Origin of the sequence: Asticcacaulis solisilvae, from assembly GCF_017875235.1 — a bacterium.
Lineage (GTDB): Bacteria > Pseudomonadota > Alphaproteobacteria > Caulobacterales > Caulobacteraceae > Asticcacaulis > Asticcacaulis solisilvae_A.
This window is the reverse complement of sequence record NZ_JAGGMI010000017.1, coordinates 1-90,881: the sequence shown is the minus strand read 5'-3', so window position 1 is coordinate 90,881 and position 90,881 is coordinate 1. Positions and strand designations below refer to the sequence as shown.

General features: G+C 63.3%; 69 protein-coding genes. 38 read left to right on the top strand and 31 right to left on the bottom strand.

The window, feature by feature from the left end; all coding sequences use genetic code 11:
- Window positions 1-166 precede the first annotated feature (166 nt).
- The 8 genes from J2X24_RS20395 to J2X24_RS20360 all read right to left on the bottom strand — a co-directional run bounded on the left by J2X24_RS20395 (window position 167) and on the right by J2X24_RS20360 (window position 9,345).
- Window positions 167-709: a hypothetical protein gene (locus J2X24_RS20395; RefSeq protein ID WP_209725569.1), complete on the bottom strand. Its 543-nt coding sequence runs from the start codon at window positions 707-709 to the stop codon at window positions 167-169.
- A 10-nt stretch (window positions 710-719) separates the two neighbouring features.
- On the bottom strand, window positions 720-1,649 hold the full coding sequence (locus tag J2X24_RS20390; protein WP_209725567.1) for a hypothetical protein: 930 nt from the start codon (window positions 1,647-1,649) through the stop codon (window positions 720-722).
- 11 nt (window positions 1,650-1,660) lie between these two features.
- Complete coding sequence (locus J2X24_RS20385) at window positions 1,661-2,950, bottom strand: hypothetical protein (RefSeq protein ID WP_209725565.1); 1,290 nt, start codon at window positions 2,948-2,950, stop codon at window positions 1,661-1,663.
- Between the two features lie 27 nt (window positions 2,951-2,977).
- A complete protein-coding gene (locus tag J2X24_RS20380; RefSeq protein ID WP_209725563.1) occupies window positions 2,978-3,676 on the bottom strand; it encodes a hypothetical protein in 699 nt (232 codons plus the stop codon).
- A 32-nt stretch (window positions 3,677-3,708) separates the two neighbouring features.
- Entirely contained in the window at window positions 3,709-4,923 is a 1,215-nt protein-coding gene (locus J2X24_RS20375; RefSeq protein WP_209725561.1) for a hypothetical protein, read from the bottom strand.
- 154 nt (window positions 4,924-5,077) lie between these two features.
- Window positions 5,078-7,747 carry a zinc dependent phospholipase C family protein gene (locus J2X24_RS20370; protein WP_209725559.1) on the bottom strand — a complete coding sequence of 890 codons (2,670 nt, stop codon included), beginning with the start codon at window positions 7,745-7,747 and terminating at the stop codon, window positions 5,078-5,080.
- Window positions 7,748-7,756: 9 nt separating this feature from the next.
- Window positions 7,757-8,743 carry a hypothetical protein gene (locus J2X24_RS20365; protein WP_209725557.1) on the bottom strand — a complete coding sequence of 329 codons (987 nt, stop codon included), beginning with the start codon at window positions 8,741-8,743 and terminating at the stop codon, window positions 7,757-7,759.
- Between the two features lie 119 nt (window positions 8,744-8,862).
- Complete coding sequence (locus J2X24_RS20360) at window positions 8,863-9,345, bottom strand: hypothetical protein (protein ID WP_209725555.1); 483 nt, start codon at window positions 9,343-9,345, stop codon at window positions 8,863-8,865.
- A 291-nt stretch (window positions 9,346-9,636) separates the two neighbouring features.
- Here J2X24_RS20360 and J2X24_RS20355 point away from each other — a divergent pair, with 291 nt between their 5' ends.
- On the top strand, window positions 9,637-12,498 hold the full coding sequence (locus J2X24_RS20355; protein ID WP_209725553.1) for a GAF domain-containing protein: 2,862 nt from the start codon (window positions 9,637-9,639) through the stop codon (window positions 12,496-12,498).
- Window positions 12,495-13,214 carry a response regulator gene (locus J2X24_RS20350; protein WP_209725551.1) on the top strand — a complete coding sequence of 240 codons (720 nt, stop codon included), beginning with the start codon at window positions 12,495-12,497 and terminating at the stop codon, window positions 13,212-13,214. Before J2X24_RS20355 ends, J2X24_RS20350 begins: the two co-directional genes overlap by 4 nt.
- Window positions 13,215-13,238: 24 nt before the next feature.
- On the opposite strand, the gene J2X24_RS20345 is transcribed toward J2X24_RS20350, so the two are convergent.
- Window positions 13,239-14,645 carry an alkaline phosphatase gene (locus J2X24_RS20345; protein ID WP_209725534.1) on the bottom strand — a complete coding sequence of 469 codons (1,407 nt, stop codon included), beginning with the start codon at window positions 14,643-14,645 and terminating at the stop codon, window positions 13,239-13,241.
- Between the two features lie 435 nt (window positions 14,646-15,080).
- Between J2X24_RS20345 and J2X24_RS20335 the strand changes: the two genes are divergently transcribed.
- The 8 genes from J2X24_RS20335 to J2X24_RS20300 all read left to right on the top strand — a co-directional run bounded on the left by J2X24_RS20335 (window position 15,081) and on the right by J2X24_RS20300 (window position 23,284).
- Window positions 15,081-15,392, top strand: coding sequence for a DUF5690 family protein (locus J2X24_RS20335; RefSeq protein WP_209725532.1), 312 nt, complete (start codon window positions 15,081-15,083; stop codon window positions 15,390-15,392).
- A gap of 182 nt (window positions 15,393-15,574) precedes the next feature.
- The gene (locus tag J2X24_RS20330; protein WP_209725530.1) at window positions 15,575-16,675 is read left to right on the top strand and encodes an ABC transporter ATP-binding protein; all 1,101 of its coding nucleotides are present in this window, start codon (window positions 15,575-15,577) and stop codon (window positions 16,673-16,675) included.
- A complete protein-coding gene (locus J2X24_RS20325; protein ID WP_209725528.1) occupies window positions 16,672-17,538 on the top strand; it encodes a carbohydrate ABC transporter permease in 867 nt (288 codons plus the stop codon). The genes J2X24_RS20330 and J2X24_RS20325 overlap by 4 nt, the downstream gene beginning before the upstream one ends.
- On the top strand, window positions 17,535-18,392 hold the full coding sequence (locus J2X24_RS20320; protein ID WP_209725526.1) for a carbohydrate ABC transporter permease: 858 nt from the start codon (window positions 17,535-17,537) through the stop codon (window positions 18,390-18,392). Before J2X24_RS20325 ends, J2X24_RS20320 begins: the two co-directional genes overlap by 4 nt.
- Window positions 18,389-19,702: an extracellular solute-binding protein gene (locus J2X24_RS20315; RefSeq protein ID WP_209725525.1), complete on the top strand. Its 1,314-nt coding sequence runs from the start codon at window positions 18,389-18,391 to the stop codon at window positions 19,700-19,702. The genes J2X24_RS20320 and J2X24_RS20315 overlap by 4 nt, the downstream gene beginning before the upstream one ends.
- Window positions 19,703-19,785: 83 nt before the next feature.
- Complete coding sequence (locus J2X24_RS20310) at window positions 19,786-20,922, top strand: aldose epimerase family protein (RefSeq protein ID WP_209725524.1); 1,137 nt, start codon at window positions 19,786-19,788, stop codon at window positions 20,920-20,922.
- Between the two features lie 8 nt (window positions 20,923-20,930).
- Window positions 20,931-22,124: a glycoside hydrolase 5 family protein gene (locus J2X24_RS20305; RefSeq protein ID WP_209725522.1), complete on the top strand. Its 1,194-nt coding sequence runs from the start codon at window positions 20,931-20,933 to the stop codon at window positions 22,122-22,124.
- On the top strand, window positions 22,121-23,284 hold the full coding sequence (locus J2X24_RS20300) for a glycoside hydrolase 5 family protein (RefSeq protein WP_209725520.1): 1,164 nt from the start codon (window positions 22,121-22,123) through the stop codon (window positions 23,282-23,284). The genes J2X24_RS20305 and J2X24_RS20300 overlap by 4 nt, the downstream gene beginning before the upstream one ends.
- 357 nt (window positions 23,285-23,641) lie before the next feature.
- Here J2X24_RS20300 and J2X24_RS20295 read toward each other — a convergent pair whose 3' ends face one another.
- Window positions 23,642-25,147 carry a tryptophan halogenase family protein gene (locus J2X24_RS20295; RefSeq protein ID WP_209725519.1) on the bottom strand — a complete coding sequence of 502 codons (1,506 nt, stop codon included), beginning with the start codon at window positions 25,145-25,147 and terminating at the stop codon, window positions 23,642-23,644.
- A gap of 209 nt (window positions 25,148-25,356) precedes the next feature.
- On the opposite strand from J2X24_RS20295, the gene J2X24_RS20290 reads away from it, so the two are divergent.
- Window positions 25,357-26,352, top strand: a complete 996-nt coding sequence (locus tag J2X24_RS20290) for a glycoside hydrolase family 43 protein (protein ID WP_209725518.1) — start codon at window positions 25,357-25,359, stop codon at window positions 26,350-26,352.
- Here the strand turns inward: J2X24_RS20290 and J2X24_RS20285 are convergent, their stop codons facing one another.
- On the bottom strand, window positions 26,353-27,495 hold the full coding sequence (locus J2X24_RS20285; protein WP_209725516.1) for a sialidase family protein: 1,143 nt from the start codon (window positions 27,493-27,495) through the stop codon (window positions 26,353-26,355).
- A gap of 359 nt (window positions 27,496-27,854) precedes the next feature.
- Between J2X24_RS20285 and J2X24_RS20280 the strand changes: the two genes are divergently transcribed.
- Both J2X24_RS20280 and J2X24_RS20275 read left to right on the top strand, forming a co-directional pair.
- On the top strand, window positions 27,855-30,602 hold the full coding sequence (locus J2X24_RS20280) for a TonB-dependent receptor (RefSeq protein WP_209725514.1): 2,748 nt from the start codon (window positions 27,855-27,857) through the stop codon (window positions 30,600-30,602).
- Window positions 30,603-30,884: 282 nt separating this feature from the next.
- Complete coding sequence (locus J2X24_RS20275) at window positions 30,885-32,003, top strand: glycoside hydrolase 5 family protein (protein ID WP_245344988.1); 1,119 nt, start codon at window positions 30,885-30,887, stop codon at window positions 32,001-32,003.
- Here J2X24_RS20275 and J2X24_RS20270 read toward each other — a convergent pair.
- Window positions 32,000-32,737 carry a FadR/GntR family transcriptional regulator gene (locus J2X24_RS20270; RefSeq protein ID WP_209725513.1) on the bottom strand — a complete coding sequence of 246 codons (738 nt, stop codon included), beginning with the start codon at window positions 32,735-32,737 and terminating at the stop codon, window positions 32,000-32,002. The genes J2X24_RS20275 and J2X24_RS20270 overlap by 4 nt on opposite strands.
- Window positions 32,738-33,031: 294 nt before the next feature.
- Between J2X24_RS20270 and J2X24_RS20265 the strand changes: the two genes are divergently transcribed.
- Window positions 33,032-34,048: a glycoside hydrolase family 43 protein gene (locus J2X24_RS20265; RefSeq protein ID WP_310005055.1), complete on the top strand. Its 1,017-nt coding sequence runs from the start codon at window positions 33,032-33,034 to the stop codon at window positions 34,046-34,048.
- 173 nt (window positions 34,049-34,221) lie between these two features.
- The gene (locus tag J2X24_RS20260) at window positions 34,222-36,906 is read left to right on the top strand and encodes a glycosyl hydrolase (RefSeq protein WP_209725512.1); all 2,685 of its coding nucleotides are present in this window, start codon (window positions 34,222-34,224) and stop codon (window positions 36,904-36,906) included.
- Here the strand turns inward: J2X24_RS20260 and J2X24_RS20255 are convergent.
- The 4 genes from J2X24_RS20255 to aceA form a co-directional block, all read right to left on the bottom strand.
- A complete protein-coding gene (locus J2X24_RS20255) occupies window positions 36,903-38,018 on the bottom strand; it encodes an NAD-dependent epimerase/dehydratase family protein (protein ID WP_209725511.1) in 1,116 nt (371 codons plus the stop codon). The two genes, J2X24_RS20260 and J2X24_RS20255, sit on opposite strands and share 4 nt — an antisense overlap.
- Before the next feature lie 69 nt (window positions 38,019-38,087).
- Window positions 38,088-39,650: a malate synthase A gene (gene aceB, locus J2X24_RS20250; protein ID WP_245344986.1), complete on the bottom strand. Its 1,563-nt coding sequence runs from the start codon at window positions 39,648-39,650 to the stop codon at window positions 38,088-38,090.
- A gap of 137 nt (window positions 39,651-39,787) precedes the next feature.
- Entirely contained in the window at window positions 39,788-39,994 is a 207-nt protein-coding gene (locus J2X24_RS20245; RefSeq protein ID WP_209725507.1) for a hypothetical protein, read from the bottom strand.
- An 11-nt stretch (window positions 39,995-40,005) separates the two neighbouring features.
- Entirely contained in the window at window positions 40,006-41,286 is a 1,281-nt protein-coding gene (gene aceA / locus J2X24_RS20240; RefSeq protein WP_209725505.1) for an isocitrate lyase, read from the bottom strand.
- Window positions 41,287-41,615: 329 nt separating this feature from the next.
- On the opposite strand from aceA, the gene J2X24_RS20235 reads away from it, so the two are divergent.
- The 4 genes from J2X24_RS20235 (at window position 41,616) to J2X24_RS20220 (ending at window position 47,107) form a co-directional block, all read left to right on the top strand.
- Window positions 41,616-43,028, top strand: a complete 1,413-nt coding sequence (locus J2X24_RS20235; protein WP_209725503.1) for a helix-turn-helix domain-containing protein — start codon at window positions 41,616-41,618, stop codon at window positions 43,026-43,028.
- Window positions 43,029-43,257: 229 nt separating this feature from the next.
- Complete coding sequence (locus tag J2X24_RS20230; RefSeq protein ID WP_209725502.1) at window positions 43,258-44,523, top strand: glucuronyl esterase domain-containing protein; 1,266 nt, start codon at window positions 43,258-43,260, stop codon at window positions 44,521-44,523.
- Window positions 44,520-45,260: a beta-propeller domain-containing protein gene (locus tag J2X24_RS20225; RefSeq protein WP_209725500.1), complete on the top strand. Its 741-nt coding sequence runs from the start codon at window positions 44,520-44,522 to the stop codon at window positions 45,258-45,260. The genes J2X24_RS20230 and J2X24_RS20225 overlap by 4 nt, the downstream gene beginning before the upstream one ends.
- Window positions 45,257-47,107 carry a polysaccharide lyase family protein gene (locus J2X24_RS20220; protein WP_209725498.1) on the top strand — a complete coding sequence of 617 codons (1,851 nt, stop codon included), beginning with the start codon at window positions 45,257-45,259 and terminating at the stop codon, window positions 47,105-47,107. Before J2X24_RS20225 ends, J2X24_RS20220 begins: the two co-directional genes overlap by 4 nt.
- On the opposite strand, the gene J2X24_RS20215 is transcribed toward J2X24_RS20220, so the two are convergent.
- A complete protein-coding gene (locus J2X24_RS20215) occupies window positions 47,104-48,492 on the bottom strand; it encodes an aminotransferase-like domain-containing protein (RefSeq protein WP_245344985.1) in 1,389 nt (462 codons plus the stop codon). The two genes, J2X24_RS20220 and J2X24_RS20215, sit on opposite strands and share 4 nt — an antisense overlap.
- A gap of 100 nt (window positions 48,493-48,592) precedes the next feature.
- Here J2X24_RS20215 and J2X24_RS20210 point away from each other — a divergent pair, with 100 nt between their 5' ends.
- Complete coding sequence (locus J2X24_RS20210; protein ID WP_209725496.1) at window positions 48,593-49,495, top strand: DMT family transporter; 903 nt, start codon at window positions 48,593-48,595, stop codon at window positions 49,493-49,495.
- Here J2X24_RS20210 and J2X24_RS20205 read toward each other — a convergent pair.
- On the bottom strand, window positions 49,467-49,985 hold the full coding sequence (locus J2X24_RS20205; RefSeq protein WP_209725494.1) for a hypothetical protein: 519 nt from the start codon (window positions 49,983-49,985) through the stop codon (window positions 49,467-49,469). The two genes, J2X24_RS20210 and J2X24_RS20205, sit on opposite strands and share 29 nt — an antisense overlap.
- Before the next feature lie 154 nt (window positions 49,986-50,139).
- Between J2X24_RS20205 and J2X24_RS20200 the strand changes: the two genes are divergently transcribed.
- The 8 genes from J2X24_RS20200 (at window position 50,140) to J2X24_RS20165 (ending at window position 62,149) form a co-directional block, all read left to right on the top strand.
- Window positions 50,140-50,745 (top strand): RNA polymerase sigma factor, encoded by a 606-nt coding sequence (locus J2X24_RS20200; protein WP_209725492.1) that lies wholly within the window; start codon window positions 50,140-50,142, stop codon window positions 50,743-50,745.
- Entirely contained in the window at window positions 50,705-51,703 is a 999-nt protein-coding gene (locus J2X24_RS20195; RefSeq protein WP_209725490.1) for a FecR family protein, read from the top strand. Before J2X24_RS20200 ends, J2X24_RS20195 begins: the two co-directional genes overlap by 41 nt.
- 113 nt (window positions 51,704-51,816) lie before the next feature.
- Entirely contained in the window at window positions 51,817-55,131 is a 3,315-nt protein-coding gene (locus tag J2X24_RS20190; RefSeq protein ID WP_245344984.1) for a TonB-dependent receptor, read from the top strand.
- A 317-nt stretch (window positions 55,132-55,448) separates the two neighbouring features.
- Window positions 55,449-55,784, top strand: coding sequence for a hypothetical protein (locus J2X24_RS20185; protein WP_209725488.1), 336 nt, complete (start codon window positions 55,449-55,451; stop codon window positions 55,782-55,784).
- Window positions 55,785-56,078: 294 nt separating this feature from the next.
- A complete protein-coding gene (locus tag J2X24_RS20180; RefSeq protein ID WP_209725486.1) occupies window positions 56,079-59,237 on the top strand; it encodes a TonB-dependent receptor in 3,159 nt (1,052 codons plus the stop codon).
- 270 nt (window positions 59,238-59,507) lie between these two features.
- Window positions 59,508-60,272 carry a FadR/GntR family transcriptional regulator gene (locus J2X24_RS20175; protein WP_209725483.1) on the top strand — a complete coding sequence of 255 codons (765 nt, stop codon included), beginning with the start codon at window positions 59,508-59,510 and terminating at the stop codon, window positions 60,270-60,272.
- 186 nt (window positions 60,273-60,458) lie between these two features.
- Complete coding sequence (locus J2X24_RS20170) at window positions 60,459-61,391, top strand: ABC transporter ATP-binding protein (protein WP_209725481.1); 933 nt, start codon at window positions 60,459-60,461, stop codon at window positions 61,389-61,391.
- Window positions 61,388-62,149 carry an ABC transporter permease gene (locus J2X24_RS20165; RefSeq protein ID WP_209725479.1) on the top strand — a complete coding sequence of 254 codons (762 nt, stop codon included), beginning with the start codon at window positions 61,388-61,390 and terminating at the stop codon, window positions 62,147-62,149. The genes J2X24_RS20170 and J2X24_RS20165 overlap by 4 nt, the downstream gene beginning before the upstream one ends.
- A gap of 38 nt (window positions 62,150-62,187) precedes the next feature.
- Here the strand turns inward: J2X24_RS20165 and J2X24_RS20160 are convergent, their stop codons facing one another.
- Window positions 62,188-62,829: a response regulator gene (locus J2X24_RS20160; protein WP_209725477.1), complete on the bottom strand. Its 642-nt coding sequence runs from the start codon at window positions 62,827-62,829 to the stop codon at window positions 62,188-62,190.
- Window positions 62,826-64,028: a TadE/TadG family type IV pilus assembly protein gene (locus J2X24_RS20155; protein ID WP_209725474.1), complete on the bottom strand. Its 1,203-nt coding sequence runs from the start codon at window positions 64,026-64,028 to the stop codon at window positions 62,826-62,828. The genes J2X24_RS20160 and J2X24_RS20155 overlap by 4 nt, the downstream gene beginning before the upstream one ends.
- A gap of 168 nt (window positions 64,029-64,196) precedes the next feature.
- Here J2X24_RS20155 and J2X24_RS20150 point away from each other — a divergent pair, with 168 nt between their 5' ends.
- Complete coding sequence (locus tag J2X24_RS20150; protein WP_245344983.1) at window positions 64,197-67,730, top strand: EAL domain-containing protein; 3,534 nt, start codon at window positions 64,197-64,199, stop codon at window positions 67,728-67,730.
- A 109-nt stretch (window positions 67,731-67,839) separates the two neighbouring features.
- Window positions 67,840-69,102, top strand: coding sequence for a flavin monoamine oxidase family protein (locus J2X24_RS20145; protein ID WP_209725472.1), 1,263 nt, complete (start codon window positions 67,840-67,842; stop codon window positions 69,100-69,102).
- A 51-nt stretch (window positions 69,103-69,153) separates the two neighbouring features.
- Here J2X24_RS20145 and J2X24_RS20140 read toward each other — a convergent pair whose 3' ends face one another.
- The 3 genes from J2X24_RS20140 to J2X24_RS20130 form a co-directional block, all read right to left on the bottom strand.
- On the bottom strand, window positions 69,154-69,576 hold the full coding sequence (locus tag J2X24_RS20140; RefSeq protein WP_209725470.1) for a GlcG/HbpS family heme-binding protein: 423 nt from the start codon (window positions 69,574-69,576) through the stop codon (window positions 69,154-69,156).
- A gap of 99 nt (window positions 69,577-69,675) precedes the next feature.
- Window positions 69,676-70,206, bottom strand: a complete 531-nt coding sequence (locus J2X24_RS20135) for an inorganic diphosphatase (protein WP_209725468.1) — start codon at window positions 70,204-70,206, stop codon at window positions 69,676-69,678.
- The gene (locus J2X24_RS20130) at window positions 70,206-70,448 is read right to left on the bottom strand and encodes a hypothetical protein (protein WP_209725466.1); all 243 of its coding nucleotides are present in this window, start codon (window positions 70,446-70,448) and stop codon (window positions 70,206-70,208) included. Before J2X24_RS20130 ends, J2X24_RS20135 begins: the two co-directional genes overlap by 1 nt.
- A 222-nt stretch (window positions 70,449-70,670) precedes the next feature.
- Here J2X24_RS20130 and J2X24_RS20125 point away from each other — a divergent pair, with 222 nt between their 5' ends.
- Both J2X24_RS20125 and feoB read left to right on the top strand, forming a co-directional pair.
- Complete coding sequence (locus J2X24_RS20125) at window positions 70,671-70,907, top strand: FeoA family protein (protein WP_209725464.1); 237 nt, start codon at window positions 70,671-70,673, stop codon at window positions 70,905-70,907.
- Complete coding sequence (gene feoB / locus J2X24_RS20120) at window positions 70,907-72,739, top strand: ferrous iron transporter B (protein ID WP_209725462.1); 1,833 nt, start codon at window positions 70,907-70,909, stop codon at window positions 72,737-72,739. Before J2X24_RS20125 ends, feoB begins: the two co-directional genes overlap by 1 nt.
- A 195-nt stretch (window positions 72,740-72,934) precedes the next feature.
- Here the strand turns inward: feoB and J2X24_RS20115 are convergent, their stop codons facing one another.
- Window positions 72,935-73,636 (bottom strand): SDR family oxidoreductase, encoded by a 702-nt coding sequence (locus tag J2X24_RS20115; RefSeq protein ID WP_209725460.1) that lies wholly within the window; start codon window positions 73,634-73,636, stop codon window positions 72,935-72,937.
- Window positions 73,637-73,986: 350 nt separating this feature from the next.
- Between J2X24_RS20115 and J2X24_RS20110 the strand changes: the two genes are divergently transcribed.
- Genes J2X24_RS20110 through J2X24_RS20095 form a run of 4 tightly spaced genes read left to right on the top strand, consistent with a single transcriptional unit; the run spans window position 73,987 to window position 80,570 of the window.
- The gene (locus J2X24_RS20110; protein ID WP_209725458.1) at window positions 73,987-77,457 is read left to right on the top strand and encodes a response regulator; all 3,471 of its coding nucleotides are present in this window, start codon (window positions 73,987-73,989) and stop codon (window positions 77,455-77,457) included.
- A 16-nt stretch (window positions 77,458-77,473) separates the two neighbouring features.
- Window positions 77,474-78,322: a CheR family methyltransferase gene (locus J2X24_RS20105; RefSeq protein WP_209725456.1), complete on the top strand. Its 849-nt coding sequence runs from the start codon at window positions 77,474-77,476 to the stop codon at window positions 78,320-78,322.
- Entirely contained in the window at window positions 78,319-78,942 is a 624-nt protein-coding gene (locus tag J2X24_RS20100; protein WP_209725454.1) for a chemotaxis protein CheB, read from the top strand. Before J2X24_RS20105 ends, J2X24_RS20100 begins: the two co-directional genes overlap by 4 nt.
- Window positions 78,939-80,570, top strand: a complete 1,632-nt coding sequence (locus tag J2X24_RS20095) for a response regulator (protein WP_209725452.1) — start codon at window positions 78,939-78,941, stop codon at window positions 80,568-80,570. The genes J2X24_RS20100 and J2X24_RS20095 overlap by 4 nt, the downstream gene beginning before the upstream one ends.
- A 63-nt stretch (window positions 80,571-80,633) precedes the next feature.
- Here the strand turns inward: J2X24_RS20095 and J2X24_RS22960 are convergent, their stop codons facing one another.
- From J2X24_RS22960 to J2X24_RS20060, 7 genes are all read right to left on the bottom strand, one after another.
- Window positions 80,634-80,909: a helix-turn-helix domain-containing protein gene (locus tag J2X24_RS22960; RefSeq protein ID WP_404977838.1), complete on the bottom strand. Its 276-nt coding sequence runs from the start codon at window positions 80,907-80,909 to the stop codon at window positions 80,634-80,636.
- A gap of 109 nt (window positions 80,910-81,018) precedes the next feature.
- A complete protein-coding gene (locus J2X24_RS20085) occupies window positions 81,019-81,810 on the bottom strand; it encodes a DUF72 domain-containing protein (protein ID WP_209725448.1) in 792 nt (263 codons plus the stop codon).
- 53 nt (window positions 81,811-81,863) lie between these two features.
- Complete coding sequence (locus J2X24_RS20080; RefSeq protein WP_209725446.1) at window positions 81,864-83,519, bottom strand: thiamine pyrophosphate-binding protein; 1,656 nt, start codon at window positions 83,517-83,519, stop codon at window positions 81,864-81,866.
- Window positions 83,516-84,670, bottom strand: a complete 1,155-nt coding sequence (locus tag J2X24_RS20075) for a CaiB/BaiF CoA transferase family protein (RefSeq protein WP_209725444.1) — start codon at window positions 84,668-84,670, stop codon at window positions 83,516-83,518. The genes J2X24_RS20080 and J2X24_RS20075 overlap by 4 nt, the downstream gene beginning before the upstream one ends.
- Window positions 84,671-84,797: 127 nt before the next feature.
- Window positions 84,798-85,967: an acyl-CoA dehydrogenase gene (locus tag J2X24_RS20070; protein WP_209725442.1), complete on the bottom strand. Its 1,170-nt coding sequence runs from the start codon at window positions 85,965-85,967 to the stop codon at window positions 84,798-84,800.
- Window positions 85,960-87,501, bottom strand: a complete 1,542-nt coding sequence (amaB, locus tag J2X24_RS20065; protein WP_209725440.1) for an L-piperidine-6-carboxylate dehydrogenase — start codon at window positions 87,499-87,501, stop codon at window positions 85,960-85,962. The genes J2X24_RS20070 and amaB overlap by 8 nt, the downstream gene beginning before the upstream one ends.
- 23 nt (window positions 87,502-87,524) lie before the next feature.
- Window positions 87,525-88,772, bottom strand: coding sequence for an NAD(P)/FAD-dependent oxidoreductase (locus tag J2X24_RS20060; RefSeq protein ID WP_245344982.1), 1,248 nt, complete (start codon window positions 88,770-88,772; stop codon window positions 87,525-87,527).
- A gap of 128 nt (window positions 88,773-88,900) precedes the next feature.
- On the opposite strand from J2X24_RS20060, the gene J2X24_RS20055 reads away from it, so the two are divergent.
- The gene (locus tag J2X24_RS20055) at window positions 88,901-89,800 is read left to right on the top strand and encodes a LysR family transcriptional regulator (protein WP_209725436.1); all 900 of its coding nucleotides are present in this window, start codon (window positions 88,901-88,903) and stop codon (window positions 89,798-89,800) included.
- A gap of 15 nt (window positions 89,801-89,815) precedes the next feature.
- Entirely contained in the window at window positions 89,816-90,724 is a 909-nt protein-coding gene (gene lhpI, locus J2X24_RS20050; RefSeq protein WP_209725434.1) for a bifunctional Delta(1)-pyrroline-2-carboxylate/Delta(1)-piperideine-2-carboxylate reductase, read from the top strand.
- Window positions 90,725-90,881: the final 157 nt, after the last annotated feature.

The window sequence follows — 90,881 nt, the reverse complement described above, 5'->3', positions numbered from 1 at the left end:
CTCAAGGGCAGTTTGTTCGGCTGACGGCGCTTTGAGCATACCTCAATGAATCAGAAACCCCCGACTTACGCCAGAGGTTTGTCAGCAGTCTGAGCGGCTGTCCGAAGACAGCCGCTTTCCGCTTCGCCCGGCGGGGGGCTATGTCTGACGCGTGGAAAATGACGCGTCAGTTGCGGGCGAAGACCCATTTGGAGGCGCCGTCGGCAAGTGTCATGCGCCCCTGGTCGAGTGTCAGCCTGTAGGCCTCCCGGCTGGCGGGAAGGGCGGTTCGGCCCGTGCCGCCGCAGCTTTTCTCAAACGTTTCCGAGCCCCCGGCGACGTCGAATACCAGCGACCCGCTGGCCAGCCTTGCCTTGCCGTGTTTTTCCTGGCGGACGGTGCGGGTGCAGGTGGCATCGACCGGCTCGGTCTTGACGATCGTCCAGGTGAAACCGCCATCCGTCGCCAGCTTGAGTTCCATCCGGCGGTCGACATGGGCGGGCACGGCTTCGGTGACGACGGTCGTCTTGGTCATGGAGCCGAATCCGACCGAGCCGCCGAGGCTGGTGCCGAAGCCGCCGGAAACATTCGGCTGCAGCTTGATCTTCGACTGCAGGACCAGTTCCTTGCCGCTGCTCGACTGTGCCCAGCGGCCGGCGACGTCGCTTAAGGCCGCGGCCTGCGCGGATGCGGCGCTCAGCATGACGATACAGATGATGATGGTGCGCATGGCTGTCTCCTCAGTTCAGCGTCAGTTTCCAGTCGATGACGGCGCGAAGGGGGGCGCCGTTTTCAGGATCGCTATTGTCGATATTCTCAATGATACGCCGCCCGGTCATGACCTTGCCGCCCGCAGGAAGCTTGAGGTCCAGCCAGCGCGTGTGGCTGTCGGGGGCGACCGTGCTTGAACTATGGGTGACATAGCGCCGGGCCGTTTCCTCCACGTCCGAGCGTTGCGTCTCGACCGGGGCGGTTACCGGTACGAACAGGCTGTAGGTGCCCGCGACCGTGTCGACGACGGCGTTGAAACGGCAGTGATGGGCGCCGGTGTGGTCACCGGTATGCGTCACCGTGCCGGTTTCGGAGTAGGCGTAGGGCCTCAGGCCCGCGTCGCCTTCGCCGCCATCGAGGCGCACACCTTCGTAGCGATCATTGATGCTGGCCGTGGCGGTGGCATGGGCGCAGTCGGACGGATTGATGACCAGGAAGCGGGTCAGGTCCGGGGCGTTGATCTTCGGCATGTTGGCCGGCACAGTGATCTTGCCTTCGGCCTGCATGCGGGCGGCCTTGCCTTTCAAGGCTTCGACGAAGCAGTCTTCGTCATCGCCGCAGCGGGCTTCGGCGGCTGCCATGGCGCTGGACAGGTCGGCGATATCGGCTTCGGTGACGTTCTGCTCAGGCAATTCGCCTTCGATCGGCGGCGGCAGGCGATCGTCGATCTCCTTCCAGCCGGAGGCGCCCATGTAGTAGCCGATGACCGGCATCCGATAGGTCAGCTTGCGGTCATGGACGACCGAGCCCCGTTCGCCGCCGCGCGACCATTTGGCCGTGCCGGTATAGGTGACGGTAACCTCTATGGTGCCGGCGCGGGTGTCGCCGGGTTCGGCGGCATGCGCCGTGGCCGTAAGGCAGGTCGAGGCGAGCAATAAAACTAAGGCTTTGCGGATCATGATATGGACTTTCAGAAGCCGGTAACAGGAAATTCGAGGGTCTTGCCGCCTTCGCTCAGCGTCAGGTTCGCGGGAACGGCGCCCTCGTCAGGCATGAAGACGTAGCGGATCGCCAGCTCGGCACCAGGCTTCACGACCGGCGTGTTGTTGAATAGCGCCGCCGGTTCGACATTGGCGCGCCAGACCTGGTTGCGTTCCTGTCCCACACCCTCGGTGTCGGTCAGCACGGCCCGCATGAAGCCGGAAGTGATGTACTGCTGCGTGGTCGTGGCGTTTTTGATCGTCACAAAGACATGGACCTGACGCGTCGGATAGCCGCGCGCTTCGATCACCTTGTCCAAGCGGACGTCGAACTTGTTCAGCGACCGGTAGGCTTCCGGTGTATCGGGCTCAGGCTCGGGCTGCGGTTGTGGCTGCGGTCCGGGTTGGGGTTCAGGCTGCGGCTGCGGCTGCGGCTGCGGCTGGGGTTGCGGGGCGGGACCGCCGCCGCCAGGGTTGGGCGCGTGCGCGATGCAAATGTCCGGCGCCGGCTGGGATTCGGTCGACTTCAGCACGCCATTGAGGACACGCCTGCCGTGCACGCCGGTGCTGCCGCCGAAGCTGGCCGTCATGGCGCGGCCATCCGTTGATGGTGCCATGCTGACCCATTCGCGCACCGAGCCGGCGGCGGTCGAATACCAGGTGCCTTCAAGCCCGCGATTGTCGGCGGTCGGCTTCATGTCCATCAGGTATTGCGTGACCTTGCCGTCGTCGGAGAACATGCCGCCGACGGCATTCTCGCCGCCGACGCGGACGCGCAGCAGGCCGACCTCGGTGCACCAGTTGCCGTCAAGCAGTCTTGAGCCATGGACGTTCGACCGCGGCGGCGTATAGCCGCGCGTGCCGGTGAGTTCGACCAGGCCGCCGATATATCCTTCCGATCCGGCCGCGAACCTGTCGCCGTCGTTGAAGTTCAGGACCAGGCGGATATTGCGCTTCTGTGTCGAGGCCACTTCGCGCCAGGTGCCGGTGAGGCCCGAGGCGTCCTCGCTGGGCACCAGGTCCTCGAACACGAAGGCCGGTTCGTCCGTACCATCGCGATAGATGTGGCCGATCCAGTGGTCGACGTCGCCGGCGCCGGTGCGTTTGACGGTCATTTTACCGAGCGGCGTGGTCCAGTCGCCTTCGAAATAGCTGGCCATCAGGCTCTTGTTGGCCCGATCCTCGGGGCGAGGCGCCCAACGAACGGTTTCGGCCGCGGCGAAGGGCGCGAACGAAGACAGCGGCGCGGCGAAGGCCAGCGCCAGTCCGGCCCAGATCATATATTTCTTCATTTCCGGAACTTTCAATCAGTAGACGATGACCCAGCTGTCATTGCTGGAATATTCGTTGAGCTTGCCCCAGCAGACGAGACCGGGACGCTCGGCGCTGGCATTCGGCTTGTCGAGGCGATAGGTGAGCTGCTTGCAGCGGAAGCCTTCAACGGGGCTGTCGCTGACGACGGTCAGGGTGCCTTTCGATGCCTTGCCCTTCCAGGTCAGGCGCTCGCCGACCTTGAGATTGCCGAGCTTCTTGGCCCAGCCGTTATATTCGCCGGCCAACTCGCCGTTGAAGAAGATCTGCGTCCAGCTGTCGTAGCTGTAGCCGCCTTCGCAGTCGCTGCAGCGCACCTTGCCGAATTCATCGAAGGCGTCCTTCTTCGCCTTGATATCGGCGCTGACGGCGATGGTTCCCGGGTAGACGCCGGGCGGCGGGGCTTTCTTGGCCTTGACGCCCGGTGCGGCGGTCGGCGCCGGCGCAGGGGGAGCGGCCGTGGTCGTAGCGCGGGGCTTGGGCTTAAGGACCTGGCCCGCCTGCGGATCATCCGAAGTTTCCCGGTTCTTCGCCCCGCCGTCTGAAGATGAACCTCCGCCGTTCATGACGCTGTCAGCGGCTTTTTGCGCCATCTTTTCGGCGGCCTGCTGGGCCATCCGTTCCAGAAAAGATTCTGCGAAGACGGGCGTGGCCATTGTCCCGAGGCACAGAGCAAGGGTGAGGGTGCGAAGCATGATAAGATTCCTGAAATACGGAAATGATTGGATCAGAAGGCGAATTCGGCCTTGTGTTCGCCTTCCATCACCATGATGCTGGTGAGGGTGACGCCGCGGTGGCGATCGAAGATATATTTGGCCTTGATCTCATGGCCCGGCAGTACGACGGGCGGAGGAGAGCCGAACAGCTGCGCCGGTCCCGGGACGGCGCGCAGGCCCTGGCCGCTGCGTTGCGTCAGCCCGTCGCTGGTTTCAAAATAGACCCAGACATCGCCAGTCTGGAGCAGAGTCTGTGTCCCGGCATTGCGCAGGGTCAGGTAGACGTGGGTCAGCCGGTCGTCGCGCGGGTTCTCGACCTTGTCGATCCGGACGTCCCATCGGCCTAGCGGTGCGAAGCCGTCAGCTGCGGAGGCTGGCTCGGAGGGCGCAGGCGTATGAGGCACGGGTGCAGGTGTCGCGGGCGTCGGCGGCGCGGGCGTTTGCGGCACAGGGTTTGGCGGGGGCAGGGTTTCGGCGCCGGCCTCTCCTTCGCTGCTGCCCGCGCGCTGTCCACGCCATGCGCCGTAGGTCGTATCGCCCGCCAGGGTGCCGCCAAAACTTGCCTTGCCTGGCAGCAGGGTCATGCGCGCTTCGCCGCCCACGACGGGCGGATCGCCCACGCTTTGCCAGAAGCCAACCAGGGTGTCGCCGTCGGTCTCGTAGCGGTCGGTGGCGCCACGGAACAGAAGCTCGCGGCGCGTTTCCTTTAACCCGCTGGCCGCGGGCACGCGATACGTACCCACCATGCGGCCCTGCTCCATGAACAGCTTGAGCGTTCCGCCGTGGACGGTCCATTCGCCCAGCCAGTCCTTGTATTGAGCGGGAACGGCGGTTTCGGTCCCGGGCGTCGCTTTCAGGGTAGAGGTGAAGTTACGGCCGCTCGGCAAGCCTTCGACGACCACCCGGTCGTTGACAAAGCTGACCTTCCAGCGGCCGCCCTGCCAACGGTCATTATAAGCGCCGATATCCTCCCATTCGCCTTCCATCGCGGTTTTTGTCGCATTGGGGGTGAGGCGCGCGTTCAGCCGGCGTTTGGTTCCGTCTCCCTTGGGTACATAGGCATCGGCGTAGACCACACCACCGGAGACAGTTCTGAAGGTGACGCTTACCTCTTCGTTCTCCCAGGTGCCGGGCAGGCGTACGGCGGTCCAGGTCAGTTCGATCTCCGCATCCCGGCCATAGACGCGGCCAAGGCCACCGATCTGAGCGTGACTGATGGCGGGCATAAGGGCAGTAAGGGCGGCAGTGAGGCAAAGGGCTGGGACGCGCATGGGTTATGACGTGTGTAAAGTTGTTGATGAGGGTGGAATAGGCGGGTGCGCCGTCACACGTGCATTGAAGGTCCAAAGACTTTGCAACAGTTGTGACGGCGGCTTTGTTTTAGAAGGCGAACTCAGCCCGGTACTCGCCTTCGGTCACCGTGATCCCCGTGATGGCGGCGCCCCGCACGCGGTCGAAGACGTACTTGGCCTTTATGGTCTTGCCCGGAAAGACGGTAGGCGTGCCGCTGAACAGTTGCGGCGGTCCGGGGATGGCGCGCACGCCCTGGCCGCTGCGTTGCGTGGCGCCGCTGGTATCCTCCAGATAGACCCATACCTCGCCGGTCTGGTACTGCACCTGGGTGCTGGCGTTGCGCAGCGTCACATAGACATGGGTCAGGCGGTCGTCGCGCGGGTTCTCGACCTTGTCAATGCGCACATCCCACTTGCCGAGCGGCTGGAAGTCGTCTTCAGGCGGTTGCGGCTGAGGCGCCGGTGGTTGCGGCCGCTGAGCGGGCTGCTGCGGTCCTGGTTGCTCGGGCACCGGTGCCTGGGGCTCGGTCGGCTGCGGCTCCGGTGCTTCGTGGGCCGGCGGGTTGAGGATGCGTGTGCCGGTCAGCTCGGCCAATCCGCCGATGTAACCCTCAGCCCCGCCGGCGAACCTGTCGCCGTCATTGAGGTTCAGAACCAGCCGGATCGCGCGTTTCTGTGTTGAGCCCGCCTCGCGCCACGTGCCGGTCAGGCCGGACGCATCGTCGCTGGGCACCAGGTCCTCGAGCACAAATCCGGCCTCGTTCCTGCCCGCGCGATAGATATGACCGATCCAGTGATCGACATCGCCTTCGCCGGTACGCTTTATACGCAGGCGGCCCAGGTCCGTTGCCCAGTCGCCTTCGAGATAGCTGGCCATCAGGCTCCTGTTGCCGCGGTCTTCAGGACGCGGGGACCAGCGCGGTTCCTTGACGGGGGGCGCCGGCTGCGGCGCGGGTGCTGTGGGGGCAGGCGTTGCGGGCGCCGGGCCCGACGCAGGTCCGGCCGCCGGGATTTCCGCTTCACCGATCTGGGCGAGGAATAGACGGTTATAGGCCGCCGCACCGTTACCCGCGAAGGCCGCCTGCGGAGACGCCTTGCCACGCGGAGACGCAAGTCCCTGCCACTGGTTGCCCGCATCGAGCGAGCGTACCCAGCCCAGCATGTAGTTGCGTGGCGCCGCACCCATCTCCACGCCCTTCGCCTTTAGCGCCGCCTGAAGCTGCCGCATGCCGGCATCGCCGAGAAACAGGAGCTTGGTCAGTTGCAACGTGTTGAAAGCCGGCGGCAGGTCTTCGATTTTCCATTTCAGGCTCGGCTTGCCGTAGCCATCGTCGTCGATCTTCAGTTGCTCGCGGTTGAAGGTCTTCAGGTCGATGCGGTGCTCGACGCTGCCGCTGTGGCCGCCACCGGGCACATTCATGATCTCGTCGAAGTGCGCTTCGGGGTTGGTCATGTAGTGCGCCCACTCGTCGGGCGACTTGCCGGTCAGCCCCTTTATGATGGCGTCGAGCGGTGCCATCAGCAGTTCATTGAGGAACTCGGCGATAACCGGCGGGACGATGGCGCTGACAGCGTTCGATATGGTCCGGGCGGTGATGATGACGGCATCCGGGATGCCGACCATGGAGTACATGTGGTCGGAGACGTATTTCGACAGGATGTCCTTGGCGCGGCCCATGTCGCCGCCAGCCTCGTTATAGACGATGGCCTTGGCGACCTCGTGGCTGACTGCGGGAAAGGCCTTGAGGCCCGCATCAATATCGGCGATCCACGCCTTCTTGTATTCAGCCTGGACGCCATTGGCGGCGGCATAGGCGAGGCGCGCCGGGCCGCTTAAACCGAGGCGCGTGCGCTCGTAGTCATCGACCTCGGCCTGGAGCTGATTACGCTTTTCCGAGAAGATGAACGGGATGGAACGGCCTGTGCCTTCGCCCTTCATGAGCTTGGTCATCATGATGCTGCCAGGCTTCGCGACGGTCAGCTCGTCATAGATGAAGCCTTCGACACCCGCGATGCTGGTGTCTTCTTGGGTGATCGGCAGGCGGATGTTTTCATAGACGATCGGGTCGTTGGTCGTATCGGGATCGAGCCCCAGGTCGTCGCGCTTGCGCGGATTGCGCGGCCCGCCGCTGACCCGTTGACGCGTGGTCGTCGCGCTCATGGTCTGGGGCGTGCGCTTGCCGATATAGCCTTCGAGCACCAGGTGCTTGACGGCATTCGTTGGGTCCGGGACCAGCATGAACTCGCCGCCGGCATAGTGGTTGACATAGGTGTGGGCAAAGACGTCGCCGGCGGCGTGGGTCAGGTAGCCAATGGTAAAGGCCCGGACCTGCGGCGTGGCGCCATTGACGAAACCACGCTCCCACAGGTGGGTCAGCCAGGCGTTCGATCCGCCCGCGGTGCCATCGATGGCGTCGGCTTCCTCGGGGTGGATGATCTGCTGGCCTGTCAGGATGTCCGGATAGGCGTCCGGCCCCAGGACCCCGGCGCGGAACTGCTTTTGTCCAGCCTTCAGCGCCGCCAGGATGTTCGGATCGACGTCGAACTCGCCAAGCACGCCGATAATGCGGCCCGTCGCACGGTCGGTCTCGTAGAGCGTCACCTTGCCGTTGTCGAGCGCGTCGCGCAGCGCTTCCTCGGCGAGATAGATGTGGGTCTTCGGCTTCCAGGCATAGGCCGGTTGCGTCGGCGCCGTGAGCGTCAAGACGGCGACCGCCGCCATAAGTTGCGCGCGCAGCCGGGAGGATTTGCGTTGCATGGTCGTGCCCTAGTCGAGAAGTGCGGCTATGGCATCGAGATCAAGGGCGCCCGCGGCGTCCCGTAGCCGGGGCTCCAGCCGCTTGTGGCCGTCACGGCCTTCGACCGGCACTTCAATGGTAATCATCTGCACGGTTCCCGCGCCCTGTCCGCGCTGGAAATAGTCGGTGTTCAGCCGGACGTAGAAGGATGCGTCGGCTTCATTGCAATCGCCGAAAACCTGGCTGAGGCGCGAACTGGCGCAGGCGGGCGCCGTGCCTTCCTCAGCAGTCAGGCTGGCCTTGGTGGCGAACAGCTTTTCCTGGTAGGCCTTGGCCCTGGGGTTCGTCGGCGGGCCGAACTCGGCCTGTGACTTGGCTTCGGCATCGAGCAGAGACTGGAGGTACTCCGCCTTGCTGACGGGCACATAAGGCATCTTTCCCGGCTTGGCGATCAGCACGACGTCGCGCAGGCCGACACGGAAAACCGGATAACCCTGCTGGCTGATCCGCATCAGGGGCAGGGTGAGGAAGTCGTCGGCATCCGGGTCCGAGAAAACATTGGCGTAGAGCGCCGTAAGGTCATTGATGCCGATATGGAGGCTGGGGCCTTCCAGCCGGCCCATATAGGCGCCCTTGGCATCCGGCTTTGGATTGGCGCTTAGGTCGATGTCCTGGGCAATCATCACCACCTTGCCACGCGCCGGATGCCAGCCATAGCCCGTCAGCGGCGCATCGACCTTAAGCGACCGCGTCAGGCTGAAGCCGCGCGGGTCCTTGAGCGCCGGCGTTTGCAGGACCTGGTCGATGACGGCTGAAACCTTCATGGTCAGACGTTTTGTTTCGGCGGCGAGCATGCCGGGGTGCGTGACCTGGACGGCCAGTGGCGTGACACGACCCCTGGCGGCCGCGGACGCCGGATCCTGGGACGGGGGTGCGGCGGCGTCGGCCGCGCCGGCATGCAGGATCGACGACGAGAAGATTATGAGCGCCAGACGGACGGACGGGGATGTGCGCATGATGAGGTTTCGCTTTTGTGGCGCCGCGCGCGGCGGCTCTGACCTCCGGCTATCAGCCCCGGCCGTCGCACGTGCATCGGAGCGGCGGAAACCTTGCAACAGTTGTCACAGCGCCCGCGTCAGTCTTCGCGCAGCCAGACATAGAGCCGCCGGCTGTCCGGCGCGCGCGCGACTCCCAGGGGCGTCAGGGTGGCGATGACCGGAAAATGCCCCCAGCCGTTGATGAGCCTCTCGTGGCCGGCGTCGATCACCAGGCGGCCTCCCGGCAGTATCCGTTCGCCCAGCCTGGCCATAAGCCCGGCATCGGGGGGATTGCCGACCTCATCCAGCGACCAGACCGCGCCGTCGAAAGGTTCGTCGCCTGCGCTTGCGCTGACGCTGATCGCACACCCTTGCGCGGTCAGTCCCCAGCCATAGGCCATGGTCGACCGGTCGCAGCAGATTAGCCGCGCCCCGCATCGCGGTTGCAGCCGACCGAGCAGGAAGCCGACCGCTTCGGAGCTGGCGCGGGTGTGAGACGACTGGATGAAGGATTGGAACAGCACCGCGAACCGCGCCTGGACGGCGCCTTCGGGTTGTGAGGAATCGTCGCTGGAACTCATGACCGGGGCACTGGAGGAAGGGAATGCCCACTCTAGATTAGCTCGCCGCCACAGGTGCGCCGTGCGGCGCATAACTGTGCAACAATTGTATCAGGGCGTCCGGCTGCTGTCACAACTGTTGCAATTCGCCGGGGCGGGCGACGCATCTGTGACGGCGGCATGGCGTACAGTCGGCGAATTGCGAGGGGATATCGGAAGGGGCGGAAGCGTTGAAACGGCGAGAAGCGTGGTGTAATTTGCCCTTTTGTCCATTCACCAGAGTTCCGCTTGCCGCCCGTCCAGAGTACTGTCATGCCCGTTGAAAGCGCCTTCGAGGCCCTGGCCGGGCATATGCCGGGTTTGCATTGGATCGCAGGACCCGACGGCGCCCCGTCCTGGCTGAGCCGCGACTGGGAAGAGCCGGCGGGCCTTTCGTGCGATGCCGTGATCGCCCAGGGATGGCAGGCCGTTTTCGATTCGGACGTGGTGGCGCGGCTCATGGGGCCGAATGATGCACCGTATGAGCTGACGGCCCGGCCGAACCAGCGGGGCGTCGACCTAAATCTCCACCTTCGCCCGATCCGCGACGCGGGCGGCGACATCCGCGGCTGGGCGGGCTGGGCCGAGGTGGCCGGGCGCGGGACCTCCCTGCAACTGAGTGACCGCCTGCGTCACGAATCCGACCCGGCTGTCATCATGGCCATCGCCAACCGGACCCTGGGCGAACATCTGGGCGCGCTGCGCGTCGGTTACGGCGAGATCGATGCCGCCGAACGCTTTCTGGTCCTGAAGGAAGACTGGACCAACGGCGTCGAAAGCAATGCCGGCGCCCTGCCGCTTGCCTCCTTTGGTCCGGATATCGTCGCGGAAAACCGGGCGGGGCGCGCCTTCATATCGCCTGACGTTTGCGCCGACCCAAGGATCGGACCGGACTTTGTCACCGCCTTCACGCGTTGGGGCGTGCGTGGCCTGGTCGCCGTGCCGCTCATCAAACACGGACGTTTCACCGCCATACTGTCAGTGCAGTCCGACCGTCCGCGCCAATGGTCCGAAGTGGATATCCGCACCATAGAAGAGGTTGCCGAACGCACCTGGGAGGCGCTTGAGCGGGCGCGGGCCGAGGCGCGGCTGCGCGACACGCAGACGCGGCAAGCGTTTTTGCTCAGCCTGGGCGACCGGTTGCGCCGCGAGAGCGATGCCAACACCATCCTGCGCGACGCCGTGGCCATGCTGGGGCGGCATCTCGAAACCGGGCGGGTCGGCTATGCCGAACTCAGCGTTCCGGCCGATACGCTCGATGTCGAGGTCGAATGGTGCGACGTCTTGGGCTCGATTATCGGCACCTATCCGCTGATGAGCTTCGGGCGCAACAATATCGCGGCGCTGGCGCGGGGTGAGACGGTCGTCATGGACGATACCGATGCCAGTCCCCACGTCGACGACGATAACCGTCCCGCCATGGACGCCATGGGGATCCGTGCCGCCATCACCGTGCCGCTGCTCCGCCGCAACGAACTTTCGGCCGTCCTGTCCGTCCATCACCCTGAGCCGCGCGTCTGGAGCGAAAGCGAAATCCGGCTGGTCGAGGAGGTCGCCGAACGGACCTGGGCGACGCTTGAACGCGCCAATGCCGAGGCAAGCCTGCGCAAGAGTGAGGAGCGCCTGCGCATGGCATTGGAGGGCGCGGAACTGGGGACGTGGGACTACGACCTCAACACGCTGGAAGGTTGGTGGTCGCCGCGCACCTGCGAAATCTTCGGTATTCCGTACACGGGCTATGTAGAGCCCGAACTGCGCTTCACCCTGGTCCATCCCGACGACATGGAGCGCTACCTCAGGGAGGTCGACGAGGCGGTCTATGCCGGCCGTCCATTCTCGATCGAATACCGCATCATCCGCCCGGACAAGCAGGTGCGCTGGGTCGTGCTGCGCGGGGTGGTCCATTTCGACAACGATGGCAAGCCGGCACGATCCAACGGCATCAGCATCGATGTCACCGACCGCAAGCTGGCCGAGGAGCGCCTGAACGAAAGCCAGGCGCAGTTGGAACGGTCACGTGAGGCGCTGTATCAGTCCGAAAAAATGATGGCCCTGGGCAGCCTGCTGGCCGGGGTCGCCCACGAACTGAACAACCCGCTGGCCGTGGTCGTCGCGCACGCCACCATGCTGGAGGAAGAGGCAGAGGGCACGCCGCACGCCTCCGACGCCACCAAGATACGCACCGCCGCGGAAAGATGCGCGCGCATCGTGCAGAGCTTCCTGGCCATGGCCCGGCAGAAGCCGCCCGAGCGGCGCGCGACCGACGCCAACGCACTGGTCGTCTCGGCGCTCGACCTTGCCGACTACAGCCTGCGCACCGCCGGCGTGGAAGTGCGCACCGACCTCGAGCCGGATCTGCCGGCCTTGCGCGTCGATTCCGACCAGTTGCACCAGGTCCTGAGCAACCTGATCGTCAATGCCCAGCAGGCCATGTTGGAACGCGACGGCCAGAGGCAGCTCCGCATCGTGTCGCGTCATATGGGCGACGCGGTCGAAATCGAGATCGCCGACACGGGGGCGGGCGTTCCGCTGCACCTGCAACGCCGGATCTTCGAGCCCTTCTTCACAACCAAGCCCCAGGGCGCCGGTACAGGCATCGGCCTGTCCTATTCGATGGGGGTTGTCGAGGCGCACGGGGGGACGCTCAGCCTGGCCGAAACCTCCTCCAACGGTTCGTGTTTCCGGTTGCGTCTCCCGGTGAATCCGTCGCCGGACCGCGAAAGCGCGGATGCGGCGGTCCGTTCGCGGCCGGCGCCGGCCCGCCGGGGCCTTGCCCTGGTCATCGATGACGAGACGACGCTGGCCGAGGTCCTGGCCCGGATGCTGCGCAGCGAGGGCTATGAGGTGACGGTCGCGGAGTCCGGCCGGGAAGCCCAGGACATCCTGTCGGGCCGTGACGTCGACCTGATCCTGTCCGACCTGCGGATGCCCGGTATGGACGGTCCCGCCTTCTTCACTTGGCTGCAGCGCGAGCGGCCGCATCTCGCCGGTCGGATCGTCTTCGTGACCGGTGACACGCTCGGTATCGAAGCTGTGCGTTTCCTGGCCCGCGCCGGCCGCCCGTTCATTGAAAAGCCCTTCACCCGCGCCTCGGTGAAGAACCTGCTCGCCGAGCTTCAGGAGACACGCCGATGAGCGCCGACCCGCATATTGTCGTTGTCGACGACGAGGAAGACCTGCGTTCGGTCGTCGCCCGCTACCTCGTCAAGAACGGCTATCACGTCAGCGAGGCGGAGGGCGGCGAGGCGCTGCGCGCAATTATGGCCGAACGGCCGGTCGATCTGGTACTGCTCGACATCAACATGCCGCGCGAGGACGGCTTGTCGATCGCCAGACACCTGCGGGGGCTTGGCCCGATCGGCATCATCATGCTGACCGGCGCGGCGGACCCGATCGACCGCGTCATCGGCCTTGAAATCGGCGCCGACGACTATATCGCCAAGCCCTTCGATATGCGCGAAATGCTGGCGCGGGTGCGGGCGGTCCTGCGCCGCGCCGCGCGTGAAGACGCTCCGGCCGCGACCATGGGCGAGGAGGTGCGCATCGGCCTCTGCTCCTATAATGTAGGCACGCGCAGGCTCTATACCTCCGGAGGCGCGCAGGTGTCGCTGACGGCGCTGGAAACCGACCTGCTGCATATCTTCGCGTCGAACCCCAACAAGGTCCTGAGCCGCGACCAGATACTGGACCTGGCCGGCGATCCCGAGATGGAACCGTTCAGCCGTTCGGTGGATACGCGCATCGGGCGCCTGCGCAAAAAGGTCGAACGCGACCCGAACCACCCTGAAGCCATCCGCACAGTGCATGGCCAGGGCTACATGCTGGTGCCGGGCGCATCGACGCGCCGTTGATAGCCACGCGGCATATCCGCCAAATCAGCGCCTCGATGTCGCGAATCGCATGACTTCGTAAATAAAACTCGATTCCACCGTGCCGGTCAGCAGGTGGGCGTAGGGGCCTGACGCATAGACGGCGACGTCCTCGCCAGCGTGCTGGGCGCTCGACATCGGCGTCAGGGCGGGCTGACGGAAGTCGGGCGACAGGGCTTCGTCCTCAGTCGGCGCAGGCGCGCCGGCCGGCCGGAAGCCGGGGCCGGTGGCGTAGCTGAGCGTCAGGCGCGGGCGTCCGTCCTTGTCAGGTTCGTTTACGCCGTGCTTGCGCGCCAGACCCAGGATCGGTTCTTCGCGTGTCGATCCGGCATTGATCGTCAGGCCATGGCTGTGGTCGGCGGTGACGATGATCAGGGTGTCGGCCGCATCGGTCATCTCCAGCGCCGCCTTGACCGCCTTGTCGAGTTGATCGACATCAGCGAGCGCGCGATAGGCGTTGTTGTCGTGGTGCCACTTGTCGATCGCGGCGGATTCGACCAGCAGGAAGAAGCCGTCGTCGTTACGTTCAAGGACACTGATGGCCTTGCGTGTCATCTCTTCGAGCGTCGGCGTGGCGCCCTGGCCCTTGTGGTCGACGACCGACGGCAGGTCGCCGTCGGCGAACAGTCCCAGCAGCTTTCGCGTCTGGCCGGTGTCGACGGCCATAAGCGCCGTCCTGTCGGTGACGACCGTGGCGCCGGGTTGCGCACGCCATTCCGCCGTCAGGTCGCGATCCGCACGCCGTCCACCCTCTGCCTTTGTGACGAAACGGGCGCGATCGCCGCCTAAAGCCACGTCGAGGCGCAAGCGCTCGGGCGCTTCGACCAGTTGCCGGGCCAGGTCCACGCAACCGGCCTGGGTGGCGGCCGCGGGCAGTTCTGTGTCCGAGCGCCAGCCGCGCGATGGCACGTGGCCATAGGCGCCCGCCGGTGTCGCGTCGGTCAGGCCGGCCGTGGTGACGATACCCGTCGCCTTACCTTCAGATTTAAGCTGTTCGGTGATGGTTGGCACGCGCGCCTTGATCGCTGAGGCGCAGTCGTTGCTCCGGACCGTGGCGTCGACGCCGATGGCGGCATTGATCGTCTTGACGCCGGTGGTGATGGCCGAGATGCCGTTGGCTGAATCGGTGACGAACTTGTCGGCCGAATAGGTCTTCGACAGTCCGGTATAGGGCAGGGCTTCGAAGCTCAGGCGATAGGAGGCGCCGTCTTCTCCGCGCGCTTGGCCGGCAAAGATGCGGCCGGCGGTCACGGAGCCTATTCCCATGCCGTCGCCGATGAACAGGATGACATTGCGCGCCCGCTTCGTGTTCGGGGCGCGGTCGAGGGCGGCCTGGAGCTGCGGCGAAATCGTGGTCTCAGCCAACACAGGTGACGCGCACAAGAGCGAAAGACAGACGAGCAGCGATTTCATTGTGACCCCTTGACAATAAAACCTGCCGGCCGTGGTGAACTGGCCGGCAGGTGCAAAACAAATCCGATAAGCGATCTGGCTAGAACTTGCCGCGCACGCCGATCGACAGCGTGCGGCCGTTATAGGTGTAGCCGCCGAACTGGCCGTTCTGGGCGAACTGCCACTGGGCCTCGTTGGTGAGGTTCTGCGCCTCGACCACCAGGGGCAGCTGGTCATTGAGCTTGTAGGTGACATTGCCGTCCAGCGAGCCATAGGCCTTGTCGTTGAGGCTGGCAAGGCCGCCGGTCCCGACCGAAGCCAGGACGTCGTCGACCTAGGGTTGGCATGATTTTAAGTGGAAACATCATACCGATCTAAGTTTTTGTTTTGTCGCGATATTTAAGGCGAAAACCCAAAAAAAGCATCTTGGCACTTTTCGCCATATCGCTCTAGGGAGTGCCGCCCGTATGGTGGATCATCGTGCTGGGGGCGGGGATCTACCTCGCCTATGCGCCGTTCAACGGCCTTTTGTTCGAACGTTTCATGGCGTGCACGGGCTCGATCGGCACGGCGGGCTTTCTCATCTATGTCGCCGACGCCTCAGGCTATGCCGGTTCGGTCGCGCCGCTGCTGGTAAAGAGTCTTCTCGACCTGTCGCTCGACTGGTCGGGCTGCCTGGCGGTGGCCCGCATTGCCTCCTTCTTGACCGGCATGGGTGTCATGATATTCGCCTTCCAATATTTCCGGAAGCGGTTCACGACGCGGTAGCAGCCGACCATGACGCGGGAAGGTCGCGCCGGCATTTTGCCGAACCTGTATCCGGCTGGACCATGGCACGGTTTGATGCGAAACCGTTTACATCCGATCGGATTGCTTTATTCTGAACGCTATAACCGGTAACAAATGCCGGACGGGCGCAAAAAGTCGCCCATGGGGTGAAGCACAACGACATGCCGTCCGCACCGGCCCTCGAGTTCCGTAATGTCGCCAAGGTCTTCGATGGGCTAAGGCTGTTTGACGACCTGTCATTCGGCATCGGCAAGGGCGAGTTCTTTGTTATTCTTGGGCCTTCGGGTTGCGGCAAGACCACGCTGCTGCGGCTGATTGCTGGCCTCGAAAGCGTCGATGGCGGCGATATCCTGCTGCATGGCGCGCCGATCCACAATGTGGCGCCCGGGGATCGCGGCGTCGCCATGGTCTTTCAGGACTATGCCCTCTATCCGCATATGAGCGTGGCCGATAACCTGGCGTTCGGTCTGCGCAATGCGCGCGTGCCCGCCGACGAGATCAGCCGCCGCATCAACGATGCTGCCCGTGCCCTGGCCATCGAGCCGTTTCTGGACCGTAAGCCCGGCAAGCTGTCCGGTGGCCAGCAGCAACGCGTGGCGTTGGCGCGAGCCCTGGTCCGCCGGCCCGACCTGCTGTTGATGGACGAACCGCTATCGAGCCTCGATCCGGCCCTGCGGCTGCGCACCCGGCGCGAACTGGCGCATATCAGCAAGACGCTGGCGGCCACCACGGTTATGGTGACCCACGACCAAGTCGAGGCCATGACCCTGGCGTCGCGCATCATGGTGATGCACGAGCACCGCATCCAGCAGATCGGCACGCCGCTCGAAATCTTCATGCGGCCGGCCAATGTCTTTGTTGCCCAGTTTGTCGGCGCCACGCCGATGAACGTGCTGGCGGGGAATTTGCGCCAGACTGCGAGGGGGAAGGCCGGTTTCGACCTCGATGGCACGCTGATCGCGACGGCCATCAAACACCCCGGGCTGCCGGAAAGCCCGTCGTGGCGGCTGGGCCTGCGCGCCGAGGACATTACCCTGACCGCACCCGATGCCGGTCAAATCCGCGCCACGGTTGGTTTTGTCGAGCGGCTGGGCGAGCAGTCCTGGGTCCACGTCGTGCTGGGCGACGGCCGCGAGGTCGTGGCGACCCAGACGGGCGTCAGCCAATACAGCGACGGCGATGCGGTCGGCCTGTCGTTTGACGGCGCCCGCGCCCACCTGTTCGACGCCGATGGCATGGCTTACCACGCGGACGTGTCATGACCGAGCGGCGCGGCTGGACACATCTGCTGTTCGTCCTGCCCTTTCTGGCAGTCTATCTGTGGCTGTTGGTCTATCCGCTGCTGACCGGCGTGTCGCTGAGCCTGCACCGCGCCAACCTGTTCGGCGGCGCGACGTTTATCGGTCTGGAAAACTATACACGCCTGTTCCGTGACGCCACCTTCCGTCAGGCGCTTGGCAATACCGTCCTGTTTGTCGCCCTGTGCGTGCCTGTGCTGGTGACGGTGGCGCTGGCTTTGGCGCTGGCGCTTAACAGGGCAGGGCGGTTTGCCGCGGCCTTGCGCAGCATCGTCTTTGCTTCTTCGGTGCTGTCGGTGACGGTCATGACCATCGTCTGGCGCCAGGTCCTGACCGTCGATGGGGGTCTGCTCAGTCACGTCGCGCAAGGTGTCGGCGCGCGGCCGCTCGCCTTCCTGAGCGACCCGCATCTGGTCCTGCCCAGCCTGGTGCTGATCACCGTCTGGTGGAGCCTCGGCCTGCCGATGATCCTCTTCCTGTCGGCGCTCCAGCAGATCCCGCGCTCGGTCTATGAAGCGGCGGCGCTGGACCGCGCCACGCCATGGTCGGTGTTTCGCCACGTCACCCTGCCGGCCTTGACGCCGGCCCTGCTGCTGGTCATCGCCTATGAGTGTGCCTTACAGTTCCAGCTCTTCGGCCAGCCGCAACTGCTGACCCAGGGCGGGCCGAACGGTGCCTCGCGGCCGATGGTACTCTATATCTATGAGACCGGCTTCAACCACTGGGACGTCGGCTATGCGGCGGCCGCGTCGCAGATACTGTTCGCCCTGATCCTGGTCGTCGCCCTGGTGCCGCAACTGGCGCGCCGGCTGTGGGGGCGGGCATGAGCGCGGTTGCCATAGCGCCCATCAATACACGCGGCCGCCAGACCTGGGCGTGGCTGCGGCTGGCATTTTGCGCTAGCATGCTGGCCTTCGTCCTGCTGCCGCTTTTGTGGGCGGTCTACCTGTCGTTCCGGCCCAATGTCGAGCTGATGCGCCACGCGCCGCTAAAGCTCACCGGCCCCTATACACTCGACAACTATATCGAGCTGTTCCGTAACGCGACTCTGTTCCGCTGGTTCTTCAATTCAATGGTTGTGTCGGGGGCTTCGGTTGCCGGTGTGCTGGTGCTGTCGTCACTGGCGGGCTTTGCCTTTGGCAGGTTGCAGTTCCCCGGCCGCAACTGGCTCTATGCGCTGGTCCTTATGGGACTGGCGATTCCGGATCAGTCGGTCATCCTGACGCGCCACCAGATTTTCAGCGACCTGCACTGGCACAACTCTTACCTGGCGCTAATCCTGCCCGGCCTGTCGGCTCCGTTGGGTGTCTTCCTGATGACCGAGGCGTTTCGCGCCCTGCCGAAAAGCCTCGAAGATGCCGCCAGACTGGATGGCGCCTCTACGTTCAGCACCTTCTGGCACATCCTGCTGCCGCAGACCGTGCCGGCCCTGGCCAGCCTCGCCATATACACATTCCTTTTATCGTGGAACGACTACTGGTGGCCGCTGATTTCGGCGACGCGTCCGGCCATGTTCACCCTGACCGAGGGCATGGCCGCCGCCCAGAGCAACTATATCGAAGTCACCGGCATGGGCGTTCTGACGGCCCAGGCGGTCGTCGCCGGTCTGCCGGTCCTGATCATCTACATCCTGTTCCAGAAGCATATCGTCGGGGCCGTCACCGGCATGGTGAAGCTGTGAGGGCGTGGGCGGCACTCCTGTGCGCGCTTGTGGCGCTCGGCGGATGCGAGAAGCCCGATCCGCGCCCCAGCATCACCGTGCAGCGCATCTTCGGCGATTGCCGTGCTCACGTGCCCAAGTTCGGCAAGGCGACGCTCAATCCGAACGGTGAATGTGAGATCATAACCGAACTGCTCGACCGCTTTGAGGCTGAAAACCCCGACATTCGCCTGAATATCAATACGGTCGCCTGGCCGGGCTATAACCAGCTGTCGGCGCAACTGGCGGCGGATGATGCGCCCGACCTGGTGACCATGCATATGGCGGTCATTCCCGACTACCAGACCCACGGCCTGCTGATGCCGATGGGGCAGGGGCTGGCAAAAGCAGGCGTTGCGCCCGATGCCTTTACACCGGCGGCGCGGCGGGCGGTGACCATCAATAACGAAGTCTACGGCCTGCCGTTCGATACGTGGACGCAGCTGTTCCACATCAATATGAACCTGTTTGGTCAGGCAGGCCTGGTACGCAACGGTGAGCCCATCCTGCCGCGCAATGCCCAGGAACTGCTGACGCAGGCACGCCAGTTTCACAAGGCGACCGGCAAGCCCTATTTCGTCCAGTCGATCGTCAACGAGAAGGCGGCCTATGCCCGCAACCTCTATACCTACCTGCTGGCGCAGAACGAGATCGTCTTTCCTGAGCCGAATCGCATCCGCGTCAACACGTCAAAAGCGCGTGAGATCGTCGCCCTGTTTCGCCAGATCTATGCCGAAGACCTGACGACGCGCGATCAGGACTATGCCGCCGCCACGACCGCCTTCATCAATGGCGAGGGCGGAGTTTATATCGTTGGCACGTGGATGATCGGCACGTTTGATACTGAAGCCGCGCTAGCTGGCCGGCCGCTCTATCACGGCTATCGCGTCAAGCCCTATCCGCGTTTGTTTGGGCAGGTGGATCCCGCCTTTGTCGACGGCCACGCCTGGGTCATGCCGCGCAAAAAGCGGACGCCGGCACAGGAAGCCGCAACCTATCGGCTGTTGAAATTCCTGAGCCAGCACGAGGCCGAATGGACGCGATCGGGCCACCTGTCGTCGATGCAGGCCGTAGCAGACGATCCAAAGTGGCGTGCCGGCCCGCATCGCCGCGACCTGGTTGCCATCACCAATTACGGCCAGGGCCTGCCGACCGATGTCCAGCGCCAGTTCGCCATCCAGGAAATGCTGAGCGACGAACTGGCCGCCGCCATCACCGGCCTGAAGCCGATCGATGAGGCCCTGGGAGACGCTGAAACGCGGATCAACGACATGTTGGCCAATCTGTCCTGAGGCCGCTTTTACCGGTTGACCGGCGATTTTAGCTGTGCCAATTAATTATCTTATAAATCGGATAAATAATCAGGGATGGGTTTATGTCGTTGTCTGCCTTATGGGCGCTCCCCGCTTTTGCGCTGTCTTTAATTGCCGTTTCCGCCGCCGCGGGTGAGGCCAGCCGCGCCCCGTTCGGCACGCTGGCCGACGGTGGCGCGGTCGAGGCCATTACGCTGCGCAACGGCAAGGGCACGTCGGCGACGGTCCTCACCTATGGCGCCAGCCTCCAGGCCCTGATCACCGCCGATCGCAATGGCAAGCCGGCCGATATTACGCTCGGTCACGCCACGCTCGACGACTACATCAAGACGCCGCAGTATTTCGGCGCGACGGTCGGCCGCTTCGCCAACCGCCTGGCCAAGGGCAAGTTCACCGTCGACGGCAAGGCGTATGAGACGCCGGTCAATAATGGCGTCAATTCGTTGCACGGAGGCACCAAGGGCTTCGACAAGGTCAACTGGTCGGTGGTCAAGGTGTCGAGCGGGGCCGAAGCCAGCGTCGAGCTGGAATACATCAGCCCGGACGGCGACATGGGTTATCCCGGCCAGATGACGGTGCGCGCGGTGTATGCGCTGAACGACGCCAACGAGCTGACCATCCGCTACACCGCCAAGACGACGAAAACGACCATCGTCAACATCACCAACCACGCCTACTGGAACCTGGGCGGTGAGGGCGGCAACCGCTCGATCAATGAGCACAAACTCACATTGCTGGCCGATGCCTACCTGCCGACCGATTCGGGCGCCATCCCGACCGGCGAAGTGCGCAAGGTCGAAGGCACGGTCTTCGACTTCCGCACGCCCACAGCCATCGGCGCCCGCGTCCGCGATGCCTCCGACACCCAGATCGTCTACGGCCGCGGCTATGACCACAACTGGGTCGCCAGCCTGGAGGCCACCGCCAAACCACGCCTGATGGCCGTGGTCGAGGACGAGGTCTCGGGCCGCAAGCTGGAGCTGTCGTCGGACCAGCCGGGTATCCAGTTCTATTCCGGCAACTTCCTCGACGGCACGACTTCGGGTAAGGCCCGTGGCATCTACCGCGAAGGCGATGCCTTCGTGCTGGAGCCGCAGCGTTTCCCCGACACGCCCAATCAACAGGGCTTCGGTTCGGCGGTCCTGAAACCCGGCGAGACCTATTCGAACACGCTTATCTATCGCTTCAGCGCCAAATAGGACCCGCCATGAAATCTCTGCATCTACTTCTCGTGGCCTCGGCGCTGGCACTCGCGCCCGGCCTTGCTTCGGCTGAAACGAAACAGTGGACGCCGCAACAGGCCAATGCCTGGTACGCCAAGCATCGCTGGCTGGTCGGCGCCAACTATCTCAACGCCTCGGCGATTAATCAGCTGGAAATGTGGCAGGCCGATACCTTCAATCCGGAAGAGATCGACCGCGAACTGGGCTATGCCGAAGACCTGGGCATGAACACCATGCGCGTCTTCCTGCACGACCAGCTGTGGCAACAGGACCCCGAAGGCTTCAAGAAGCGCATCGACACCTTCCTGACCCTGTCGGCCAAGCACGGCATCAAGCCGATGTTCGTCCTGTTCGATTCGTGCTGGGACCCGTATCCGCGCCTCGGCAAGCAGCCGGCGCCGATCCCCGGCGTGCACAATTCTGGCTGGGTGCAAAGCCCCGGCGCCATCGGCCTGCGTGAAGAGAATACGCCGAACCTCAAGGCCTATGTCGAAGGCGTCGTCGGCGCCTTTGCGAAGGACGAGCGCATCCTGGCCTGGGACGTGTGGAACGAACCCGACAACCGCGACGGCGTGACCTATGACTGGACATATGCCGGCGGCAGCAAAGACGGTGGCCGCAGCGACCAGGACACCAAGGTTGCCAATGTCAATCGCCTGCTGCCCCAGGTTTTCGCCTGGGTGCGCTCGCAGGACCCGGTGCAACCCCTGACGTCTGGCGTATGGATCACCAGCCACGACTGGTCCCCGACGGGCAAGCACAGTGCGACCGAGGCCATCCAGCTTTTGCAGTCTGATGTTATCAGCTTCCATTCCTATGAATGGCCAGAAGGCTTCGAGACGCGCATCAAGATGCTTCAGGGCTATGGCCGGCCGCTGATTGTGACCGAATACATGGCGCGCGGCAACGGCTCGACCTTCGACAGCTCGCTGCCGATCGCCGCGAAGCACAATGTCGGCATGATCAACTGGGGCTTTGTACTGGGCAAGAGTCAGACCAACATGCCGTGGGATTCCTGGCAGCGCCCCTACACCAAAAATCCGCCGACCCTGTGGTTCCACGACATCGTCTATGCCGACGGCAAACCGTACCGCAAGGCAGAGACCGATCAGATCAGATCCATGACCGCAGAGGCGGCCGCGAAATTCAAGACACAAACGAAAAAGGCAAAGCAATGAAACCGATGAAGTTTTTCCTGATCGGCAGCGGTCTGGCGCTGGTCCTGGCCAGCCAGGCGATGACGATGGCCCACGCCGAGACCCAACAATGGACGCCGGCGCAGGCCCACGCCTGGTACGGCAAGCAGCGCTGGCTGGTCGGCAGCAACTATCTGAACGCCTCGGCGATCAACCAGTTCGAGATGTTCCAGGCCGACACCTTCAATCCTGAGGAAATCGACCGCGAACTGGGCTGGGCTGAAAACCTCGGCATGAACACCATGCGCGTCTATCTGCACGATCAGCTGTGGGCGCAGGACCCTGAGGGCTTCAAGAAGCGTATCGACACCTTCCTGACGATCGCCCAGAAGCACAAGATCAAGCCGATGTTCGTCCTGTTCGACTCGTGCTGGGACCCAAACCCGGTGCTGGGCAAGCAGCACGCGCCCATCCCCGGCACGCACAATTCTGGCTGGGTCCAGAGCCCGGGCAATGCCGGCCTGATGGATGAAGCCGGCTGGCCGAAGTACGAATCCTACGTCAAGGGCATCGTCGGGGCGTTTGCCAAGGACGACCGCATCCTGGCCTGGGACGTGTGGAACGAGCCCGACAACCGCGGCGGCGGCAATTACAAGCAGCTGGACGAACAGGTGAAGATCGCCCAGGTCGCCAAGCTGCTGCCGCAGGTCTTTGCCTGGGCACGCACGCAGGACCCGAAGCAGCCTCTGACTTCGGGCGTCTGGCACAACGACAACTGGGATGTGATCGACAAGCTTAATGCTGTCGAGCAGGTCCAGCTGTCGCAGTCCGACGTCATCACCTTCCATAACTATGAGTGGCCGGAAAGCCTGGAAGCGCGCATCAAGTCGCTGCAGGTCTATGGCCGCCCGATGATCCTGACCGAGTACATGGCGCGTGGTAACGGCTCGACCTTCGACTCGGCCCTGCCGATCGCCCGCAAGTACAATGTCGGCGTCATCAACTGGGGCTTCGTGCTGGGCAAGAGCCAGACCAACATGCCGTGGGATTCGTGGGAGCGCCCGTACACGGCCAACCCGCCGACGCTGTGGTTCCACGATATCTTCCACCTTGATGGCAAGCCTTACCGCAAGGCCGAGACCGACCAGATCAAGGCCATGACGGCGGAGGCCGAAAAGGCTTTTGCGGCGAAAAAGAAGTAAGATACGGGCCGGGAAGGGAAACCTTCCCGGTCTTTCTTTATTTAGGTCGATATGGCTTTAGTCGTAATAGACTGTGCTCCTCTTGCCTCCCCAAATCCAATAGATTTGGGGAGGGGGACCGCACGAGTGAGCGATAGCGAATGAGATGTGGTGGTGGGGCATTGGGGAGCGCTCCACGCCAACCTGATTTTCAGATCGTACAGCCAAAAAGTCGACTGTAGTATGATAAAGCAAGCAAGACTCCCCCACCACCACATCTCACTCGACATTGCTTCCAGCAATGCCTCGCTCGTGCGGTCCCCCTCCCCAAATCTATTGGATTTGGGGAGGCAAAAATACCTCCGCTTCGACCAAACATCACCCTCTGGCGGAGGACATGCCGGCGCGGGTGATGAAATCCTGATGTCCCGGCAGGCTTTCGGCGGCGCTTTCGATCACCGAGCGGAACTTTGCCAGCCAGGCGGTGCCGTCAGCCGTCCGGTGTTTGGCCAGCGGATCGATACGTTCGGGAAAGTTCATCTGGCCGATATGCACCGCCAGCCAGGACGGATGGCCGAACAGGTCCAGTTCGCGCGGCACGATCTTGCCGTAGCGTCTGAACAGGTGGATGGCTTCGCTTAAGGAATCCGGAATGTCCATGTTGGCACAGTACCGCCATAGCGGGGAATCGTCGCGTTCCGTCAACTTGTAATGCAGGACGATAAAGTCGCGGATGCGCTCGAACTCGATGCGGGTCTGGCGATTGAACTCATCGCTCAGCACCGGATCGAAATCGCGGTCGGGGAAGAGCGTCAGCAACTTGGCGATGCCCGACTGGATCAGATAGAGGCTGGTCGATTCCAGCGGCTCCATGAAACCGCTCGACAGGCCGATGGCCACGACATTGCGGTTCCAGAACAGGTTGCGCCGGCCGGTGGTGAAACGCAAAGGCCGCGGATCGGCCAGGGCCTCACCATCAAGATTGTCCATCAGGACGGCAGCTGCCTCTTCGTCGCTGATGAACGGGCTGGCATAGACGTGGCCATTGCCGGTGCGGTGCTGAAGCGGAATGCGCCATTGCCAGCCGGCGGTATGCGCGGTTGAGCGCGTATAGGGCGTGAAGTCGGCGGTCGAAGCGCACGGCACGGCCAGCGCCCGGTCGCACGGCAGCCAGTGCGTCCAGTCCTGATAGCCGGTCTTCAACGCGCCTTCGATCAGCATGCCGCGAAAGCCCGAGCAGTCGATGAACAGGTCGCCTTTGAACGATCGGCCGTCATTGAGCGTGACGCTTTCGACAAAACCGCTTTCGGCATTGAGCGCGACGTCGATGATCTTGCCTTCCTGTCGCTGGACGCCCTTGGCTTCGGCATAGCGGCGCAGCAGGGCGGCATAAAGGCCGGCGTCGAAATGGTAGGCATAGTCGTAGGTCGACAGCACATGGCGCGGATCCTGGGACGGCGGCGCGAATTTGTTGCGTTTTGCGGCCGACCACGCCATGCAGTAGTCGTCGAGGCCGGTGGCCTGCCCCGCCTCATAGGCCGCCTGCCAGTAGTCGTGGACGCCGACCATGTCGAAGTTGCGCCCGAAGCTGCCGAAAGGGTGGAAATAGGAATGCCCAAGCTTGCCCCAGTTGACGAACTGTATGCCGAGCTTGAAGGACCCTTGCGTAGCGCGGACAAATTCGGCTTCGTCGATGCCCAGCGTCTGGTTGAAGCGCAGTATGGGCGGAATGGTCGCTTCGCCGACGCCGACCGTGCCGATTTCCTCGGACTCGATCAGGGTGATGGTGCAGTTTGCCTGCAGGGCATTGCTGAGGGCCGCGGCGACCATCCAGCCGGCCGAGCCGCCGCCGGCGATGACAATATTGCGGATATGGCGATCCATGCGTTATCTCCCCGCGCAAGTCTCTCGCTTGCCTATGCTAATGGGCTAACACCCGCCGCCAATCATGACAATTGATTTATATGATAATAGTGATAAATCTGATCAAAACCAGATTTGTCGCGCCGGACGGTTGTATGTGCAAGGATTTGCGTGATCTAAGCACAGCAGGCTCCGGGCTGTCGACAGCGAAAACATAGGGCGGACCTTTCATGCATGTCTCGACGAAATCCCGTGCCGGAGCCATTGCGGCGGCTGTGCTGGCCTGCCTGGTGGGAACGGCTGTGGCGCAGCCTGTCCAGCGCCAGCCGGTGCTGGATGTCAATTTTCCGGATCCGCATGTCGTGGCCGTGAAGAACGGCCTGGTCGCCTATGCCACCAATGGCAATATCGGCAACAAGCACCTTAATGTGCAGTTTTCGCGCTCGGCCGATGGCCTGACCTGGAGCGCGCCGGTTGATGCCATGCCGCGCACGCCGTCATGGGCGCGGCGCCACGGATCGGACATCTGGGCGCCGGAAGTCATGAAGATCGGCGATAAATACGTCATGTATTTCAGCGCCCGCCACGCCCGTCTGCGGCGCCCGGACGGCCTGACCCTGTGCGTCGGTGTGGCGGTGGCAGATAAGCCTGAAGGGCCGTTTGACCCGCAGCCCGAACCGCTGACCTGCGGTGGCAATATCGGCGCAATCGACGCCAGCCCCTTCCGCGACGGCGAGGACCTGTGGCTCTACGTCAAGACCGATGGCAATTGCTGCGGCGTGCCGACCGCCTTTATCGCCCAGCGCCTGAGCGCCGATGGCCTGACGTTCACGGGAGAGCCGCAGGTCATGGCCGGGGTCACCAATGACCAGCCGTGGGAAGGCAAGGTTGTCGAGGCGCCGACGATGATCAAGCGCGGCCCGATCTACTGGCTGTTCTACGCCGCCAATGACTACAGCAACGAGCACTATGCGACGGGTTACGCCATGTGCAAGACGCCCGCAGGCCCGTGCCTCGATGCCAGGGAAAACCCGATCCTGAAAAGCGAAGCGGGCAATCCGCCGCTGACTGGGCCTGGCCACCAGAGCCTGTTCGAGATCGAGGGCGATATGTGGATGGCTTATCACGGCTGGCTGGGTAGCGATAAGGACCACAACCGTCGCCGCGCCATGTATATCGACCTGATCGACTGGAGCACCGGCAAGCCGGTGGTTGTGGCCAGATAATTAAGGGAGCGGGGCAGTGCCGGCGCTCACCCGGCACTTTCCGTCGACATAGTCCGACGCTACGGCCAGCAAGGTTTTGCCATCCTGCGATGGCAAGAGCGGCGTCGAATAGTTCTGGCAGACATTGCCGTCTGCCGGGATATTGCGCACATCGACCGGCGCGGGCAGGGCACGCCACGGGCCATTGCCTGTGCCGCTGGCGTCTATAAACACGGTCGCGCCGGTCTCCGCCTGATGCTTTCCGTCCTTATAGACGCGCTGGCCGGTCACAACGAGCCGATCCGGATTGCGCGCCAGGGCGACGGTCGGTGTGGCCCGGAGCGTCAGCCCTTCCGGCGTCGTGAGGAAGGTGCCGACATCTGCCGGGTTGCCCCAGTCGATGCCATCTTCAGAGCTACGGGTATAGACGTCGCAATTGTGCTTCGGGCCGCAGATTTCGTAGATCATGAAATAGCGCCCGTCATTGAGCTTCGTGACGACCGGCATGCCGGGGCGGTCGGCAGGTGGCGCCAGCTTGACGATGGCTTTCGGCGCCGACCAGTGGATGCCGTCCGAAGACACGGATTGCTGCAGGATCTGCGAATGGCCGGGCACGGTTTCATCCGAAAACAGGCAGGCCAACTTTCCATCTTTTGTAATCAGGAACTCGACCTCCCACAGCCCGCCGCCCTTGCGGTTGACCGGCGCGGTGTAGCAGTTGGACAGGTACGTCCAGGTCTTGCCCTGATCGGTGCTGCTATGGATTTTTAGCTGCATCGGCGCGGTCTCGATGCCTTGCCCGACGGAGCTGGCATAGAGGAGTGTCCCGGCTTTCAGATTGCCGATGGCGATGGGTAATGCATACAGGCCACCGCAGCATAGTCCGGTGTTGAAGTCCGGATCGCGGACTTCGCCCGTCTTGGTGAAGGTCGCGCCGTCATCGTCGCTGCGGAAGATATCGGCGTGGGTGCCATTGTCGAAGGCGGTGACGCTGGCGACCACGGGAGATTGCGGGCCATCCCCTGCGCGCACGACACGGGGATACATGCCTGTGGAGCTGCCCAGCGGCCCGGCGAGGGCGGACATCGGAAGGGTCGCGCAGGCCAGCAAAAGGGCTGTGACATAGAATTTGCGGCGGGTCTGATTTGAAGCTGTCATCATCATGGGGCCTTCCTGTCTGTCCATTCTGTGCCGACGTGCGTCTGCGTCAAGCGTCATCAACGGGAATCATGGCTCACAGCTGTCGCCATTGCCAATTAAAAAGTACGATAAATATGAAGTCAGGTGGCTGTGCGAGTGAGGGCTAAAGTGGCGTTGATGGAGCTTATTGACAGTAAGTGGCGTTTATTACATTGATTTTAAATGATAATTTTAATTGTATCATAATTGCATCGGCTGGAAATTTCCCGATATCAGGATTAAAAAACGATTGATCTCGTGATCATATAAATAATATAACAAGTGCAATGAGCGCGCCGTCACCCGGGATGCGCCCAAGACATCAAGCAAGTAGGGAACAGGGAATGAAACTCAAAGCTTACATCCTGGCTACGGCATCGACCGTATCCATCCTGGCCTGGGGCGGCTCCGCCACGGCCCAAACCGCACCTGAAACATCTGCGCCAGCCGCCGAGGCCCCGGCCGACAACGATGCAATCGTCGTCACCGGCCTGCGCCGCAGTCTCGCGACCTCGCGCAACATCAAGAAGAACGCCGATCAGATTGTCGATGCCGTCGTCGCGTCGGAAATCGGCAAGCTGCCCGACACAGCGGTGTCCGACTCGCTGGCGCGTGTGACCGGCGTCACCGTCGGCCGCAACGGCGGTGAAGCCGACAGCGTGCTCGTGCGCGGCCTGCCGAACATCGCCACCAGCTATAACGGCCGCGACATCTTTACCGCCGAAGGCCGTTTTGTGGCCTCGCAGGACTTCGCCGCCGGCAACGTTGCTGCGCTCGAAGTCTACAAGTCGACGACCGCCGACCAGGTCGAAGGCGGCATCGCCGGCCTGATCAACGTCCGTGGCCGCCGCCCCTTCGATTTCAAGGGCCGCGAAATCTCGGGCATGTTCAACTATCTGTATGCCACCCAGTCCAAGGATTACGCGCCGAACGGAAACCTGTTGCTCAGCAACCGCTGGTCGACCGGCGCCGGTGAGTTCGGCGCCCTGTTCAACGTTTCGTATAACCGCTTCCACTATATCGACTCGAAGCGTTTCATCGGTTCGTTCGTCAGCGCCACCCTGCCGGGCGGTACGGGCACGCCCAACGAAGCCCTGTACGCCGGCAAGCGCTTTGGCGACCTGATCGGCATCAACTACGCCGAACACGACCGCGAACGCCCGTCGGCCAATGCGGCCCTGCAATGGCGCCCGAACGAGGAGCTCGAGCTGTACGCCGACTTCCTGTATCAAGGCTACCGCTCCAAGGTTTCGGACCGCAACATGGAAGTGCCGCTGTGGGGTGGCAGCCAGTACAGCGATATCGCGCTGAGCCTTGACGGCAGCCGCGTCGAAAGCATGAAGGTCACCAACCCGGTCCGCGTCCAGGGCTGGCAGGCCGCCACGACCGGGCGGACGGACACCTATCAGATCGCCACGGGCGGTAAGTGGAAGTCGGGGCCGTGGACCCTGACGGCCGACCTGGCCTCGACGCAGTCGAAGTTCTTCCTATCCGTCTACAGCTGGGACTACGCCTTCACCAGCAGCCCGGCGGTCAATGTCGATTATGACGTCGGTGAGTACGGTGGCGTGAACTTCACCTTCGACAATTTCGACACGACGAATCCGGCCAATGGCAAGTTCCGCGGCTTCTTTGACCGTCAGCTGTCGGCGCGCGGCCGTGACGTCCAGTTCCGTACCGACGTCGACTATCGCACCGAACTGTCCTTCCTGCCGCGCGTCCGCTTCGGCATCCGGGCGGTGGAACGCCGCGCCGCGTTCGACAACGGCGAGCGCTACGTCAACCTCGAAGGCGCCAACATCCTGCTTCAGGACACCGGCCTCGATATCGTCACCACGACACCGGGCTTTGTCGGCGAGACCTATCCGACCGTCCGCAGTTGGGCAGGACCGACCTCGGCCTCCGTCCGCGCCAATGTCGAGAAGCTTCGTGACCTGGTCGGCTTCCCTGACGGCCCGCCGCCCTACAACCCCAACCAGTTCTTCGACGCGAACGAAAAATCGACCGCATTCTATGGCCAGGTTGACTATGCCTTCGACATCGGCATTCCGGTCGACGGTATCGTCGGTGTCCGCGTCGTCGAGACGGATGAGAGCGTGAGCTCAAGCCAGCGTACGCTCGACAGCAGCTATACCGACACCCTGCCGACGGCGACCATGCGATTCCACCTGTCGAACGACACGCAGATCCGCCTGGCCGCCAACAAGACGCGGACGCGTCCGAACTTTGGCGACCTGAATCCGAACTATGTCGTCAATTCGGGCACGCGCATCGAATATGACTCGGCCACCAATGAGTATTTCCGGTGGGGCGGCGGTTCGGGCAATGTCGACCTGAAGCCCTACACGTCGGACAATGCCGACATCACGTTCGAACACTATTTCGGCGCGACGGGCATCTTTGCGGCCAACATCTTCCACCGCAAGGTTGACGGCTTCATCAGCTATCAGACCATCAAGATCATCGATGACAGCTTCACCAACGACCCGACGCCGGATCCCAACAACAACGGCTATGCGACCGACACGCAGAATGTGCGTATCAGCGTGCCGTACAATGCCAATACGGTGACGTTCAAAGGTGCGGAAGTCCAGTTCACCAGCTTCTTCGATTATGACTTCCTGCCGCAATGGGCGACCCATTTCGGCCTGCAGGCCAACGTCACCTACATGCAAAGCGAACTGGCGCCCTGTGAGACGGCCGCGAATGCCTGCGAGCAGGACAGGAACCAGCCAGGTGTGTCGCGCTGGAGCGGCAACCTGACCGGCATGTACGAAAACGGCCCCTGGTCGGCCCGCATGGCGTACAATATGCGCAGCAAGTGGCTCAATGTCTGTGATTCCGTTGCGGAATGGGGCGGAAATCCGGGCTGCGAATATACGAAGGGCACCGCCCGTTTCGACTTCTCGGCCAGCTACCGGATCAACGACAATCTCACCATTGCCACCGATCTCAACAACCTGTTCCCGAAGCCGTTGCGCACCTATCGCGTCTACATGAACGACATCGCCGGCGGCGGCGAAGGTATCTACAACACCCAGATCCGGACCGAAGAAACGGTGTACTCCGTGGGCCTCCGCTTCCGGTACTAGAGCGATATGGCGAAAAGTGTAAGCGGCTTTCGCCTTAAATATCGCGACAAAAACAAAAACTTAGATCGGTATGATGTGTCCTTAAAATCATACCGATCTAAGCGCTCCCCTGCGTCTTCCTGGAAACTTGCCTCCCTGCCCGTGACCCCGGGCCGGGAGGTTTTGTTTTGGCGGGGCTTTCTGCCACTTCGGCATTTGACCGGCGAAGGAGGCTGTGGCAGGTTTATTCATATAAATCTTATATATGTTGCGTGCATGCGTAACGGAGTTGGGTAAGAATTCATGATGTCTTCCGTTCAGGCGCGCATATCGACCGGCGCGGACGCAGCCGGCCCCCGCTGGACCGCGCAGGCCGCGCAGGACTGGTACGTCAGCCAGCCCTGGCTGGTTGGCTGTAATTTCACGCCGTCGACGGCGATCAACCAGCTTGAGATGTGGCAGGCCGAGACCTTCGATCCGTTGACGATTGACCGAGAACTGGGCTGGGCCGCCGGTATCGGCATGAATACCGCGCGCGTCTTCCTGCACGACCGGCTGTGGGCTGACGGCCGGGGGCTGATCGGTCGCATCGATACCTTTCTGACCATCGCCCAGCGCCACGGCATCCGGCCGATCTTTGTGCTGTTCGATTCGTGCTGGGACCCGAACCCGCAATCTGGTCCACAGCGCGCGCCGCGTCCGGGCACGCACAATTCCGGCTGGGCGCAAAGTCCGGGTACCGATGGCCTGCGTGACCCGGCGCAATATCCGCGGTTCGAAGCCTATGCCAAAGGCGTGGTCGGCGCCTTCGCGCAAGACGCGCGTATCCTGGCCTGGGACGTGTGGAACGAGCCCGACAACCAGGGCGGCGCCACCTATGCCCAGCTCGATGAAGCCGAGAAGATTAGCTTGGTTGCCGGGCTGTTGCCTCAGGTCTTCGAATGGGTGCGCAGTGTATCGCCGACTCAGCCGCTGACCAGCGGGTTATGGCACAATGATGACTGGTCGCCGGGTGGGCCTCTGAATGCCGTCGAGCGCATCCAGGTTGAGCAGTCCGACATCATCAGCTTTCACAATTACGACTGGCCGGAAACGCTTGAGGCAAGGATCGCGCAATTACGCCCCTATGGCCGCCCTTTGCTGCTGACGGAATATATGGCGCGCGGCAACGGATCCACCTTCGATTCGGCCCTGGTCATCGGCCGCCGCGAAAACATCGCCATGATCAACTGGGGTTTCGTCGTCGGCAAGACGCAGACCAATATGCCGTGGGATTCGTGGCAGAGGCCCTATGTCGATATCCAGCCAACCCTCTGGTTCCACGACATTTTCCATGCCGATGGCCGGCCGTACCGCCAGGCCGAGGTCGACATGATCCGCCGCATGACGCGCGAAGCCGAGTCGCAGCGTAAAGCTGTTTAGAGCTCGCGCTTGTCGGCCTCTTCCTGGGCATGGATGACCAGCAGGACGTCATTGACGATCAGGTGCATGGCGGCATAGGCCCGCTTCGGGTCGCGGTCGAAGATCGCCTTCATGATGTTCTCGTGCGCTTCCAGGTTGGGCGTTGCCTGATTGATGCGCGTCGTGAACTGAATCGAGGTCTTGAGCGCCGTGCGGATCAGTTCCTGGAACTGGTAGTAGAACGGATTGCCCGAGGCGAACAGGATCGAGATGTGGAAGTCGATATCAGCCAGGGTCGGGTCGCCGTCGCCGCCATCGGCGCGGACCATGCGCTCGAAGGCCAGCTTCATGCGTTGCAGGTCCTCGTATGAGGCGTTCTGCGCCGCCAGTTCGGCCGCCTTGGGTTCGACCGACACGCGCAGCTCGGTGAACTGGCGCAGCAGACGCAGCGAGAACTTGCGTTCCAGCAGCCAGCGCAGGACGTCCTTGTCGAGCAGGTTCCATTGCAGTGTCGGCTGAATGACGGTGCCCTGGCGCGGGCGGGCGATCAAAAGCCCTTTGGCCGTCAGCATCTTGACGGCTTCGCGGGTGACCGAGCGGCTGACATTATACTGTTCGGCCAGGACGGCCTCGGTCGGAAAGACCTTGTTGTCGTAATAGCCGACAACGATCGCCTTACCGAGATGGTCGAGCAGTCCTACGGTCAGGTTGCGGCCCAGAGACAAGGTCGAGCCGGACTCTTTTTCAACGTGCATAGATGGCTGTAATACCGAAGAGATTTAAAACATCCAGACCGGTAGTGATATGGCCGAATTCGTCGGACGGCAAGTCGTTTGCCGCCTAATTGTATTATAGATCGGATCGAAGCGCTTCCAGAACTATTGAAATAGATGCGGACAAGTAACGTTCGCGACAATCTGGTTTTCGCGCCGCAGCTTCATGCTGCGTCATCCTGCGAAAAGCCGGCCGCAAACGCAAGATTTCGATTGCGCTGCGCATCGATCCTTCATATTGTATTATAAATAAGATAAATAATGGAGGATGTCTTGGTGAGGGTTTCCAGGTGTTTTTCGCTTCTTGCCGTGCTGGGCGCGCTGGCTGTGTGTGGGCCGGTCATGGGCGCGCCGGCGCAGACCTTTACCAATCCGCTGATGCCATCGGGGCCGGACCCATGGGTGACGCGCGACGGCGATACCTATTACTATATGCACACCATGGGCAACCGGCTGGTCATCTGGAAGACCAACGACATCTCAACCCTGGCCGAGGCCAAGCGCAAGACGGTGTGGCTGCCGCCGCGCTTCGGTCCTGCCGCCATCTCGCTGTGGGCGCCGGAACTGCATAAGATCGACGGCAAGTGGTACCTCTATTACACGGCCGCCGAAGCCGGGTTCGACGATGACGATCACCGCGGCGTCTTCGTGCTGGAAAACAGCAATGCCGATCCGACGGCGGGTACGTGGGTAGACAAGGGCCGGGTGAACACCGCCCGCCCAGGCATCGACGGCACGACCTTTGAATATGGCGGCCATCGCTATTTCGTCTATTCGCCCTATGTCGGGCCGGACAGCGTGCTCAGCATCGCGCGGATGAGCAATCCGTGGACGCTTACCGGCGGCGAGACCATTATCGCGCGGCCCGATCTCGACTGGGAGCGCCAGGGCGGCCGCCAGATTTTGGAGGGACCGGAGTTCCTGCTGGGGCCGGACGGCCAGCTGTTCATGACCTATTCGGCCAGCGCCTGCTGGTCGGACGACTATGCCCTGGGCCTTCTGAGCGCACCGGCCGGCAGTAATCCGCTCGACGCCAAGGCCTGGACGAAGTCGCCGAAACCGGTCCTGGCCAAGTCGGTGGCCAACGGCGTCTATGCGACGGGTCATAACGGCTTTTTCACCTCGCCCGACGGCAAGACGAACTGGATCATCTATCACGCCAATCCCGGCCCGAATATGGGCTGTACGTCTAAGCGCGCGCCGCACATCCAGCCGTTCAACTGGGGCGCGGACGGCCTTCCGCAGTTTGACGAGCCGCTGAAGGAAGGCGTGCCGATCGAGGCGCCAAGGTGAGTGGCGCGAGAATGGACATGGTCGCGCACAAGACAGGAGCATCAGGATTTAGCGGCGTAAATGCGCGCAGCTTAAGCTTGCCCTCTGAGCGATGGGACGGATTTGATGTGATCGAAATTGTTTGATTATGATTGCATGCCGGACTACCCTGACCGACACACAGGGAGGCCGTCATGCAGAAACGGAATCGGTCCGGAACAGATATAGCTAGGGGGATGGAGCGCCGCGCCTTCCTGACGCTGACGGCCGGACTGGGCGCCATGATGGCGGTGACGCCGCGCGCCATGGCCGCCGGCACATCCTTATGGACGGATTTCATATCTCCGCCGGCGGATGCGCGGCCCATGGTCCGTTGGTGGTGGTTTGGCGGCGCGGTCGAACCCGATGAGATCGTCCGCGAAATCAAGGCGATGAAGGCCGGTGGCTTTGGCGGATTCGAGATCCAGCCCGTCTATCCGCTGTCGCTCGACGACCCCGAACGCGGAATCCGCAACAAGCCCTACCTGTCGAAAGACTTTCTCGATGCTGTTACGGTCGCGGCAAAGACTGGCCGCGAGGAAGACCTGCGCGTCGATATGACGCTCGGCTCCGGCTGGCCGTTCGGCGGGCCGCACATCACCGCCGACAAGGCGGCGGCGCGACTGATCAAGCAAGAGATGCCTGTCGCCGCCGCCGCGTCGTCCGTAACCCTGCCGGAATTGCCCGAGGCCAACCGCTATCTGGCGGCTTTTGTCGGAAGCGATGCCGTGGCCATAGGCGCGGATCGCGCGGTGTCCTTTGCGCCGTCCGACACCACCCGTACGCTTTATCTCATCATCCAGGGCCGCACGGGCCAGCAGGTCAAACGGCCGACTGTCGGTTCCGAAGGCTTTGTGCTCGATCATATGAATCCTGTGGCAGTGCAAACCCATCTGGACAATGTTGGCGCGCCGCTGCTCAAGGCCTTCGGCGCCAACCCGCCGCACGCCATCTTCAGCGACAGCCTGGAAGTCTATGGCGCCAACTGGACCGACGATCTGCTGGCCGAGTTCAAGACGCGGCGCGATTATGACCTGACGCCGCATCTGCTGAGCCTGTTCGTCGATAAACCGGACTCGGCCGGGGTGCGCTACGACTGGGGCCTGACCCTGTCGGAGCTGGTCGATGAACGCTATCTGACGCCCGTGCGCGAATGGGCGAAGGCAAAAGGCACGCTGTTCCGCTCGCAGACCTATGGTGTGCCGGCCGTCACCCTGTCGTCGAACGCCCTGGTCGATCTGGCCGAAGGCGAGGGGGCGGAATGGCGCGGCTTTTCGACGGCGCGCTGGGCCAGTTCGGCCAACCACATATTTGGCCGGCCGGTCACCTCGGCCGAAAGCTGGACTTGGCTGCACAAGGGGGCGTTTCGCGCCACGCCGCTCGATATCAAGGCCGAAGGCGACGTGCTCCTGTTGTCGGGCATCAACCAATTCATCGCCCACGGCTGGCCCTACACACCGCCAAAGGTCGCCGAGCCCGGCTGGGCGCTCTATGCCGCCGCCGTCTTCAACGACCATAATCCGTGGTGGCCGGTCATGGCTGACGTCAATCTCTACTTCCAGCGCATGAGCTGGCTGCTGCGTCAGGGCAAGAATGTTGCCGATGTCGCCATCTACCTGCCGACCGAAGACGCGATGGCCTCCTTCAAACCGGGCGCGGAGGCGACGATCAATGGCCAGATGCGCAGGCGCGTTCCGGAAGAGCTAACCAGCACACTTCTTGATGCCGGCTACAATTTCGACTTCATCGACGGCGATGCGGTCCTGGCCAGGGGCATCGACTATCCCGTCCTGATCCTGCCGCGCGTCGAGCGCATTTCGCCCGATGCCTATGAGCGCATCCAGCGCTATGTGCAGGACGGCGGGTTCGTTATCGCTCTGGGGGCGCCGCCCATCCAGGCACCGGGATTACTGACCGGCAAGAGCGGCGGCGACCGCGTGGCAGCGGTTTCCAGGACGCTGTTTGATGGCGGCGGCAAAGGGGCGGTGGCCCCCGACGAGGCGGGGCTGAAAAGCGCGCTGGGCGGTCTTCTGCCGCCGGACATCGACGGCATGGTCAGCGGGCTTGGCTTCATGCACCGGAAGCTGGCAGGCAGCGATGTCTATTTCGTCGCCAATACGACCAATCAACCCCTCTCGGCCAGGCTGCGCTTCAGGGGGCAACAGGCGGGGCAGGTGTGGGACCCGGTATCCGCACGGGTTTTCAATTATAGCCCGCAGGACGCCGTGGCGCTTGCGCCGTACGAATCGCGCGTCTTTGTTTTCGGCGACGTCGGTAAGGCGTCATCACCGGCCCAGACGGTCCGAAGCGTCCCGCTGTCCGGAGGCTGGACGCGCAAGGTCGGCCAGGGCAGCGCGCGTCCCGTCGACGCCTTTGCCTCGTGGGCGGATGAGGCTTCGACCACCTTCTTTTCCGGCGGCGCGGTCTATAGCCGCGAGGTGGATATCAGCGCCGCCGATCTGGCGGGCAAGTCCGTCCGTCTCAATCTCGGCGAAGGCACGCCGTCGGCCGACAGCGGCGTCAAGGGGCCCGGCATGCTGGCGCATCTCGACGCGCCGGTCCGTGACGCCGCCGAGGTCGTCGTCAACGGCCGCCGCGCCGGCGCCATCTGGTGCGCGCCGTTCGAGCTGGAGATCGCGCCTTTCCTGAAGCCGGGGGCTAACCGGCTGGAAGTGCGCGTCTACAATACCGCCATCAACCTGCTGGCCGCCCGCCCGCCGGAGGACTACGGCGCGCTCAATGCCAGGTTCGGCGAGCGCTTCAAACCGCAGAACATGGACAATCTCAAGCCCTTGCCGTCAGGATTGCTCAAGGTGCCGGAACTGCGCATCCGCGATTAGACCGCGTTAAGGGCCTTGGCTTCGTCCTCGGGCGATGGGCCGGTGCCGGCCTTGGCGAAATCGAAATCAAGCGGATGGTTCAGGCGGAACCAGTCGAAATTACTCTCGATCGATTGCCGCAGCGGCCGGAAGCGCAGGCCGGCCGCCACACCCTTCGCGTAGCTGATGCGGGCGAAGCCCGGAACGATGGTGGCGGGCGCCCACATCGGCGTATTGGGAATGACCTGCCCGGTCCACACGACTCTCGCCTGGCCACCGCACACCGCTCGCGCCGTTTCGACATAGTCGCGCGTGGTCAGTCCCCGGTCCGGGCCGACGGCATTGAAGGTGCCGGACTGTCCCGTTTCGCTCAAATGCAGCAGGAATTCCGCCACGTCATTGACGTCGATGACCTGCAGCGGATCGGAACCGTCGCCGGGCGCCGCGATGACGGTGTCGCGCATCAGCCGCGCCAGCCAGTAGAATTTCGACGGATCGTCGTCTTCGATGCCGGCGCCGATAATGCCGGACGCGCGGACTATGGTGTGGTTGCTTGGGAAATGCTGGCAGACCACATCTTCGCACATTGCCTTGCGCGCCCCGTAGCTGCCGAACTCGTCTTCGACCAGATCGGGCTTTTCGGTGAAGGCGCCCTTCAGTGCACGGACCGGCGAGGTTTCCGTCAGGCCCGGCCTCGAAAAGCTGTCATAGACGCTGATGCTCGACATCAGGATGTAGCGCTGTGTGCGGCCTTTCAGTTTTTCGCAGGACGCCGTGACGAGGCGCGGATAATAGGCGTTGAGGTCGATCACTACGTCCCATTCGCCGGTATCGAGGCTCGACAGGCCGTTGTCGTGCTCCGGATAGCGATTGCCGATCCGGCGTTCGATGCTCTTGAACAGGTGTGGCCGTGTCTTGCCGCGATTGAACAGGGTGACGGTGTGGCCGCGCGCCACCGCGGCGCGGACCAGGGCCGGCCCCAGATAGTGGGTGCCGCCAACGACCAGTATCCGCTGCGGGCGGGTGGACAGGGGCGCGGCCAGAGTCGGGCCGAAACTGTGCGCTCGTGCACCAAACGGAACAAGCGCCGCGCCAGCGGCCGCGAGCACAAGCCTGCGATTTATCTCCGTCATCACCTTCAGCCCCGAACGTTTCCTACGACGCTTTTCGTAGGTTGGGCTTGTGGCAATTCGATGGCGGATTCAGTTCAGCGCTTCGTAGGCCGGAACGGTCAGGAAGTCCGCGCAGGTGGGCGCGATGGCCAGTTCCGTGAACAGCCGGCGCGCCGTCGCGAATTCGCCGCCGGAGAAGGGTGTCATCTCTTCTTCAATCAGCATCCGGACCAGGCCTTCGGTCACGACCTGCCCGTCTTCGAGCGTCGCGCCGTGGCGGATCCATTGCCAGACCTGGGTGCGCGAAATCTCGGCCGTCGCGGCATCCTCCATCAGATTGTAGAGCGGCACGGCGCCGCGCCCGCGCAGCCAGGCTTCGATATACTGGATGCCGACGCGGATGTTTTCGCGCAGGCCCTGTTCGGTGCGCGTGCCGACGTGCACCTTCAGCAGGTCAAGCGGGCGCGTCTGCACTTCGGTGCGCAGGCGGTGCAGGTTGTTCGGCGTCGGCATCAGCCGGTCGAAGACCTCCATGGCGACCGGCACCAGGTCGGGGTGCGCCACCCAAGTGCCGTCGTGGCCGTCGCCGGCCTCGCGCTCCTTGTCGGCGCGGACACGGGCGAAGGCGGCGGTGTTGGCGGCGGCATCGTTCCTGACCGGGATCTGCGCCGCCATGCCGCCCATGGCGAAGGCGCCGCGCCGGTGACAGGTCTTGATGAGCGCCAGGCTATAGGCGCGCAGGAAGGCGTCGCCCATGACCATCTTCGACCGGTCCGGTGTGACGAAGGTCGGGTTCTCGGCAAAGGTCTTGATGAAGCTGAAGATATAGTCCCAGCGCCCGCAGTTCAGTCCGGCGATATGATCGCGCAGTTCATAGAGAATCTCGTCCATTTCGAACGCTGCGGGCAGGGTCTCGATCAGGACGGTCGCCTTGACCGCGCCCTGGGGCATGCCGAGATAGTCCTGCGTAAAGGCGATGACCTCGTTCCACAGCCGGGCTTCGAGATGGCTTTCCAGCTTGGGCAGGTAGAAGTAAGGGCCTGAGCCCTGCGCGATCGCGGCCTTGGCGCAATGGAACATGTAAAGCCCGAAGTCGAACAGGGCGCCCGACATCGGCTCGCCCCTGACCTGGGCGTGGCGCTCATCCAGCCGCCAGCCGCGCGGGCGGATTTTCAGGACGGCCGGTGTGTCGCTCAGTCGATAGGCTTTGCCGGTTGCTGGATCATCATAGCTCAGCGCACCTGCCCAGCGGTCTTTCAGGTTTATCTGGCCGTCGATGCAGTTGGCAAAGGTTGGCGAATTGGCGTCCTCGAAATCGGCCATGAAGACCTTGGCGCCGGAATTGAGCGCGTTGATGATCATCTTGCGGTCGACCGGGCCGGTGATCTCGACGCGACGGTCCAGCAGGTCGGCGGGGATCGGCGCGACGGTCCAGTCCGTCTCCCGAATGTGCGCGGTCTGCGGCAGGAAGTCGGGCAGGGCGCCGGCGTCGAATTGCGCCTGACGCGCGCGGCGTGCCGCCAGCCGTTCCTGGCGCTTCGGCTCGAAGCGCATGTGCAACTCCGCCAGAAAGGTAAGAGCTTCAGGCGTAAGGATTTCCGTCATGCGTCCGGTGACGGGAGCGGCAATGTCAACGGTAGGCGTTGTGGTCATGATCTGGTCCAGAGGCATTGGACGGGTCCCTTATCACAATGAATAATAAATCGCGCCCTTCCCGCTTGGTGAGGGGACGGGAAGGGCGCTTCGGCAGGGGCGGCTTATAATTGTTCGTTATGGGCCGACCCTGAAGCCTATTCGTAGCCGTGCGCGGCTTCGTTGATGGTCAGCGCCGGCATGCGGGCGAAATCGACCGAGACAGTCTGCGGCACACGCGCCTGGAAGGTCTTGATGACGTGTTCCATGCGGCGCGTGACTTCGCGGGTGGTTTCGGCGTTGGGATCGAGTTTCAGCGGGGCCAGGCAGAAGTCGATAATGGCCTGTGGGCGGGACATTTCCATGGTCTTATTCCTTATTCAGCCGCGAACTGGGCTGTTTCGGTGGATTCCTTCATGGCGGTGGTCGACGACCGGCCGCTGGTGATGATTTCGGCGACGCGGTCGAAATAACCGGTGCCGACTTCGCGCTGGTGACGAGTGGCGGTGTAGCCGCGCGCCTCATTGGCGAACTCGCGCTGCTGCAGTTCGGAATAGGCGGCCATGCCGTGGTCGCGGTAGCCGTCGGCCAGCTCGAACATTGAGTTGTTCAAGGCATGGAAGCCGGCGAGGGTAACGAACTGGTACTTATAGCCCATAGCGCCCAACTCGCGCTGGAAGCGGGCGATGGTGACGTCGTCGAGTTTGGCCTTCCAGTTGAAGGACGGCGAGCAGTTATAGGCCAGGAGCTTGCCCGGATGGACCTTGTGGACGGCTTCGGCAAAGCGGCGCGCGTCGTCGAGGTCGGGGTGCGAGGTCTCCCACCACAGTAGATCTGTGTAGTCGGCATAGGCCAGGCCACGCGCGATGCAGTGATCGAGGCCCGTGCCCGGCTTGAGGCGGAAGAAGCCTTCGACCGTGCGATTGTCGCGCTCGATGAACGGATGATCGCGCTCATCGATGTCGCTGGTGATCAACTGCGCCGATTCGGCGTCGGTGCGGGCGACCGTGAGCGTCGGCACGCCCATGACGTCGGCGGCCAGGCGCGCGGCGATCAGGTTGCGCTCGTGCGCCTGGGTCGGGATCAGCACCTTGCCGCCCAGGTGGCCGCACTTCTTTTCCGAGGCCAGCTGGTCTTCGAAGTGGACGCCAGCGGCACCGGCCTCGATAAAGGCTTTCATGATCTCGAAGCTGTTGAGCGGGCCGCCGAAACCGGCTTCGGCATCGGCCACGATCGGGGCGAACCAGTCGCGTTTTGCCCCGCCTTCGGAGTGCTCGATCTGGTCAGCGCGTTGCAGGGTGCGGTTGATGCGCCGGCACAGTTCCGGCGCGGCATTGGCCGGATAGAGCGACTGGTCCGGATACATGCTCGACGCCGTATTGCTGTCGGCCGCGACCTGCCAGCCGCTCAGGTAAATAGCCTTGAGGCCGGCGCGGACCATCTGCATGGCCTGGTTGCCGGTCATGGCGCCCAGCGAGTTGATGAAGGGCTCGGTGTGCAGCAGGCTCCACAGGCGGTTCGCGCCGCGTTCCGCCAGGGTGTGGTGGATCGGGAAGGAGCCGCGCAGGCGCAGGACATCCTCGGGCGTGTAGGGGCGCGTAATGCCGTCGAACCGGCCATCGGGCGCATTGGGGACAAGGTCTTGGAAGGTGGTCATGGGCGGGGTCTCGGAGCGGTGGGGGAGGTGGAAGCGGGGATGGGAATGGCCTGCATGCGCGCGGTCATGAGAAGGCCGGGCAGAAACAGGCCGGAGGAGGCAGCGTACACGGACGGCACATCCCAAATAGCGAACAGCGAAGTGAATGTCGGTGGTTTTGTCATAATCTGTCTCCTTTCTGGTCGATCGCGTCCTGCGGTCGTGAGACGGATTGAACGCTTTGTTTGAATGGAAGTATAGTGTGCGAGCGCCGGGATCAGCGTCATTTGGAAAACAATGACATTTGTAGATTTGTAAAAATGTGACAATGTTTCCAGCGGAGGTGCGACATGGCGAACGTCGAGCGGAAACTTTACCTGGGCGGGCGTCTGAAGCGGCTGCGCTACGATCTCAATCTGTCGCAGACGAAGATGGCCGAGGACCTTGGCGTCTCCGCGTCCTATCTCAACCACTTGGAGCGCAACCAGCGGCCGGTGACGGCCCAGGTGCTGTTGCGGCTGGCGTCGGCCTACGATCTCGACCTGCGCAACTTTACCGCCGAATCCGAGCCGTCGGGCGAGGCCGACCTGGTCGAAATCTTCGCCGATCCCCTGTTCAAGGACCTCAAACTGCCGCGCCGCGAAATTTCCGACCTGGTGGCTTCGTCGCCCGTCGCCGCCGAAGCCATTACCCGGCTCTACCGCGCCTATGCCGAGCGCAGGAAACGCGACGCCGTCGAAGCGCGCCGGCCTGAGGACGATCTCGACCAGTCGCCGGCCGACTGGGTGCGCGACCAGATCCAGGCGCACCACAACTTCTTCCCGGAACTCGACGATCTCGGCGAAAGGCTTTTCGAGGCCTTGGGCGGCGATCCGCACACGCTGGAACAGGCGGCGACGCGCCGGCTGGAGACGCAATACGGCATCAATATCCGCCTGATGCCCGCGCAGGTCATGATGATGTATCAGCGCCGCTTCGATCCGCACCGGCGCCGGTTGATGATTTCCGAAACGCTCGGCGCCTCGTCGCGACGCTTTGCCGTCCTCTATCAGTTGGCGTGGTCCGAACACGTCGCCGACATCAAGGCCATATCTGAGCGGGTCAAGGCGCCGGATCTGGCGTCGGAACGCCTCTACAAGATCGCCCTGATCAACTATCTGGCGGCCGCGACCCTGATGCCCTACGCGCGCTTCCTGGAGACGGCTGAACAGAACGCCTACGACATGGAGCTGTTGCGTGCACCGTACCGTGTGTCGTACGAACAGGCGGCGCAGCGCCTGACCACGCTGTCGCGGCCCGGCAGTCGCGGCGTGCCCTTCTTTCTGATGCGCATCGACAGCGCGGGCAACGTCTCGAAACGCTTCTCGGCCGGAAGTTTCCCGTTTTCCCGATATGGTGGCGCCTGCCCGCGCTGGAATATCCATCAGGCCTTCCAGACGCCGGGACGCATTATGCCGCAAGTGATCGAGACCCCGGGCGGTCAACGTTACTTCACATTTTCCAGAACCCTGAATCGTGGTTTGCGGCCCTATGCCGACGGCGCCTGGTCGGAGCAGGCGGTGGGGCTGGGCTGCGAACTGAAGCATGCCGGACGGCTGATCTATGCCCGGGGGCTCGATCTTGCCAACCCGAACGCGGTCGAAACCGGGCCGATGTGCCGGCTGTGCGAGCGCCCCAACTGCCGGGAACGCGCCGCGCCGCCGGCCGTCAAGGCGCTGCAGGTCGACGAATGGATCAAGGGCGTGACGGCTTTTCCATTCTGATTTAATGGCTCTGGTGATTGTCTATGCGCATTATTGATCAATTTTGCAAATTGATGCGACAGTTTGCAGGAAATGTGCGCGTATAACCTCGGTATGGCGGCTGGGCTCGCCATAAAAGCCGCCCAAGAACGCGGCGCTGAGGAGGCGACAGATGATGCGATTTACGGCTTCAGGCCGCAGGCTCGGCATGTCCGCGGCCTTGGCAGCAATACTTCTAGGCGGTTTCGCTATGGCCTGGGCGCAAGAGCCGGCCCCGAAACCCGCCCATGCGCCGTTCGTCCTCAATCCCAATAATAACGAAGCGCTGGTCGGGTATTATAATCTGCCCGATCCGCTGAAGACGCTGGACGGCAATCCGGTTACGAGCGTCAAGGCTTGGGAAGACGTCCGCCGGCCGGAAATCCTCAACCTGTTCGCCGAGAACCAGTTTGGCCGCACACCCGCCAATGGTCCACCCGTCCGCGCCGAGGCCTGGGAGAAGGCGGTCCCGGCGCTGGACGGTAAGGCCAGGCGGACGCAGGTACGGCTGCATGTCGGCGAAGGCGATAATGCGCGGGTGATCCGCGTGCTCGTCTATACGCCGGCCGATGCCCGGGGGCCGGTGCCGGTGGTCCAGTTCCTCAACTTCACGCCCAATGTCCTGATGGTCGAGGACAGCGGTATTGAGGAGGGCATGGTGTGGACCGGTCGCGACGGCGAAGCCCGAGTCCGCAAGCCGGGCAGGGAAGGGCGCCGTTTCGGCCCGCCTTTCGATCCGAATGTTTTCCTGAAGAAGGGCATCGGCGTCGCCATGGTCTATTACGGCGACATCGATCCGGACTTTGCCGGCGGGACGGAGGACGGCGTGCGCGCCCTGTTCGGCACCGAAGACGCCAAACGCACAGGCGCCGACTGGGGCACGATCGGCGGCTGGTCGTGGGGCATGAGCCGCGTGCTCGACTATCTTGAGACCGATCCGAATGTCGACGGCAAACGCGTCGCCATTACCGGCGTGTCACGCCTTGGCAAGACGGTACTGTGGACGGCGGCCCAGGACCGGCGCTTTGCGGTCGTCATGCCGATTGTCTCTGGTGAGGGCGGGGCTGCGCTCAGCCGGCGCGATTACGGTGAGACCATCGCCGACCTGATGCATCCGGACCGCTATCCCTACTGGTTCGCGCCCAACTACGCCAAGTGGGGCGACAAGGTGGACCGTTTTCCGGTCGATTCCCACATGCTGCTCAGCCTGATCGCACCACGGCCCCTGCTGCTGGTGGTCGGCAGCACCGACACCTGGTCGGACTGGCGCGGCGAATACCTGGCGGCGCGGGCGGCCGAGCCGGTCTACGCCCTCTATGGCAAGCGCGGCCTCAATGCACCTGTCGAACCGGCCACAGGCAAGCTGACCGGCGAAACGATAGCCTTTTTCAAACACGAGGGCGGCCACGGCGTCTTTCCGCCCGACTACGAAGCCATGGGGACCTTCATGCAAAAGCACTTCGGGTTAGCCAGATGATTCGCCTCGCCCTGTCTATCGCCATGATCATCGTGGCCGCGCCGGCCCTGGCTGAAGAGGTGCCGTCGCCGGACGGCAAGCTGATCGCGAAGATCGTCCAGACGAACGGCGACTGGCGGCGCATCGATATCGTCGACGCCAAAACCGGCGCCATTCGTGAAAAGCTGGAAGGCGCCGCCTATACCCGCGCCGCCTGGGCGCCGGATGGCTCAGGCGTCTGGTATTCCCGCATGCCGCCACTGCCCTCCGGCTTTCCGACCGGGGCGCCGACGACCCCGCCGCGCGGCTTCCACGAGGTCGATTTTCATAAACTCGGCGCGCCGCAGACAGACGACGAACTGGTCTATTTCACCGATCGCTTCAACATGTTCCACACGGCTGAGATCACTGCGGATGGCCGCTGGCTGGTCGTCACCTCATCGCTCAACCACACGCCCAAGCACGAGATCATCCTGATCCGTCAGGGCCAGGCGCCCGCGCCCTGGAAGCTGATCCGCGACCTGAAAAACGCCTGGTGGTTTGCCGGCGCCATCGGCGACCAGTTCTATTTCGTTACCGACCTCGACGCCCCGCGCGGCCGATTGGTGGCCATCGACATCAATGCGACGCGTTTCGCCGTCCGCGAAGTCGTGCCGCAGGGCGACGACACACTCACATCCGCCATCGTCAATAGGTCCGGGATCGCACTGACCTACGCCAACAGCACAAAGACCGTTCCCCTGGAGACCGCGCAATGACCCGACTGCTGCGAACCCTGATTGTCACCCTCGGCCTCTTGTTCGCCGCGCCCATGGCCTTTGCGCAAAACGCGCCGGTCACCGTCACCGAGGATCGCGAAACATTCACCCTGTCCAACGGCATCATCACCGCCGTCATTTCCAAGCGCACATCGGATCTTGTCTCGATGAAGTACAAAGGCTTCGAAACCCTGGCGCACGATACGGGCGGGCATTCGGCGGTCTACTGGTCACACGACGTTACCGGCGGTCAGGAGATCATCTCGACCGTCACCATCGATCCCAACAGCAACAATGGCGCGCGCGCCGAGGTCTCGGTCAAGGGCATTTCCGGCGGCATCAAGATGGGCCACGGGCCGGGCACGGCGACCGACGGCGACTTCCCGGCCGACATCGATATCCGCTACAGCCTGGGCCAGGGCGAAAGCATGATCTACACTTGGTGCGTCTTCGATCACAAGCCGGAATACGGCGCGGCGTCGATGGCCGAGGCCCGCATCGCCGGCAAGCTGGTCAAGGACTTCACCTGGATCCACGTCGATGAGCAACGCAGCGGAATCTATCCGCTGATGCCCAAGGGCAGCGACAAGTACGCCTATACGACCGTGCGGGCCGAACAGCCCGCGTTCGGCTGGTCGAGCCCTGAAAAGAAGATCGGCTGGTTCCTGCTCAATCCGTCGAATGAATATCTGTCGTCAGGGCCGACGCGGGCGGAGTTCCTGGCGCACGGCGAGCACCCGACGATCCTCAACTATTGGCGCTCCAGCCACTATGGCGGCTCCTTCGTCTCGGTCAAGGAAGGCGAGCAGTGGTCGAAAGTGATCGGGCCGTTCGCGCTCTATATCAACGAAGGCGAGACGCCCGAGGCCATGTGGTCCAACGCCCGGCGCCAGCAAAAGCTGGAAGCCGCAAAGTGGCCCTACGACTGGGCGAAAAGCCCGTATTACGCACCGAAATCCGAACGCGGCACGGTCAAAGGCCAATTCCGGCTGGACGGCAAAACATCGCTTTCGGGACGTCTGCGCGTTGGCTTGACCCGGACGCCCTACGACATCCAGTTGCCGGCGGGACCGCGCGAGGTCGACTGGGATGCCGACGCCAAATACTACCAGTTCTGGGCGGATATCCCGAACGGCGGCGGCGCATTCGATATCAAAAATGTCGTGCCGGGCACCTATACGCTCTATGCCTTTGCTGATGACGTCTTCGAAGACTACGTCAAGGCGGATGTCACGGTGAAGCCTGGTCAGGCGCTTGATCTTGGTACGCTTGCCTGGAAGACGGTGCGCTATGGCAAGACGGCGTGGGAGATTGGCAAGCTCGATCGCTCGGGCGCCGAATTCAACGGCGGTCAGCGCTATTTCGAGCTGGCTAAGCAGTTCATCTATGCCGAGCGCTTCCCCGACGACGTGACCTTCCGCATCGGCCGGTCGCGCGAGGCCGCCGACTGGTATTTCGCCCAGATGCCGCACCTCGACGGCAAGGCCGAGATCGTGCCGATCAGCGGCCTTCGGGGCAATGGCCGCGACACGCCGTATCACATCGACTTTGTGATGGACGCTGCGCCGAAGGGCAAGGCCATGCTGCGCCTGGCGATCAACGCCACCGGCGGCAATAATGTCGAGCTCCGGCCGACGGTAAACGGACAAGTATTGGCGCCGGCCAAGCTGGGGCCGCACGATGGCGCCCTGCAGCGCCACCAGATGCACGGCCGCTGGTATGAGGTGGCCGTGCCGATCGATGCGGGGCTGCTGCGCAAGGGTGATAATCGCATTACCCTGACCATGCCGGCGGGACCGCTCAACAATGGCGTGGTCTATGACTATCTGCGCCTGGAAGCGGATTAGGCCTGGAGGCTCGATTTCAGGAAGGTGTAGAGCCGCTCGTCCTGTGACTGGGCAATGTTGAAGCGCAGGAAAGGCGCGGCGCTCTGGCTGACGGAGAAGGCGTTGCCGGGCGCCAGCACGATGCGTTCCGACAAAGCCTTCTGCGCAAGTTCGGACGCGTCGAGACCTTCGGGCAGTTCGCACCACAGGAACATGCCCGCCTGCGGCCGGAACCATACCTTGAGGCCGAGCTCCTCCAGCCGCTCGGCCGTCTGGCCGCGCACGGCCGCCAGCTTCTGGCGCACGGTCTCAAGGTGGCGGCGGAAATGGCCGTCGCTTAAGACCTGGCAGACCAGTTCGGCGACGAAGGTCTGGGTCGAAAACAGGGTGGCGATCTTGAGGTCGGTCAGGGGCTCGATCCAGTCGGCGCGGGCGGCGATATAGCCGAGGCGGATCGACGCCGACAGCGCCTTGGAAAATCCGCCGACATAGACGACGCGTTCGAAGCCGTCGAAGGCCGACAGGCGCGCGCCGGGCTCCAGTTCGAAATCGCTGTAGATATCGTCCTCGATGATGATGAGGTCATGGGCTTCGGCCAGGCGCAGCAGGCGGTGGGCGTTGACGGGTGAAAGCGTCGCGCCGGTTGGATTGTGCATGGCGGTGTTGGTGAGATAGAGCCGTGGCCGGTGCGCCTCCAGCGTGGCGCCAAGCAGGGCCATGTCCGGCCCGGTCGGCGTATAGGGGATGCCAATGACCTTGACCTGGTGGGCGCGCAGCTTGGCCAGGAAGTTAAAATAGCAGGGATCGTCGACCAGGACCGTGTCGCCGGGCTTGAGGAGGAAGCGGCACAGAAGCTCGATCGCCTGGGTGGCCGAATCCATCAGTATGATCTGCGCCGGTGAAGCTTCGATGTCGCGTTCGATCAGCCGCCGCGACAGGAGCTGGCGCAGGCGCGTGTGGCCGGACGGCGTCGAATAGTCGAACAGGTCGGCGTTCGGATTGCGCGCCAATGATCTCAGGGCGCGGCGAATTTCATCATCGGGCATCCAGGACGGCGGCAGCCAGCCGCAGCCGGGCTTGAGATAGTCGCGCGTCTCCAGCGACTGCCGCGACACCCACAACGGATCGACGGCGCGATCGAGGCTGGGCCCAATCTCGGCCAGGGACAGGGGCGCGTGGGCCGAAGCGACGAAATAGCCCGATCCGCGCCGCGAGGTGATGACTCCTTCGGCGACCAGGCGGTCATAGGCTTCGACCACGGTCGATTTCGATACGCTGTAGGTGTCGGCCGTGGCACGGATCGACGGCAGTCGCGCGCCTTCGGACAATTGCCGGCGCGCGATCTGGTCGCGGATGCGCGCCATGATCTGCTGGGTGAGCGTCTGGTCGGGTGCATGAATATTCAACTGTTCTGCCTTTTGTACCGGTACAGTTCAATGTGATTTTACTGGAATGTATCTGTCGGCGCCAGTGGCTTCCTGCGATGAGGCATGCAGGAGGTATCCCATGTCCGTCACGTCATCCGCACAACCGTCCGTCACTCAGTCTTCCGTCCGCACCCAGGCCTGGGTCAGCGCCGCCATCGCCGTGGTGATCTTCGGCGGCTCCTTGCCCGCCACCAAGCTGGCGGTGCTCGACATGTCGCCGTTTTTCCTGACGGCGGCGCGGGCAGTGATCGCGGCGGTACTGGGCGCGGCGTGCCTGTGGGCGATGCGGGCGCCGATGCCGAAGAAGGCGGACATCGTGCCGTTATTGGTCGTCGCCGGCGGTGGTGTCATCGGCTTTCCGCTGCTGACCGCCGTGGCCCTACAGGGCATTCCGTCGGTGCATTCGATCGTCTTCACCGGTCTTCTGCCGCTGGTGACCGTGGCGTTTGCCACCCTGCTGGGGGAAAAGCGGCCACGGCGCCTGTTCTGGCTGTTCTCGGGCCTCGGCGCCGCCTGCATCGTCGTCTATGCGATCGGCCATGGCTTTGCGGTTTCCCCTATGGGTGATCTGCTGATGCTCTTGGCCATCATTGTCTGTGGCTGGGGCTATGCCGAAGGGGCGCGCCTCGGGCGCCGGCTGGGTGGCTGGCAGGTCATCTGCTGGGCGCTGCTGATCGCCCTGCCGGTCAGCCTGCCGTTGCTGTGGCTGACCTGGCCGGCCGATATCGAAGCCATCTCGGTGCCAGCCTGGCTGGGCCTTGGCTATGTCGGTGTCTTCTCGATGCTGATCGGCTTCTTCTTCTGGTATCGCGGCCTGTCCCTGGGCGGGGTTGCCGCCGTCGGGCAGTTGCAACTGATGCAGCCCTTCATGGGGCTCGTCCTGGCGGCCCTTGTGTTGAAAGAGCAGGTCGGCCTGTCCGTCCTTATCGTCATGGCCGCGATTGTCGGCTGCGTTATCGGCGCCCGGCGCTTTTCGACCTGATCCTGGCGGCGGTCGCGCTCAGCAAGGCAACCGAATAGATCCGGTGCATGCCGATCAACTGATTGTAGCCGCCGCCAAGATCGACTGAGCCGTCGGGCCGGATGCGCGCCGGCACGACGGCGCTGCCGAAATAGAGCCGGGTTCCTCCGTCGATCGGCACGCACATCAGCCAGGAGCGCGTCTTGGACTGGTAGTCGCACATCAGGATCTGGTTCGTGTCGCGCGCTTCGACGGTCCAGGCGGCGAACCGTTTCCGTTCGCCCTGGGCCAAGGCGCGCGCCTCGGCGTCGCTCGACGGCTTGGCGACCAGCGTGGCCAGGACCAGGCGTTCCAGCTTGAACAGCCAGGTGGTGTAGAAGGCGTCAATATAGTCGGCCAGGCTGACCGTTCCGGGCAGGTCGATATGGAAACAGTCGGTATAGGCGCGACGCTCGCGATAGGGGTGCAGGAACGAAGCGGCGGGCAGCTGATTGTCGGCAATCACAGGCATGGCATGGTCTTTCTGCCGGTGGCGATGTGTTACGGCTCGCACGAAATCGCGCAGCGGTTAAGCGGACATGATGTCGCGCCGTGCCGTATTCCCAGACTGAAAAAACTGTGTTACCGGTATCATTTCCGGTGGTTAGCCGGGCTGGGGAAACACTATGGTTCGCGTCACAGATGAACGGGCCCTGTGGCTGTCGCGATATGTATTGATGCACGAGCCGGCCTTGCGCGCCTGGCTATCCAAACGCCGCGTGCCGGGGCTGGAAGTCGACGATATCGTCCAGGAAACCTATGCGCGTTTAAGCGCCGTCGAATCAGTCGCCGGCATCAGTAATGTCCGCAATTACCTCTTCCAGATCGCCTATTCGGTCATGGTGTCGCACATCCGGCGTTCAAAGGTCGTGTCCTTCCAAACGGTCAGCAATATCGAGGAACTGGGCGTCATGGCCGACCTGACGCCCGAGGACCAGGTGATCGGCCGCGACGAACTGCACAAGCTGGCCGAGGCCGTAGCCAGGCTGCCGGGCAAGGTGCGCGACGTGTTTATCCTCAGGCGCGTACATGGTCTCGGCCAGCGCGACGTGGCGAAAAAGCTCGGCCTGTCGGAAAGTACGGTCGAAAAACATATGAGCCGCGGCATTATTTTGCTCATGTCGCTGTTTTCGGGTAGCGGAAATGATGCGTCCCGTGCGTCAAGGGCGTGGGGAAACAGACTGCGTAAAGATGATGCCCGTTCCGCCAGAAGAGACAGCAAACCCGATTGACGCGGTCGCGGCCGATTGGGCCGCGCGCGCCGACCGTCAATTGTCCGAAGCGGAAGCGGCCGAACTCGAGGTCTGGCTGGCCGCCGATGCGCGTCACGCCGGCGCCTATGCCAGGGCGCGCGCCGTCTCGCTCTATTCCGAACGCGCGGGCGCTTTGGGCGGGCAATTCGATCCCGATACCTTTTCCGAAACCCCGGCGAAACCCGCCGATATGTCGCGCAGGCACATGCTGTGGGGCGGCGCTATCGCGGCCGGTGTCGGCGCCATTACGGTGGCGGGCATAGCCTACGGATCGCGCGGCCAGGTCTATGCGACCCATCGCGGCGAGATGCGCGTGGTGACCCTGGCCGACGGCTCGCTGGTCAGCCTCAACACCGCCTCGCGCATGAAGGTCGTCTATTCGGCAGGACATCGCCTGATCCGTCTCGAGGAGGGCGAAGCGCTGTTCGACGTCGCCAGGGACGCGAGCCGGCCCTTTATCGTCCGCGCGGGTGACACGGACGTCGCGGCCATAGGCACCAGCTTTACGGTCCAGCGCCTGGCGGGCGCCGCCGTCGAGGTCCTGGTCAAGTCCGGCATTGTCGAAGTCCGCCACGCAAGGACCGAACCTGTCCGGCTGATCGCCAACACGCGCGCCGTCGCTCCGGTTCTGGCGGCCACGGGGGCGGGGCAGGGGGCGGCGGTCGTGACGGCGGCGGTCGCGCCCGTCGAGCTGGAACGCGCCCTGGCCTGGCGCGAAGGCCGCATCGCCTTCGAAGGCATAACCCTGCGCGAAGCGGCCGAGCAGTTCCGCCGCTACAGCGACACGCGCATCGTCATCGACGATCCGGCGATCGCGCGTGAAGAAATCACCGGCCTGTTCCAGGCCAACGATCCGGCAGGCTTTGCCCAGGCCGTCGCGGCCTCCTTCGGCCTGCGCACCCGCGTCGGTGAAGGTCAGGTGCATATTTACCGCTAGACCCTTCGGCGCAAAAAAACTTGGGAGCACGGATGGAGGAATTCCGGTTAACCAAGCGTCTAGGTCTCCGAAACCCGCACGAAACAAAATAAGCGGGTCAGAGGAGAGAAATGATGCCCATAGCCCGAAAGAACATATTGTTTGCCAATGTGGCCGCAGCCGGGATGCTGTTCGCTGCGGGCGCATTTGCCGAGGCCAGATCCTTTAACCTGCCGGCCGATTCCGCCATCAAGGCCATCCCCGCCTTCGCCAGCCAGGCCGGCGTCCAGATTGTCGCGCCTGCGGGCGGCCTCAAGAATATCCGCACCCGCGCTGTCAAAGGCAATCTGGAGGTCAGCGCCGCCCTCGACCAGTTGATCGAAGGCACGGGCCTCGAAGTCGCCTCCAACAACGGCTCCGTCATCGCCCTGCGCGTCCGCGCCACGCCCGTCGCGGCGGCGGCGATCGCCACGCCGGCCGCCGATGAGGTCGCCGGCGAAGACACCAGCACGGTCGTCATCACCGGTTCGCGCCTGGCCCAACGTGGCTTCAAGGCGCCGACCCCGGTGGCTGTCGTCGACGCCGAGGAAGTCAAGCTGTCCGGCACCCAGAATGTCGAAACCCTGCTCAACCAGAACCCGCAGTTCATCGGCTCGCAGAACAACGGGCCGACCGCCAATACAGTCCCGGGCGGCACGGCGACTCTGAACCTGCGCGGCTTCGGCGCCCAGCGCAACCTGGTCCTGGTCAATGGCCGCCGCTTCGCGATTGCCGGTACGGACCAGACGACCGACCTCAACACCATTCCGGCGGCGCTGCTGAAGCGCACCGAAATCGTCACCGGCGGCTCTTCGGCGGTTTACGGTTCGGACGCCATCACCGGCGTCGTCAACTTCATCATGCGCGACGACTTCGAAGGTTTCGAAGCCAATGTCCAGAGCCGTATCGACGAGCACACCTCGACGCCGACCCACACGGTCGACCTGACCCTGGGCGGCAACTTCGCCGATGGCCGCGGCAACGCCGTCGTGTCGCTCAACTATCTCAACCGCGGCTCTATCACGCGCGGCGAGCGCGGCGGATATGCCTTCTATTCGCTGTCGGACGGCTGCGTCACCGGGGCGTCATGGAGCGAAACCGAACCCGGCACGCCGTTCAGCCCGCCGTCGGGACAGACCTGCGTCCAGGCGGGAGGCCGCATGGGGCTTATTGCCGGCGGGTCGGGCGATATTCCGAACGGCCGCTTCTTCGGCCTGCCGACCTTTGGCTCGGCGCAATCCAATGCCGGTCTTGACGCGGCCCTGCTGGCGGCCGGTCTGCAGACCATGACGTCGCGCGGCTTCACCTTCAACAATGAAGGTACGACGGCGCGGCCGGCCGTGACGCCGCAGGACGATTACAACCTCGGGCCGGAAAACTATCTGATCATCCCGCAGCAGCGCTGGATGGCCAACACCTTCATCCATTACGACTTCAGCGACAGCATGAAGGGCTATGCCGAGGTTCACTTCTCGAACAACGTCGTCAACATGCAACTGGCGCCGACCAATGTGAACGGCAACTTCCTGGTCAATACCAACAACCCGTACCTGTCGGCGTCGATGCAGGAAGTGCTGCGTCAGATGGACCTGCGTGAAACCGGCACCCAGTCCGTGACCAACGGCACCAGCACGATGACGACGACGGCGGGCGATGGACTGGCCGTGCTGGGCATCGGCCGCCGCATGGTCGAGGTCGGCGATCGCTTCAACTCGTCGGAACGCAATGTTTTCCGCACGGCCTTTGGTCTGCGTGGCACCCTGGGGGATGTGTCGCCGTCGTGGTTCCGTAACCTGAACTATGACATCTACTATTCTTATGCGCGCACCCAGAATACCGACAGCCAGCGCGGCAGTGTATCGCGCAGCCGCTTCGCCACGGCGCTCCTGCGTGCCGGGACTGCCGCGCCGGTGCTCAATCCGTTCGGCGCCAACATTAACGCGGCGGCGGCTTCGGCGGTCGCCATTAACTCGACCAATGTCCAGCAGGCCGAACAGCAGGTCCTGGCCGGCAACATCTCCGGCGAAATGTTCGACCTGCCGGCAGGTCCCGTCGATTTCAACGCTGGCTTCGAATGGCGCTACAACTGGGCGCGCTATACGCCGGACACCTTCCTGAGCTCCGGCGATGTCTCAGGCTTCAATGCCGCCAAGCCGACCGCCGGCAGCGTCGCGGTCAAGGAAATCTATGGCGAAATCCGCGCGCCGATCCTGAGCGGCCAGCCTTTGGCCGAGCGCCTGGTGCTGAACGGCGCCTTCCGCTATTCGGACTATAGCCTCAAGGGCATCGGCGGCGTCTGGACCTACTCGATCGGAGGCGAATGGGCGCCGACGACCGACCTGACTTTGCGCAGCCAGTTCCAGCACGCCATCCGCGCGCCGAACGTGGGCGAGCTTTATGGCGGCCAGTCGCTGCAGTTCGCCACGGCCAACGATCCGTGCTCGAACCGCGTGTCGGCCTCGCAGCAGACGGCTGCCGTCCGCGCCGTCTGTGAGGCGACCGGCGTGCCCGCCGCCGCCGTCTTCACGGCCGGCGTCCAACCCAACACGATCATCGGCAACACCATCGGCGGCAGCCCCAATGTCGGCGCCGAAGAGTCCGATACCGTCACTTTCGGTATCGTCTACACCCCGGCCAGCATCCGCAACCTGGCGCTCAGCGTCGACTGGTTCTCGATCGAACTCGACGGCGCCATCGCACCGCTGGGCGGCGGCCTGCAGAACACGCTCGACCTGTGCTATCGCATCATCGGAGACGCTTCGAGCGAGTTCTGTCAGGGGATTACCCGCAACTCGGTCACCGGTGAAATCACCGGCCCGAACTACGTGGCGACGACCAATGCCAATACCGGCGGCCTGAAGACGTCGGGCATCGATTTCGGCGGTCGCTACAGCTTCCCGGTCGGTTGGGGCCTGTTCGAGGGCGAAAGCCGCTTCGACGTCATTGCCAACTGGACCTACACGTCGGAATTTACCGGCACGCCGGTCCAGGCCCTGCCGAATCTGCAGAACGAATGCGTAGGCACCTACGGTCCGACCTGCGGCCAGCCGATCCCGGAATGGAAGGGTGTGACCCGCGTCAACTGGCGGACCGGACCGGTGACCCTGTCGCTGCGTCACCGCTATATCGGCGAGGTGACACGCGACGCCTATGTCCTGCCGCAGAGGGCAGGGGGCACGGTGCCGGCGCTCGAATCGCTCACCAATCCTGTGCTGGAAGGCCAGAGCTATTTCGACCTGTCGTTTGCGTGGAAGCTGCCGCGTAACCTCGAACTGTACGGCGGCATCAACAATGTTGCCGACAAGGATCCGCCAGTCGTCGGTTCCGCCCAGGCCAATGCTAATACCTGGGCGGCGACCTACGATGTCGAAGGCCGCGTCTATTATCTGGGCCTCAATCTCAGGTTCTAGTTTTTAGAGCGATATGGCGAAAAGTGCCAAGAAGCGTCTTTGGGGTTTTCGCCTTAAATATCGCGACAAAACAAAAACTTAGATCGGTATGATGTTTCCACTTAAAATCATACCGATCTAGTGGGTCCAGCCCCGCGCCGACACCCCCTGACGTCGGTGCTACTCCCGGCCTGACCGGCTCTCCCTTGCCGGTCAGGCATCTTTTTTGGTCAGGACAATTTGGGTTTACTGCTTTTTAGCCTGTCCGCCTGCCTCGCGCGCAGACTACTTATCTGCACTGCGGCATTGTCGCCCCGACCCTCGGAAGGGACCGACGCATGAAACGGCGAAGCAAGACCGGACTGGCGGCCTGGAATCAGCTGGCGTGGCTGACCGGCGAGATGATGCTGGCCTCGGCCAGCGTTATCCAGCACCGCACCGGGCGCATGGCCAAGGCGAGCTACCCCTTGTCGGCCAAGGACCAAAAGGAATTCACGCGCATGGTCCAGGAAAAAATCGACGCCGGCCGCGAGGCCGCCAGTGCGCTGGCCTTGGCAAGCCTCGATCCGGCCTTTATGAAGACGGAAGCGTCGATGGCGCGGGTGAGCAGGGCGATGGTCAAGCCCTTCCACAAGCGGGCCAAGGCCAATGCCCTGCGCTTAAAGACAAAATAGTGGCCATTCGCATGATTTTGTCATTGGTCTGACAATTTTTGCAGATCATACTGGCGTGGGCTGTACTTTTTGTAAGGCAATGACCTATTTTCAGGGGTAAAAGTCTTACAATTGCGCGAATGTCTGTGGCTATTTGCCAACAGATGAGGCGTATTTTGCAATATTGGTCTAACCTTATTGACAGTATCGCGCTGACCAATTACTCCTGATGATGTGACCGCTACCATGGCGCAGCCGCGCCAGGCCACAGCAATGACAAGTGCAAGCAATGCACAGCCATCGGGAGAGAAAATTATGTCGTTAGTACGCGGGACGTCCCGTCATACCCTTAAGCTGGCCCTGCTGTCGGCCACCATCCTTACATCGGTCGTCGCGGGCAGCGCGATCGCTCAGGACGCCGCTCCGGCGCCTGCCGGCAACGATACCGAGGTCGTGGTTGTCACCGGTTATCGCGGCAGCTTGCAGAACTCGACCCTCGCCAAGCAGCGCGCCACGGGTTTTGAAGACTCGATCTTCGCCGAAGACATGGGGAAGTTTCCGGACACCAACCTGGCCGAATCGTTCAACCGCATCCCGGGCATCACCATCGCCCGTGAAATCACCGGTGAAGGCACGACCATCGCCATTCGCGGCCTGGGTTCCAGCTTCACGCGCGTCCTGCTGAACGGTGCGCCGGTCGCCGTCGGCTCGACCGGCGACGTCAACACCTCGAACACCAACCGCGAAGTCGACCTCGACATCTTCCCGCCGGAACTGTTCACGCAACTGACCGTGACCAAGTCGTCCTCGGCCAGCCTGCTCGAAGGCGGCGCCGCCGGCGCGGTCAACATGCGCCAGGCGCGTCCGTTCGACTTCAAGGGCGACAACCTGCAATTCTCGGTCGAAGGCTCGAAGAACGACCTGGCCGATGACATGGGCTACAAGGGCTCGCTGGTCTGGTCGAAGAAGTTCGGCAAATTTGGCGTCCTGGCCGGCGTCGCCTACCAGCACAGCGCGATCAGCGTCGAAGGCTTCGAATCGGTCGGCTGGACCAATGCCGGCCTGACCTATCAGCAGTGCGGCGTGACTCCGCCGGCCGGCACGGCCGCCACGACCCAGGCGCCAGTCTGCAACACGACGGGCGGCGGCAACTGGTCGATCCCCAACACGGTTCCCGCCAATGCGGGCAACGGCCTGACGACCGGCGCGACCATCACGCCGACGATGCTGCTGGCCAACAATCCCGGCCTTGACCTGACCGATATTTCGAACGGCCTGATCCCGCGCCTGGGCCGTCCGATGCACTATTACGGCTCGCGCGATCGCATCAGCGGTATCCTGAGCCTCGAATACCGTCCGTCGAGCGACCTGCGCTTCTGGCTCGACAGCATGATCGCGCAGAAGGACAATGACCAGGAACGGACCGATATCAACTTCGTCGGCCGCAGCGGTTCCGCCATTCCGCTGAACATGAAGGTCGATCGTGACGACTGTTCAAATGGCTGCATCGTCACCGAAGCCACATTCGCCAACGCCCAGTTCTTCCTGGAATACCGCCCGTTCATCGAAAAGAACAAGTTCGTCTCGTTCAATCCGGGCTTCTCGTGGAACATCCGCGACGACCTGACCTGGACGTTCGACGCCAACTACACCCACAGCGACTTCCGCCGCGACTCTCCGACCGTGCTGGTCATCACCCCGGCCTCTTCGGGCGTCACCGCGACCTATAAGAACACCGACGGCAAGCCGGTCTTTGAGTCCAACGTCGACCTGAACGATCCGAAGAACTTCGGCTGGAACGGCGGCCGCCTCAACATGCAGTCGGAAGAGCGCCAGACCCAGACGCGCGGCTTCCACACCGACCTGAAGTGGGGCACCTCCGAATTCAATATCGAGGTCGGTTTCGCCTATGACGACACCCAGCGCAAGATCACGCCGCTGGACAACACCGGTCCGTGGCAGAACTATACCTGCGGCAACAATCCGAGCATCTTCGTGCCCGGCCCCAACGGCCAGCCGGCGTGTAGGGGCGAGGTCATCACCAATACGGCCGCGGCCATCGCCGCCGGCTATCCGGCCTATGCCGGCTACGGCACCGGCTCGACCGCCGGCGCCACGGGCGGCGTGACCTGGGGCGGTTCGGCCATTCCGCAATCGGCCCTGGCCAACTACCTGACCCCGGGACCGTTCGGCTACGTCAACATCGACTGGGACAAGTTCGCCGCCGATTCGAAGTACTACGAGTTCCTGGCCAGCGCACCGCCGACCGGCGGGTCCAACATTAACTCGCCGCGCTCCTACCTGCGTGAAAAGGTCCAGGGCGCCTATATCCAGGTTAATGGCGACCGCGATATCTGGGGCCATCGCCTGCGCTACGACTTCGGCATCCGCGCCGTGACGACGCTGCAGACGATTGGCGGCCAGAACTCGATCCCCGACCCGCGCAATGCGGCCGACCCCGATGGCGCGGGTCCGCTGCCTGCCGGCTGCCCCGGCGCCGGCAATGCGCGGGACGGCTCGTGCTATCCCAACATCGTCGTGTTCAGCTACACCGACACCACCTACAAGAACTACCTGCCGTCGCTGAACGCCGCCCTGAATATCACCGACAGCCTGATCGGCCGCTTTGCCGCGTCGACGACCATGACGCGTCCGAACCCGTCGAGCCTGCTGCCGGGCCTGGGCTTCGGAGACGTCTCGGCCTTCAACGGTACGCTCGGCAATGACAGCCTGACGCCGTACATCTCGGACAATCTCGACTTCGGTCTGGAATGGTACACGGGCAAGGAAGGCTATGTGGCGCTCACCGCCTTCCAGAAGAAGATGACGGGCTTCACCCAGAACCGCGTCACGGTCTATCCGTTCTCCTTCCTGGCCCAGTACGGCGTAACCTATGACACCCTGACGGCTTCGCAGAAGGCCGCCATCGATCTGCGCGGCGGTCCGAACGTGGCCAATGTCAATATCAGCCAGCCCTTCAACGCCGAAGGCGAACTGAAGATCGACGGTCTGGAATTCGCCTGGGTGCAGCCGCTGGATCAATGGTTCCCGGCGCTGGAAGGCTTCGGCTACAGCACCAACTACACCAAGATCAACCAGTCGGGTACGGGGGCGGCGCCGGCGATCGCGCTCGGCGTGCCGGAAACGACCTGGAACCTCACCGCCTTCTATGAAAGGAACGGCTGGTCGATCCGGGTGTCGGACACCTACCGCGACGGCTCCCAGGCCAGCCTGGGCGGCCAGCAGGGCATCCCCAACGCCGCCCTCTGGAACGAAAGCTATGAGCAGATCGACCTGTCGGCCAGCGTCAACCTGAAGGAAGTGTTCGGGTTCGCCTACGACATGGAAGCGACCCTGAACGCCACCAACCTCAACAACGCGGAAATGGTCCAGAACTTCCAGTACGATAACGCGCCGAACTACTGGTACACCCCCGGAACAACCGTCATGCTGGGCCTGCGCGGAAAGTTTTAGAGCGATATGGCGAAAAGTGTGAAGCGGCTTTCGCCTTATATTCGGCCGCGGCGACGTGGCCGGACAGGAGGGGCCCGCCATACCGGGGAGGGCCTCTCCACCCCTTGCCTGTGACCCGGGCAATTACTTCCTGCCTATCTGACTCCCACGCGGCGGCATCGCCATTGGCAATGCCGCCGTTCTTTTCCCTCGGGAGCGTAGGGTTTTTTAGGGTTGAAACCCTTTTCGGGAAAGGTCATACAATCTGTGTCCATTCACGACGCGTCGCAGATGTCCGAAACCAAAAAGCTTTATCGCCAGATCGCTGATTCCATCGCCGCCGAAATCGAGTCGGGGCGATATACGCCTGGCGACCGGCTGCCGACCGAGCGGGACCTGGCAACGCATTTCGGCGTCAGCCGTCCCACCTTGCGCGAAGCGCTGATCGCGCTCGAAATCCTCGGCTATATCGAAGCCAAGCACGGCCACGGCATCCTGGTCACCGAGCGCCACGCGCCGGCCATGCCGATCACCGACAGCGAAATCGGCGCCTTCGAACTGATCGAGGCGCGTCGCCTGTTCGAAGGCGAGGTCGCGGCCATGGCGGCGACGCAGGCTAATGACGAGCAGGTCGAGGAACTGGAAAAGCTTTTGAAGGCGATGGCCGACAAGGATCCGGTCATCGCCGAGAAGGCCGATCGCGAATTCCATCTGATGATGGCCCACATTACCGGCAACGGCGCCCTGATCGCCACGGTCGAGAACCTGTGGGACTGGCGCTATCGCTCGCCCCTGGCGCGCAACATCCTGTCGCGTGCGGCCGATCTTGGCATGGCGGCGCGCATTCGTGAGCACACGGCGATTGTCGACGCCCTGCGCAACCGCTCGCCGGCGGCGGCGCGCCAGGCCATGCACGACCATATGGACCGGGTGATCGAGCACTTGCTCAACGCGACCGAGGACTTCGCGGTGGAGACCGCCAAGCGCGCCTCTACCGAGCGCCGCAAGGCGCTGGCCAAGAAGTTCAAGGCGCTGGCGATTTCGCTGGAGGCTTAGGCGCGGGAGCGGGCAGAGGTCGGCCCCGCCCACCATTGGCGGAGCCAATGGTGGGCGGGGGCTGTCGCAGTCATCTTCCAAAATCTCGCTCATTCACAGCTTTATTCTGCTGACAAAATCGGTCGCGACTCGCGTTATGTCCGAGGCGCACCTATCTGACCACAGGCGGGCGCAAAAAGGGCAAACATGGACAGCATCATCTCGATCAAGGGTCTGCGAAAGACCTATAAGGGCGGCTATGAGGCGCTCAAGGGCGTCGATCTCGACATCAAACGCGGCGAAATCTTCGCGCTTTTGGGCCCAAACGGCGCCGGCAAGACGACGCTGATCGGCGCCGTTTGCGGGCTGGTGCGCATTACCGAAGGCACGGTTACGGCCGACGGCCACGATGTCGTCAAGGACTTCCGCAAGGCGCGCGAAAAGATCGGCCTGGTGCCTCAGGAACTGGCGACCGACATGTTCGTCAAAGTGTGGGACACCATCGAGTTCTCACGCGGCCTGTTCAACAAGACACCCAACAAAAAGCACCTCGAACAGGTGCTGCGTGACCTGTCGCTGTGGGACAAGAAGGACAACAAGATCGCCCAGCTGTCCGGCGGCATGAAGCGCCGGGTGCTGATCGCCAAGGCGCTGGCGCACGAGCCGGAGATCCTGTTCCTCGATGAACCGACCGCCGGCGTCGATGTCGAACTGCGCCGCGACATGTGGGAAATGGTCCGGAAACTGCGTGAACGCGGCGTGACCATCATCCTGACCACCCACTATATCGAAGAAGCCGAGGAGATGGCCGACCGCATCGGCGTCATCGACAAGGGCCAGATCATCCTGGTCGAGGAAAAGCGCGCCCTGATGAAGAAGCTGGGCCAGACCGAGATGAAGGTCGAACTGAAGGCGCCGCTGGACGGCATGCCGCCGGAACTTTCCGGCTGGCCGGTCACGCTTTCCGACGATGGCCTGGTGCTGACCCTGACGATGAAGGGCGAGGACAGTGAAGAAGACGCCTCTGCGGCCGATTTTATCAAGAAGCTGGCGGCCGAGAATATCGACTTCAAGACGATCGACATGCATCGCTCCTCGCTCGAGGACATCTTCGTCAGCCTGGTGGGGAAGACACAATGAACTGGCACGCCATCCGCGAAATCTATGCGTTCGAACTGGGCCGGTCGATCCGCACCCTGTTCCAGAGCCTGGCCGCGCCGGTCATCTCGACCTCGCTTTACTTCATCGTCTTCGGCGCCGCCATCGGCGGGCGCATGGCGGAAATCGACGGCGTGGCCTATGGCGCCTTCATCGTGCCGGGCCTGATCATGCTGACGGTGCTGACCGAAAGCACGTCGAACGCCTCCTTCGGCATCTATCTGCCGCGGTTCACCGGGACCATCTACGAAGTCCTGTCGGCGCCGGTATCGGTGGCGGAAATCCTGATCGGCTATGTTGGCGCCGCGGCCACGAAATCCATTGTGCTCGGCTGCGTCATCATGGCGACGGCGCGGCTGTTCGTGCCCTATGAGATCGTCCATCCGGTGTGGACGGCGCTATTTCTCATCCTGACCTCGGTGACCTTCTGCCTGTTCGGCTTCATCCTGGGCGTCTGGGCCGATGGCTTCGAAAAGCTTCAGGTCGTGCCGCTGCTGATCCTGTCGCCGCTGGCCTTCCTGGGCGGCACCTTTTACTCGATCAAGATGCTGGCCGAACCGTGGCAGACGGTCGCCCTGTTCAACCCGATCGTCTATCTCGTCAACGGCTTCCGCTGGGCCTTCTACGGCAAGGCCGACGTGTCGGTCTGGGTGAGCTTAGGGATGACCTTCGCCTTCATGGCGGTCTGCCTGGTGATCATCACCTGGATATTCCGCACGGGATATCGGCTGCGGACCTGATTCCCTCTCCCCGCAAGCGGGGAGAAGTCAGAAAAACCTCACCCCTCCGCCAGCAGTCTGGCTGCCTGGCTGATATTGTCCTGCAGGGTGCGAAGGCCCGAAGCATGGTCGCGGATTTCCGTGGCGGCGGTGCGCACGCCAGGCTCATGCGAACTGCACAGCGTGCCGGCGCGTTCATAGATGGCATTGGCCGGCCGCGTCAGATTGGTGCTGCACAGCTTCAGCAGTTCGGCCGAGGCGGTGTTCATGCCCTGAAGGTCCTCAAGCTGGCGGCGCAGCTTGGCCTCGTCGCGGGCATTGCGCAGGACATAGGCCAGCTGATGCGACAGGACGCGCCAGTTCAGTGGCTTGACGACGAAGGAGGTCGCGCCCAGCGCATAGGCCCGGTCGACGGCCGCCATGTCTTCGCGCCCGGTCGCAACGACGATCGGCAGGTGGCGCAGTCCGTCGGTCGCGCGCACGCGTTCGATCAGTTCGAAGCCGTCCATGTTCGGCATTTCGAGATCGATCAGCGCGATGTCGATCCCGCCTTCGTGCAGGCGGCCAAGCGCGACAACGCCGTCCTCGGCGACCTCGACCTCGACATCGGGGGTGGCGAGGTGAACGGTGGCGAATTCGCGCAGGATGGGGTCGTCGTCGGCTACCAGCAGGCGGGCCGCTTCAAAGGTTACGAAACTCATTGTTTTAACACTGTGCCGTTGGAAGGGCCGACGCCGGCGGGCACCGGGACGCCCGATCCGACATAGTTGTTGTTGATGACCAGGGTCGGACCGTTTTTCAGGCGCACGGCCTGGGCGACGATGATGCTCCAGTCGGAATCTTCGGCGACGCTGCCCTGGGAGGTGACCTCCAGCGTGGCATTGGGAATATAGATGGTGCCCAGGAGCTGGCCGGCATTATCGGAACCGATGCGAAAGACCTTGCCATTCTCGCGCGTCGTGGCGATCAGGAAGCCGGCGAAGGGGCCAGATTTGCGCGCCGTCAGGCGGATATCGGCCTTGTCGGCGAAATTGAACACATTCAGCGGACCAAAGATCAGCGCCACGTCATTGCCGGTCAGCATCGAGTTCTGCGACATGGTCAGCCCGCCCATGAAGTAGTGGTCGCCGGGCTGAAGGTGCAGGCGGGCCTTGCCGACGACGAGCACCGGCAGGCAGTGAACGCCGGCGGGCAGGGTGGTGTCGTTGAGCAGGGGCACGGCGCCAACGGCCAGGCCGACATTGAGACTGCACAGGGTTTTCGGGTTCAATTCCATGCCGGCGAATGGGTCCGGAATGACCATGGCGCCGGAATTGCCCTTGGGATAGGTCGTGCCCGTCACCGTGCCCGCGGCCTGGACGCGTTCGGCGGTGATGGATCCCTGGTCCTTGACGTCGATATCGCCATTGGCGTGGATCAGGCAGCCGGGGGCGCGGATGATCGAATTGTTCGCCAGTTCGATGCCGCCCCCGGAGGTCTGCAGCACGCACAAGGGCGTCTTTTGCAGCGCCTCGGCCGTGGCCGTCGCCTTGACGGTGGTGTCGCCGATGCCGGTGATCGCCGCCAGTGACTTGTGGTCGGCCGTGCCATTGACCGTGACCGTGCCGGCGGCTTCGTCAACTACGACCTGGAACCGGAAGGCGCCGGGGTCGGGAGCGCCGGCGACATTCCTTTGCGCCGTGACCGTGGCCGTGGTCGTGACTTCGCCGACGGTGTCGTAGGAGGCGATCGCCAGCTTGCCCGCGCCGGCCAGGGCGCCGGTATCGACAGCCTCCTGCAGCAAGGATCGGGTATTGGAAATCGTATAGAATTCAAGGGCGCCGGTGACCGCCATCACGACAGGCACGGCGGACAGGGCGAAGGTCATGGCGACATTGCCGCGCCGGTCTGCACCTTGCACGGAAACTTTCTTCAGCAGACGTTTTGCCCACGTAAACACCCTAAGAGCCTACAGACAAAGGCTTAAAATCCGGCTTAGGGATATCGTAAACGCGGTTAAGGGAATTATGGTTAACGCGATGGTAACGGCCTTCCGCTACCCCGTAAGGTGGGTGGGCCGGATGCGTACATGCAGACAATCGCGAAAACAAAACAGGCCAAGACAACGACCGCGGGGACGGGACGCAGGAGTTCGATACGCAGGCGGCTGATGTGGCTGAGCCTGGGCTCGGTCCTGCTGTCGACCCTGCCGGTCGCCGGCCTGTTCGTCGCGCACGAGGCGTCGCGCCAGGCTGAGGTCCGGTGGACCGTCATGACCTCCGCCGCCGAGGTGCTGGCGTCGAGCGCGGTCGAGGCCGTCGCGAACCATGACCAGTCTCATGCCTTTGCCGCCATCCGCGCCGTATCGCGCACCCCTGGCATTATCTATGGCCGCGTCGAAGGTGCCAATCACGCCGTCCTGGCGGAAACCGGCACGGGCGCGCGCCTGAAGAGCGATGTCCGGCTCAACGCCGATTTCCCGAGCCCCGGCATCCTGCCGCTCTTGATAACGCGCAGCATCGAGGTCGAGGCGCCGGTGCGCTCCGGTAACCGCACCATCGGCCGGGTGATCGTGGTGCACGCGGCCGAGGGGCTCGCCGCATCGCTCATCCAGGCGCTGGCCGGCATGCTCGGTATCGCCGCGGTGACCCTGCTGGTGGCGCTGATGGTCACGCGCCGGCTGCAAGCCGCCATGACCAAGCCGTTGCGCGAACTCTCGGAGTCGATGGCCGCCATCTCCGGCGGTGATTTCAGCCGCCGGGTCGAAGTGGCCGGGCAGGATGAACTGGGCAATCTGGTCCAGGGCTATAACGCCATGCTCGATGCGATCCGCGAACGCGACGAACAGATCGCGGCGCAGATGCGCGGACTGGAAGCCGAAGTCGCCGCGCGCACACGCGACTACGTCGCCGCCCGCGACGAGGCCGTCGCTGCCAATGCCGCCAAGTCCGACTTCCTGGCCACCATGAGCCACGAAATCCGTACGCCCATGAACGGCGTCATGGTCATGGCCGAGATGCTGGCGGGCGAAAGCCTGCCGGCCAAGGCGCGGCGCTATGCAGCGACCATCGTCAAGTCGGGCAAGGGGCTTTTGGCCGTCATCAACGATATTCTCGATTTCTCCAAGATCGAAGCCGGCAAGCTCGAGATTGAAAATGCCGAAGTCGATATCGTGGATACGGTCGATGACACCCTGGCCCTGTTCAGCGCCGCGGCGCGCGATAAGGGGCTGGAACTGGTGGCGGCGGTCAGCCCGGATGCGCCGCGTAATGTGCGGGGCGACGCGGTGCGCTTGGGGCAGGTCGTGTCGAACCTGGTCTCCAATGCGCTCAAGTTCACCGAAGCCGGCCACGTCCGCGTCCGCGTCGAGGCCGACGCGAAGCCGGGCTTCGTGCGCCTGGTCGTCGAGGATACCGGCATCGGCATCGCCAAGGACAAGGTCGGCAAGCTGTTTTCCGCCTTCACCCAGGAAGACCAGACGACGACGCGCCGGTTCGGCGGTACGGGCCTGGGCCTGTCGATCGCCAAGCGCCTGGCCGAAGCCATGGGCGGGCGTATCGCCGTGTCGAGCGAGCAGGGCGTCGGCACCGAATTTCACCTTCGCCTGCCGGTCGCGGGCGAGGACACCGCCGCCCCGCCGCAGGTCGAAAACGCTGTGCCGGTGCAGGTACTGGTCGCGGCGCCAGTCGAGCGCAACGCACTGGTGCTGCGGTTTTCGGCCGCCGGCGCCGATGTCGCGGGCCTTGAGCCACGCCTGACGATCGCCGACCGCGCCTGCCGCGATCATGTGGTCTGCGCGCCGGAGACCCTGGTCCTGCTTGCCGATGTCGGCGATACCGAGGCCGAGGACTGGGTGCTGGACGGACGCGCCGCCTGCGTTCTGGCGCGACCGCTGCGCCACCGCGATTTCGACCGCCTGATCGAAGCCGTCCGTGACGGCCGCCCGCTCATGGCCCATGCGCCGGCGCCGGACGCCGAGGTGATCGACACCGTCTATCCGCGGGCCCGTGTGCTGGTCGTCGATGACGGCGAGGTCAACCGCGAAGTTGCCTGTGAAGCCCTGTCGCGCTTCGGCATTACGGCGCACATTGCCGCCAACGGCCAGGAGGCGCTCGATATCCTGGATGGCGAGGCCTACGACTTGGTCCTGATGGACGGCTCGATGCCGGTGCTCGACGGCTTCGAAGCGACCCGGCAGTTACGGGCGCGCGGCCAGGATGTGCCGGTCGTTGCCTTGACCGCGCACGTTGTCGGCGCCGCCGCCGAAGCCTGGCGCGAGGCCGGGATGGACGGGGTCCTGCACAAGCCGTTCACCCTCGCGGCGCTTGGTGGCGTCCTGCACGACTGGCTGGCCATTCAGGCGCGTCATGTCGACGAGGTCGCGCCGGTCGAGATTGTGGTCGAGGTGCCGGTCCCGGCGGAGCCTGGCCCAGCCGCCCAGGCCGGCATCGACATGTCGCTGTTTGACGCCGATACGCTGAAGCCGATCCTGGCCGGCCTGAAAAATGGCCGCAGCGATTTCGTCACGCGCGTCGTAGGCCTCTACCGCAGCCACGCGCCCGAAGCGGTTGGCCGCATGGCGGCGGCGGGCCGCAGCGGTGATGTCGCGGAAATGACTTCGGCGGCGCATGCGCTGAAATCGATGAGCCTGAACCTGGGCGCCAAGGCCGTCGCCACCGTGGCCGGCGAAGTCGAAAAGACCGCGCGCGAAGACGGACGCATCGTTCCCGCCGAGGTCATCGAGGGCATAGCCGCCCTGGCCGACCGCACCATCGTCGAACTGGGGCGGATCGTCGATACGCCGGCGGCGGTCCAGGCCGAAGCCGGCAAGACCGATCCGGACGTGGCGCTGATGGCCGAACTGGAAGCCGACATCGACGCCGGCCGGCTGGAAATGCTTTATCAGCCGATCTACGACCGTCACGGCCAGAAGGTGATTTCCGCCGAGGCGCTGGTGCGCTGGGCCCGCGACGGCAAGCCGGTCGGTCCGGCGGTCTTTATTCCGCTGGCCGAGCGCACCGGGTTGATCACCAAGATCGGCGCCTTTGCCCGCAGGCGTGTGCTGCAACAGGCGGCGGCCTGGGGCCTGCCTGTCGCCATCAACGTTTCGCCGATCGAACTCGACCGGCCGGGCTTCCTTGACGGCGTCCGCGCCCTGCTGAAAGAAACGGGTTACGACGCCCGGTGTCTGATCCTCGAAGTGACGGAAACGGCCTTCCTGGGGGAACCGTCGCGGACGCGCCTGCTGTTCGAGGAACTGCGCGGCTTGGGCATCCGGCTGGCGCTCGACGATTTCGGCGTCGGCTATTCGTCGCTGACGGCGCTGCATCGCTTTCCGTTCGACAAGATCAAGATCGACCGCGAATTCGTCACGGCGCTGGACGGCGAGTCACGCAGTGCGCTTGAAGCGCTGGCCATCGTCCAGGCCGTCACGGGCATCGGCCGCGCCTTCGGCATGCAGGTCGTGGCCGAAGGGATCGAGACGGCGACCCAGCATCAGCACCTCAAGGCCGCCGGCATCCACGGCATGCAGGGCTACCTGTTCAGCAAGCCGGTGACGGCGGCCGACTTCACGGCGCTGATCGGCGGCGAGACGGAGATGCGGACACGCGGTGCAGCCTAATCCCGCCGCGTACATAATCCCGTGATATCCGGCACATAGATGCTAAACCACATTGCGTCCTTATCGCCTGACGCGCGAAATCCTCCAAAAAATTACAGAGGAGGCGATCATGGAGGACGTGATTATCGTCGGCGCCGGCATGGCCGGTCTGGCGGCGGCGGTCGAGCTTAAGCGCAACAATGTGTCCTTTCGTATCCTGGAAGCCGGCGACGGCGTCGGCGGACGGGCACGCACGCGCATCCTGCGCTCAGGTGTGGCGGTGGACCTCGGTGCGCACTGGCTGCACGGCGACAACAATCCGCTTACGCAGGAGCTTGCGCGCTACGGCGTGACGGCCCGTCCCGACGAAGGCGACGCCATCTGGCTTTATCGCGGCGGTGAGGCGCGGCAGGAAGATATCGAATCCCTGATGGAAGACGCGATCCGCGGCGACCTGGCCGATGCCATCAGGTCGGGTGAACATGCAGACGTCGCCTTGCCGGACCTGGGCGTGGACGACGAGGCCCGCGACATGCTCGCGACCTTCGGCCTGTTGTGGAACGGTGTGCAGCCGCCACTCTCGCCATCGGCGCGCGAATTCCTGACCGACGAAAATACGCCGGGCGGCGTCCATGTCGATGGCGGGATGTGCGCCCTGACTTCGGCGATGCTGGCCGAAGCCGGCGCGGACCGTGTCCATCTGCGCACCTCGGTCTGCCGCATTTCGGAGACGCCCGACGGCGCCCGCATCCAGTCGATGGACGGATCGGTGTGGGCGGCGCGGCGGGTGATCTTCACGGCGTCGCTGGGGGTGCTGCAGGGGCGGCTGGTGACGTTTGCGCCCGACCTGTCCGCAACCTTCCACGAGCAGATCGCCGGACTGGTCATGGGCCAGGTCAACAAGATCATCATCGAAGTCGACCCGGCTTTCCTGGCGGGCGGCGGCGTGCCGGTGGATATGGCGCTGGAACTGCTCGACGGGGAGGCGCCGCACTTTTGTCACATCCACAGCGCCGGCCAACCGGTGATCCAGATCTATGCCGGCGGGCGGCAGGCCGAGGTGATCGAATCGCTGGCGGCCGACCAGGCCCTGGCCTACGCCCGCGGCGTCCTGGCGCCGGTTGAGGCGCTGAAGGGTTTCGAGGCGCACGTCGTATCGCCGCCGATCGTCACACGCTGGGTTGCCAACCCCTATACCCGCGGCGCCTATTCGTGCTGTTTGCCGGGCGCGCGTCGTTCGGGGCCAGTGACCGAGGGCCTGGTGACCTTCTGCGGCGAAGCCTTCGACGAGCGCTTTCCGGCATCGCTGCCCGGCGCCTGGCGCTCGGGCAAGGCGGCTGCGGAGATTGTTATCGGGGAATTGGCGAAGGCACCGGTTGCAGAAGCGGTGTGATAAGCTTCGCCCTCCCCGCAGAGCAGGGAGGGCGAAGTGATCTCTATTGCCTTAGCCCTTCAAGCTTTCCAGTATCGCCGCGATGGCGATTTCGGCGATCTCCAGGTCTTCTTCGCCCTTCAGACCGCTGATGGCGACGCTGCCGGCGCACTGGCCGTCGATAATGACGGGCGCGCCACCGTCCCAGCCGACATAGCGCGGAGAGCCGTGATAGCTCATCAAAGCATTGTCCGCGAAGGTGTCGCGGCCGGTGTCCCCTGACTTCCGGCGCACGCGCGACGATGTGAAGACCTTGTCGGCGGCGATGACGGCCGAGGGCAGGGAGGCGCCGTTCATGCGCCACAGGGCGATGACTTCGCCATGCCGGTCGCCGACGGCGATCGAACCCGCCTTGCCGCGCCGGCGCAGTTCGGCCACGGCCGTGTCGATGGCGATCCTGGCTTCTTCCTCGCCGAGTTCGATATAGGTCTGCATGGCGTGCCTCCTTACGCGTGCCGTAAGGCAGCCTGCCCGCGCCGTCAAGGCAAAGCCCGACGCTTAAGCCATGGTCCGAAAATGTGGGACGAAGCGTGATTACGCCTCCAGCCTGACCTCGTGCTTGCGGATCATGCGGATGGCCTCATCGGGGCCGGCGCGGCCGAGATTCCTGAACTCGCGGCCTTCCATCAGGTTATAGGACAGGAAGAAGTGCTCGATCTCGGCCAGCTTCTGCGTCGACAGGTCCTTGTAGTGGCGCAATTCCGGCGGATTGTGCGGCGTCTCAAGGACGCCCAGCAGCCGGTCGTTGCGAAACGTCTTGCCGTCCTCGGTCTGCTCGGCCTGTAACACGCCGATGACGCGCACGGGCACGACGGCGCCGATATGCAGGGGCTCGTCCATGATGACGAGAATGTCGAGCTCGTCGCCGTCCTCGCCGCGCGTCTGCGGGACAAAACCGAAATTATAGGGGAAATAGGCCCCGAGCGGCAGGAGCTTGCTCAGGCGGAACAGGCCGCTTTCCGGCTCGTGCTTGTATTTGCCGTTGCTGCCCTTCGGCGTGTCGATGACGGCATTGACCAAGCCGGTCTTCGGGTCGATGGCGTCGAGGGCGTGATAGAAGTCCATCAGTGTTTGGTGCGGTAAACGACGCGCGCTGGTCTGTGGTACGTCGCCCGTGTCATGGCGCTGCCCACCGCGTAGCCGATCAGGAGCGCCAGAGCGAAACTGGCCAGGGGCATGGTCTGGACGTTCTCTTGAATCCGGTGCGCCGTATCCAGCACCTGATCCTTCACGGACCCATAGGCAGGAATGGGCTTTGCCGTCGTGCGCGGTTCCAGATCGATGCGGTGTGGCGTCAGTACGTCCATGAGCGGCTCCCTCCAGAGGATTCTCGAAAGGTGAGCCTAGCCCACGCCAAGTAAGGATGAAGCGGAGCGCTGATGAGTCCGCTGTAAAAAACCAATAAGCACGGTGCGGCAAACCCTCCCTTGACCCCACCCGGTGAAACGCTTAGATGATAATCATTCGCAAGATTTGGCGCGATGACTTGTGCCCGGCGATGCCTGCCGGACGGACCAGAAACGTTACAAATGACCCTGAGTGAACTGCCCGCCTTTACCGCCGCCATCGTCGTGGAGGTGCGCGATACCGCTGAAGGCGACGCCATCGGCCGGCGCCTGCGCGAACTGGGCTTTGTGCGCGGCGAACCGGTAAAGATCGTCGGCAGGGGCTTTCTGGGCAGCGATCCGCTGCTGATCCAGATCGGCTTTACGCGCTTCGCGCTGCGCCGCGCCGAGGCCGCCCGCGTCGTGGTGGAGCGCAACTGATGGATAGCCTGACGATCGCCCTGGTCGGCAACCCCAATTGCGGCAAGACCGCCCTGTTCAACCAGTTGACCGGCGCGCGCCAGAAGGTCGCCAACTATGCCGGCGTGACGGTCGAGCGCAAGGAAGGCAGCTTCACCGCGCCGTCGGGCCGCAAGGTCAAGGTGCTGGACCTGCCGGGCACCTACAGCCTCGACGCCATGGGCGCCGATGAGATCATCACGCGCGACGTCTGCCTGGGCAAGCGCGAAGAGGAGATGCCGGACCTGATCGTCTGCGTCGCCGATGCCACCAATCTGCGCCTGCACCTGCGCTTCGTACTCGAAGTCAAGGCGCTGGGTCGTCCCATGGTCGTGGCGCTCAACATGATGGACGCGGCGCAGCAGCGCGGCATCAAGATCGATGTCGACGTCCTGTCGCGCGAACTGGGCCTGACCATCATCGGCACCGTGGCGACGAAGGTCAACGGCGCTGCGGATCTCGTTGCCTATCTCGACCGCAATGCCGCCGACCACATAGCACCTGAAATCGTGCCGGACGACCTGCACGCCGAGGTTCGCCGCCTGCTCGACATGGCGGTCGTTATGCCGACGCGCACCTCGAAGATCGACGACGCGCTCGACCGCTTCTTCCTCAACCCGGTCTTCGGCCTGCCGCTGCTGATCGTTTTGATGTTCGTCATTTTCCAGGCGGTGTTCGCCTGGGCGGCGCCGTTGCAGGACGGCATCGAAGGCGCATTCGGCTATCTGGCGGGACTGGCCGGCGAGCGCATGCCCGAAGGCCTGCTGAAAAGCTTCATCGTCGACGCCGTCATCAACGGCATGGGGGCCGTGCTGGTCTTCCTGCCGCAGATCCTGATCCTGTTCTTCTTCATCCTGATCCTGGAAGAGTCGGGCTACCTGCCGCGCGCCGCCTTCATGCTCGACAAGATCATGGCGGGGGCGGGGCTGACCGGTCGGTCTTTCATCCCGCTTCTTTCCAGCCACGCCTGTGCCATCCCCGGCATCATGGCGACGCGCAGCATTCCCGACGTGCGCGAGCGCCTGACGACCATCATGATCGCGCCCCTGATGACCTGTTCGGCGCGCCTGCCGGTCTATGCATTGCTGATCCCGGCCTTCATTGCGGAACAGACGGTCGGCGGTTTCCTCAGCCTGCACGGCCTGATCCTGTTTGCCCTTTACATTGTCGGCATCTTAAGCGGTCTGGCCGTGTCGTGGGTGATGAGCCTGACGCGGCGCAAGCTTGAATATCCGCTGATGATGGAACTGCCGTCCTACCGGCTGCCGGGCCTGCGCAACCTGGCGCTAGGCCTGCTGGAACGCGCCCGGATCTTCATCCGCCGCATCACCGGCACCATCTTCGCCGCCAATACCATCCTGTGGGTGCTGACGACGTTCCCGGGCAAACCCGAAGGCGCGGAAGGCCCGGCGGTCGACTATTCCTTCGCGGGCATCGTCGGCCACGCCATGCAGCCCTTGTTCGCGCCGGTCGGCTTCAACTGGCAGATCTGCGTCGCCCTGATCCCCGGTTTGACGGCGCGCGAAGTGGCCGTGTCGTCCCTGGCGACCGTCTATTCCGTCGGCGCCGCTGATGAGGGCGAGGCGGCCAGCCAGCTGGGTGCACTGATCTCGAGCCAATGGCCAATCGCGACAGGGCTGTCGCTCATGGCATGGTACGTCTTCGCGCCGCAGTGCCTGTCGACCCTGGCCGTGATCCGCCGGGAAACCAATTCGTGGAAGACGGTCGGTCTGACGGCGGGCTACCTGTTCGTCCTGGCCTATATCGCGTCCTTCATCACCTATCAGCTCGCGAGGCAGATATGGCCTATCTGATCCTGCAATATGCTGTACTGGCGGTCGCCGTTGTGTTCAGCTTGTGGCATCTGCTGGGCAAGATCAGCCCCAAGACCCTCCAGGTTCTGCGGACGCGCTTGACCGGGCGGGCGCCTGAACAGGCGCCCAGAAGCTGCGGTACGGGGTGCGACACATGCGGAGCATGCGCCTCGATTGCAGCCTTGACGAAGGATATCAGGCCACGCTGACGAAATCCGCCGCGTCGATCAACTGACCGTTCATGCCTGCCGACTCGCTGCTGGCCAGGAAGACGAAGCTCGTGGCCAGGTCATCCTCGGCGATTGGCGCAGGCGCGGTTGCGGGCCGCAAGTCTTGATTGGCGGCGGTCAGCGGGGGCAGGGGCGCGGGCGCCACGGCGTTGACGCGGACTCCATGCTTGGCGGCGACCTGGGCCAGGGAGCGGGTAAAGGCCGGTACCGTGTCGTCGAACGCCGTATTGATGATGGCACCGCCGGCGTCCATTACCCTCAAGGCATTGCGCGTCAGGTAGAGGGTGGCGAAGGCGAGGGGCGGCACGCCGCCGACCATGGCGCTGTCGCGTTCCGGCGGATTGTTGACCAGTATGTCCAATCCGTCAAAGGCGGTAAGGGCTTCATCCAGGGCGCGGTCGCAGGTGTCCAGTTCGCGCATATCGCCATTGATGGTCACGCAGATACGGCGCATCTGCTGGATCGACTGACGCAAGGCATCGGGAATGCCGGCCGAGGACAGCAGCGCCACATGCGCGCCTTCCCATGCGAAACGCCGGGCAATGGCCTGACCCAGTGCGCTCTCGACGCCCGTGATCAGCACCCGTTTACCGGCAAGCTTGCGCGGCATGAATGAGTGATCCAGATCCGCGGCTGCGGACCTGGCCTGCTTGGCCAGATTGTACATTAGGCATTCTCCACCGACGCCGTCTTTCTGCGGCTTTTTTTCACCGGCAGTTAATGTCAAAAGGCGATAAAAATGCGATGTGGATTCGGGCGACTCCGGGCCACGACTTCGTGAAAAGGGATTGATGCCGCCAGCTTTAATCCTTGCAATTACAAGTGTTTTCGTCTCTTTCGATAACGGTGCGACTGGCGTTTCGTGTAGTGGGTGTGCAAGGCACACTTTTGTTTGCGTTGCTTACGACATTCTTATGGAAAAATCGGCGCTCCTTATTGGATGCTTGCGGGCCGGGCCTTAGCTTGGACCTTTGGGGCTGCGCCGGACATGGGGACCGGCGTCCCTTGGGAACACACATGCAGTCACCTTCGTTTCTGGCGGGTTTCGGCCGCCAGGCAAAAGCCGATATCGTCACATCCCTCAGCCTGGCCGTCGTGGCGGCGTTTTTCGTGGCAAGCGGCATTATCTCGTACATGAATATCGAGACGGTGCGCCGCAATAACCTGGAAGTTATGCGGACCCACAGCGTGCTGATTGGCGCCAGCGATATCTTCTCGCTTTTGAAGGACGCGGAAACGGGCCAGCGGGGGTATGTGCTGACCGGTCGGGATTCGTATCTGCAGCCCTATAATGTCGCGCGCGCCGAACTGGAGAACGAGCTCAAGATTCTCGAAGGGCTCACCGAAGGCGATCCCAGCCAGCAAGGCCGGCTGGCCGGTATCCGGCTGCGGGTGAACGCCAAGCTGGCGGAACTGGCGGAAACCATTGAAGTGCGCCGCACGCAGGGTTTCGAGGCGGCGCAGGCGATCGTGCTGACGGACCGCGGCAAGGCCGACATGGATATCGTGCGAACCTCGGTCAGCAGCATGCAGGCCGAGGAGGCCCAGAAGCGCGCCCAGAAGATCACCGAGATGAACGCCGCCTATGTGACGGCGACGGCCTCCATAGCCATCGCGGCTATTCTCGGCGTGATCCTGACCGGCATCATCGCGGCCCTGATCGGCCGGACCAGTGCCGCGCGCCGGCGCGAGGAGTGGCTGCAGTCGGGCCAGGTCGGTTTGTCGAACGCCATGCTGGGCGAGCAGAACATGGAGCAGTTGGGCCACAATATCCTGACCTATCTGACCAACTATACCGGGAGCGACGTCGCCGCATTCTACGTAAAGGAGGGCGGGATTTTCCGCCGCGCCGCCACCTATGGCGTGCCGTCCGACAGCGATACGCCTGAAGCTTTCCGTAGCGGCGAAGGCCTGCTGGGTGAAGCCGCCGCGGCGTCCAGGCCGATCGTGCTGACGGACCTGCCGGACGCCCATATCAAGGCGGGCTCGGCGCTTGGCCAGTGGCGGCCGCGCCAGGTCGTCATCATGCCGGCCGTGTCCGAAGGCAGCGTCGACGCCGTGGTCGAACTGGGTTTCCTGAAAGCGCTCCCCGATACGACGCAGGCGCTGCTGCAACGCACCTCTGAATTCATTAGCATCGCCGTGCGCTCGGCGCGCTATCGCCAGCATCTGCAGAGCCTGCTTGAGGAAACCCAGCGTCAGTCAGAGGAACTGCAAAGCCAGTCCGAGGAGCTGCGCGTCAATAACGAGGAACTGGAAGAGCAGAGCCGCGCGCTGAAAGAGTCGCACATCCGCCTGGAACAACAGCAGGCGGAGCTGGAGCAGACGAACAACCAGCTCGAAGAGCAGGCACAGGCCCTGGAGGTGCAGAAGGACGAAATCAGCCGCGCCCGCGACACGGTCGAGGCCAAGGCGCGCGAACTGGAACAGGCCAGCCGCTACAAGTCCGACTTCCTAGCCAACATGTCGCATGAACTGCGCACGCCGCTCAATTCGTCGCTGATCCTGGCCAAGCTGCTGTCCGACAACACCGAAGGCAACCTGACCGAAGAGCAGGTCAAGTTCGCCCGGACCATCCAGTCGTCGGGCAACGACCTGCTGGCCCTGATCAACGACATCCTCGACCTGTCCAAGATCGAGGCCGGCCAGATGGATATCCGGCCCGAGCCGGTATCGCTGCAACGGCTGGCGAACGACCTGCGCCGGACTTTCGATCACGTCGGCAGCCAGAAGGGGCTGGAGTTCCGCACGGTGATCGCCGACGGACTGCCGGAAGTCATCGATACCGACCGGCTGCGGCTGGAGCAGGTATTGAAAAACCTGCTGTCGAACGCCTTCAAGTTCACGGAGGACGGTTCGGTCGAACTGAACATCAGCCAGACGCAGGACGGGCGCCTGCGCTTCGCGGTTATCGACACGGGTATCGGTATTTCGCCTGAGCAGCAGCAGGCCGTGTTCGACGCCTTCCGCCAGGCGGATTCGACCATTAGCCGCAAGTATGGCGGGACCGGCCTGGGCCTGTCGATTTCGCGCGAACTGTCGCGTCTCCTGGGCGGCGTCCTGTCGCTGGAGAGTACGCCGGGTGAGGGCTCGACCTTCGCCATCACCCTGCCGTTCGTTTATGATCCCGCCAGTATCGCGCCTGCGGTCCGCGGCCAGCCCGCGCCGGTCGTGCAAGACACGGCGCCCAGGGCGGCCCGCAAGCCGACCGCGAAGAAGGCTGAAACGGCCGAGGCGCCGGTCATGCCGGCGCGCCGTCTCCCCGATGATCGCGACAAACTGGACGATGCCTCCCGGACCATTCTGGTCGTAGAGGATGATGAGGCCTTTGCCCACATCCTCTACGACCTGGCGCACGAGCTCGATTTCAAGTGCCTGCTGTCGTCGACGGCCGAGGACGCGCTGACCACGGCGCGGCAATATACGCCGTCGGCGATCGTGCTCGATGTCGGCCTGCCGGACCATTCCGGCCTGTCGGTCCTCGACCGCCTCAAGCACGACGCGCGCACCCGCCACATTCCCGTGCATGTGGTCTCGGCCAGCGATTACATGCACGCCGCCCTGTCGCTGGGCGCCATCGGCTATATGCTCAAGCCCGTGAAGCGCGAGGAGCTGATTGAAGCGTTCCGGAACTTCGAAACGCGCCTGGAAGCCAAGATGCGCCGCGTGCTGATCGTCGAGGACGACGACACGCAACGCGACGCCGTCTGCCGCCTCCTGGCCTCCCAGGACGTCGAATGCCATGCGGTCGGCACCGCGGCCGAGTGTCTTGATGAACTGAAGTCGCAGACCTATGACTGCATGGTGCTGGACCTGTCCCTGCCGGACGCTTCGGGTTATTCGCTGCTGGAAACGCTGAGCCAGGAAGAGGCCTATTCCTTCCCGCCGGTCATCGTCTACACCGGCCACGAACTGTCGGCGGACGAGGAAGAACGCCTGCGCCGTTATTCGCGCTCGATCATCATCAAGGGCGCCAAGTCGCCGGAACGCCTGCTCGACGAAGTCAGCCTGTTCCTGCACCAGGTGGTGTCGGAACTGTCGCCAGAACAGCAGACCCTGCTGCGCAAGGCGCGCAACCGCGACAGCATCTTGGAAGGCCGCCGGATTCTGGTGGTCGAGGACGACGTGCGCAATGTCTACGCCGTCACCAATATCTTCGAACCCTTGGGGGCGCAGATCCAGATCGCGCGTAACGGCAAGGAGGCGCTGAAAGCGCTCGACGCCGCCCAGGCCGCCGGCAATGAAGGCGCCGCCGGCATCGATCTCGTCCTAATGGACGTCATGATGCCGGAGATGGACGGTTTGACTGCCACGCGCGAAATCCGCAAGCGCGCCGAATGGAAGAAGCTGCCGGTCATCATGCTGACCGCCAAGGCGATGAAGGACGACCAGGAAAAGTGCCTGGACGCCGGCGCCAACGACTACATGGCCAAGCCGCTTGATGTCGAGAAGCTGGTGTCGCTCGTACGGGTGTGGATGCCGCGATGAAGGCCAAGGTGATGAGATGACCGCGCCCGCCCACCTGTCGGCAGCCAAGACGGAGGACATCGAAATCCGTCTGCTGCTCGAGGCCATTTTCCAGAAGTATCATTACGACTTCCGGGGATACGCCATGGCGTCGGTCAAGCGGCGCCTGAGCCAGGCGCGTGAATTCTTCAACTGCCGCTCCTTTTCGGTGCTGCAGGACCAGGTCCTGCATGACGCCTCCATGCTGCCGTCATTACTGGGTTACCTGACGGTGCAGGTGTCGGAGATGTTCCGCGACCCCCTGTATTTCCGGGCCATTCGCGAAAAGGTCGTGCCGCATCTGCGCACCTATCCGTCGCTCAAGGTGTGGATCGCCGGCTGTTCGACGGGCGAGGAGCTCTATTCCTTCGCCATCCTGTTCCGCGAGGAAGGCCTGCTGGAACGGACCATGTTCTACGCCACCGACATCAATCCCGACGCCCTGAAGCGCGCCGAGATGGGCGTCTATGACCTCGACCGCGTCAAGCTGTTTACCGAGAACCACCGTTTGTCCGGAGGCAAGTCGTCGCTGTCCGACTACTATACGGCTGCCTATGGCGCGGCGTCGTTTGACAAGTCCTTGCGCAAGAACGCCGTCTTTTCCGACCACAGCCTGGCGACGGACGCGGTCTTCGCTGAAACCCAGCTGGTGTCGTGCCGCAATGTCCTGATCTATTTCAACAAGGATCTGCAGGACCGGGCGATCGGCCTGTTCTCACAGTCCCTGGCACGCAAGGGCTTTCTGGGGTTAGGCGCCAAGGAGACCTTGCGCTTTTCCGCCCATGCCGACGGATTTACCGAATTCGCGCGTGATGAACGCATCTATCAGAAACGGGACAGGTCATGAAAACGTCCGCCCCCGCCAAGTCAGCCGCGACTCCGGCAACGCCGGTCGAGGCCATCGTCATCGGCGTATCGGCCGGCGGGCTGAAGGCCTTGTCGGCCATTCTGCCTGGACTGCCACGCGACTATCCGTTGCCGATCATGATCTGTATCCACCTGCCGCCCGGCAAGAAGAGCATCGTCGCGGAACTGTTCGACGACAAATGCGCGCTCAGTGTGCGCGAGGCCGAGGACAAGGAGCCGATTCTGCCCGGGAATGTCTATTTCGCGCCGCCTGACTATCATCTCATGGTCGAACCGGACCGCCGCCTGTCGCTGTCAAGTGAGGAACCCGTCCTGTTTTCACGCCCAAGTATCAATGTGCTGTTTGAAACCGCGGCGGATGCCTATGGCGCGGGCCTTTTAGGCATCGTGCTCACCGGCGCCAACAATGATGGCGCGCAAGGATTGAGCACCATCATGCTCGCCGGCGGAACAGCCCTTATCGAAGATCCGGCGGAGGCCTACCAGGCCGCCATGCCGCAGGCGGCGATCGAAGCTTGCCCGGGGGCGCTGGTCTTAAGCCTGGACGACATGGCGCAGTACCTCCAGAGGATCGGGCAGACCATGGGGGCCAACGCATGACGGCAACCGATACGGTCAAGTTCCTGCTGGTCGATGACCTGTCCGAAAACCTGTTGTCGCTTGAGGCTGTCCTGCGCCGCGAGGGCCTGGAGATGATCAAGGCCAGGTCCGGCGTCGACGCGCTGGAAATGCTGCTGAAACACGATGTCGCCCTGGCCCTGCTCGACGTCATGATGCCCGAGATGGACGGCTTCGAACTGGCTGAAACCATGCGCGGCAACGAACGCACGCGGCGCATTCCGATCATCTTCCTGACGGCCGGCTCCGCCGACCGCGTCCGGCGGTTCAGGGGGTATGAAGCGGGCGCCGTCGACTATCTCGAAAAACCACTGGAACCGGACATCCTGCGTTCCAAGTGCGATGTCTTCTTCGAGCTTTACCGCCAGCGCCAGCAGATCGCCCGTCAGCGCGACAATCTCGCTGCCTCGGCCGAGGAGAACCGCCGCCTGCTGAAGGAAAGCCAGCAATACGCCAGGGCCTTGCAGGAGGCCGACCAGCGCAAGGACGAGTTCCTGGCGACCCTGGCGCACGAACTGCGCAATCCATTGGCGCCGATCAGCAATTCAGTGACCATACTGGCGTCGGGCCGTTCGCCCAAGCACGTCCGCGAGCAGGCGCTGGGCATGATGGAGCGTCAGGTCAAGCAGATGGTCCGCCTGGTCGACGACCTGATGGACGTCGCCCGCATCACGCGCGGCAAGATCGTGCTGAAGCCCGAGCGCCTGGATGTGCGCGATATCCTGAATGCGGCGGTTGAAATCTCGCAGCCCCTGATCGACAATTTCGACCACACCCTGATCGTCGACCTGCCGAAATCGCCGGTGTGGCTTGAGGCCGACCTGACGCGCCTGGCGCAGGTCTTTTCCAACCTTCTCAACAACGCCGCCAAGTACAGCGAGCCCGGTCGCGAAATCCGTTTGAGCGCCGAGACGGACGAAGACTTCGTCACGGTCCGCATCAAGGACCAGGGCCTGGGCATGACGCCCGAGACCATAGCGCGCATCTTTGACATGTTCGCCCAGGCCGACGGTTCGCTGGAACGCGCGCACGGAGGACTGGGTGTAGGTCTGACCCTGGTCAAGGCCCTGGTCGAAATGCACGGCGGCACCATATCCGCGTCGAGCGACGGTCTGAATGCCGGCAGCGAGTTCGCCGTCCGGCTGCCTCTGGCCGAAGGGAACGACACCGTGTCTGCCTCGGAAACGCCGTCCCAGGCGACCGAAGCGCCACCGGGCGGGGGGCTGCGCATCCTGATCGTCGAGGACAACGAGGCCTTGGCCCAGACGACGGGCTGGATGATCGAAATGCTCGGCCACGACTATAAGCTGGCCCATAACGGCCCGGACGCCATCGAGCTGTCGAAGGTTTATCGTCCCGACGTGGTGATGATGGATATCGGCCTGCCCGGCATGAACGGCTACGACCTGTGCGCCGCGATGAAGCAGGAACCGCACCTGAAAAACACGGTCTTCATCGCCCAGACAGGGTGGGGCCAGGACGAGCACCGCCAGCGCGCCAAGGAGGCCGGCTTCGACCATCATCTGGTCAAGCCCGTCTATCTGGAGCTGTTGCAGGAGACGCTTGGCAAGATCGAGAAGGATATCGAAGCTTCGAAGGTGAAGGTCTGACTCCCTCTCCCTGCTTGCGGGGGAGAGGGCTGGGGTGAGGGGCTATTAGCCGCAGACACTCGACTAGATCGTTATGATTTTAGTTTGAAGCGTATCCTGCGTTTTTGAAGTAGTTTGCGCATTCGTCTGGCGGGAAGAGGTCAATGAGTAATCGCGGTGCGCGCCTCTCACTATCCGAGGCTTATAGCCACCCATCTGGGCGGGAGAGGCACTGCCTGTCCGCTGATAACGCTGCCACCATTTCGTTACGCTCGAAGGTGCAACGCCCAAATCCTCGGCAATCGAACGTGTCGTTTCACCGGCTTGAACACGCGCTATCGCACGCTCACGTAGGCCCATCGACAAGGGACGGATCACTGACACCTCCTTCAAAAAACGGATGAAGGAAGTGAATCAAATTATTCCCGATTTGGGAATCCAGATTCAGACAAATCCCATAACGCTCTAGTTACTTTAACCGCTCAATCAACGCCATCGCAGCCGCAGGGTTCTTCACCTTGTCGCCGCTGATCACATAGACATAGACGTCCTTCGGGCCAGCCTTATGGCCGCCGCGTGTGACGGCTTCCATGTCGTCGGGGACATGCCCGGCCGCCAGTTTCCTGATCCGCGCCGCCCAGTCATCGAGCGCCTTTTCCGAATAGCCGAGCTCGTGCGCTTCGCTCGAGCCCTGCAGGCGCAGATAGGCAGCATCGGAGGTCAGGTCGGCGATCTGCGGAAATTCGCAGTCGGCGGCCGTGATGACCGTGACATTATAGTGGCGGCACATGTCGATGAAGGCCGGGTCGCGGAAACTGTCGTTGCGAACTTCAATGGCGTGCTTAAGCTGAACCCCATCGGCCTCAGGCGGCAGCAGCTTGAGGAAGTTTTCGAAATCCCCGGCCTCGAACTTCTTGGTTGCCATGAACTGCCAGTTGATGGGCCCCAGCTTCGCCTTCAGCTCGGAAATGCCGCTGGCGCAGAAGCGCTCGACTGACTCTTTTGATTGCGACAGGTCCTTGCGGTTGGTGGCGAAGCGGGTGCCCTTGACCGTGAAGACAAAGCCGTCCGGCGTTTCGTCGTGCCACTTGCGGAAGGATTCGGGCTTCTGCGCGCCGTAATAGGTGCCATTGATCTCGATCGAGGTCACCTTCGACGACGCGTATTCCAGTTCCTTCTTCTGCGACAGCTTGTCCGGATAGAAGGTCCCGCGCCAGGGCTCATAGGTCCAGCCGCCGATACCCACATAGATCTTGCTCATGTCGCGCCTCCGTTTGTCTCGTTTTACCGAGGCAAGCTTTACGCGACAAGCTGTCAGTTTCCGGCAGCGATCTGGTCGAGCGTCTTGCCCGGCGTGATGGCCTGTGGATCGAGGAAGCAGTGCAGGATAGCCGGTTTGCCGGAGGCGCGCGCGCGCTCAAACGCCGGCATGAATTCGGCCGTTGTGCGCACGGTTTCGCCATGGCCGCCAAACGCCGTTGCATAAGCAGCGAAGTCGGGGTTCTTTAGGTCGGTGCCGATAACGCGGTGTGGGTAATCGCGCTCCTGATGCATGCGGATCGTGCCGTACATGCCGTTGTCGATGACGAGGACAATGACCGGGATGTCGTACTGGACGGCGGTGGCGAACTCATTGCCATGCATCAGGAAGCAGCCGTCGCCGGCAAAGACGACGACGGTCTGGTTGGGTCGGGCGCGCTTTGCCATGACCCCGGCGGGGACGCTGTAGCCCACGCTGCCGCAGGTTGGCGCCAGTTGCGTGCGCGGCCTGGAGTGGCGCCAGTGGCGATGCAGCCAGATGGCGTAGTTGCCGGCGCCATTGCAGACAATGGTGTCATCGGGCAGGGCGGCGTGCAGCGCCTTCACCACTTCGCCATACTGAAAATCACCCGGGATGCGCGCGGGCTGACCGGTCCAGGTCAGGTAGTCCATATGGGCGTTTTCGGTCTCGGTCGCCCACGGGAGATCGAGTGGCGCCGTGAGATACGATAGCGACCTGGCGAATTCATCAGGCGCGCAGACAATGCCCAGCGCCGGCTGATAGACCTTGCCGATCTCACCGGCGTCCGGGAAGACATGGATGAGCGGCTGTTTAGGCCGCGGGATATCGATCAGCGTGTAGGAGGCCGACGGCACCTCGGCCATGCGCGCTCCGAGCAGGATCAGCAGGTCGGCATCCTTGACGCGCTGCGACAATTTCGGGTTCTGGCCAAAACCAAGGTCGCCGGCATAGCAGGCGTGCAGCGCCGGGAAGAGGGCGGTGCGGCGGAATTCGGTCGCCACCGGAATTTTGAAACGCGCGGCGAAGTCGGCAATGGCGGCGGAACCTTCGTCGCTCCAGCACGAGCCACCCAAAATCACCAGCGGGCGTTTGGCTTTTTGTAGATACGCTTCGAATTGCTGGAGATGGATGATCGATAACTCTGGTTTTACAGGCGTGATAACGGCGCTATCGGCCACTTCGGCGATGTCGGTCAGCACGTCTTCAGGCAACGAGATGACGACTGGACCGGGGCGGCCTTGCGTCGCGATCGCGAAAGCGCGGGCCACGACTTCCGGAATGCGGCGGACGTCATTGATCTCGACGACCCATTTAGCGGTGCTGCCGAAGACGGCCTCATAGTCCATTTCCTGAAAGGCGCCGCGTCCACGCATGGCGCGTTCGACCTGGCCGATGAACAGGATCATGGGTGTCGAATCGTGCTGGGCGATGTGCACGCCATGGGCCGCATTCATGGCGCCGGGGCCGCGCGTGACGAAACAGATGCCCGGTTTTCCGGTCAGCTTGCCGTAGGATTCGGCCATGATCGCCGCGCCGCCTTCGTGACGGCAGATCAAAACGTCGATGTTGGCGTCGTGCATCGCATCCAATGCCGCCAGATAGCTTTCACCCGGCACGCAGGTGACGCGATCGACGCCTTGAATCAACAGTTGATCTACGAGGATTTTTCCGCCGTTTCGCGCGTTCATTGAGACGATTTCCATGTAGGTTGCCCGGATCCAAGGCGAGGAGACGGCGATTCTGCGGCCATACGGACGCCATTGATGACGATGGGCGAGGCGATGCCCGAAACCGGCGAGCCATCGGCGGCCTCCAGGTCCAGCTTCATCCCGCGATGGACGATTTGCGGGTCATTGAAGACGTCTTCGATGCGATTGATCGGTCCGGCGGGGACGCCAGCCGCTTCAAGTGCCGCCAGCAGTTGCGTCCGAGTGAATGTTTTAAGTGAAGGTTGAAGCGCTGTCTGAAGGGAGTCGCGATGGGCGACGCGGTTCTTGTTGGATTGGTAGAGGTCGTCGGCCAAAAGATGATTCGCGCCAATGGCTTCGCAAAATTTTCTGAACTGGCTATCATTGCCCACGGCGATGATGACGTGGCCGTCGGCGACTTCGAACACCTGATATGGCGCGATGTTGGGATGGGCGTTCCCGAGTCGTGTCGGCGATACGCCTGAGACCAGATAGTTCATGCCCTGGTTGGCGAGGATGGCGGTCGCCGAATCGAGCAGCGACATGTCGATGTGGCAACCTTCTCCACTCAGGTCTCGGCCACGGATGGCGGCCAGAATGGCGGTGGCGGTGTACAAACCGGTGAAAATGTCGACGATGGCGACGCCGACCTTCTGCGGTTCGGCATCCGGAGCGCCGGTAATGTCCATCAAACCGCTCATGCCCTGGATGATATAGTCGTATCCGGCGCGGGCGGCATATGGACCGTCTTGGCCGAAGCCGGTAATCGATGCGTATATCAATCGTTGATTTATTCGCTTGAGCGACGAATAATCGAGGCCATATTTCGCCAATCCGCCGACTTTGAAGTTCTCGATGACCACGTCGGCCTCGGCGGCGAGCGCACGAACCGCCGCCTGGCCGTCTTCGGTATCGATGTCGATGGCGACCGATGACTTGCCGCGATTGCAGCTATGGAAGTAGGCGGCGCCCCAGGCGTTTCCGCATGTATCGGTGACGAAGGGCGGGCCCCATTGACGGGTATCATCGCCGGCGCCGGAGCGCTCGACCTTGATAACTTCGGCGCCGAGGTCGGCCAGCAATTGACCGCACCATGGGCCGGCCAGGATGCGTGCGAGTTCGAGGACCTTGAGACCGGCGAGCGGCTTCACAGCAGCGACTCCGGGAAGAAAGGAAGAGCCCCCACCACCGCATCTCGGCCGCAAGCGGCCGTCGTGCGGTCCCCCTCCCCAGCACGCTGGGGAGGAGTAACGGAGTAGTGAAACCTGCGATTAAACATCAGTAAAACGCCTGAAGGCCGGTTTGGGCGCGTCCCAGAATTAGTGCGTGGACGTCGTGCGTACCTTCGTAGGTATTCACCGTCTCGAGATTTTGGGCGTGGCGCATGACGTGGAACTCTTCATGGATGCCGTTACCGCCATGCATGTCGCGGGCCTGGCGGGCAATGTCGAGCGCCTTGCCACAGTTGTTGCGCTTGATCAGGCTGATCATCTCGGGCTGCATCTGGCCGGCGTCGAACAACTGCCCGACGCGCAAAGCCGCCTGGAGGCCCAGGGTGATTTCGGTCTGCATGTCGGCCAGTTTCTTCTGGAAAAGCTGGGTCTGGGCCAGCGGCCGGCCGAACTGCTGGCGATCGAGGCCATACTGACGTGCGCGGTGCCAGCAGTCTTCAGCGGCGCCCATGGCGCCCCACGCGATGCCGTAGCGCGCGCGGTTGAGGCAACCGAACGGCCCCTTCAGACCTGAGACTTCCGGCAGCAAGGCATCCTCACCGACCTCTACGCCGTCCATGACGATCTCGCCGGTGATCGAGGCGCGCAGGGACAGCTTGCCGTGGATCTTCGGCGCCGACAGGCCCTTTACACCCTTGTCGATCACAAAGCCGCGGATGACGTCGTCCAGCTTGGCCCACACGACAAAGACGTCGGCGATCGGCGAATTGGAAATCCACATCTTGGTGCCGGTCAGGCGGTAGCCGCCGTCGATCTTCTCGGCTTTTGAGCGCATCGAGCCGGGGTCCGAACCGGCATCGGGCTCAGTCAGGCCGAAGCAGCCGACCCATTCACCGCTGGCGAGCTTGGGCAGGTACTTCTGCTTCTGCGCCTCGGTGCCGTAGGCATAGATCGGGTACATGACCAGCGACGACTGGACGCTCATCATCGAGCGATAGCCGGAATCGACGCGCTCGACTTCACGCGCCACCAGGCCATAGGCGACGTAGGACGCGCCGGCGCCGCCATACTGTTCCGGCAAGGTCGCCCCCAGCAGGCCGATGGCCCCCATCTCGTTGAAGATGGCGCGATCGGTATATTCGTCCGAATAGGCCTTGAGCACGCGCGGCATCAGGTCGCTTTGGGCATAGTCGCGGGCAGCGTCGCGGATGGCGCGTTCGTCTTCGCTCAGTTGCGCGTCGAGCAGAAACGGATCGTCCCACTGGAATTTAGACATCGAACTTCACGCCCTGGGCCAGCGGCAAGGTGCTGCCGTAATTGATGGTGTTGGTGGCGCGGCGCATGTAGGCGCGCCAGCTGTCCGAGCCGGATTCGCGGCCGCCGCCGGTTTCCTTTTCGCCGCCGAAGGCGCCGCCGATTTCCGCGCCCGACGTACCGATATTGACATTGGCGATGCCGCAGTCCGAACCCGCCGCCGACATGAAGAGTTCGGCTTCGCGGATGTCGTTGGTGAAGATCGACGACGACAGGCCGGCGCCGACATCGTTCTGCCAAGCGATGGCTTGATCGATCGTCGAATAGCGCATGACATAGAGGATGGGTGCGAAGGTTTCGCGCAGCATCGGCCCTGAGTGTTCGCTCATTTCGACTATGGCCGGGCGGACATAGTAGCTGGCGTCGCCGGCGACGGTGACGCGTTCACCGCCAGTGACCTTGCCGCCGGCCGCCTTGGCTTCGGCAATGGCCTTTTCAAAACCGTCAAACGCCGCCTTGTCGATCAGTGGGCCGACCAGGGTACCGTCTTCCATCGGGTTGCCGATCTTGACCGAGGCAAAGGCCGCCTTCAGACGCGTCACAAAGGCGTCGTGGATGCTGTCGTGCAGGAACAGACGGCGCAGCGTCGTGCAGCGCTGGCCGGCCGTGCCCATGGCGGCAAAGGCGACGCCACGCAGCGTCAGGTCGAGATCGGCGGTCGGGGCGACGATGGCAGCATTGTTGCCACCCAGTTCCAGGATCGAGCGCGCAAAACGCGCGGCCAATTTCGGACCGACAGCGCGGCCCATGGCGGTCGAGCCGGTGGCGGAGATCAGTGCGACCTTATGATGGTCGACCAGGGTTTCGCCGATGTCGCGGCCGCCGATGACCAGGGCCGACAGGCCGTCCGGTGCATCATAGCCTTCGTTGACGTAGCGCTTCAGCGCGCGGTCGAAAATGGCGTGGGTGGCGATGCCGGTCAGCGGCGACTTTTCCGACGGCTTCCAGACGATGGCATTGCCGCAGACCAGAGCCAGGGCGGCATTCCACGCCCAGACGGCGACGGGGAAGTTGAAGGCCGAGATGATGCCGCAGACGCCGAGCGGATGCCAGGTTTCCATCATGCGGTGCTGGCTGCGTTCGGTGGCGATGGTCAGGCCGTAGATCTGGCGGCTCAGACCGACTGCGAAATCACAGATGTCGATCATTTCCTGGACTTCGCCCAGGCCTTCGGACTTCACCTTGCCGACTTCGAGCGATACCAGCCATCCCAAAGCCTTTTTATGGGCGCGAAGTTCTTCACCGAACAGACGGACCAGTTCGCCGCGCTTGGGAGCGGGAACGGTGCGCCACGTCAGAAAGGCCTCATGGGCTATATTAATCGCCGCGTTGGTTTCTGCTGTCGATGCCGCGACGACCTGGGCGATACGGTTGCCCGTTATAGGAGAGTGTACGTCCAAACCACCTCCGGTAAAGGCTTCTTCTTTCACGCCAAGGGCAAGGAGTACCGAGCGAATATTGGCTTCGCTCGCGTTCCAAGCTGACGTGATCTTCATTGTCGCTTCCATCATCTGGTCCTTTAGAATCGTGAATCGGTCAGGTGCACGGCCTGTGCGCCGACCTCGTAGAAAACTTCTTTCAACGCCCGCATCTTCACTTCCTGCGGCGTGGTGACGGGCAGGGGCAGGTCGGCTTCGCCTTTTTCGGCGGCGATCAGCTCGGCCAGGGTCCGGCCCATGACTGTCCCCGGCGCAATGCCGCGTCCATTATAACCGCTGATGCCGATGACCTTGTCGGCGAACTTGTGGAAGCGCGGCAGATTGTCGTCGGTCATGCCGATCTGGCCGTACCACTCGGCCTCAAACTTCACCTTGCCCAGTTGGGGGAACAGGCGATGCAGCGCCCTTAAGCCCCAGTCGCGATGGATGGCGTGACCGGTGCCCTTCAAAGCGCCGACGCTGCCGAAAACCAGCCGGCCGCGCGCATCCATGCGGAAGGACGACAGGACTTCTTTCGTGTCCCACGCGCCTTCGCCGCCGGGCAGGATGGTGGCGCGGACATCGTCAGGCAGGGGCTCGGTCGCCAGGTTGAAATAGGGCAGGTGGACCTGTTCGCGGCGGATGATCTCCCACGGACCTTGCGTGTAGGCATCGGTCGCCATGACCACCCACGGTGCCGTCGCCGAACCATTGCCGGTCATAACACGCCAACCGGCGGAGGCCGTTTCGACACCCGATACCGGCGACTGGGTGTGGATGATTGCGCCTTCTTTCAGCGCGGCATCGGCCAGGCCGCGAACATAGGCCAGCGGCTGGATGGTGCCGGCGCGCCGGTCGAGCAGTGCGCCGGAATAGGCATTCGAGCCGATGCGTTGCGCGGTTTCCTGTGCATCGAGCAGGCGGACCGGCGCGCCGCGCGCTTGCCATTGGGCTTCGCGCGCCTTGAGTTCTTCGAGGCCGGCAGGGCCAACCGCACAGTGCAGCGTGCCTTCGGTGCGCAGTTCGCAGGCGATATTGTACGTGCGGACGATCTCGAACACGGCGGCCGGCGCATCGCCCAGCAGGGTCAAAAGGCGGTCGCCGTGGACAGCGCCCAGGACGTTCGGCAGTTCGTCCGGCATGACCCACATGCCGGCATTGACCAGGCCGACATTGCGGCCGGCGCCGCCAAAGCCGACCGGTCCGGCTTCCAGCACGACGGCCTTGATGCCGCGCTTGGCCAGGTGAAGCGCCGTCGACAGGCCGGTATAACCGCCACCGACAATGGCGACATCGGCGCGCACATCGCCGCTCAGCGTGGTCGTCGCGGGCGCCTCAGGGGCCGTCATGGCCCATAGTCCGTGTGTCGTGGCGGGTGTCGGCATTTATTCCAAATCGGTATGTTCAAACGCATAATACGCGCTATATTGGGCACTTAAAGCGCTGTTTGCGCATCATGTCATTCTGAAATGGAATAATGTTAGGTCCCCGCCGCTTCCTGCCCAGCCTGTCCCATCTGCAAGCCTTCGAGGCGGCGGCACGGACTGGCTCAGTCACGACGGCGGCGCGTGAGTTGAACCTGACGCAGAGCGCCGTCAGCCGCCAGATCAAGGCCCTGGAAGATCAGCTTGAGGTCGAACTGTTCCATCGTGAGCGCCAGACCATCCGCCTGACACCGGGCGGGGAAACCTATGCGCGTGAGGTGCGCGATGCGCTGCGCAAGATCGGCACGGCGTCGATGAATTTGCGCGCCAATCCGCATGGCGGGACGTTGAACCTGGCCATCCTGCCGACCTTTGGCACGCGTTGGCTGGCGCCGCGCCTGCCGGATTTCCTGAAGCAAAACCCGGGCATCACGCTCAATCTGACGACGCGGCTGACCGTGTTCGATTTTGCGCTGGAACCAATGGATGCCGCTATCCATATCGGCTCGGGTCAATGGCGCGGGGCGGAAACGGCCTTGTTGCGTCATGAGATCGTCGTGCCGGCATGTAGTCCCGAGCTGGCGGCGCAGTACGATTTCAAAGAGGCTGCCGACCTGCGCCGCGCGCCGCTTTTGCATATTACCACACGTCCGGATGCTTGGGAGCGTTGGTTGCGGCAGCACAATGTGCCCGACGAGCACGTCCACGGCATGTTGTTCGATCAGTTCGCGACCCTGGCCCAGGTGGCGCGGTCGGGTCTGGGCGTGGCGCTCTTACCGGTCTTCCTGATCGAGGACGAACTACGCACCGGCCAACTGGTGCGCGCACTGCCCGAGGGCGAGATGCAGAGCGCTGAGTCCTACTATCTCGCCTGGCCGCACGAACGCGCGGCTCACCCGCCACTGGTGGCGTTTCGCGACTGGCTGTTGGCTCAGACGGCGGCGGATCGTTAAATCGAAGGAGAACACATGCGTATCTATTCGTCGGTCGATGTCATCGAAGCCCTGCCGTACAGCCGTCTGGTCGAGGAACTGCCACGCCTGCTGACGCGAGCGGTCGAAGCGCCGCAGCGTCATATCCATACCCTCAAGCCGGAAAATGAGCCCGCCGCCTCGCTGTTGCTGATGCCGGCGTGGAATGCCAGTCTTGGCGGGATCAAGGTCGTCAATGTGACGCCGGGTAATGCCGCGCGATCGCTGCCGGCGGTGACAGCCAGCTATCTGGTCTTCGATGCCGTGACGGGCGAGCACGAGGCACTGCTCGACGGGGGTGAACTGACGGCGCGACGCACGGCGGCCGTGGCAGCTCTGGCGGCCGATGGGTTGGCGGTGAAATCCGCGCATCGGCTGCTGTTGATCGGTTCGGGGCGCATTGCGACGGAACTGGCCTTTGCTTATCGCGCCGTGCGCGACATCCGCCATGTCGAAGTCTTCAGCCCGACGCGCGGCAATGCCGAGCGCCTTGTGCATCATCTGCGTGCACACGGTTTCGATGCCGAGGTCTGTGGCGATCTCGAAGCCGGCGTGAAGGCAGCCAACATCGTGGCGTGCGCGACCCTGAGCACGGAGCCACTGGTGCGCGGCGCTTGGCTGAAAGCCGGTCAGCACGTCGCGCTGATCGGCGGGTACACGCCGGCCATGCGCGAGGCCGATGACGCGACAATGCGCAATGCCGTCTGGATCGACAGCGCGGCGGCTTTGAGCGAAGCCGGTGATCTGATCGGCCCGGGGCTGACCCTGGAGACGGTACGCGGGACCTTGCGCGACCTGTGCGAAGTGGCGGCGATCAAGGATCGCGACGAGGTCGTCACCGTATTCAAAAGCGTCGGCGATGCGTCTCAGGACCTGGCAGCTGCGACCCTGGCACTTGGGATGTGAACCACGGATAAGCACGGAAGGCCTCGCTTTGCGAGGCACAGACTGCTGACAAACCTCTGGCATAAGTCGGGGGTTTCTGATTCATTGAGGTATGCTCAAAGCGCCGTCAGCCGAACAAACCGCCCTTGAGATGGTTACGCTCGAAGGCTTGGTTCCG

Excerpts from the sequence above, each read along its gene's own strand:
- J2X24_RS20395 (WP_209725569.1), bottom strand. The coding sequence starts at position 709 with ATGCGCACCATCATCATCTGTATCGTCATGCTGAGCGCCGCATCCGCG.
- J2X24_RS20390 (WP_209725567.1), bottom strand. The coding sequence starts at position 1,649 with ATGATCCGCAAAGCCTTAGTTTTATTGCTCGCCTCGACCTGCCTTACG.
- J2X24_RS20385 (WP_209725565.1), bottom strand. The coding sequence starts at position 2,950 with ATGATCTGGGCCGGACTGGCGCTGGCCTTCGCCGCGCCGCTGTCTTCG.
- J2X24_RS20380 (WP_209725563.1), bottom strand. The coding sequence starts at position 3,676 with ATGCTTCGCACCCTCACCCTTGCTCTGTGCCTCGGGACAATGGCCACG.
- J2X24_RS20375 (WP_209725561.1), bottom strand. The coding sequence starts at position 4,923 with ATGCCCGCCATCAGTCACGCTCAGATCGGTGGCCTTGGCCGCGTCTAT.
- J2X24_RS20370 (WP_209725559.1), bottom strand. The coding sequence starts at position 7,747 with ATGCAACGCAAATCCTCCCGGCTGCGCGCGCAACTTATGGCGGCGGTC.
- J2X24_RS20365 (WP_209725557.1), bottom strand. The coding sequence starts at position 8,743 with ATGCGCACATCCCCGTCCGTCCGTCTGGCGCTCATAATCTTCTCGTCG.
- J2X24_RS20360 (WP_209725555.1), bottom strand. The coding sequence starts at position 9,345 with ATGAGTTCCAGCGACGATTCCTCACAACCCGAAGGCGCCGTCCAGGCG.
- J2X24_RS20355 (WP_209725553.1), top strand. The coding sequence starts at position 9,637 with ATGCCCGTTGAAAGCGCCTTCGAGGCCCTGGCCGGGCATATGCCGGGT.
- J2X24_RS20350 (WP_209725551.1), top strand. The coding sequence starts at position 12,495 with ATGAGCGCCGACCCGCATATTGTCGTTGTCGACGACGAGGAAGACCTG.
- J2X24_RS20345 (WP_209725534.1), bottom strand. The coding sequence starts at position 14,645 with ATGAAATCGCTGCTCGTCTGTCTTTCGCTCTTGTGCGCGTCACCTGTG.
- J2X24_RS20330 (WP_209725530.1), top strand. The coding sequence starts at position 15,575 with ATGCCGTCCGCACCGGCCCTCGAGTTCCGTAATGTCGCCAAGGTCTTC.
- J2X24_RS20325 (WP_209725528.1), top strand. The coding sequence starts at position 16,672 with ATGACCGAGCGGCGCGGCTGGACACATCTGCTGTTCGTCCTGCCCTTT.
- J2X24_RS20320 (WP_209725526.1), top strand. The coding sequence starts at position 17,535 with ATGAGCGCGGTTGCCATAGCGCCCATCAATACACGCGGCCGCCAGACC.
- J2X24_RS20310 (WP_209725524.1), top strand. The coding sequence starts at position 19,786 with ATGTCGTTGTCTGCCTTATGGGCGCTCCCCGCTTTTGCGCTGTCTTTA.
- J2X24_RS20305 (WP_209725522.1), top strand. The coding sequence starts at position 20,931 with ATGAAATCTCTGCATCTACTTCTCGTGGCCTCGGCGCTGGCACTCGCG.
- J2X24_RS20300 (WP_209725520.1), top strand. The coding sequence starts at position 22,121 with ATGAAACCGATGAAGTTTTTCCTGATCGGCAGCGGTCTGGCGCTGGTC.
- J2X24_RS20295 (WP_209725519.1), bottom strand. The coding sequence starts at position 25,147 with ATGGATCGCCATATCCGCAATATTGTCATCGCCGGCGGCGGCTCGGCC.
- J2X24_RS20290 (WP_209725518.1), top strand. The coding sequence starts at position 25,357 with ATGCATGTCTCGACGAAATCCCGTGCCGGAGCCATTGCGGCGGCTGTG.
- J2X24_RS20285 (WP_209725516.1), bottom strand. The coding sequence starts at position 27,495 with ATGATGATGACAGCTTCAAATCAGACCCGCCGCAAATTCTATGTCACA.
- J2X24_RS20280 (WP_209725514.1), top strand. The coding sequence starts at position 27,855 with ATGAAACTCAAAGCTTACATCCTGGCTACGGCATCGACCGTATCCATC.
- J2X24_RS20275 (WP_245344988.1), top strand. The coding sequence starts at position 30,885 with ATGATGTCTTCCGTTCAGGCGCGCATATCGACCGGCGCGGACGCAGCC.
- J2X24_RS20270 (WP_209725513.1), bottom strand. The coding sequence starts at position 32,737 with ATGCACGTTGAAAAAGAGTCCGGCTCGACCTTGTCTCTGGGCCGCAAC.
- J2X24_RS20260 (WP_209725512.1), top strand. The coding sequence starts at position 34,222 with ATGCAGAAACGGAATCGGTCCGGAACAGATATAGCTAGGGGGATGGAG.
- J2X24_RS20255 (WP_209725511.1), bottom strand. The coding sequence starts at position 38,018 with ATGACGGAGATAAATCGCAGGCTTGTGCTCGCGGCCGCTGGCGCGGCG.
- aceB (WP_245344986.1), bottom strand. The coding sequence starts at position 39,650 with ATGACCACAACGCCTACCGTTGACATTGCCGCTCCCGTCACCGGACGC.
- J2X24_RS20245 (WP_209725507.1), bottom strand. The coding sequence starts at position 39,994 with ATGGAAATGTCCCGCCCACAGGCCATTATCGACTTCTGCCTGGCCCCG.
- aceA (WP_209725505.1), bottom strand. The coding sequence starts at position 41,286 with ATGACCACCTTCCAAGACCTTGTCCCCAATGCGCCCGATGGCCGGTTC.
- J2X24_RS20235 (WP_209725503.1), top strand. The coding sequence starts at position 41,616 with ATGGCGAACGTCGAGCGGAAACTTTACCTGGGCGGGCGTCTGAAGCGG.
- J2X24_RS20230 (WP_209725502.1), top strand. The coding sequence starts at position 43,258 with ATGGCCTGGGCGCAAGAGCCGGCCCCGAAACCCGCCCATGCGCCGTTC.
- J2X24_RS20225 (WP_209725500.1), top strand. The coding sequence starts at position 44,520 with ATGATTCGCCTCGCCCTGTCTATCGCCATGATCATCGTGGCCGCGCCG.
- J2X24_RS20220 (WP_209725498.1), top strand. The coding sequence starts at position 45,257 with ATGACCCGACTGCTGCGAACCCTGATTGTCACCCTCGGCCTCTTGTTC.
- J2X24_RS20210 (WP_209725496.1), top strand. The coding sequence starts at position 48,593 with ATGTCCGTCACGTCATCCGCACAACCGTCCGTCACTCAGTCTTCCGTC.
- J2X24_RS20205 (WP_209725494.1), bottom strand. The coding sequence starts at position 49,985 with ATGCCTGTGATTGCCGACAATCAGCTGCCCGCCGCTTCGTTCCTGCAC.
- J2X24_RS20200 (WP_209725492.1), top strand. The coding sequence starts at position 50,140 with ATGGTTCGCGTCACAGATGAACGGGCCCTGTGGCTGTCGCGATATGTA.
- J2X24_RS20195 (WP_209725490.1), top strand. The coding sequence starts at position 50,705 with ATGATGCCCGTTCCGCCAGAAGAGACAGCAAACCCGATTGACGCGGTC.
- J2X24_RS20190 (WP_245344984.1), top strand. The coding sequence starts at position 51,817 with ATGCCCATAGCCCGAAAGAACATATTGTTTGCCAATGTGGCCGCAGCC.
- J2X24_RS20185 (WP_209725488.1), top strand. The coding sequence starts at position 55,449 with ATGAAACGGCGAAGCAAGACCGGACTGGCGGCCTGGAATCAGCTGGCG.
- J2X24_RS20180 (WP_209725486.1), top strand. The coding sequence starts at position 56,079 with ATGTCGTTAGTACGCGGGACGTCCCGTCATACCCTTAAGCTGGCCCTG.
- J2X24_RS20175 (WP_209725483.1), top strand. The coding sequence starts at position 59,508 with ATGTCCGAAACCAAAAAGCTTTATCGCCAGATCGCTGATTCCATCGCC.
- J2X24_RS20170 (WP_209725481.1), top strand. The coding sequence starts at position 60,459 with ATGGACAGCATCATCTCGATCAAGGGTCTGCGAAAGACCTATAAGGGC.
- J2X24_RS20165 (WP_209725479.1), top strand. The coding sequence starts at position 61,388 with ATGAACTGGCACGCCATCCGCGAAATCTATGCGTTCGAACTGGGCCGG.
- J2X24_RS20160 (WP_209725477.1), bottom strand. The coding sequence starts at position 62,829 with ATGAGTTTCGTAACCTTTGAAGCGGCCCGCCTGCTGGTAGCCGACGAC.
- J2X24_RS20150 (WP_245344983.1), top strand. The coding sequence starts at position 64,197 with ATGCAGACAATCGCGAAAACAAAACAGGCCAAGACAACGACCGCGGGG.
- J2X24_RS20145 (WP_209725472.1), top strand. The coding sequence starts at position 67,840 with ATGGAGGACGTGATTATCGTCGGCGCCGGCATGGCCGGTCTGGCGGCG.
- J2X24_RS20140 (WP_209725470.1), bottom strand. The coding sequence starts at position 69,576 with ATGCAGACCTATATCGAACTCGGCGAGGAAGAAGCCAGGATCGCCATC.
- J2X24_RS20135 (WP_209725468.1), bottom strand. The coding sequence starts at position 70,206 with ATGGACTTCTATCACGCCCTCGACGCCATCGACCCGAAGACCGGCTTG.
- J2X24_RS20130 (WP_209725466.1), bottom strand. The coding sequence starts at position 70,448 with ATGGACGTACTGACGCCACACCGCATCGATCTGGAACCGCGCACGACG.
- J2X24_RS20125 (WP_209725464.1), top strand. The coding sequence starts at position 70,671 with ATGACCCTGAGTGAACTGCCCGCCTTTACCGCCGCCATCGTCGTGGAG.
- feoB (WP_209725462.1), top strand. The coding sequence starts at position 70,907 with ATGGATAGCCTGACGATCGCCCTGGTCGGCAACCCCAATTGCGGCAAG.
- J2X24_RS20115 (WP_209725460.1), bottom strand. The coding sequence starts at position 73,636 with ATGTACAATCTGGCCAAGCAGGCCAGGTCCGCAGCCGCGGATCTGGAT.
- J2X24_RS20110 (WP_209725458.1), top strand. The coding sequence starts at position 73,987 with ATGCAGTCACCTTCGTTTCTGGCGGGTTTCGGCCGCCAGGCAAAAGCC.
- J2X24_RS20105 (WP_209725456.1), top strand. The coding sequence starts at position 77,474 with ATGACCGCGCCCGCCCACCTGTCGGCAGCCAAGACGGAGGACATCGAA.
- J2X24_RS20100 (WP_209725454.1), top strand. The coding sequence starts at position 78,319 with ATGAAAACGTCCGCCCCCGCCAAGTCAGCCGCGACTCCGGCAACGCCG.
- J2X24_RS20095 (WP_209725452.1), top strand. The coding sequence starts at position 78,939 with ATGACGGCAACCGATACGGTCAAGTTCCTGCTGGTCGATGACCTGTCC.
- J2X24_RS22960 (WP_404977838.1), bottom strand. The coding sequence starts at position 80,909 with ATGGGCCTACGTGAGCGTGCGATAGCGCGTGTTCAAGCCGGTGAAACG.
- J2X24_RS20085 (WP_209725448.1), bottom strand. The coding sequence starts at position 81,810 with ATGAGCAAGATCTATGTGGGTATCGGCGGCTGGACCTATGAGCCCTGG.
- J2X24_RS20080 (WP_209725446.1), bottom strand. The coding sequence starts at position 83,519 with ATGAACGCGCGAAACGGCGGAAAAATCCTCGTAGATCAACTGTTGATT.
- J2X24_RS20070 (WP_209725442.1), bottom strand. The coding sequence starts at position 85,967 with ATGTCTAAATTCCAGTGGGACGATCCGTTTCTGCTCGACGCGCAACTG.
- amaB (WP_209725440.1), bottom strand. The coding sequence starts at position 87,501 with ATGAAGATCACGTCAGCTTGGAACGCGAGCGAAGCCAATATTCGCTCG.
- J2X24_RS20060 (WP_245344982.1), bottom strand. The coding sequence starts at position 88,772 with ATGACGGCCCCTGAGGCGCCCGCGACGACCACGCTGAGCGGCGATGTG.
- J2X24_RS20055 (WP_209725436.1), top strand. The coding sequence starts at position 88,901 with ATGTTAGGTCCCCGCCGCTTCCTGCCCAGCCTGTCCCATCTGCAAGCC.
- lhpI (WP_209725434.1), top strand. The coding sequence starts at position 89,816 with ATGCGTATCTATTCGTCGGTCGATGTCATCGAAGCCCTGCCGTACAGC.